Origin of the sequence: Paraburkholderia sp. MPAMCS5 (assembly GCF_036016995.1) — a bacterium.
GTDB lineage: Bacteria > Pseudomonadota > Gammaproteobacteria > Burkholderiales > Burkholderiaceae > Paraburkholderia.
In genome coordinates this window covers 113542-228884 of record NZ_JAYXBK010000003.1, presented here as the reverse complement: position 1 = coordinate 228884, position 115343 = coordinate 113542, and the positions used below count along the sequence as shown (strand labels likewise).

The following is a 115343-nucleotide window of genomic DNA, read 5'->3' as shown; positions in this document are numbered from 1 at the left end:
CGGCGCGCTGCGCGGCGAGCCAATGCCGCATGACTCCAGACGTAAAAAGTCCAGACGTAAAAGCTGAAGACGTAAAAGTTGACGACGCATGACACGGGGCCGGGCGCCCCGATTTTTTCCGTATATATGTAATCATGATGGTTACATAAAACACTTGGCAGGAGCATTGAAATGAGCACACAGTTGAAGATCGCCTTGTTCGGCGCGACCGGCATGATCGGTTCACGGATCGCGGCCGAAGCGGCGCGTCGCGGGCATCAGGTGACGGCGCTCGCGCGCAATCCCGCGCGCGTGCCGGCCGATGTGCCGAACCTGAAAGCGGCGCAGGCCGACCTGCTGGACGCGGCGAGCGTCGGCGCGGCGGTGCGCGGTCACGACGTGGCGGCGAGCGCATATGCGCCGCCGCAAGGCGATGTGGGCGCGCTAGGCAAGGCGACCCGCGCGCTTGTCGAAGGCGTGCGCGCCGCGGGCCTGAAGCGGCTCGTAGTGGTCGGCGGCGCGGGCTCGCTCGAAGTGGCGCCCGGCAAGCAGCTGGTCGATACCGAAGGCTTCCCGGACGCCTATAAGGCGGTCGCGCTCGCGCATCGCGACGCGCTCGGCTACTACCGCGGCGTTACGGATCTCGACTGGACGTTCTTCGCCCCGGCAGCGATCATCGCGCCGGGCGAGCGCACCGGCACGTTCCGCACGGGCGCGAATTCTCTCATTTCCGATGCAGGAGGCAACAGCCGCATTTCCGCCGAAGATTACGCGGTCGCATTCGTCGACGAGCTGGAGCAGGGCCGTTTCATTCGTCAGATCGCGACGCTCGCGTATTGAGCGTGGGCCGCGCCGCGACGCGCCTGCCGGCGTCCTAACAAACGGTTACGCAAGTTGGGTTGCCAGTGCCCCCACAGAGGCTACACTGGCGTCTCCCGTTTTCTCACGGATTGCCATGCAGTCATGCCCGCCGCGGCGTGAGTCCGAGGCTGCGCCGTCAAACGGCGGGCGCTTGTCGACTCACGCTACATTTCGTCGTCTGTTTAACCGCACTGGAGTTGTGCCCCGTGGCGGCGCGCGCGTGTCCGCATCCGCCCCTGCGCCGCACGCCGCGTGGCTGAGCGCGTGGGCCGTCGCGATCTGCGCCGCACTCGTGCTTTGCGCCGGATGGCTGCCCGCCGACGCGCAGGCCGCCGGCCCCGCCACCAGCACGCCCGTCATTCCGGCGCTGCAGAGCCTGATCAATAGCGCGACGGTGGCGCCGGCTTCGGCGGCGTCCGGCGCGTCGGCGCCGGATGCGGCGTCGGCGCCGTCGCCCGCGAGCCAGGCGGAAATCGCGCACTCGCTCGACAGCGTGATCGCCACGCTCGACAACGACCGCCAGCGCACCGCGCTCGTTGCCCAACTCAAGAAACTGCGCGACGTCTCGCGCACCGTCGGCCCGCTCGCGCCCGCGCCTGCTCAGCCGAGCCCCGGCTTGCTCGGCGCGATCGCGTCGGGCATCGCGTCGTTCGAAACGGACATGCACGAAGGCCGCACGCCCGTGCGTTACTGGGGCGGACGTTTCAACGCGGCCGGCAACGAGCTCTACACGATCATTTCGGGCCAGGGTCAGGAAAGCCTCGGTCGCATTCTCCTGTCGATGTTCGCGATGCTCGCCGGCTGGGGCGCCTGCGCCGGCGCGCTGATCTATTTGCAGCACCGGCTGTACTGGCGCCTCGGCATCGTGATCGGGCTCAATCCGAATCCGACCACGCGCGAGCTGCTGATTTTCGCGTTGCGCCGCGTCGGGCCGTGGATCATCGCGTTCGTCGCCGCATTGATGTTCGTGCGCGCGATGCCCGACGCGCTCGGCCGCACGCTCGGCATGGTCGTCGCGTATGCGATCGTTGCGGGTGCGGTGTTTTCGGCGATCTGTCTGATCATGTTCTCGCTGTTCGGCTCGGGCCACCGGCGCATCGCGGTGCGTCTGCTGATCGATCATGCGCGGCGCCTGCTGTTCGCGGTCGGCGTGTGCGGCGCGCTCGGCGACGCCGCCGTCAACTACGACGTCGCGCACCAGCTCGGCACCAATCTGGCCGCGCTGATTTCCACCGCCGCCAACATGACGGCCGCCGTGCTCACCGGCTATTTCGCGCTCGCGTTCCGGCGGCCCGTCGCGCATCTGATCCGCAACCGGCCCTACGAGCAGCGCAACGATCACAAGGCCGCGACCGATGCCTTCGACGTGCTCGCCGCCCTCTGGCACGTGCCGGTTCTCGTGCTCGCGACGGCGTCGGTGGTCGCCACGCTCGGCGGCTCGGGTTCGAACGAGAACGTGCTGCAAATTTCGGTGGTGACGGCGCTCCTGCTCGTGCTCGCGTTTTTCCTGTCGGCCATCGTGCTGCGCATGACGCGTCCGCGCAGCGCCCGCGCACGGCGCCGCTCGCCTTATCTGACGCGGCTGCTGCGCTTTTGCGGCACCTTGCTGACGCTCTTCATCTGGCTGTTCTTTTTCGAACTGGCGGCGCGGCTATGGGGCGTGTCGCTCGCCGCGGTCGTCGAGGAAAACGTCGCGGCGCGCGGCATCGCGCATGCCGTGACGGCGATCGTCGCCACGGTGTTCATTGCCTGGCTGCTGTGGATTCTCGTCGACACCGCGATCACCGAGGCGCTCAATCCCGGCAGTCCGCGCAACAAGTCGCGCAGCCCCAGCATGCGGGCGCGCACCATGTTGCCGCTTGTGCGCAACGTGTTGCTCGTGACGATCATGACCATCGCGGGCATCGTCACGGCGGCGAATCTCGGCATCAACGTGACGCCGCTGCTCGCGGGCGCGGGCGTGATCGGCCTCGCGATCGGCTTCGGCGCGCAGTCGCTCGTCACCGACCTGATCACGGGGCTTTTCATCATCATCGAGGACACGATTTCGGTGGGCGACTGGATCGACGTGGACGGCGGCCACGCGGGCACGGTCGAGCATCTGTCGATTCGCACCGTGCGGCTGCGCGACGGGCAAGGCGCGATCCACGCCATTCCGTTTTCGCAGATCAAGATCGTGAAGAACCTGTCGCGCGATTTTGCTTACGCCGTGTTCGAAGTGCGGATGTCGTTCGCCACCGACGTCGATGAAATCACGCAACTGATTCGCGAAGTCGGCGCGGATCTGATGGCCGACTTCCGTTATCGGCGCGAGATGCTCGGGCCGATCGAGGTGTGGGGCCTCGACCGTTTCGATCCGAACTGGATGGTCGTGAAAGGGCAGATCAAGACGCGGCCGTTGCAGCAATGGAGCGTGGCGCGCGCGTTCAATCTGCGGCTCAAGCGCAAGATGGACGAAGCGGGCATCGAGATTCCGGTGCCGCAAATGCGGCTGTTCACGTCGTCGAAGGACAGCGAGGGACAGCCTCTATACGACGACGAGACGCCCGAAGGCGCCGGGCGCGAACACGGGCATGGTCGCGAACATGCGGAGAAGGCGCACGGGATGCGCGCGGGGCATTCGCCCGTTGCCGTGGCGCGCGACGTGTCTCACGAGCCGCGTCCGGCGCCGCCGCCGACCGGCCAGACAGCGTCGATTCCACCGCAGATTCCAACGGCGGGCGAGGGCGGCAAGAGCTGAATATTGTTGCGGGCTGGCGCTTGTCGAGAGCGTGGAATGCGCAGGCGTTGCTCTCGAACGAGTGCTGTCAAACCAGCGCGGGCGCGGCGCTCACTACGTCGTTGACATGGGTGCCGATCTGCGCGCCCGCCACCCCGTAAATATGCAACGACACCGCAGGCGCGTCGCTGTCATTTCCCAGCCGATGAATGCCGCCGCGACCGGCGCGCACGAACGACACCGAGCCGCGTTTGCGCGCCTGCGTGCGCGTCGCGCTCGCACAGCTCGCCGGGCCGTTCCACTCGAAGACCGTTTCGGTCAACGCACCTTCGACCACCGCGTATCCGCACCATGTGTGATGAGCGTGAACCGGACTCGCCTGCTGCGGCAGCCACACGAGCGCGGCGATTGCATAACGGCCTTGCGGATCGGCGGCGAGCAGGTGACGCCGGTAATGATCGCGCGAGCCCTCGCGTTGGGCCGATTGCAGAAGCTCAGGGCCGGCAGCCGCTTCGGCGAGCGCGGCGCGCATGCTGCGTGCGAAGAACGTCGAATGCGAAGGCTCGGCGAAATGCGCGCAGGCTTCGAACATGGCGTCGAGCGTGCGGCACAGTTGTGCAAGCGGCTCGCGATGCCCAGCATGCGACATCGCGCCGAGGTGATCGGCAGGCTGCGCGAGTTGGGCGGAAAAGGGCGCTGGGGAATGCATTGGATGGCTCACGGTCGTTGAACGGCAACAGGCTGCCGGTGTTTTTGGATTCAGACATTTATACCGTTTTGACTGGAGAAAGAGTTTCCATATAATTCCCCTTGCAAACTGAAAAGTAGAATAATTTCCTAGAGGGGCGACACGATGGGAATGGATATCATCGACCGGAAGCTGCTGGAACTGTTGCAGGAAGACGCGACCATGCCGATCGCCGAACTGGCGCAGCGCGTGAATCTGTCGCAAACGCCTTGCTGGAAGCGCTTGCAGCGTCTGAAGGAGACGGGCGTGATCCGTGCGCAGGTGGCGCTGTGCGACGCGCGCAAACTCGGCGTGGGTACGACGGTGTTCGTGGCGGTGCGCACGAACCAGCATACGGAGGCGTGGGCGCAAACCTTCACGCGCGCCGTGGAGCATATTCCCGAAGTGGTCGAGGTGTACCGCATGAGCGGCGAGACCGATTACCTGTTGCGCGTGGTCGTGTCCGACATCGACGACTACGACCGCGTCTACAAACTGCTGATCGCCGCCGTGCCGCTCTACGACGTGAGTTCGAGCTTCGCGATGGAGCAGATCAAGTATTCGACGGCATTGCCGGTGCGGCCCGCGGCGGTGGTGTAGCGGCGAACCTTCCGCCGGTTGCATGGTTTGCGCGGCGCCGGTTGTGCGCCGGCGCCTCTTTACGTCTGCGCGCTGCAAGCCGGGTGCAAGCTGCCAAAGCGTAAAATGCCGCCTTCTCCGCTATCTTCCGCGATTGCCTCGCGGGTCCGAGTCGCCTCATGAACAAACCGCCGCGCCAGAAAAATCCGACCCTTGGAATCGCCGTGTTTATCGTGGTCGCCGTGCTGCTGGTGATCGCCACGCTCTTCTATAACGCGATCAAGGAAAAGCGCGATTTCGACAATGCGACTGGAGCGCAGGTGTCGATTTCATCGGGCGCGGCCGCGGCAACTGCGGTGAGCGCCGCGGCCACTGCCGGCAAGCCGGCCAGCGGCACCGCACAGTAAGGTTGCCGCGGCTTCCCGGCAGTCACTCTTCCGGCAGGCGAATCACGCTCGCGTCTTTGCGAATCAGCGCCGCGGCCGCGAGCATCTGCTTGCATTGGTGAGCGAGCAGCTTCGTGTCGTGCACCGCATCGGCCGAATAGTCCGGCGATTTTTCGGCCTCCACGACCATCTTGTCCAGTTCGCGCGAGATCTGTTTTATCTGCTCGCTCTGCTCGGCGGGCAGAGCGTTGCCTGCTTCCGCTTCCGTGAGGTTCTCGCGTACGACGTTCAGCGCGCGTTGGAGCGGTTGCAGCAAAACGCTGTGAGTCTGTTGCGCGGACGTGCGCAGCAACGGCGCGGCCGCCGTGATCTGCGATGCGAGCACATGACTGCGCACCAGCAGCCCGTTGAGTTCCGGTACGAACTTCTGCGCGGACTTCGGCTCCAGCATCATCCGCTGAAACGCCTGGCCCAGATTCGCGAACGCGACGTGGACGTTCTTGCGCGCGAGCCGGTAACGGTAATCGCGATCGAGCGCGGTGGCGGCCGCGGCGGCGGCAGGCGATGCGCTGGCGACCGGCTTGGCCGTTACATTGGTTATCGTGGCAACGTTTGAACCCGGGACGGCGGCTGGCGTTGCGCTTGGCGCGGCGTCGGCGGTTGCGCTTGCCGTCCAGGCGGACGTCGAGCCGCCATGAGCAGCCGCGAGCGCCGGTGAGCCGAAGTCGATTGCGGGATCGGCCATGGCTGCCGCCGGCGCGCGCGCTCCCGCTTCCGTCACGGCGCCGACCACGGCGGCGGCCGGTTTGCCGCTCCACCACCAGCTCGCCTCCAGAAACTGCCGCGTCGCGCTGATCACGCTGTTGACGAGCTTGCCCATCAAGCGATATTCCCAGTACGGGAACAGGTGGCTCGCGGCAATGGCGATCGCGCAGCCGACCACGGTGTCGATCGCGCGTTCGCCGATGATGCGCATGCTGCCCGGCGCGAGCAGATGGAACATCAGCAGCACATACGACGAAGTGAACACGACGCTCGCCGTGTAGTTGAACAGCAGCAGGCTGTAGCTCATCACCATCGACGCGAACATCACCACCAGCAGAATGTGCGGCTCCTTCACGAAGATCACCAGCGCGATGCTCGCCGCGCAGCCGATCAACGTGCCGACGATCCGCTGCCCGTTGCGCTGTTTGGTCAGGGAGTAGCCCGGCTTCAGAATGATGACCGTGGTCATCACGATCCAGTACGCGTTGGTGAGCGGCAATAGACGGCCGAGCCAGAAGCCGACCGCCACCGCGATCGTCACGCGCAGCGCGTGACGGAAACTCGGCGAGGCCATGGTCAGGTTCGAGAAAATCTGGCCGAACGGCACACGTCGGCTCGACACGAAACGGCTCAGCGCCTGGTCGAGGCGCAATTCGGTTTCGGTCGTGCCCGGCTCGCTCGTCAGGCTCTTGCGCATCTTGTCGATCAGACGCGTGGCGCTCCAGATGCGCCTGAACGTGGACGACACCGCCGAATAAGCCTCGGGATTCTTCGCGGGCAATTCCTGCTTGCGCATCACCTCGATTTCGAACTCGATGGCGCGCAGTTCGGCCTTCACATTCACGCGCGCGCGCGGCGCGTGATTCTGCAGGACGGCGAGCCCTATTTCCTCCAGATCCGCCGCGGCCTTGCGAATCAGGTCGCGGTAGAACACGAGCAGATCCGTGCCGCCGAACGTGTTGCGCACGAGCGGATAGTCGGTATGCGCGCCGACAAAAAGCTCGTGCAGATCGACGGTGTTGATGAACAGATTGAACAGCATCGTGCGGCGCGGTTCGAGCCTGCCGCTTTTCAGCTTCGGCAGATTGCGCAACACGATGTCGCGCGCCGCGTCCTGCCGCTCCACTGCGGCGATCTGCTTGTCCACGAGATTGCGATAACACTCGTCGAGATCGTTATCGAGGTCGTAGAAGGCGGCGCGCGCGAGCAGATAATCGGCGCAGGCAAAGACGCATTCGGCCAGCGCCTGCTGTTCGATGCGATGCATCATCCAGCGGCTCACGGCGGTCGACCAGTACGTGTACCAGAGACCGCCCACCAGAATCCACGACGCGTTGACGAGCGCCTGCCCCGGCGTGAAATGCTCCTCCAGCGTCATGATCATCATGAACAGCGTGGCGAAGCTGATTTGCGGCCAGCGGTTGCCATACACGACGATCAGCGAAAGCAGGAACGTGAGCGGCACGACGGTGCACCACAGCGCCACGGAATTCACGGTGGCGAGGCCCGTGGCGAGCGCGGACAGAAAGCCGATCACCGAGCACGCGAGCATCTCGTTGTGCTTGTACTTCAGCGGACCCGGCATATCCACGACACACGCGCCGAGCGCGCCCGTTGCAATCGTGAAGCCAAGCTCGCGGTTGTGAAACACGATCAGGCACAGCACAGCCGGTAAGGACACGCCGACCGCGATGCGCAGGCCGCCATAAAAGTACTGGCTGTAAAGGAATTTTTTTATCTCGACCGAATAGCGCATCGACTGCCTGATTTCATTCACTGACAGAAAGCGGTTGAAGGCACAACCTCGCGGCACAACCTCGGGGACAGCTTCAGACTGCCGTCGAGTCTAACTGATTTTGCGTCTGATCTGACCTCGTCCATTCGGCCAGGTTCTGTGCGGCGAGCGCCTTTGTTATGCTGTCGCCTCACTGTCTGTCGCGGCTCGCGCGTTTGCCGCGAAGGCGGCGGCCCACACCGCTTTGCCCACGATCCATGCTCCAGCTCTTCTATTCGAACCGCTATGAAACGCTTGTCGGCGCCTTGCTCGACGACCTCGCGCAAGCGCCGTCCGACCCATGGACCGCGCAGCCCGTGATCGTGCCGAGCGCGGCCGTGCGACGCAGACTCGAACTGGATATCGCCGCGCGCCAGGGCATTTGCGCGAATGTCGGCTTCGGCTATCTCGCGCAGTGGCTGTGGGCGCAAATCGGCGGCGTGATCGAAGTGCCGCGGCACTCTCCGTTCGCGCCCGACCGGCTCGTGTGGCGCTGCTATCGGCTGCTGGGCGATGCGGATGAGGCGCAGCCGTGGAACGCGTCGCCGCGTCTTCGCACGTATCTCGACGCGGCGGACGCGTCCATGCGCTACGAACTCGCGCGGCGCGTGGCGACCGTGCTCGACCACTATCTGACCTATCGTCCGGAATGGTTGCTGCAATGGCAAAAGGGCGCCTCGATCTTCGCGAGCGGCGCGGCGCACGACACGGGGCCGCGCCTTATCGGCGCAAGTGAGGCCGCGCGCGAGGACGAACGCTGGCAAGCCGCGTTGTGGCGCGCGGTGCTGGGCGAACTCGCGGGCGACACGCAAGCGCCCGCCGCCGCGTTGCCGCCGGCGTACCGTTTTCTGGATGAGATCGGCACGCTCGATCTCGACGCCATCGCCAAGGCGAACTGGCCGGAAGCCGTGAGCGTGTTTGCGTTGCCCACCATGCCGCCGTTGCATGTCGCGTTGCTGCGCGCACTGTCGCGTTGGATCGACGTGCGTCTTTACGTAATGAACCCGTGCCGCGAATTCTGGTTCGACGTGGTGAGCGAAAGCCGCGTCGAGGCGCTGGACGCGGCAGGACAACGCGACTATCAGGAAGTCGGGCATCCGCTGCTCGCGGAGTGGGGCCGTCAAACGCAGGCGCAGTTGCATATGCTGCACGAGCTGACCGAAAGCGCGGCTTCGGGCGAGACGGGCGACTTCACGGAGAATCCGGAACCGAGCTGGCTTGCCGCCGTGCAGAACGGCATTCTCGATCTGCGCTCCGAAACGCAAGCCGACGACCTCCCGCACGTGCGAGGCATAGAGGTTCACGTGTGTCACAGCCTGTCGCGGCAGCTCGAAGTGCTGCACGACCGCCTGCTTGGCTGGTTCGACGAATTCGACGACTTGCAGCCGTCCGACGTGCTCGTCGCCGTGTCCGATCTCGCGGCAGCCGGCCCGTTGATCGACGCCGTGTTCGGCACCACGCCGGTTGGCGACACGCGGCGCATTCCGTATCGGATCACGGGCTTGCCGCCGTCGCAGGCCAACCCCGTCGCGCGCCTGCTGCTCGATTGGCTCGCGTTGCCCGAGCGCAGCGTCGGCGCGCCGGATCTGGTCGAATGGCTGCGCGTCGACGCGATCGCCGTGCGTTACGGGATCGACGCGAACTCGCTGGAAGCCGCGCAGGAGTGGCTCGCCGCCGCCGGCGCGCGGCGCGGGCTGTCGCCTGTCGAGCCGACCGGCGAACACGTGCCGGTTCCACGCCATACTTTCGCGGATGCGTTGACGCGCCTCTATCTCGGCTACGCCATGCCCGATGGCGGAGAACCGGTCGATGCGTGGCTGCCCATCGAAGGCGCTGACGGATCGGACGCGGAACTGCTCGGCCGCCTGTCGCGTTTTGTCGACGACATCGACACCTTCGCCGCGCGTTGCGCGATCGAACAGACGCCCGCCGAATGGACGCAACTGCTGCTCGAAACGCTGGTCCAGTGTTTCGACGGCGGCGTCGAGTTCGCGGAGTCGCTCGCCGCCGTGCGCGACGCGATCGACAAGATGAGCGACGCGATGCAGGCGGGCGCGCACGAGGTCGCGATGCCCGCCGCAGTCGTGCGCGGCGCGCTGACCGAAGCGCTCGACGACCCCGCGCGCGGCGGCGTGCCCTGGGGCAGTGTGACGTTTTCGTCGCTGACGAGCTTGCGCGGTTTGCCCTATCGGGTCGTCTGCCTGCTCGGCATGGACGACGGCGTGTTGCCGAGCCTCGCGCGCGCCGACGAGTTCGATCTGATGGCCGCGTTCGGCAAAGCGGGCGACCGGCAGCGCCGCGACGACGAGCGCAATCTTTTTCTCGACCTGCTGCTCGCCGCGCGCGACCGTCTTTTTATCGCCTACACCGGGCGCAGCATTCGCGACAACGCGCCATTGCCGCCGGCCGCGCTCGTCGACGAACTACTCGACTATCTCGCTCAAGTGTCGGCAGGCGAAGGCGCGAATCCCGCCGAGGTGGAACACGCGCGCCGCGCGTTTATCGTCGACCATCCGTTGCAGGCGTTCGCGTCGGAGTATTTCGGCAAGGAGCCTGAGCTTTTCACCTACGACGCCGATCGCGCCGAACTCGCCACCTTGCTGGCCGCGCCGCGGCAGCGAGCCGCCGCGCCGTTCTTCGATCAGCCGCTGCAGCCGGAAGAAGCGGCGCCCATCGCGTTCGAAGAATTCGTGCGCTTCTGGCGTCATCCCGCGCGCGCGCTGCTGCGCGAGCGCCTCGGCATCGTGTTGTCGGACGCGCAAGGCGAATTGCTCGACACCGAGCCGTTTGAACTCGATTACGCGGGGCGCGATGCATTGGCGGAACGTCTACTTCCCGTGCTGCTCGACCCGGATACCGAAGACAGCAACATGCTGTTTGACCGTGTACGCCGCGTTGCCGAGGCCAGTCCCGAGTTGCCCGGCGGCGCGACCGGCGCGGTGTGGCGCGCGCGAGAACTCGGCGCGCTGCGCCAGCTTGCCGACAGCGTGCGCCGCGAAGTGGCCTCGGGCGTCGAGCGCTTGCCGTTCGTGCTCGACATCGCGCCGCGCTGGCCCGCTGACGTGGACATCGAAGGCGCGCTTTTCGGCGCTCATGACGAAACGCTTCGCGAGGCCGCGGAAACGCCGCTGCAACTGCACGGCACCTTGAATTTCCTGACTGAAACCGGACAAGTGATTTTCCGCTACGCCAAACCCACCGCGCGCGACTATCTGTCGGCGTGGCTCGCGCATCTCGTTTATTGCGCGGTCCGGCCTGAAGGTCCGCGCCGCACGGTCTGGCACGGCAGCGGCGAGAGCTTCGAGCTTGCGCCGGTCGCGGCTCCGCTCGACGAACTTGCCCCGCTCGCCGCGCTGTTCAAGGCGGGGCGCAGGCTGCCGCTGCGCTTCTTCCCGAAAAGCGCGTGGACCAAAGTGAGCGAAAGCGATTCGGCGGCACAAGGCGTGTGGATCAACGACCGCGTGCGGGGCGAGTCCGACGACCCCGCATTGCGCATCGCGCTGCGAGGCACGCCGCTCACGCTCGACGAACCATTCGGCCGTCTCGCGGCGATCGTTTTCAAGCCGCTGATCCAGCATGTGCGGAGCGTGTCATGACGAGCGCGCTTCATCATCATGCACTGGGCGTGCAGGAGCTGGATGTCTTCGCCTGTTCGCTCGACGGCGTCAATCAGATCGAGGCGTCGGCGGGCACCGGCAAGACCTGGAACATCTGCGCGCTGTATGTGCGGCTGCTGCTCGAAAAGAACCTGAATGCCGATCAGATTCTGGTTGTGACCTTCACGAAGGCCGCGACCGCCGAACTGCACGAACGCATTCGCGGCCGCCTCGCGGAACTGCATCGCGCAATCGAAATGGACGACGACGGCGGCGATCCGTTCATTCAGCGCCTCTTTGAAACGACGCTCGCGCCTGAGCGCGGCATCGACCGCGAAGCTGCGGCGAAGGTGGTGCGCCGCGCGCTGCGCACGTTCGACCAGGCCGCGATTCACACCATCCACGCGTTTTGCCAGCGCGCGTTGCAAGAAGCGCCGTTCGCCGCCGCCATGCCGTTCGCCTTCGAAATGGAAGCCGACGACGCCGCCTTGCGTTTCGAAATGGCCGCCGATTTCTGGCGCGAGCAGATCGAGCCCGTCGCGCATGCGCATCCCGCGTTCGCTGCGTGGCTAGTGGGGAGGCGCGCCGGCCCCGCGTCGCTCGACGAACAACTCGCGCGGCGCCTGAAAAAGCCGTTGGCGCAATTGCGCTGGGGCAACACCGGCGACGATGCAGGCGCCGACCCGCAAGCCGGCTTCGACGCCGCGAGCGAAGTGTGGCGTGCTGAGCGCGAGGCCATCTTCAGGCTGCTCGAAGAGGCCCAGGACCGGCTGAGCAAGACCACGCACAAGCCCGATCACGTGAGCGCCGCGATTGCCGCGTGGACCGAGTATTTCGCGCAGGGCGACTGCCATGCGCCGCCGCCGCGTGCGGCTCTGAAGTTGACCGCTTCCGCGCTGAAGAAGGCCACCAAGGTGAAGTTCGAGCCGCCCGAGCATGTGTTTTTCGAGCATGCCGAAGCGCTCGCGGCGGCGGTGATCGCGGCGGAAGCGGCGCAGCGCGCTCGGTGGCTCGCGCTGATGCAGACCTGGCTCGGCTACGCGCCCGCCGAACTGGTGGCGCGCAAGCGCACGCGCCGCGTTGTCTCGTTCGACGATCTGCTGTCGAACCTGTATCGGGCGCTCGCCGCGCATCCGTGGCTCGCGGACGCATTGCGCGCGCGTTACCCGGCTGCTTTGATCGACGAGTTTCAGGACACTGATCCGCTGCAGTTTGCTATTTTCAGCCGCATTTTTGCGCCGGCCGGGCCGCTCTTTCTGGTCGGCGATCCGAAGCAGGCCATCTACAGTTTTCGCGCGGCGGATCTCCATACGTATCTGGCGGCGCGCGCGTCGGCTTCGGCGCGCTATACGCTCGCGGTCAATCAGCGTTCCACGGCGCCGATCGTCGAAGCCTGCAACCGGCTCTTCGAGATGAACCCGCAGGCGTTCGTGCTCGACGGCCTCGACTATCAGCCGGTGCGTGCGGGCGAGCGGCGTCGCGCGCCATTCGCGGACCCCCAAGCGAGCGCGGGCGACTTCCGCATCTGGACCTTGCCGCAAGGCGACGCGGCGCTGACCAAGCGCGACGCGCAGCGTGACGCGAGCGAGGCGTGCGCGGCCGAGATCGTGCGGCTTTTGCGCGGCGCGCGCGAAGGCTCGGTGACGATCGGCGACGCGCCGCTCGCGCCCGGCAACATCGCGGTGCTCGTGCAAACGCACAGGCAGGGCAGTCTGATCAAACGCGTGCTGGCCGCGTGGGGTGTCGGCAGTGTCGAGCTGGCGCAGGCCTCGGTGTTTGCAACGCTGGACGCCGAGCAGATCGGGCGCGTGCTCGCCGCCGTCGACACACCCGGCGATCTGCGCCGCTTGCGCGCGGCGCTCGCCACCGACTGGCTCGGTCTCGACGCCGCGGCGCTGTGGCGTCTCGAACAGGTCGCCGACGCGCCCGCCGTGGCCGACGACCCCGCGCACGCGGCGGACGCGATGGGCTGGGTCGAACGTTTTTCGCGCTACCGCACGCTCTGGCATGAGCGCGGCTTCGCGGTGATGTGGCGCACGCTGATGCGCGAACTGCGCGTCGCGCAACGGCTCGTGGCCGCGCCGGACGGCGAGCGGCGTCTAACGAACGTCAATCATCTCGCCGAACTCGTGCAGGCACGCGCGGCCACGCAACCCGGCATCGCGCCTACCTTGCGCTGGCTCGCCGCGCAACGCACGCAAGGCGGCGGCGAAGAAGCGCAGTTGCGGTTAGAGTCGGACCGCAATCTCGTGCAGATCGTGACGGTGCACAAGTCGAAGGGACTCGAATACGCGGTTGTGTTCTGTCCGTTCCTGAATGACGGCGGGCTGCGCGAGCCACCGTCGTCGGGTTTGCCGGACGCGCGCGAGTATCACGATCCGGGCGGCGGCGCGGTGCTGCATTACGGTTGCAACGACGAAGAAGCCGAGCGTGCCGCGCGTCATGCGGCGCGCGAGCAGGCAGCCGAGCGCGCGCGGCTCGTCTACGTCGCGCTCACGCGCGCGGTGTATCGCTGCTATCTGGTCGCGGGCACGTATCTGTCGTCGCGTTCGACCAGGGAATCGCGGCGCAGCGTGTTGAACTGGCTCGTGGCCGGCAGCGGCTATAGCTTCGACGACTGGCTGTCCGAGCCGCCTGACGAAGCCGTCCTGTCCTCGCGATGGCACGCGTTGTCGGGCGGGCCCATCGCGTTGCAGGCGTTGCCCAAGGTCGAACGCCGCACGCCCTTGGCGAGCCTGCACGAAAGCGGCGCCGACAAGCGCGCGCGGACCAACCGCCGCCCTTTGCGCGACCAGTGGCGCATGGCGAGTTTCAGCGGCCTGATCGCTGCGGGCAGCAAGGCCGAAGAGGCGCACTCGCCCGTGGAGGAAGTGCGCCCCGATCACGACGAGATCGCCGATGCCCTGATTCCCGCAACGCTGCCTGTGCCTGTGCCCGCGCCCGCGCCCGCGCCGCAAACGCCGTCGCTTGCCGAAGACGACATTCTCCGTTTCCCGCGCGGAGCCGCGGCCGGCGAATGTCTGCATCGCATGTTCGAACTCGCGGATTTCAGCGATCCAGGCACGTGGCCCGACGCGATTCGCGGCGCGCTGCTGGAGCGGCCCGCGCCGGCACACGCGGATCTCGCGCCGCGTCTTCCCGCGATGATGCACAGGCTGCTCGCGGACATCGTCAGCACGGAACTCGTGCCCGGCATGACGCTCGCTCAACTGAATCCGAGGCGGCGTCTGAACGAACTGGAGTTCCTGTTCGCCGCGCCGTCGCTCGAATTCGCCGGGTTGCGCGAGCTGCTGGCCGAGCACGGCTATCCCGATGTCGCTTTGGAGCCGGGCGTTTTGCGCGGCTTCGTCAAAGGATTTATCGACATGATCGTCGAGCACGACGGACGGTTCTGGATCGTCGACTGGAAATCGAACCATCTCGGCGAGACAGCGGCGGACTACGCAGCCGCGCCGCTCGAAAGCGCAATGGCGAGCCACGCGTATCACCTGCAAGCGCTGCTTTATACGGTGGCGCTGCATCGGTATCTGAAGACTCGCGTGCGCGATTACTCGTACGAAACGCATATCGGCGGCTATCTGTATCTGTTCGTGCGCGGCGTGCGTCCGGATTGGCGCGAGCCCGACGGCCAGGCCGGCGTGCACGTGCGGCGGCCCGCGTTCGAACTCGTGGCGTTGCTCGACGCGGCGATGATCGGAGGCGCCGCATGAGCACGTTCGACCATCGCGCATCGGCGCCGCTGCAACTGGGGGATCTCGGCGTGAATCTGCCCGCGCCGGCCGATTTCAGCATCGCGCTCGCGGAAGGATTCGCGCAACGTATCGGCGGATTGGCGCGTCGCGGCGGGGCTTCGGCGGAAGCGGTGAAGTGGGCGGCGCGGGCGGCTTTCGCGGTGAGCCGCGCGACTGGCGAAGGGCACGTGTGCGTGCCGCTGGTAACGCTCGCGCGACGCTTCGAGGCATCCGCCGCCGAGGTTCGCACGGCGTTGTTCGCAAGCGGCATGGCGAGCGATGGCTCGCGAGCGGCCGCGGCGCTGCGGCCGCTCGTGATCGACGGACAAGGGCGGCTGTATCTGGCGCGCTATTACGATTACGAGCGACGCCTCGCGCGGGCGTTGGTTGCTCACGCGGGCACTGGCGCTGGCGACGGTGTGGCGGATGCCGCAGCCGTGGACGCCAACGCCAACGCCAACGCCAACGCCAACGCCAACGCCAACGCCGCTCATACGCTGCACGAGCGTCTTCTGCGCTACTTCGGTCCGCCGAAAGACGATGCCGTCGACTGGCAGCGCGTGGCCGCCGTCATGGCGCTGTCCGGCCGGCTCACCATCGTCAGCGGCGGTCCCGGCACCGGCAAGACCACCACGGTGGTCGGCGTGCTCGCCTGCCTGCTCGATGCGCGCGCCGATCTGCGAATCGCGCTCGCCGCGCCCACCGGCAAGGCCGCGCAGCGCATGCAGGAAGCCTTGCTTGCGCGCGCCGGCGATTTGCCGCCTGAACTCGCCGTGCGTTTGCCGCAAACTTCGTACACGTTGCATCGTCTGCTCGGGTCGGGGCCGGGCGGGCGCTTCAGGCATCATCGCGAAAATCCGCTGCCTTACGACGTGGTGGTGATCGACGAGGCGTCGATGATCGACGTCGCGATGGCCGCGCATCTGCTCGACGCGATTGCGCCGCACACGCGTCTCGTGATGCTCGGCGACAAGGATCAACTCGCGGCGGTCGAGGCCGGCGCGGTGTTCGCCGGGTTGAGCGCGCGGCCCGCTTTCACGGCGCAAGGTCTGGAGCGGATCGCCAGTGCGCTGGGCGTGGAAACGGCGCGGCTCGAACAGGCCTTGCCGCGAGTCTCGCCAGCTTCCGGCGAAGAATCTGGCCGCTTTCCGCAAGCCGGTAACGAAGCCGATCTTTTCGATACGCCGCCCGGTGATCTGTTCGCCGAGCCGCCTGCGGCCGCCATCGTGGGAGCATTGCACGACGCGGATCGGTTCGGTGGCGATCTGGCGGCGACTCGCGCGAAATCGACCTTGTCGATGCCGCACTCCGACACGCCGCTCGCGGATTGCGTCGTCTGGCTGGAGCGCAACTATCGGTTCGGGCTCGAATCGCCGATTGGCCGCTTGTCGCTTGCGATTCGCAACGGCGCGGCCAGCGAGGCGCTCGACGTGCTGCTCGCCGAGGCCACACGACATGCGGCCGCACTTCACGAAGACGCGCACGCGATGTTGGCCGAGCGCACCGTGGAGCGCCTCGCTGCCGGATTCGCGCCGTACGCGAACGCGCTTGCCGCGGCGCTCGCCGCCGGCACGCCAGACCCGGTGCCGCTGTTCGATGCGCTGAATCGCTTCCGGGTTTTGTGCGCGACGCGCTCGGGCGCGCGGGGCGTCGATGCACTCAATGCGTCGATGGCCGCGCAGGTACGCCGCGCGGCTGGCGTGACGCTCGGTGTCGGTGCGCAGTGGTTCGCCGGGCGGCCGGTCATGGTCACGCGCAACGATTACGCGCTAGGGCTTTTCAACGGCGACATCGGCATTGCGCTGCCGGGCGCGGGCGGCGCGTTGCGCGTCTATTTCAGAACCGGCGACGGCGGGTTGCGAGCCGTGTCTCCAGCGGCGCTGCCGCCGCATGACACGGCGTTCGCGTTGACGGTTCACAAATCGCAAGGTTCGGAGTTCGAGCATGCGGTGCTGATGCTGCCGTCAGTGTTCAGCAGGGTGTTGTCGCGCGAGCTGGTTTATACGGCGATCACGCGGGCGCGTGAACGTGTTGAGGTGATCGGCGCGCGCGCCGTGCTGGCGCAGGCCATCGTGACGCCGACGCAGCGGGACTCCGGACTGGCCGCGAGAATCGCGGAGGCGTCGCGGGGAGCGTAGAGGAACGAAGCGGCGAAACGAAGCGGCGAAACGAAGCGGCGAAACGAAGCGGCGAAACGAAGCGGCGAAACGAAGCGGCGAAACGCAGCGCCAAACCAGCGTCCGTCACGTCAACCCGCACTCCGCGCCGCTTCGACAGGCTCTCCGGCACGGTTGCGCATGGTCTTGCGGTACCGCAGCGTCCACAGCGTCAACGCGCCATAGATGCCGTAGCCGATGAACGGCGACACCGCGAGAAAGCGCTCGATCGGCCACGTCAGCGCCATCCATGCGCGCAGCGCCGTTTCGCCGGTCAGACCGACGCCCCAGACCAGCGTCATGATCCGCATGGAGTTGACAAGGCCCGGACGTTCCCGCCATAGCGTTTCGAAGCGCTCGGCGCCGCCTTCCATCTCACGGGCGACGGTGGCGCGCGCGAGATAGAAAATCAGCGGGCGGCGCATCGGCAAAGAGAGCAGAAAAGCCACGCCGATCGCGCCGGACACGAGCGATTCGCGCAACAGCAACATGCGCGGACTGCCGCCCAGTGCCATCGCGCCGATAGAAAGCACGATGCCGGCGACCACCATCACGCTGAGTGCATCGACACGCTTAAAGCGCGCCAGCTCGATCAGGCTCCAGGCAATGGGCGGCCCCGCCGACGCGATCAGCGCGCCAGTCTCGCCTAGATGCGGCAACGTGAGCCGGTAGGCGAGCCAGGGCAACAGGAAGTTGACGGCCAGTTCGGCCACAAAGCCCGGACGAAGCTTCATGTGAATGTGCGCCCAAAGAGAACAGCGAAAAGTATCGATGATTGCGGCGCGCCGATGCAAATGGTTTTCCGTATCCGCGCAGCGTAGAGAGCGCCGCCCATCGTCTGCAACGCTGTGTACACTTGCATTTCCTTGTTCAACCGCACGTCATGACATCCCGCTATCCGATCCCGCCGACCGAAGTCGAATTGACCGCAGTGCGCGCGCAAGGAGCGGGCGGCCAGAACGTCAACAAGGTATCGAGCGCGATTCAATTGCGCTTTGACGTGCACGCTTCTTCGTTGCCGGATGTCCTGAAAATGCGCCTTCTCGCGCTGGCCGATCGCCGCATCACGCGTGAGGGCGTCGTGATCATCAAGGCGCAGGAGCACCGGACTCAGGAGATGAACCGCGCGGCGGCGCTCGCGCGGCTCGACGAACTGATAGAAAGCGTGAGCGTGACGCGCAAGCCGCGCGTCGCGACCCGGCCCACGCGCGCATCGAACACGCGGCGCCTCGAGAGCAAGGCGCGGCGCAGCGAGGTCAAATCCGGCCGCGGCCGGGTGGACGATTAGCGCCGGCGCGCGCCGGCGCGCACACTGGGCGCCGGCGCCGCCGCCGGCACGCTCGGTACGAAGTCCACGCACAGCACGTGGGTCGTGCCGTCCTGTTCGAATGCGAGCGCGGCCGTGTAGCAGTCCTCGCCGTCAGCGAGCGAATAGTGCGGACCCATCATCGCGACGCGCCCGCGTGCCGCCAGCGCATGCTTCAGATACGCGCGGCGCGACCAGTTGCTGCGCGCGCTGCCCGAGATCGGCGCGAGCCGCCGGGAAGGCGCGGGCACCGAGGCGGCCGTCACCGAGGGTCGAGTCTGCTCGCCCTGCTCGTCGGTGATGAACACGCGGCGCGCTTCGCTCAAGTGCCAGATTTTTTGCGCCGCCTGGTCGAGATCGCCGGTGACCTTGAACGTTTCGGCTGCGGCAATCACCGCTTCGGCGAAACCTTCGAAGCCGAGCCGCTGGTGGCGCGCGTGCGCCCGCTCGTAATCGGCGAACTTGCTCCACATCGACTCGACTTTTGCCGGCACGTTCGCGACGGCCGCCTCGATCGACCTGTTCGGCTGACCGAGCCAGAAACCCTGCACGAAATCGACGTCGGCCTGCATCAGGATCATCAGTTCCTCGTCGGTTTCGACGCCTTCCGCCAGCACCAGCGTGCCCGACTGATGGAGCATCGCGATCAGGTGGCCGATCATCGAGTCGTCGCCCTCGCGCTTGCCGGCGCGCGAGACGAGCGAGCGGTCGAGCTTGACGATGTCGGGCCGGAAGCGCCAGACGCGGTCGAAATTGGAGAAGCCCGTGCCGAAGTCGTCGATCGCGATCAGGAAATCGCGCGGCTGCGACGCGGCGAGCATGCTGGCGACGGCGGATTCGTCGTCGGCGGGCTGTTCGAGCACCTCGATCACGATGCGCTCCTGCGGCAGGCCGAAATGCGCGGACAACTCGTCGATGAAGGCGCGCTGCGGCCAGCCGGTTTCGAACACCTGTGGCCGCGTGTTCAGGAACAGCCAGCCGGTGCTCACGCGTTGCTCCATGAAATTCGCGACATGCAGGCAACGCGCGATTCGGTCGAGTTCGCGCGCGTCGGCCGCCGAGCGGGTGCCGGAGAAAAGCACTTCCGGCGAGACCGGCAAGCCGACCGGATCAAAGGCGCGCAGCAGGCCCTCGTAACCGACCACGCATTGATGCGTGACCGACAGGACCGGCTGAAACACGCTATGCAGCGTGAGCGCGCGCCACGTTCCGGTCCAGCCGGATTCGCCGCGGACGAGATGCGGGAGCAGGCCGCCCAGGCTCAATTCGCTGACGGATGGCATGACGGCGGGCATGACGGCGGGCATAAGGGCGGGCATGAGAGCGGGCATAGTGGCATCGCGGCAATCGGGTGACAGGGCGCGCACACAGACTCGGCACGCAACGGATGCGCAACAGAACACGCAGCATCGGCGCCCGCACGGCGAACCGGATCAAACCCTGGAACGCAGTGAGCAATACCGGCCATGCGGGACTCCGGCGGAGTGGTCAAATCGAGTCTAGCAGCTTGCAAATCGCATGAATGTGCGGGTTGTCACAGAGATGCGAACCGGCGGCGCCACGCGCGGGCTCGCTTGCAGCAGGCGGGATGACGCGGCAGATGCATGAAGTTTGCTGGGCCGTCTCGCGCGGCTTTCACCGCTTTTGCGGCAATGCGTCGATCTGCGCCGATGGCAATCGGGACTTGAAAGCTTGCATGAGGCGAGGGTAGCAGGGCGGCCAGTGAGCGCCCGCCAAACTCCAGGCGGCGACCGTGCTCAGACGTTAGGCGGCGCGGATGGGTCCGCTTGGCGAGACGCGGCCCGCAGGCTGCACGGTGGACCGCGACGTCCGCAAGCGGCGGGGATGCAGGAGCTTTCCACGAAAGGGAGAGTACGGATGGCGGAAATCGCGGTGGTCGCAATTCCGGTGGCGAAGCCTGGCCATGAAGAGCAGTTGCGCGCGGCGCTCGAAGGCATTGTCGGGCCGACGCGCAAGGAGCCGGGCGTGCTTCAGTACGATCTGCATCGCGACGGTCGGGAGCCGCGCCGCTTCGTGTTCGTGGAGCGTAGGGAGAGCCACGAAGCGCTCGCCCTGCACGCGAAGTCTGCCCACATCGAGGCTTACCGGAAGGCGGCCGCCGACTGGATCGAGCACGCCGAGATCCGCGTCGTGTCGAAAATCCAGTCGGCGCGCCGCCGGCGGCGTCAGTGCGTGGCTTGCGGGACGTCGAGAATCAGGATGATGGTCCAGTCCGCGTCGCCATCGTGATGATATTGGCGTTCGGCGACGATAAACGGCTGCTGTTTGCCGTCCGGGCCGAGAAACAGCACGTCGCCTTCCATCGGCAGGCATTCGACGGGTGGCAGCGCAAGGAACGCTTCCTGACCGCCGCGCGGCATCAGTTTTTCGATTTTGCGGGATGCTGCTTCAGTCCATTCGATATCAAGCTGGATGTTGCTCATGCTGTCCTCCGCACCAGGGTGCGCACGGGTTAGGGTTCCGGCAGGGCGCCGGTCGGTGCGCGACTTTAGCATACCGGTCAACGGTCGCCGGCTGGTTCATGACCGGCCCCTTGGACGTTAAAAAAGCCGAAACCGGCAGTGCCGGCTTCGGCTTTTCACCCGCGCGGCGACTCCGCAGAGGGGCGGCGGCGGTGGCGCGTTCAGCTCACGAGCCGGACGTGTCCGCCTTTGCAGCCTTCTTGTGATGCTGCTGCGACTTGTGGTGTTTCATCGGTGCGGCCGGTGCGGCTTCCATCGGTTGCGGGCGGTTTTGCAAATCTTGCGCGCGCTGTTCGACGTCGGCAGCCTTGGCCGGATCGGTGCTCATGGTGACGCCGTTGTCCTGCGCGTAGGCCGCGCCGGCTACGGCACCGAGGGAAATCAGGATCGCCAGGGACACTTTCTTCATTGCTACCTCCGCAGAGTGGTTGTGGACCTGAGTACATGTCCGTCCATTCGGAAAGACAATGCATTCTAGCGAGCAATATCCGCTCCAGCGGCGCGTTTTTAAGCGCAATCACAATCGGTTACATCTTGTTACTCGCATCCGATGCATGCCGCTTAGACGCTGACAGACGCTTTGCTTCTGCACGTAGGCGGCTCGGCGCTTTCTTCGCACGGCGAAGCAAGTCGCCTCATGCGCGAACGCCGTGGTCAAAACAACCCGATCGCGCAATACACATGAAATTGCATGATGCCGACCAGTTCGTGCAGCGCGATCTCCGCGTTCACGAGGTTGTCAAAACGCGGGAGCAAACCGATGTGTGCGCGTCGGGCGCTCGAGATCAGCGGTTGCGGCGTGAGGCCGAAATGGTGGAAGTCGAGCAGCGCGCGCGGCATGTGATACGCCGAAGTGATGAGTATCAACGAATCGTAACGTGACTGTCCGACAATGGCGGACACGTTGCGTGCGTTCTCGTAGGTCGTGCGGCTGCGGTTCTCCAGCACGATGTCCGAGCGCGGCACCTGTTCGCGTAGCAGATAGGGCAGGTAAGTGTCGGCTTCCGTGGCGGGGTGCCGCTGCGGATTGCCGCCGCTCACGATCACCCGGCAGGTGGTCGCGGTCCGTTTGCATGCAGCGTAGTTCCGCGCGCTGAACGCGATGCGCGCGAGGGCGTCGCGTGGCGGCACGAGCTGGTCGTCGTCGTACACCGTGCCGCCGCCGAGCAGGATGATCGCGGTGCGCGGGGCGAAGTCGGTGGGAATACTGGCTTGTCGGGCATCAGGCTGGGCGAGGCGCAGCAACGGAGCCGTAAGCCAGCCTGCCGAGATGAGCCAGAAAAGGGCGATTGCGCAAAAGACGAGAGGGCGGCGAGCACGCTTCCATATCACGATTGCTGCAAAAAAAAGCGCTAATAAAGTGATTAGAATCAATTTAGATGGGGTAACGTATGTCTTTCGGGATTAAATCTTCGAGCTTGCTTTCGCGCCGCGGCGGTTGCATCGCCGGCTCGCAGGGAACGCTAACATGCCGTTCTGACGGGGGTTCCGAATCATAGACCAGGCAGCACCTGGCGGAATTCGGCCGCAGTGCTAGCGGCCAGCTTCCAGCCACGGGCGGGTGCCACGCGCGTCACTGGTGGCGCGGTGACGTGTTGGCATAGATGTGTCATAGCTGCACTTTAAGAAAGAAGTGAGATGACCACGTATTCCAACGAAGCGGTACTAGAAGCGCTGCGGCGAGCGCAATATCGCCAGGTGCCATGGGCCAAACGGCCCGGCGTTTTTCAATATCTTCGAGCGCTAGGCCTGATGGACACCGTTCGGCAGCGTACCGTCGCGCCGGCTCCGGGCTTTCACGCACCCGTCGACATTGCTGTGCTCACCGAGCGGGGCCGCGCGGAATTCGCACGGCTCACACACGACGAAGGTCTGTTGACCTGGACCGTTCAGCGAATGAGAGACTACGTTCTCGCGGCCGCCGAAGCACGCTCCACAGTACCGCTAGAAGCCAGACCTTAGCGGCGGTACCGGCCGCTGGTGTCATACGTCTCCGATTCCGACCGATGCGAGGCGGACCGGAGACGAATCCTGCGTCGCCAATCCGAAACCACGCCCGGCGCCGCAATTGCTTCCCAAGCGCCCGCTAAGCGCGCCCCAACTCTCCAACACCCGCGCAAAAAAAGCCCGTATCACGAGGATACGGGCATACCGGAATTACTGCTGCCACGCTGTGCTAATGGCGTTGAATCAGACCGGACAGATGCGCTGTGGTTCCCGGATATCCGCTTCGGATTTTCGTTGCACGATTTCCTGCTCGTTCCCAACCCGTTTCGCGCGCTCGAGCGCGATCGAGCGCGATGGGCTGACGCCGGCCGCTCAATCTGCCCAATCCAACCCGCTCGCTCGCCTAACGACGCCGCGACGGATCGTCGTGCGGCGCCTCCGGCCGTGTGCGGACGTTGCTCGCGATATCGCCGCGCAAATCGCCGCGCGGCGCGGGCGGCGTGAAGTCGCGGCTGCGCGCCGCGCTTTGCTGCCACGCGGCGACCGACGCCGCATGATCCGGGCGCCAGTTCCAGCCGTCGGGGCGCTGCTGGGCAAGCGCCGGCGCGGTCATTGATGAAAGCACAATGCCGCACAGAAGCACTGACATTGGTTTCATGGTGAGCTCCCGTCCAAGCCCCCTTTACACAGGCCTGTTTGCATACGAATAAGGTATGCGCGGCGACGAAAGCGCGCTGTAAGTAATAGTAAATGGATGTTTCACCCGCAACTTGTGCGTTGCATCGGCGTCTGAGGCGGCGCGGGGCAAGGCGACAGGACGAGCGAGGGCAGGCACGGGCAAACCCGTTCCGCGGCGTCAATGGGCGGGCAGCGAGCGTCGAGGGAAGTCGGCGGAAGAAACGCCGAAAGAAGCCTGGCGACGAGGCGCCAGGAAAAATCACAAGAGAAGGCCGCCGGCTATGCGCTCAACGGATGCAGATAGACTCCGGGCGCCCGCAGGCGCCCGGAGAAAGGTCGTACTCAGGCCATCTTGACCGGTGCGCGCCACGATTCCGGATTGGTCCAGAATGCGCCGCGCAGACGGTCGCGGCTCGGCGGCGCCGGCGGCTTGGCGGCAGTCGCGCCGATGCGTCCGCGCAGCGAAATCTCGCGGCCGCTCGTGCCGAGCCGCTTCACTATTTCGGCGAGCGTGCCATCGGCTTGCCACTCGTCGAAGCGGCGGCGGCAGGTCGGCGGCGATGGATAGCGGCCCGGCAGCTTGGACCAGCCCTCACCGGTGGACAGCACCCACAGCACCGCGTTGACCACCGCGCGCGCTTCCACGCGTGGCCGACCGCGGCGTTCGCTCCGTGCTGGCTCCGCACAGAACAACGCCTCGACCAGGGCCCACTCGTTGTCTCTCAAATCGTCGAACAGCATCATGTTTCACCTCAGCGAAGCTAACTCCGGTGCGCTGCCCCGCGCCGCGCACTCTCCACGCACTCGACAGGCGAGTGCCTAGGGGTCGGGTTTGCCACCTTCTATGCAGTCAGAAATCGTGGCACCGACCCTTGTGGAGCATGTCAATGCAGGATGTATGCCAAGTTATGCCCAGCCGCTCGAAAGGCCCGCACCAGCGGGCCAGCGCGGGCGCTAGCTAGGGCCGTATAAGAATCCAAAAAGCTTGTCTCGCAAATCGGGACAATCACCAATCTTGTGCAGTCAGGCCCGTGCGGCGTGCGTTTGCGCCGTATTGCTGCATTGCGGCGAAAATGGACAAAACAGGTAAGAGCGCGTGCGGGCGGGTACACTACGCATCAAAATTCGATATTGATGAGCTAATCAAATGAATGTCACGCTCCGCCAGCTCAGGGTTTTCATGGAGGTTGCGCGGCTGCAGAGCTTCAGTCGCGCGGGCGACGAAGTCGGCTTGACGCAATCGGCGGTGAGTCGCTGCGTGCGCGAACTGGAAGGCGAAATCGGTCTGAAACTGATCGACCGGACCACGCGCGAAGTGCAGCTCACCGACGTCGGCGGCAACCTGGTGTCGAGCGTCTCGCGCCTGCTCACCGATCTGGACGACGCGCTCCGCGAGATCCGCGAAATCGGCGAGCAGCGGCGCGGACGGGTGGTCGTTGCCGCGAGCCCGACCGTCGCGTGCCGGCTGATGCCGCGCGTGCTCGCCGCTTGCGGGCAGCGCTTTCCGCACATCGAGCTCGGCTTGCGCGACGACGTGCAGAGCGACGTGGTGCGCAAGGTCAAGTCGGGTGAGGTGGATTTCGGCGTCGTCATCGGTCCCTTTGCCGCCGACGATCTGCTGGGCGAGTCGCTCATGACCGACTCGTTTTGCGTCGTGTCGCGCGACGATCATCCGCTCGCGCAGCAGAAGCAGGTTGGCTGGGCCGATCTCGAAGGGCAGCACCTGATCATGCTCGACTACGCGTCGGGTAGCCGGCCGATCATCGACGCCGTGATGCACGAGTACGGCGTGAGCGCCACCGTCGTGCAGGAGCTGGGGCATTCGGCGACCGTTTTCGGGCTGGTCGAGGCGGGCCTGGGCGTTAGCGTGCTGCCGTGGCTCGCGTTGCCCTTGCCGGCCGGCGCCGCGCTCGTCGCCCGGCCACTGGTGCCGCGCGCCGAGCGCACGGTCGAACTGGTGCGCCGTCGCGACCGCTCGCTGTCGCCGGCGGCCGAGGCGGTGTGGGGATTGATCCGCGAATTGCCGGCGCGCGCCGAGGATCTGATCTGATTTCACGACGGGTTGGCACGACGCCACGCGTCGTCATGTTTCCCGGCGGGTCGGTAGTACGCCACGCGTCGTCATGTGGGCGGCCCGGGCGTTCCGAAATCGGACGCTGAGCTAAACTCGCGAACGTGGCGCGCGAACGGCCGGACGGCTTAAGCCGTCCGTGACGCTTTAGCCGCCGCAGCTCTTACTCACCTGGAAGCCTCGATGAGCGAACTGGAACTCCCCGTGCCCTCCATCCCCAATGCGCGCGACGCGGTGCGCGCGCTGCGTGCGTCGCAGATTCGTGAAGTGGCGAACGCCGGTTTCGGCGTCCCCGACGTGCTGCCGTTCTGGTTCGGCGAGTCCGACCGCGTGACGCCAGCCTTTATCCGCGACGCCGCGAGCGCCGCGCTGACCGCGGGCGATACCTTCTATACGCACAACCTGGGCATTGCGCCGTTGCGCGCGGCGCTCGCGGATTACGTCGGCGAACTGCATGGCCCGACTTCGCCGGATCATGTCGCGGTGACGAGCGCGGGTGTCAATGCGCTGATGCTGGCCGCGCAACTGGTGGTGGGCGCGGGCGATCGGGTCGTCGCCGTGACGCCGCTGTGGCCGAATCTCGTCGAGATTCCGAAAATTCTCGGCGCGCATGTGGAAACTGTCTCGCTCGGTTATGGCGAACAGGGGTGGCAGCTCGACGTCGAGCAATTGCTGGGTGCGCTCACGCCCGACACGAAGATGCTGCTCGTCAACTCGCCCAACAATCCGACCGGCTGGGTGATGACCCGCGAGCAGCAGCGCGCCGTGCTCGAGCATTGTCGGCGGCACGGCATCTGGATCGTCGCCGACGAAGTCTACGAGCGCCTCTACTATCCCGACTCAAGCGGGGACGACGGTGTCGCGCCCGCGCGCACGGCGCCGTCGTTTCTCGATCTCGCCGCGCGCGACGAGCGCGTGATTTGCGTGAACTCGTTCTCGAAGGCATGGCTGATGACCGGCTGGCGCCTCGGCTGGATCGTCGCCCCCGCGCGCCTGATGGACGACCTCGGCAAACTGGTGGAGTACAACACGTCGTGTGCGCCGGCCTTCGTGCAGCAGGCGGGGATCGCCGCCGTGCAACACGGCGGGCGCTTCACGCAGGAACTGGTGCGCGATCTGAAGGCGTCGCGCGACCATCTGGTGCGGGCGTTGTCCGCGGTGCCGGGCGTCGACGTCAAGGCGCCTCCCGGCGCCATGTATCTATTTTTCACAATGACGGGTGCCGCGCGCAGTCTCGAACTCTGCAAGGCGATGGTGCGCGAAGTGGGCCTCGGCGTTGCTCCCGGCAGCGCATTCGGTGCCGAGGGCGAGGGCTTTGTCCGCTGGTGTTACGCATGTGACGTCGCGCGTCTGGATGCGGGCGTGGAGCGTCTGAAGCGGTTTCTCGCGCGGCGCGGCGCCCGGTCGTGATCTGACGGCGATGCGCGTCCCGGCAATGCCGCATGCAGTCTCGGGACGCGCTTTGATCCAGGCCTTGCGCGCCCATGCGCCGGGCATTTTGTCCGGGGGTTCGGCTTTACGCACCGAATGTTTTTGCGTAATATGGCGCTCAGTCACGCGATTCCTGTCCGGAAATTCGCTGCTCCGTCCGGCTGGGTTTGGCTCGATAGTCTGTTTCGCCTCCCCCCGGTGCGTGCTCCCATCAATATGACCGATCAGAATCGGGCGAGCGCGTCTTCAGTTCCACATCGTCTGTTTGATCCGGTTCCTTGACCACAGGGTCTGACCTAGCTGCATGAATACCCAAGAGGCGAAGATCGTCCTCGAGACAGCCTTGATCTGCGCGCAGGAGCCGTTAAAGCTCGGCGATTTGCGCAAGCTCTTTGCCGACGGCGTGTCGGCGGACACCGTTAGGACTCTGCTCGAAGACCTGAAACAGGATTGGTCGGGGCGCGGTGTGGAGTTGGTCGGGCTGGCGTCGGGCTGGCGGTTTCAAAGCAAGCCCGCGATGCGTTCGTATCTGGATCGTTTGCATCCGGAAAAACCGCCGAAATATTCGCGCGCGGTGCTCGAGACGCTCGCGATCATTGCATACCGGCAACCGGTCACGCGCGGCGACATCGAAGAGATTCGCGGCGTCACGGTGAATACGCAGGTCGTCAAGCAACTCGAGGATCGCAACTGGATCGAGGTGATCGGGCATCGCGATGTGCCGGGGCGTCCGGCGCTCTACGCGACCACGCGGCAGTTTCTCGACGACCTCGGTTTGCGGGCGCTGGACGAATTGCCGCCGCTCGCGGACCCGTCGGCGCAATTGAACGCGGATTTGCTCGGGCAGCACGCAATCGAGTTCACGGAGGCCGAGGCTGCGGCGCCGAGTGAAGCGAATGTGCCCGAACAGCCGGCAGCGGCTGCTGCAGAGGCAGCAACTGGCGCCCAATTGGCGGCGGGAACGGAAATCGCTGCTGAGCAGAATGAACGGGGCGAGGCGCAGCAATCCGCCGAGGGCGCGCAATGGGCGGCGCAGGCTGAAGGGTCGGAAGGCGTCGACAATGTCGAGGCGGCGCACGAATCCGTGGTGCGAACCGAAGCAGCAGACGAGCCGGTTGGCGAACCAGTCGAGGCCCCCGCTCAGGCACACCGCGGAGCGGCCGATGTTGCGCCGGCTGGCGGCGCCGCCGAGGCTGAACAGAATCACGATCCGGTCTCCCAGACCGATCCGGCAATACCCGCGCACGGCTCGGGCGAACTCCGCGAGACGGAGCGCGCCGCCGAACCGGACCGGACCACGGCGGCGCACGGCGATCAGGAAGATCGTCGCGATGCCGCACAGGACGCAGGCTTTCTGACCGACGACGAACCCGAGTCGCGCAGCGCCTGACGTAACCGAACTTTTTTGCCGCGCCCGCAAGGGGCGCGCGACCTGACATTTTGAGGTTGTTTTGACACATACCCACGACACCGATTCGTCCGAATCCGAGCGCGCCGTGCCGTCGGCGCGCGCTGACGAAACGCGCAACACGCAAGCGTCGGCAGGCGAAGGCGAGCGCCCGGCGCAGACCACGGAAGCAGACGGCGAGGACCGTCCGCGCCGCGGCCTGCGTCGCGGGCCGCGCAGCCTGATCGCGCGGCGCCGCGCCGGCGCGAAGGCCAAGGCTGCGGAAGGCGCGCCCGCGCAAGCCGCGCCGGTCGCCGACGTCGCCCCGCCAGAAGGCGAAGCGCTCGCCCAGACGCGCACGCCGCGCAAGGAAGCGGGCGCGAAGGGCCAAGGCGCGCGACGCAATGCGGGCGGTGCAAAACGTGAAGGACAGCGCGAAGGCGCGCCTCGCGAGGGTGCGCCGCGCGAAGGCCCGCGTGAGCGTCAGCCGCGCGCCGGCGCTCAGCGTCAGGGCCGCCGCGGTGGCGAAGCGCCGGCGGCAGCGGCGGCGGCCGATGCCGGTCAGGACGATCTGTTCTCGTATGTCACGTCGCCTGCTTTCGACGCGGACAACAGCGCGACCGGCGGCGTGCGCGCGCCGATGCTGCGCCGTGGCAAACCGGCTGCGCCGAAGCGCGTGCTCTCCGCCGACGACGACGCGCCGAAGCTTCACAAAGTGCTGGCCGAAGCCGGCATGGGCTCGCGCCGCGATATGGAAGAGCTGATCGTCGCAGGCCGCGTCTCGGTGAACGGCGAGCCGGCTCACATCGGCCAGCGCATCATGCCGACCGACCAGGTCCGCATCAACGGCAAGCCGGTCAAGCGCAAGCTGGCCAGCAAGCCGCCGCGCGTGCTGCTGTATCACAAACCGACCGGCGAGATTGTCAGCCATGCCGACCCGGAAGGCCGTCCGTCGGTGTTCGACAAATTGCCGCCGATGAAAACCGCCAAGTGGCTCGCGGTCGGCCGCCTCGACTTCAACACCGAAGGCCTGCTGATGCTGACCACCTCCGGCGATCTGGCGAACCGCTTCATGCATCCGCGCTACAGCGTCGAGCGTGAATATGCGGTGCGCGTGGTCGGCGAACTGGCCGAAGGCATGCGTCAGAAGCTGCTGCACGGCGTCGAGCTGGACGACGGTCCGGCCAACTTCCTGCGCATCCGCGACGGCGGCGGCGAGGGCACCAACCACTGGTATCACGTCGCGCTCGCGGAAGGGCGTAATCGTGAAGTGCGCCGCATGTTCGAGGCCGCGGGCCTGATGGTCAGCCGCCTGATCCGTACGCGTCACGGTGCGATCTCGCTGCCGAAGGGCCTGAAGCGCGGCCGTTGGGAGGAGCTAGAGGACAACCAGGTGCGCGCGCTGATGGCGTCGGTCGGACTGAAAGCGCCAAGCGAGGAGCGCGGCGGCCGTAGTTCCGCGCCCGAGCGCAAGCAGCCGGACCCGATGCAGACGTCGATGGGTTTCATCAGCCGCGAACCGGTGCTGATGTCTCATAGCCGCTTCGAGCAGCAGCCGCGCGGCCAGGGCCGCCGTGGCGCGGCGGGCGGCGGTGTTGGCGGCGGCGCGGGCGCGGGCTACGGTAATCGCGGTGCAGGCCGCGGCGCGGGCGGCTTCGGCGGTATGGGCGGCGGTCTGGGTGGCCCGCGTGGAGGCCGTGACGTCGACGGCAACCGGGCGCCTTCGGGCAACAGCAATCGCCCGGCGGGCGGCGGCAAGCGCGCCGGCGGCAATGGACCGAATGCGGGCGGCGGCAATCGCGCGCCGGGCGGCAACCGTGGCAACGGCAATCGCGCGGGCGGCGGCAACGCCAATGCCGGCGGCGCGAACCGTGGCGGCGGCGCGCCGCGTGGCCGCACACGCGGACGCTAAGCGCAAGCCTCACGGTGACGCGGATCGCTCGATCAGGCGAGCCGCAAAAGTTACCGTCACGGATCGATCAACGGACGTCGCGCATCGCGCGCGGCGTTTAAAACGCAGCTTGAGCGCAAGTAGGGACAGATTCTCGCGCCCCTGGCTTGCAAAAGCCCGAAACGCAGCCATATCGTTGAAAGATTGCCGTGAAATCACGCGGAAATGGGCTTCCGTCGGCGTTCTGCGGTTTGCGTTTGTCCTGAAAAATGGCTACAATCGCGAAGTCGCTGGGCGTGCGGCTTTTCATGTGCGGCTCAGGTGCGACCACCGGCAATAAGATGATGGGCGTTTAGCCCATTTTTTTTTGCCGCTCAGTTCTTCGTGGTTCGTCATCTCGGGTAGCACGAACGTGCGCCGGCCAGGCGCGCGGCCCGCATTGGTTGTTTGCAGAACAAGCGGCAGGCTCGCTGCGCGAACATCTAAGAGGGCAAAGTGCAACTGACGGAACTGATTGAAACCACGGTCGTGGGACTCGGCTACGAGCTCGTCGATCTCGAGCGCACCGGGCGCGGCATGTTGTGTATCTATATCGACCAGCCGGCCGGCATCGCGATCGAAGACTGCGAGAAAGTCACGCGTCAGCTCCAGCACGTACTGACGGTCGAAAATATCGAATATGAGCGGCTCGAAGTATCGTCGCCGGGTCTCGACCGCCCGCTGAAAAAACTGGCGGATTTTGAACGCTTCGCAGGCAGCGAGGCGGTAATCACATTGAAAAAGCCATTGGACGGACGGAAATCGTACCGGGGTATCTTGCATGCTCCGCAGGGCGAGACCATCGGTCTGGAATTTGAAGGGAAGGAAGGCGCCGCGATGCTCGATTTCACGCTCGCGGACATAGACAAAGCACGCCTCGTTCCGAAAGTTGACTTTAGGAGCCGCAAACAATGAGTCGCGAAGTGTTGATGCTGGTGGATGCGCTGGCACGCGAGAAGAATGTCGACAAAGACGTGGTTTTTGCCGCGCTTGAAGCGGCTCTCGCTTCGGCCTCCAAGAAACTCTTCGAAGAAGACGCGGACATTCGCGTCCATATCGACCGTGAAAGCGGCGAGCACGAAACGTTTCGCCGCTGGAAAGTGGTGCCGGACGAAGCCGGCCTGCAGGAGCCGGATCAGGAAATCCTGCTGTTCGAAGCACGTGAACAGCAGCCCGAGATCCAGCTCGACGAATTTATCGAAGAGCCGGTGCCGTCCATCGAGTTCGGCCGTATCGGCGCGCAGGCGGCCAAACAGGTGATCTTGCAGAAGGTCCGCGACGCCGAGCGCGAGCAGATCCTGAACGACTTCCTCGAACGCGGCGAGCACATCATGACCGGCTCGGTGAAGCGCCTCGACAAGGGCAACTTCATCGTCGAAACCGGCCGTGTCGAAGCGCTGCTGCGCCGCGACCAGCTGATTCCGAAGGAAAACCTGCGCGTGGGCGACCGCGTGCGCGCCTACATCGCGAAGGTCGATCGCACCGCCCGCGGTCCGCAGATCGAACTGTCGCGTACGGCGCCCGAATTCCTGATGAAGCTGTTCGAAATGGAAGTACCGGAAATCGAACAAGGCCTGCTCGAAATCAAGGCGGCGGCGCGCGATCCTGGCGTGCGGGCGAAGATCGGCGTAGTCGCTTACGACAAGCGCATCGACCCGATCGGCACCTGTGTCGGCATTCGCGGTTCGCGCGTGCAGGCCGTGCGTAACGAGCTTGGTGGCGAAAACGTCGACATCGTGCTATGGTCGGAAGATCCCGCCCAGTTTGTGATCGGCGCGCTCGCGCCGGCAGCCGTCCAGTCTATTGTCGTCGACGAAGAAAAGCACTCGATGGACGTCGTCGTGGACGAAAACGAACTGGCGGTCGCGATCGGCCGCAGCGGCCAGAACGTGCGTCTTGCCAGCGAACTCACCGGCTGGCAGATCAACATCATGACGCCGGACGAATCTGCGCAAAAGCAGAATCAGGAACGTGGAGTTCTGCGCGACCTGTTCATGGCGCGTCTCGATGTCGACGAAGAAGTTGCCGACATCCTGATCGACGAAGGCTTCACGAGCCTCGAAGAGATCGCTTATGTGCCGCTCAACGAAATGCTCGAAATCGAGGCATTCGACGAAGACACCGTGCACGAACTGCGCAACCGCTCGCGCGACGCGTTGTTGACGCAGGCCATCGCGAATGAAGAGAAGGTCGAGAATGTAGCGCTCGACCTGAAGAGCCTGGACGGCATGGACGCCGACCTGCTCGCGAAGCTAGCCGAACATCAGGTCCAGACGCGCGACGAACTCGCCGAACTGGCTGTGGATGAACTGGTCGAGATGACCGGAATGGAAGAGGATGCCGCTAAGGCGTTGATCATGAAAGCACGTGAACACTGGTTCCAGTGAGAAATGACCATGGCGCACTAAATTGAACGCGGCCGTCAGGCCGCATGACCCGATGCTAACCGCAAGGAATCGGTCCTTGCATTAAGAGGAATGAATGGCGAGTAACAACGTAGCCCAATTTGCCGCGGAACTGAAAATGCCTGCAGGCGTGCTGCTCGAGCAGCTGCAGGCGGCGGGCGTCACCAAAGCGAGCGAAGCCGACACCTTGTCCGAAACGGATAAGGCGCGTCTGCTCGACCACTTGCGCAAGTCTCACGGCTCGACTGATGCAGACAAGCGCAAGATCACGCTGACGAAACGGCATACGTCGGAGATCAAGCAGTCCGATGCGACGGGCAAAGCTCGCACCATTCAGGTCGAGGTGCGCAAGAAGCGCACTTTCGTCCGCCGCGACGAAACCTCCGCTGAAGGCGGAGATGCATCGAATCATGTGGCCGAGACCGCCGAGGCCGAAGACCTCGAACTTCAGCGCCGTGAAGAGGAAGCTCGTCACGAAGCCGAATTGCTCGAGAAGCAGGCTCAGGAACTGAAGGCGCGTCAGGAGCAGCTGGAACGCGAGGAAGCCGAGCGCCAGGCGCGCGAGCAGGCTGCGGAAGCCGAGCGTCGTCGCGCGGAAGAAGAAGCGGCGAAGAAGCGCGCAGCGGCTGCGGCCGAGGCGGCGGCTCGCGAGAAGGCGCAGCAGGCAACGCAAGCCGCGAAGGCTGAAACGGCGGCTGCCAAGGCGGCAGAGCCAGCCGTCGCGAAAGACGCCGAGCAGGACGACGAGCGCGCCGCAGCGGAACGCGCGGCACAGCGCGAAGCCGCGAAAAAGGCGGAAGACGCCGCGCGTCAGGCTGCCGAGAAAGCACGCGCCGAGCAGGAACAGATTGCGAAGCGCCGCGCCGCGGCCGAAGCCGAAGCACGGGCGATTCGCGAAATGATGAACACGCCGCGCAAGGCGCAGGTGAAGGCACCGGAACCGGCACCGAAGCCCGCCGAGCCGGCCAAGGCCGCGGAAGCCAAGGGCACGCTGCACAAGCCGGCCCGTCCGGCTGGCGAAGCTCCGGCGCGTCCGGCAGCCAGAAAGCCGGCTGCCGCAGCGCCGGCCGCCACGACCACGGCACCCGCCGGCGACAAGAAGAAGCCGGGCGGCGGCAAGGGCGGCTGGCAGGACGACGCAGCCAAGCGCCGCGGTATCAAGACGCGCGGCGATACGAGCGGCGGCGTCGACCGCGGCTGGCGCGGCGGCCCCAAGGGGCGCGGCAAGCATCAGGACCAGAGCACCACGTTCCAGGCGCCGACCGAACCTATCGTGCGTGAAGTACACGTGCCGGAAACCATCACGGTCGCCGATCTGGCGCACAAGATGGCGGTGAAGGCATCGGAAGTCATCAAGTCGATGATGAAGCTCGGCCAGATGGTCACGATCAACCAGATGCTGGACCAGGAAACGGCGATGATCATCGTCGAGGAACTGGGGCATCACGCGGTTGCGGCCAAGCTGGACGATCCGGAAGCCATGCTGGTCGAAGGCGAAGTGTCGGATGCGGAAGCTCTGCCGCGTCCGCCGGTCGTCACGGTCATGGGTCACGTCGACCACGGCAAGACTTCGCTGCTCGACTACATCCGCCGCGCGAAGGTTGCAGCGGGCGAAGCGGGCGGCATTACGCAGCACATCGGCGCTTACCACGTCGAAACGCCGCGCGGCGTGATCACGTTCCTCGACACGCCGGGTCACGAGGCCTTTACGGCCATGCGTGCCCGTGGCGCGAAGGCGACGGACATCGTGATTCTGGTGGTCGCAGCCGACGACGGCGTGATGCCGCAGACGAAGGAAGCGATCGCCCACGCGAAGGCCGGCGGCGTGCCGCTCGTCGTCGCGATCAACAAGATCGACAAGCCGGAAGCGAATCCGGAGCGCGTGAAGCAGGAACTCGTCGCGGAAGGCGTCGTGCCGGAAGAATACGGCGGCGATTCGCCGTTCGTGCCGGTGTCGGCGAAAACCGGCTCGGGTATCGACGATCTGCTGGAAAACGTGCTGCTGCAAGCCGAAGTGCTGGAATTGAAGGCACCGGTCGAAGCGCCGGCCAAGGGTCTCGTCATCGAAGCGAAGCTCGACAAGGGTAAGGGTCCGGTTGCAACGATCCTCGTTCAGTCGGGCACGCTGAACCGCGGCGACGTGGTGCTGGCAGGCAGCGCTTACGGTCGCGTGCGAGCCATGCTCGACGAGACCGGCAAGCCGACCAAGTCGGCGGGCCCGTCGATCCCTGTCGAAATCCAGGGTCTGTCGGAAGTCCCGCAGGCAGGCGAAGAAGTCATCGTCATGCCGGACGACCGCAAGGCGCGTGAAGTCGCGCTGTTCCGTCAAGGCAAGTTCCGCGACGTCAAGCTGGCCAAGCAACAGGCCGCGAAGCTCGAGAACATGCTGGAGCAGATGGGCGAAGGCGAAGTGCAGTACATGCCGCTCATCGTCAAGGCCGACGTGCAAGGTTCGCAGGAAGCGCTGGTGCAGTCGCTGCTCAAGCTCTCGACCGACGAAGTGCGCGTGCAGATCGTGCACGGCGCCGTCGGCGGCATCAGCGAGTCGGACGTCAACCTGGCAACGGCTTCGAAGGCGGTCATCATCGGCTTCAACACGCGTGCGGATGCGCAGGCTCGCAAGCTCGCCGAAGCCAACGGCGTGGACATTCGCTACTACAACATCATTTACGACGCAGTAGATGAGGTGAAGGCCGCGATGTCCGGCATGCTGGCGCCGGAGAAGCGCGAAGTCGTCACGGGTACGGTCGAGGTGCGCCAGGTGTTCAAGGTGCCGAAGATCGGCGCGGTGGCAGGCTGTATGGTCACGGACGGTTTCGTCAAGCGCTCGTCGTCGGTGCGCGTGCTGCGCAACAACGTCGTCATCTTCACGGGCGAGCTGGATTCGCTCAAGCGCTTCAAGGACGACGTGAAGGAAGTCCGTCAGGGCTTCGAGTGCGGTATGTCGATCAAGAACTTCAACGACATCGTCGAAGGCGATCAGTTCGAGGTCTTCGAGGTCACGGAAGTCGCGCGTACGCTGTAATCACGCGGCACGGTTCCAAGGGGCGGAGCGGGCATCAACGCCCGCTCCGCCCGTTGTTTTTTGGGCCGGCCGTTTCGCGAGCCGCGGCGCATGAAGCGCCCGGCCGCCGCGATCCATTTTTTGCATCCGTCAGAACGGATCACACCACCATGCCAAAAAAACGTACTTCACCCAATCGCAACGTGCAGATCGCCGATCAGATCCAGCGCGATCTCTCGGAACTGCTGCGGGAGGTCAAGGACCCGCGCATCGGCATCGTCACGATTCAGAGCGTCGAGCTGACGCCGGACTACGCGCACGCCAAGGTCTATTTCACGACCTTGACCGGTGATCCTCAGCAGACGCTCGAGGCGCTCACGCATGCGGCCGGCCATCTGCATAATCAGCTGTTCAAGCGCCTGCACATTCACACGGTGCCGACGCTGCATTTCCATTACGACAAGACGATCGAACGTGCCGTCGAAATGTCCCGTCTGATCGACGAGGCGAACGCCAATCGCGCCAAAGAAGATTAAGCACCGGGCAACGCGGCGTGAGCCGCGCGTCGCGCCCGAGCTGTCCCGGTTTCCACAGAAAATTCGTCTTCCGACATGACCGCACCTCAACGCCCCCGCGTGCCGCGTCGCGCGCTCGACGGCGTGCTGCTGCTCGATAAGCCGCTCGGCCTGTCGAGCAACGACGCGCTGATTCGCGCGAAGCGTCTCTATCTGGCGAAAAAGGCGGGCCACACCGGCACGCTCGATCCGCTTGCCACCGGCTTGCTGCCGCTGTGTTTCGGCGAAGCCACCAAGTTTTCGCAAGATCTGCTCGAAGCCGACAAGACCTACGAGGCCACTATGCGCCTCGGCATTCGGACGACCACCGGCGACGCCGAAGGCGAAGCGATCGACACGCGCGCCGTGACCTGCGACGACGCCGCGGTCCGTGCGATCCTGCCGGGCTTCCTCGGCGAGATTGTGCAGGTGCCGCCCATGTATTCCGCGCTCAAGCGCGACGGCAAGCCGCTTTACGAATACGCGCGCGCCGGTCAGACAGTCGAGCGGGAAGGGCGTCAGGTGACGATCCACGCGCTCGAACTGCTCGCGTGCGCGCTGCCCGATGTCACGTTTCGCGTGACCTGCAGCAAGGGCACGTATGTGCGCACGCTGGCGGAGGACATCGGCGAGGCGCTCGGCTGCGGCGCGCATCTTGTGGCGCTGCGGCGCACTGGCGTGGGCGCGCTGACGCTCGAACATTCGGTGACGCTCGACGCGCTATCGGATGCAACGGAAAGCGAGCGCGATGCATGGCTGCAACCGGTCGACGCGTTGCTGTCGACCTTTCCATCCGTGCATCTCGACGAAGACGCGACGCGCCGCTTTCTGCATGGCCAGCGGTTGAAGCTGTCGGAGTTGAAGCTGAGCGATGACGCGAAGCATGCGCCGCGTGTGAAGGTCTACGGCGAAGGCCGGCTGCTTGGCGTCGCCCGGCAAGGGGACGGCGTGCTCGCGCCGGAGCGGCTCGTCGTCACGGCGGCGAGCTAGCGGCACTCACGCCGCACGAATGAAAAAGGCGGGACCGCTTGGTGGCGGTCCCGCCTTTTTTCTTGCCCGTCCGCGTTTGACTCAACCGCGAAACAACTGCGAAAACAGCCGCGAAATCAAAACGCGTCAACCAAGACGCGTCAACCAAGACGCGTCAACCAAGACGCGTGAACCAAGACGCGCTCAAATCAAACTGTCCGAAATCAATGCGCCGCGGCGGCGGCCGCGCCTGCGTCTCCACCGGCCCGCTCTGGCTTCGTGGTCCAGATCAGCGCGATCAGCGCGACGAAAATGCCGGCCGAAATGAAGAACAGGTCGTTCACGCCCAACTGCGCCGCCTGCTGGGTGGCCATCGAATTGAAGAGGCCATACGCTTGCGGTTGGCTGAAGCCCGCTGCGCCCATCTGCCGGATCGACTGATCGAAAACCGGGTTATAGGCGTTGGCGTGCTCGGTCAGTTGCGCGTGATGCAGGATCGTGCGATGGTCCCACGCCGTCTGAAAGATCGACGTGCCGATGCCGCCGCACATGATCCGCACGAAATTCGACAACCCGGACGCAGCCGGAATCCGGTTGCCGGGCAATCCCGACAGCGTGATCGACACGAGCGGGATAAAGAACCCGGCCATGCCGATGCCCTGAATCAGCGTGGGCAGCAGCAGCGAATATGTATCCACGCCCGTTGTGTAGCGCGAGCGCATCCAGAAGCACAGCGCGAACACGAGGAACGACAACGTCGCGATATAGCGCGGGTCGGTGCGCGGCAGAACCTTGCCCGTGATCGGCGAGAGCAGCACGGCAAAGAGCCCGACCGGCGCCATCACCAGACCCGCTTCGGTGGCGGTGTAGCCGATATCGGTTTGCAGCCACAACGGCAACAGAACGAGATTGCCGAAATAAAGGCCGTAGCCGATCGACAGCGCGATCGTGCCGCCCGTGAAGTTGCGCTTGCTGAAGAGCGAGAGATCGACCACCGGATGCTCGGCCGTCAATTCCCACACGATAAAGAACGCGAGCGCGATCACCGCGACGAGCGCGAGCACGACGATGGTGGTCGACGAAAACCAGTCGAGATCCTTGCCCTTGTCGAGCATCACCTGCAGCGAGCCGACCCAGACGATCAGCAGTCCGAGTCCGACGCCGTCGATCGGCGCCTTTTTAATCACGGAATCGCGGTTGCGGAAGATGGTCCACGTCGCGAGCGCGGCGATCGCGCCGACCGGAATATTCACGTAGAAGATCCACGGCCACGAGATGTTGTCCGAAATCCAGCCGCCGAGAATCGGCCCGGCCACGGGCGCGATCAGCGTGGTCATCGCCCACATCGACAAGGCCATCGGCGCTTTCGCGCGCGGGTAGCTCGCGAGCAGCAGCGTTTGCGACAGCGGGATCATCGGGCCGGCCACCGCGCCTTGCAGCACGCGCGACGCTAGCAGGAAGGGCAGCGTCGGCGCGAGGCCGCACATCCACGACGAGATCACGAACAGCACGATCGACGCCATGAAGAGCCGCACCTGGCCGATGCGGTCGGTGAGCCAGCCGGTCAGCGGCACCGAGATCGCGTTGGCGACCGCGAACGACGTGATCACCCACGTGCCCTGGTCGGACGACACGCCGAGGTCGCCGGAAATGGACGGAATCGACACGTTCGCGATCGACGTGTCCAGCACGTTCATGAAAACGGCGAGCGACACCGCGATGGTGCCGATTACCAGTTGCGCGCCCTCGAGCGGCGGATGAGGGACTTGCGCCTGAGCCTGAGCCATCAGAAAAGCCTTGTATGAATCGCCGCGCGGCTTACATCAGTTTGGCGGCGGGCTTTGCCGCGGCGGATTGCGCCGGTTTCTGCGCGCCGCCGTTCGGGCCTGCGTTTTCCGAAATGATGCGAGCGATTTCCGCGTCGGCTTCGTCGCCGTATTTGGCGAACACGTTCGTCTGATAGACGGTGTTCTGAGCGTCGCCGAGCTGGCCGCCGTTCTCGTCCTTGATGCTCACGTCGGCTTGCATCGACAGGCCGATACGCAGCGGATGCTTGTCGAGTTCCTGCGGGTCGAGCGCGATACGCACCGGCAGACGCTGCACCACCTTGATCCAGTTGCCGGTCGCGTTCTGCGCGGGCAACAGCGAGAACGCCGAACCCGTGCCCGCCGAGAAACCGACCACCTTGCCGTGATAGACCACCGACGAACCGTACACGTCGGCCGTCAGCTCGACCGGCTGGCCGAGGCGCATGTGCTTGATCTGCACTTCCTTGAAGTTGGCGTCGACCCACACGCCGCCGAGCGGCACGATCGCCATGAGCGGCGTGCCCGGCGAGACGCGCTGGCCGACCTGCACCGAGCGTTTCGCGACGTAGCCCGTGACCGGCGCCGGCAGTGTGTTGCGCGCGTTGTTCAGGTACGCGTCGCGGACCTTGGCGGCGGCGGATTGCACGTTCGGGTGATTCGCGATCGTCGTGTTGGCCGTCAGCGCGCGGTTCGACGCCAGTTGCTGCTGGGCGGCGTCGACGGCGGCTTGCGCGCTCTTCACGGCGTCGCGCGCGTGCGAGATTTCTTCCTGCGACACGGCGCCCGTCTGGGCGACCGTCAGACGGCGCTTGAGGTCGTCCTGGGCGCGCGACAGATCGGCCTGGCGCTGGGCGACTTGCGCCTGGTACTGGTTATCGTCGGCGAAGAGGCCGCGCACCTGGCGCACCGTCTGCGCCAGATTCGCTTCGGCTTGCTGGAGCGCCACGCGGGCGTCCGCCGGGTCGAGCACGACGAGCGGGTCGCCGGCCTTGACCGTTTGCGTGTCGTCCGCGTTCACCGCGACGACCGTGCCGGTGACTTGCGGCGTGATCTGCACGACGTTGCCGTTCACGTAGGCGTCGTCGGTATCTTCGTGAAAGCGCGCCACGAGGAAGTAGTACAGGCCGTAGGCGATCGCGGCGATCAGGATCACGATGACGAGCAGCGTCATCATGCGCTTGCGTTTGCTGCTGTTCGCCGGTTGTGCCGGCTTGGCCGGCTGATTATTAGCCGCGCTCTGCTGGGGGGTGCTCATCGTTGTGCTCCGAGTTCTCTCAAACGTCGTCGTTTATTCAGGTGTTCGTGTGTGGTCCGTTGCGGCCGGTCGGGTGGCGGGTCATTCGCCTGGCCGTCCGCCGTGCGGTCCACTGGACTGTGTGCTTTTTCGGCCGCTTTTTTCTTCGCTTTCTTCTTATTTCGCGGCCGTTGTCGCGGGCGCCGCAGCAGCGGCCGGGGCCGGCGCGTCGGTCGGCACCACGAGGCCGGTTTGCGTCGCGTCGAAACCGCCGCCGAGTGCCTTGATGAGGCCAATCTGCATGTCGCGGCGGCGCATCTTCAGCGTCGTCACCGTCTGTTCGGCGGCGAGGCGATTCTGGTCGGCGGTCAGCACCTGCAATTGCGGCGACAAACCTGCCTTGTAGCGGATCACGGCCAGTTGGTACGCCTTCGTGGACGCGTCGAGCGCGCGTTGGGCGTCGCCCGATTGCCGGTCGATCGAACGGATGGACGACACCTGCGTGGCCACGTCCGACAAGGCATTGACGAGCGTCTGGTTGTAATTCGCCACGTCGAGATCGAAGTCCGCGTAGCGGCCCTTCAGTTGCGAGCGCAGCGCGCCGGCGTCGAAGATAGGCAGGTGAATCGCCGGGCCGAACTGCATTTGACGGCTGCCGGCTTTCAGGAAGCGACCCCAGCCGAACGCGTCGAAGCCGAAACCGGCCGCGAGGTTCACATCCGGGAAAAACTCGGCCTTCGCCTCCTTGACGTCGTGCATGGCCGCTTCGACCTGCCAGCGCGCTGCGACGATATCCGCGCGGCGCGCGACCAGATCGGCCGGCAGATTGTCCGGCAGCGCGACGGTCCCGCCCGTGGTCAGCGCCGGCTGGGCGATCTGCAGGCCGCGATCCGGACCTTTGCCCAGCAACGCGCCCAGCTGATAGCGCACCACCGTGATCTGGCCGTCGAGGTCCGTCAAATTCGACTGGCTCGTCGCGATGTTGCCATTCGCGGTCTGGCGCTCGACATTCGTGTCGAGACCGGCTGTGACGCGGCCATTCGTGATGCGGCCGATATCCTGCCGGTTTGCGATCTCGCGCGCGGCGATGTCGCGCAGCGCGTAAAGCTGGGCAAGCTGGTTATACGTGCTCGCCACCGACGCCGCGAGCGCCACGCGCGCCTGCTGCATGTCGGCCTCGGCGGCCTTTTCCTGCGACACGGCCTGGCCGAGCCGCTGACGGTTCTTGCCCCACAGGTCGAGGTCCCACGACGCGCTCGCGAGCGCGTTGTTCTCGGTATACCAGGTGCCGCCATACGGAGGCGGGTAGAGCGCGTTGCCGGAGAACAGTTCGCGGGTCCACGAATAGCTGCCGTTGACCTTCGGCGAAAGCGCCGAGCGCGAACTCTCGATATACGACGATGCCTTCGCGAGGCGCGCCTGCGCCTGCGCGATCGACGGATTGCCTTCCAGCGCTTGCGCGATCAGCTGCGGCAACTGCGGGTCGCCGAACTGGTTGGCCCAGTCGAGCGATGGCCACTGGCCGCCCTGGCCCGCCAGACTCTGGGTGGACTCGTACTGGCCCGGCGACGCGATCTGCTTGTCGCTCTTGATACCGAAGTAGTTCGCGCACCCCGTGAGGGCGAGCGCTGCCACCGTGGCGGCGACCGCTGCCCGGCTCGAAAGCGCGGACGCGGACAGGGAAAGGGATTTCATCGCTCGACTCTTTGAGTGGAATGTAATGGTGGACGCTGCAAGCAATTTCTCACGACTTATTGTCGGAATTGCTTGCCGCATCACGGGTCAATCCCGAGCATTCGCCCGAATTGATTAGCACGCGACGCAGCATGCTCTTCAGAAAACCCACTTCTTCCGGGGTGAAACCGCTTAAGAGACTATCCAGCACACCGTTGAAAATGGTCGGCATTTTCGCCGCGATGGCATGGCCTTCCGGCGTGAGCGCGAGCCGCACGACGCGCCGGTCTTCGTTGCTGCGCACCCGCGTGAGCAGCCCGCGCTTCTCCAGACGGTCGATGAGGCGCGTGACCGCGCTCGCGTCGATGCCGTATTCCCGGGCCAGTTCGGCCGCCAGCAGGCATTTGCCGCTCGCCACCATGAACAGAATGCTGCCCTGCTGGCTCGTGATGCCCAGCTCCGCCATGCTGCGCTGGGTGATCAGGTTCGACATGGTGGATTTCACGCGCGCGAGCAGATAGCCGACGCTTTCGCCTAGCTGGTACTCGCTGATCTCCGGCGCGGGGGAGGAAGTCGGCTCAGTCATGATTCTCGTGCGAATGCAATGGTTGACTAGGCAGGATTATAAGAACCGGATGATTGACATGGCAAGCGTTATTGCAGCTTAGGCAAGGAATTTTCCGCGCTCAAGAAAGAATCGGACCGTTTTCACGTAGGGTTAGTGGCGATGCGGCATCAGAAAATTGTTGTCGGAGAGGGGGTACGGCGTCGGGCATCAGGGAATACCAGAAAGCGTCACCAGTGCATGCTATAATGTTGGGTTCCCAAAAGTGCGCTTTGGGCTTGTCGTGGTTTTGTCCTCGTATTCCTCTTATTGAAGGATCGGAGGCAGGGGTTCAGCGGCATGAGCAAGCGGCGCACTCAACTGTCTCCAGGTTTCCTATGACTCGCGCCCTACGCAACATCGCCATCATTGCCCACGTCGACCACGGCAAGACCACGCTCGTCGACCAGCTTCTCCGCCAGACCGCCACGTTCCGCGACAACCAGCAGATCGCCGAGCGCGTCATGGACTCGAACGACATCGAAAAAGAACGTGGCATCACGATTCTTTCGAAGAACTGCGCGGTCGAGTATGAAGGCACGCACATCAATATCGTCGACACCCCGGGCCACGCGGACTTCGGCGGTGAAGTGGAGCGCGTGCTGTCCATGGTCGACTCCGTGCTGCTGCTCGTCGACGCCGTCGAAGGCCCGATGCCGCAAACGCGCTTCGTGACCAAGAAGGCGCTGGCGCTCGGCCTGAAGCCGATCGTCGTCGTCAACAAAGTGGACCGTCCGGGCGCGCGGGTGGATTGGGTCATCAACCAGACGTTCGACCTGTTCGACAAGCTCGGCGCGACCGACGAACAGCTCGATTTCCCGATCATTTATGCATCGGGCCTGAACGGCTACGCCGGCCTCACGCCGGACGTGCGCGACGGCGACATGCGTCCGCTGTTCGAAGCCGTGCTCAAGCACGTGCCGGTGCGCGCAGCCGATCCTGAAGGTCCGCTGCAATTGCAGATCACTTCGCTCGACTACTCGTCGTACGTCGGCCGTATCGGCGTGGGTCGCATCACGCGCGGCCGCATCAAGCCGGGCATGGCGGTGGCCGTGCGTTCGGGTCCGGACGGCGCGATCCTGAACCGCAAGATCAACCAGGTGCTGTCGTTCAAGGGTCTGGAGCGCGTGCAGGTCGAGTCGGCTGAAGCCGGCGACATCGTGCTGATCAACGGCATCGAGGAAATCGGCATCGGCGTGACCATTTGCTCGCCGGAAGAGCCGGAAGCGCTGCCCATGATCACGGTCGACGAACCCACGCTGACCATGAACTTCCTCGTCAATTCGTCGCCGCTCGCCGGCCGCGAAGGCAAGTTCGTCACGAGCCGTCAGATCCGTGACCGCCTGATGAAGGAACTGAACCACAACGTCGCACTGCGCGTGAAAGACACCGGCGATGAAACCACGTTCGAAGTCGCGGGCCGCGGCGAACTGCACCTGACCATTCTCGTGGAGAACATGCGTCGGGAAGGCTACGAACTGGCCGTGTCGCGTCCGCGCGTGGTGATGCAGGAAATCGACGGCGTGCGACACGAGCCGTACGAAAACCTGACCGTCGACATGGAAGACACCCACCAGGGCGGCGTGATGGAAGAGCTGGGCCGCCGCAAGGGCGAAATGCTCGACATGGCGTCGGACGGCCGCGGCCGCACGCGTCTCGAGTACCGTATTTCGGCTCGCGGTCTGATCGGCTTCCAGTCGGAATTCCTCACGCTCACGCGAGGCACGGGCCTGATGAGTCACACGTTCGATTCGTATCAGCCGGTCAAGGACGGCTCGATCGGGGAGCGTCGCAACGGGGTGCTGATTTCGCAGGACGACGGCGCGGCAGTCGCTTACGCACTGTGGAAGCTGCAGGATCGCGGCCGCATGTTCGTGTCGCCGGGTGACGCGCTGTATGAAGGCATGATCATCGGCATTCACAGCCGCGACAACGACCTCGTCGTGAACCCGATCAAGGGCAAGCAGCTCACCAACGTGCGCGCCTCGGGCACCGACGAAGCCGTGCGCCTCGTGCCGCCGGTCCAGTTGTCGCTGGAATACGCGGTCGAATTCATCGACGACGACGAACTGGTCGAGGTGACGCCGCAATCCATCCGTCTGCGCAAGCGCTATCTGAAGGAGCACGAGCGCCGCAGCGCGAGCCGTAAGGGCGCGGTGGATTAAGCAGCGCACGCGTTCTCTGCGTTTCCGTTCAGCCGTTTTTTCGGCTGAGAAAAAAGCCACCTCCAGCCACCTTCGGGTGGCTTTTTTCATTTCGTGCGCGCTCAGCGCCTATGAGCAGTTGCCGCCAGTTCGCGGTTTGTGTCCGCGTGTTTGATCCCGTTTATCGCAGAAGACTGTTGCGTGCCGCGAAAATCGTCGCGAAAGCCCGTCGCTGCTGGCTCGGGCGGCAATTCGTCTGCTATCTGGACTATCCGTTCTGTGATATGCTCCCCGGGTGCCAGTTTTAGGTCCTTCCAAGCAAGACTTGATTCGCGCAATCCGCTAAACGGTCAGGCCGTGTCGCGGAAGGTTCTGTAACCCGCTATTTCTCGAGAAACTCGAAGAAAGGTGAGCGTAAAAATGATGAAGCAATTCCAGTCGAACTCTTATTTGTTCGGCGGCAATGCTCCGTACGTAGAAGAAATGTACGAAGCATATCTCGACAATCCGGCGTCAGTGCCCGAGAACTGGCGCAGCTATTTCGATGCGTTGCAGAACGTGCCCGCATCGGACGGCAGCAACGCCAACGACGTGGCTCATGGCCCGATCGTCGAATCGTTTGCGCAACGGGCCAAGGCCAACGCCTTTATCCCGCGCACCGCAACCGGCGGCGAAGACCTCGCTACCGCGCGCAAGCAGGTTTATGTGCAGTCTCTCATCGGCGCATATCGCTTCCTCGGCTCGCAATGGGCCAATCTCGATCCTCTGAAGCGCCGCGAACGTCCCGCTATTCCCGAACTCGAACCCGCGTTCTACGACTTCACCGAAGCCGACATGGACCAGGAGTACAGTGCGACGAATCTGTATTTCGGATTCGAGCGCGCGTCGCTACGCGAGATCGTGAAGGCCTTGCGCGACACGTACTGCGGCACGATCGGCGCCGAGTACATGTACATCAGCGATCCGGAACAGAAGCGCTGGTGGAAAGAAAAGCTGGAGTCGATCCGCTCCACGCCGAATTTCTCGAACGAGAAGAAAAAGCACATCCTGAACCGCCTGACGGCCGCTGAAGGCCTCGAGCGCTTCCTCCACACCAAGTACGTCGGCCAGAAGCGCTTCTCGCTGGAAGGCGGCGAAAGCTTCATCGCGTCGATGGACGAAGTCGTGCGTCACGGCGGCGCGAACGGCGTGCAGGAAATCGTCATCGGCATGGCTCACCGTGGACGTCTGAACGTGCTGGTCAATACGCTCGGCAAGATGCCGGCTGACCTGTTCGCCGAATTCGAAGGCAAGCACGTCGATGACCTGCCGGCTGGCGACGTGAAGTACCACAAGGGTTTCTCGTCGGACGTCTCGACCGAAGGCGGCCCGGTTCACCTGTCACTCGCGTTCAACCCGTCGCACCTCGAAATCGTCAACCCGGTGGTCGAAGGTTCGGCGAAGGCCCGTATGGACCGTCGCGGCGACGACACCGGCCTGCAAGTGCTGCCGGTGCAGATCCACGGCGACGCGGCTTTTGCCGGCCAGGGCGTCGTGATGGAAACGCTGAACCTCGCGCAAACGCGCGGTTACGGCACGCACGGCACGCTGCACATCGTCATCAACAACCAGATCGGCTTCACGACGTCGGATCCGCGCGACTCGCGCTCCACGTTGTACTGCTCCGACGTCGTCAAGATGATCGAAGCGCCGGTGCTGCACGTGAACGGCGATGATCCGGAAGCCGTCGTTCTGGCCACGCAACTGGCCATCGACTTCCGGATGCAGTTCCACAAGGACGTCGTCGTCGACATCGTCTGCTTCCGTAAGCTGGGCCACAACGAGCAGGACACGCCGGCGGTCACGCAGCCGCTGATGTACAAGACGATCGCCAAGCACCCCGGCACGCGCGCGCTGTACGCGGAAAAGCTGGTGCAGCAAGGCGTCATCACCGCGGAACAGGGCGAGGAATTCGTCAAGGCATACCGCAAGGCGATGGACGAAGGCCATCACACGGTCGACCCGGTGCTCTCGAACTACAAGAGCAAGTACGCGGTGGACTGGGTGCCGTTCCTGAACCGCAAGTGGACCGACGCAGCCGACACGGCCGTGCCGCTCGCGGAACTCAAGCGCCTCGCCGAGCGCATCACCACGATCCCGGAAAACTTCAAGGTTCACCCGCTCGTCGAGCGCGTGATCAACGACCGTCGCGCCATGGGCCGTGGCGAAGCGAAGCTCGACTGGGGCATGGGCGAACACCTCGCGTTCGCGTCGCTGGTGGCATCGGGCTACGCTGTGCGCCTGACCGGCCAGGACTCGGGCCGCGGCACGTTCACGCACCGTCACGCGGTGCTGCACGACCAGAACCGCGAGCGCTGGAACGACGGCACGTACGTGCCGCTGCAGAACATCGCCGAAGGTCAGGCGAAGTTCACGGTGATCGACTCGGTGCTGTCGGAAGAAGCGGTGCTCGGCTTCGAATACGGTTACTCGACCGCTGAGCCGAACACGTTCGTCGCGTGGGAAGCGCAGTTCGGCGACTTCGTGAACGGCGCGCAAGTCGTGATCGACCAGTTCATCTCGTCGGGCGAAGTAAAGTGGGGCCGCGTCTCGGGCCTGACCATGATGCTGCCGCACGGCTACGAAGGCCAGGGTCCGGAGCACTCGTCGGCGCGTATCGAGCGTTTCCTGCAGCTGTGCGCGGACCACAACATGCAGGTCGTTCAGCCGACCACGCCGGCGCAGATTTTCCACCTGTTGCGCCGTCAGATGATCCGGCTGTTCCGCAAGCCGCTGATCGTCGCCACGCCGAAATCGCTGCTGCGCCACAAGGAAGCCGTGTCGGATCTGTCGGAACTGGCGAAGGGTTCGTTCCAGCCGGTGCTCGGCGAAGTGGACGAAGCCATCGACGCGAAGAAGGTCAAGCGCGTGCTGGCGTGCTCGGGCCGCGTGTACTACGACCTCGTCGCGCATCGCCGCGAAGCGAAGGCGAACGACGTCGCGATCGTCCGTATCGAACAGCTGTATCCGTTCGCGCACAAGCAGTTCGAAGCTGAACTGAAGAAATACGACAACGCGACGGAAGTGGTCTGGGTGCAGGACGAGCCGCAGAATCAGGGCCCGTGGTTCTACATCGAGCACCATCTGAAGGAAGGCATGAAGGAAGGACAGAAGCTGGCATACAGCGGCCGTCCGGCTTCGGCTTCGCCGGCAGTCGGCTACTACGCGAAGCACTACGAGCAGCAGAAGGCGCTGGTCGAAGGCGCTTTTGGCCGCCTCAAGAGCGCGTCGATCGCTAAATAAGAGAACAGGCGAACCGGGAAAGCGCAGCGCGCTTCCCGTGCCGCGTTCTGCGACCGGTAAAGGTGCAGACGCGGCACGCAGGGTTCGCAGGCGGTCGTCGTTCACCGCGCCGTCACCCGATACGTATTCAGGATATTCATAATGGCTATTGTTGAAGTCAAGGTTCCCCAGCTGTCCGAGTCGGTCTCGGAAGCCACCATGCTGCAGTGGAAGAAGAAGCCCGGCGAGGCTGTTGCTCAAGACGAAATTCTCATCGAAATCGAGACCGACAAGGTCGTGCTCGAAGTGCCGGCACCCTCGGCCGGCGTGCTCGCGCAAGTCATCGCGAATGACGGCGACACCGTCACGGCCGATCAGGTGATCGCCAAGATCGACACGGAAGGCACCGCTGGTGCCGCTGCTGTCGAAGCCGAAGTGAAGCCCGCGCCCGTCGCCGCTCCGGCGCCGGCCGCTGCACCGGCCGCACAAGCTGCATCCGCAACGGGTGCGAACACCGCTGCTTCGCCGGCTGCCGGCAAGCTGATGGCGGAGAAGGGCCTGGCGTCGGGCGACGTCGCCGGCACGGGCCGCGACGGCCGCATCACCAAGGGCGACGTGCTGACCGCCGGCGCGCCCGCCGCGAAGGCCGCACCGGCACCGGCCGCTGCGCCGAAGGCCGCTAAGCCGTCGCTGCCGGACGTCAAGGCGCCGGCATCGGCTGACCAGTGGCTGAAGGACCGCCCGGAACAGCGCGTGCCGATGTCGCGTCTGCGCGCGCGTATCGCCGAGCGTCTGCTCGAGTCGCAGCAAACCAACGCCATCCTGACCACGTTCAACGAAGTGAACATGGCGCCGGTGATGGACCTGCGTAACAAGTACAAGGACAAGTTCGAAAAGGAACATGGCGTGAAGCTCGGCTTCATGTCGTTCTTCGTGAAGGCGGCTGTTCACGCGCTGAAGAAGTTCCCGCTGGTGAACGCGTCGATCGACGGTAACGACATCGTCTATCACGGCTATTTCGATATCGGTATCGCTGTCGGTTCGCCGCGTGGTCTGGTGGTGCCGATTTTGCGCAATGCCGATCAGCTGAGCCTTGCCGAGATCGAGAAGAAGATTGCCGAATTCGGCCAGAAGGCGAAAGACGGCAAGCTGTCGATCGACGAAATGACGGGCGGCACGTTCTCGATCTCGAACGGTGGTGTGTTCGGTTCGATGCTGTCCACGCCGATCATCAACCCGCCGCAATCCGCGATTCTCGGCGTGCACGCCACCAAGGAACGCGCCGTGGTCGAGAACGGCCAGATCGTGATCCGCCCGATGAACTACCTGGCGCTGTCGTACGACCATCGGATCATCGACGGCCGCGAAGCGGTGTTGTCCCTGGTCGCCATGAAGGACGCGCTGGAAGATCCGGCACGCCTGCTGCTCGACCTGTAATTCTCATCACGGGCGCCGGCTTGTCATTGGGCAAGCCGGCGTCATCTGAGCAGTACGTCTTTTGCATTCCGCAGTACAGGAACCGCGCGCCACGAAACGTGGCGGCGCCGTTCCGTCATCAAAAGGATTGTCATGTCCAAAGAATTTGACGTCGTCGTGATCGGCGCGGGCCCTGGCGGTTATATCGCCGCCATCCGCGCAGCGCAGCTCGGCAAGACCGTCGCATGTATCGAAAAATGGAAGAACCCGGCTGGTGCGCTGAAGCTCGGCGGCACGTGCCTGAACGTGGGTTGCATTCCGTCGAAGGCGCTGCTCGCCTCGTCGGAAGAATTTGAAAACGCGTCGCATCACCTCGCCGACCACGGCATTTCCGTGGAAAACGTGAAGGTCGACATCTCGAAGATGATGGCCCGCAAGGACGGCATCGTCGAGAAAATGACGAAGGGCATCGAATTCCTGTTCCGCAAGAACAAGATCACGTGGCTCAAGGGCCACGGCAAGTTCGCCGGCAAGACGGACGCCGGCGTGCAGATCGAAGTGAGCGGTGAAGGCGAGGGTGGTGCAAGCAGCGAAGTCGTCACGGCAAAGAACGTGATCATCGCGACGGGTTCGAAGGCGCGTCATCTGCCGAACATTCCGGTCGACAACAAGATCGTCGCCGACAACGAAGGCGCCCTCGCTTTCGACACCGCACCGAAGAAGCTGGCCGTGATCGGCGCAGGCGTGATCGGTCTGGAGCTGGGCTCGGTGTGGCGCCGTCTGGGCGCGGAAGTGACCGTGCTCGAAGCGCTGCCGGAATTCCTCGGCGCGGCTGACCCGGCGCTCGCGAAAGAAGCGGCCAAGCAGTTCAAGAAGCAGGGCCTCGACATTCACGTCGGCGTGAAGGTCGGCGAAGTGACGACCACGGAAAACAGCGTCACGATCAACTACACGGACAAGGACGGCAACGCGCAGAAGCTCGAAGCGGACCGCCTGATCGTGTCGATCGGCCGCGTGCCGAACACCGACAACCTCGGTCTCGAAGCGATCGGCCTGAAGGCTAACGAGCGCGGCTTCATCGACGTGGACGATCACTGCGCGACGGCCGTGCCGAACGTGTATGCAATCGGCGACGTGGTGCGCGGCCCGATGCTCGCGCACAAGGCTGAAGACGAAGGCGTGCTGGTCGCCGAGATCATCGACGGTCAGAAGCCGCATATCGACTACAACTGCGTTCCGTGGGTGATCTACACCGAGCCGGAAATCGCGTGGGTCGGCAAGACCGAGCAGCAACTGAAGGCGGAAGGCCGCGAGATCAAGTCGGGCCAGTTCCCGTTCATGGCCAACGGCCGTGCGCTCGGCATCAACAAGGCGGACGGTTTCGTCAAGATGATCGCCGACGCGAAGACCGACGAACTGCTCGGCGTGCACATCATTGCGGCGAACGCGTCGGACCTGATCGCGGAAGCCGTGGTGGCAATGGAATTCAAGGCGGCGTCGGAAGACATCGGCCGCATTTGCCATCCGCACCCGTCGCTGTCGGAAGTCATGCGCGAAGCGGCACTCGCCGTGGACAAGCGCGCGCTGAACATGTAATCACGCGCGCGCCTGACTGAACGCAGCTTCGGCAATTCTGGCATCACAAGGCGGGCGGGTTGATTCCCTCCCGCCTTTCTTTTTGCAGCAACACAATGAACGTCACCGAATACTACGAAAAAGAACTGCAGACGCGGGGCTATCAATCCGATCCGGCGCAGCGCGCGGCGGTCGACCGTTTGCAGCGGTGCTATGAAGAGTGGGTCGAGTACAAATCGCGCCGCTCGAATGCGTTCAAGAAGCTGATCAATCGGCCGGACCTGCCGCGCGGCGTGTACATGTGGGGCGGCGTAGGGCGCGGCAAGAGCTTCCTGATGGACAGCTTCTACATGATCGTGCCGGTGCAGCGCAAAACGCGGCTGCATTTTCACGAGTTCATGCGCGAGGTGCATCGCGAACTGGAAGAACTGAAGGGCACCGCCGATCCGCTCGACGAACTCGCGCGCCGCATTGCGAAGCGCTACCGGCTGATCTGTTTCGACGAATTCCACGTGTCGGACATTGCCGACGCGATGATCCTGTACCGCCTGCTCGACAAGCTGTTCGAAAACGGCGTGCAGTTCGTGATGACGTCCAACTACGATCCCGACACGCTGTATCCGGACGGCCTGCACCGCGACCGCATGCTGCCGGCCATCGAACTGATCAAGTCGAAGCTCGACGTGATCAACGTGGACGCGGGCATCGACTACCGTCAACGCACGCTGGCGCAGGTCGAGGTGTATCACACGCCGCTGGGCGCGGCCGCCGACAAGGCGTTGCGCGCCGCGTTCGCGAGTCTCGCCGCCGTGCCCGACGAAAGCCCGATCCTGCATATCGAAAAGCGCGAGTTGAAGGCGCTGCGCCGCGCGGACGGCGTCGTGTGGTTCGATTTCGCGACGCTATGCGGCGGCCCGCGCTCGCAAAACGATTACCTCGAACTCGCGAGCCGCTTCCATGCGGTGATCCTGTCCGCCGTGCCGCAGATGTCGGCGCGCATGGCGTCGGAAGCGCGCCGCTTTACGTGGCTGATCGACGTGTTCTACGACCACAAGGTGAAACTGCTGATGTCGGCCGCGGTCCCGCCTGAGCAGCTTTACGTGGACGGCCCGATGGCCAACGAATTCACGCGCACGGTGTCGCGTATCGTCGAAATGCAGTCGAAAGAGTATCTGGATGCGCCGCGCCGGATCGTCGATACGTCGCTCACATGAGCGGGCGCCGATGACCGCATGAACGGGCTCGCCTGAAACGCCGGCGATGCTTTCGCGATAGCTCACGCGGCCTCGGCCGTTCGGCCAAGGTCGCGACGCGTATTTTCAAGATTCGGATTGCTCCGATGTTTTGGCTTTGGGTGACTGGCTATCTTTGTCGGGTATCTGACAAAGGAGAAATCATGAACCCCTACCGTGACATCAACGACGAAGAATGGCAACGCATCGCCCCCTTGTTGCCCGAACTGCGTCCGCGCTCGGAATTGCGCGGCCGCCCGCTTGCCAACACGCGTTCCGTTCTCAACGGCGTGTTGTGGGTGATGTACAGCGGCGCCACGTGGTCGGCCATGCCGCGCAAATACCCGTCGTATCAAACGTGTCATCGCCGCTTCAAGGCCTGGTACGAATCCGGCGTGCTCAAGCGCGTAACGGAGCAACTGTTCGGCACGGCGAGCGAAGCACTTTGCGCGACCATGGAAGCTCGCATGCGCACCCACGTGAGCGCGGAACAACGAAGCGCCGCCGCGGCGGAAAAGGCACCGGCTGCGTTAGCGCCCGCGGTGTACAGTCCGGGGCCGCACAAACCCTTGCCGTCGTCGCCGTTTGCATTCACGTCGCCTTTCAAACACGCTGCATGACGACACAAATCAGGCGCGATTCCGCAGAAAAAACGGCCGAACGATCATGTCGTCAGCCGTTTCTTTTTCGGTGGCGCTCAGTGCCGCGAGTGCGCCTGAATGCGTCTGCGCGCTATTGCTGGCGCACCCACGTTTGCGAGCGGCCCAGCAGCGAAACGCCAATGTAGCCGCGCACCACCAGCTTGTTTCCGTCGTCTTCCAGGTGCATCTTGCACTTGTACACCTTGCCGTTTTCGGGATCGAGAATCTGTCCATGATCCCAGGCGTCGCCGTCCTTTTTCATATCGTTGATGATCGTCATGCCGAGAATCGGCTGGTCCTTGCGCGCGTCGGTGCAGGCGGTGCAGCGGCGATCCGGCTGATCGTTCGGCCCCAGGCCCTTGATCACTTTGCCGCTGAGCGCGCCGCTGCCGTCGTCGGCGATCTGGACGAGCGCCTTGGGCTGGCCGGTATGATCGTCGATGGTTTGCCAGGTGCCGACCGGCGAGCCCGTTTGGGCCATGGCGGTAACGGCGCCGGCGAGCAGAACGCCGGCAAGCGCCGCATGTTTCGCTGTGCGAAGCGCGATGGCGCAGGCGCGTTGGGTGAACTGAATCATTGTCTTCCTCCTTGATAAAAGACGGCGCGATCGTGGTCGCGCAGCGTTATTGACATCGCCGGGTCGCAAGACCCGTGATGCCGCGTGATGCCTTCAGGTTCTCCATTCGCGCGGGCCCGCACCCGGCTCGCGGCTCTTGTCCGGCCGCGTCGTATCGTCAGCGCAGAATACGTGAAGTGCGCGTGAATGTGCGCGCACCGATTGATAGTGGACCCTCTAATCAGCCCGCGGCACTTTCGCGATCAATTGAGCTGGTACGAGAACGTTGCGTTGATGCGCGGACTGCGCGACGCGCTTTCGACCGGTGCATCGCCGATCGCTTTGGCAATCGACACATCCAGGCTGTAATACTTTGCGTCGCTGATGCGAAAGCCGAATGCAATCGACGAAAGCCGCGACGGCGAGGGCGTTCCCGCATGCAGATAGACGCGCGCCGCATCGATCGACACGTACGGCGTGAACGCGCGCAGATATGTGAAGCCGGGCGTGAACGGACGATTGATCTCGAACATCGCGCCCCAGCCCGAATCGCCGGATGCCTCGCCCGGCCGATAACCCTGTGCGAAACGCTGCGCGCCGAACGAGATCTGTTCCGACGTCGGCAGCGAGACCGCGCTGTACTGTCCGGTCAGCGAAATGGCCGTGCCGATCTTCAATGGCCACTCGTTGGTCTGCGAAAAGCTTGCGCCGGTGCGCACGAAGTTGATGGACGCCGGATTGCCGACGATCGCGCCGGGCACGTTCGAATCGCCGGATTTCGAGGCGCCCAGAATATCGAACGCCTTGGCCACATTGAGGCTGGCGCGGCGCACCTGACCGGTTTCCACGCTCGTGTAGTCGGCCTGCAATTGCATCACGCGCACTTGCGAGCGCAAGCCGATCTGCGCGCCGGTTTGCTGGTTGTGATAGCGGTCTTCGTCGTGCGACGCATACACCGAAGCCGTGCCGATCACGCTCTGCGTGTTGCTCAACAGAATCGGGTAGGCGAGCGAGCCGACAATCCTGTCGTTGATGACCGTGCGTTCCACGTACGACGGCAAGCCCGGATTGTTGACCGGATTGCCGCGATAGTGCGAGGCGTCGATCTTCGACATCAGGCCGTTGCTGCCGAGCGGCACCGTGGCATGCGCGGCGAGATACGTGACATTGTCGCGGCCCTTCGGCAGGAGCGCCGACACGCTGAGTTGCTCGCCGAGCGCCGTGAGGCCGTTCTCGGTCGCGCTCAGCAAGCCTTGCACGCCGGGATGATTGAAGTCGATGCCGGTGCTCACGTCGAACGCCTTGCGCTCCACGTTGAGTTCGAGCGTGGTCGCGCCGTCGGTGTTTTGCGGCGGCGGCACGTTCGCCGCGACTTTGACGCCGGGCAGCAGACCCAGCACGTTGATATAGCGCTCGAAAGTGGCGCGCCGCAACGGCCTGTCGGCGGTGATGTGAGCGGCGATCGCGCGAATTCTGTCTTCCACGGCGCCGGCCTTGCCCGTGATCTTCACCGCGGACACATAGCCTTCCACCACCGTCACGCGCACCACGCCGTCCTCGAAAGTCTGCGCCGGAATGAACGCGAACGAGAGGGCGAAGCCGCGCGCCTGATAGAGCTTCGTCACGCCGTTGGCCACCTCGATCAGATCGCCGATCGTCGTGTCCTTGCCGACGAGCGGGGTGAAACGCCGCGCGACCTCGTCGAAGGGAATGGACTTCACGCCTTCCACCTGCACGCGAGTGGGCGTCAGGTGTCGCGCGAGCAGTGCCTGAAGCTGCGGCGCTTGCGGCGCGACCTGCACCGTGACGCTGGGCCCTTTGTCGGGCGCCTTGATTTGCGGCAGGGCGTCGAGCGGATTTCCACCGACCGCCGCGCCGCCAGGGCGCGACTGCGCATGCGCTTGCGGTTGCAGGGTGCTCGCCGCGAGCGCCGCGAGCACGATGGTCCATGCGCTGCCGTACCCGAATTTCATCGGATTTGTCCTCGTATGCCGTATTTTTTACGAGCGTCCGGGCGGCCTTGTCTTGCCGTCAGGCCGCGCTCGCTTATGTGTGTGGCTGGGGCGTATTGCCGTCCCACCATGTATTACGTCACGTGGTCCGCGCGGCTTGAATGCCTTGGCGAAGGCGCGGAACACGAGGCCGGCAGACTACTGATGCAAATGACCCGATTGGTGTCGCGACGGCGCGGAATCGGCCTTGGCTTGCGGCAAGTCTCAGCCGATGCCGCGGGCGTCGCGCCACTCAGGCTTATGCGGATTACTTAATACTCACGGGCGCTATGCCGCCGAGTACACTCGTCAGTCCGCTCGCCGGGTTGCTCGAACTGTTCGTCGAGCCGATGGACGCCGTCGAGCCCGCCGCCGAATTCAACGTGCCCGTCAGTTGCCCGAGGAGCGCCGTCACGGGCGCAAGCGTCTGGGCGCCGCCACTCGCGCCGCCGCTTGCCGCCGTGCTGGCGACGCTGCTCGTCATACCGTTCGAGACGCCGGACAGCGGGCCCGTCAGCGAGGTCAGCGGTCCGCCCGCGCCGCCCGCGCTGCTCAACGCCGACGTCGGCGAACTCAACGGGGTGCCACTCGGGCCCGAACTCAGGCCCGAACTCAGGCCCGCGAGCGGCGTGCCGCTGGCGAGCGTCGAGAGTGAGCCGAGCGGATTGCCGCCGAGGCCGAGAGTCGCGAGCGTGCTTTGCAGCGGGCCGAGCGGATTGTTGGTGGACGGCGCGCCATTGACCACGCCGAGATTCGTGCTGCCGACGAGGCTCGTGATCAAGCCGGGAATCGGCTGCGCGCCATTCGGGCCGTTCGGATTGACGAGGCCGCCCGCGTTCGTCACCGTGTTGCCAAGCGAGCCGGCCAGCGCGCCGGCATCGACGCCGATCGGATTGCCGCTCGCCGAGCCGGCTTGCGCGCCGGCCGAGCCCAGCGCGCCGCCAACCTGTGCAAGCACGCCGCTGACGGGCACGCCGAGGCCAGTCTGCGTGCCCACCGCCTGCGTGACGAGACCGACGGTCGTCACGATCGGCGTGATCGCGGTGCTGAGCGGCTGCGTGACCTGCTGAACGGGCGCCGAGGCGAGCGCATTGCCGAGCGTCGCGCCGCCCGCGTTGAGCGCGCCGGCCGTGGTGGAGAGCACGCCGGCCAACGGCGTCGTCGCCGGCGAGAGCGGCGCGAGGTTGCCTGTGCCGAGGCCGTTGACGGCGGTACTCAGCCCTTGCACCACACCGCTCGTCGAACTGACGACCGAGCCGAGTCCCGCGACCGTCGTGCCGACAGGATTGGACGTCGTGCCGGTCTGGCCGACGCCGCTGCTGATCGCGTTGCCCACCGAGTTCAGCGTGCTGCCGGTGCCCGAGACCGTAGCGCCGAGTCCCTTCGAGACTTGCGGGCTGAGTCCGGGAAGGGTCTGCGCGGCGATGGTCGAGCCCAGGTCGCTCGTCGTCTTCGCGGCGGCGGTGACGGTGCCCGACGTGGCGGCGGCCGTCGTGCCGCCGCTGCTGCCGCCCGCCGATCCGGAGCCGCTGCCGCTGCTGGTTCCAGTGCTCGACGTCGTCGGCGGCGAGTTGAGGGTGCTGCCGCCGCATGCCGTGAGCACGCCCGCGACGGTGACTGCGAGCAACGGTGTGCGCAGCGACGTGAAGGCGGTCGCGGCGGTCTGGCGGTGAAACAGGCGATACATGGACATGTGTGCTCCTCAATGCCTTTCTGGTTGTCGTGTGTGCTGCTGGAATGCGTCGTTGCCGACCGGCGTCTGACGGCGCGCCGCATTCGAAGTCAGTGCTGGCGACGGACTGAACGCGGCTGCCGAGGTTGGGCCGGTTCGTCTTTGGCCACTGTCTTTGGCCAATGTCGTGTGCCAATGCGCGGCGATCGGGTGCTCGCCGCATACGCCGCATACGCCGCGAACGCGCGGCGCGTGGACTGCCGCGCGCATCCAATGCCGCAAGCGGTCGCGCTTACTTCTTCGCCGACGCGCCAAGCAGGCCGCCGACGAGCGACGTCACGGGCGCGAGCGGGTTGTTCGTCGTGCCGTTACTTGAACTCGCGGTGAGCATGCCGATGCCCGCGCTGCCCGGCGTGGCCGCAGCCGGAGCCGGAGCCGCAGCCGCAGCCGTCGCGACACCAGTGCCGCCGACCGCCCCCGTTACCGTCGATACCAGGCCGGTGACCGGAGCGAGTGGGCCGGCGCTGCCGCCGGTTGCGCTGCTCAGTCCGCTGCTCGCGCTAGAGAGGAGACCGGTGACGGGCGCAAGCGGCCCGGCGCCGCCAGTGCTACCCGATGCGCCGCCGATGGCGCTGGTCAGGCCGCCGAGCGCGCTGGTCACGGGTGCGAGGGAACTGGTGCCCGGATTGCTGGTGCTGCCGGCGAGGCCGCCGAGCGCGCTAGTGACCGGCGCGAGTGAGCTGACGCCTGCGGCGCCTGTGAGCCCGCCCAACACGCTCGTGACCGGCGAAAGCGGATTGCTGCCAGTCCCGCCCGCCAAGCCACCCGCCAAGCCGCCCAGCACGCCAGTAACAGGCGCCAACGGATTCCCGCCGCTACCGCCCGTCACCAGCCCGCCGCCCGAAGCGAGCGTCGCGCCCGTATCCGTCGCCGTTCTTCCAGACGCCGACGTGACCTGATTGCCGCCCGTCGCGCTCAGCAGCGCGCCGGCCTGGCCGAGTCCGCCGCCGAGCGTCGACAGCAGCGTGTTGACCGGCGCGCCGAGCCCCGTCGTCGTGCCGACTGTTTGCGTGGTGGATGCGATCGTGGACGTGATCGGCGTGATCGCGGTGCTGAGCGTCTGCGTGACTTGCTGGACCGGCCCCGTCGAAAGCGTCGTGCTCAGCGTGCCGCCGCCGTTGGCGACAGCCCCGCCGATGCTCGACACAGCGCCGCCGAGCGGCGTCGTGACTGCCGACAAAGGCGCGAGCGGCCCGCTGCCGAGGCTCGTCACGAGGCTTCCCGCGTCGGTGAGCGCGCCGCCGGCATGTCCCACCACGCCGCCGAGGCTCGACACGGTGGGGCCGAGCGCATTGCCGCCCGTGCCGAGCTGGCCGAGCCCTTGCGTGACGCCGCTGCCGAGCGTCGAGACCGCAGCGCCTGCTTGCTGCACGATGCCGCCCGCCGCCTGCGTGGTTTGCGAGCTGACAACCGGCAGCGTCTGCGCGCCGATGGTCGTGCCGACGCTCGTCACAGTCGAGCCGACGTCGCCGATCACGCCACCCGCGTGGCCCGCGACCGTGCCGAGCGCATTCGCGACCGGCGTCGCGCTCGGGTTCGTGCCGGGGTGCGTGTCCGGATTGGTGTTGGTGGTCGTCGTGGTATCCGACGTCCCCGAGCCGCTCGATCCCGTCGAGCCGCTGCCGCCGGACGACGAAAGCGCGCCACCGGCCGCCCCGCTGTGGGTGCTGCCGGTGCCGGAACTGAGGCTTCCCGAGCCGCCGCAGGCGCCGAGCGACAGCATCGCCGCCACGCTGGCCGCGATCAGGGTTGCTCTGAGCGTGATAGAGGTTGAGCGGGTCGTCCGCGTCGTGGTGGTCGTGCCGATTGTTTGAATGTTCATGTCGCCTCGCATCGCATGTGTTGTGTGGTTTGCTGCCGCGAGTTCTCTCTGCACGACCCGTGCCATTTCGATAGAGCATGGCCGAAGATTTTCCAATACCCGCCGCACGGCCTTATCGAATAAGGCGCGTCGGACTGAGTGGCGGGTCCGCTAAATGAAAAAGCGCGCGAAAAAACAGCCGGGCGCGGCATTAAAGACGGTGGCGTAACGTAACGCGCGCTGCGCGCCGTTACGAGTCGGGCGTAACGCGAGTGCACGTTTCATGCCTCGCATGCTTCAAAAGTCATTTCAACCGGATAATTAGTGGGTTGATTCAAAACTATGGTTAATCCTATGTGCTGCGACGCACGCAGTGCCGTTACCCTGTATGCATGAAAAAGAGGGTGGACAAAGAGGTTTGCCCGCATCGGGCAATTGCTTAAATAAGGCGATTCGGTTATAAAACTCAAACGCTTGGGCGAATACGCGACGGAAGAGGTGAGTTATCGAGCAGAGAACTCATTTACAGTCGTTTTTACCGGGAATGGCCACGCCGCGCAGCCATCGAGAAGTAAAAAAGGCGTAATGGCGGAAGTGAAGAGACCAAGGCGCGCCGTGCATTGAAGGCTGCGCCAGAGAAGCCGTACACAGAAAGACGAATAATCAAAGATCGAGGGTAACAATGAAAAAGTTCGCCGCAAGCTTCTTGAGAGATAACCGGGGTGTCACAGCACTGGAATATGGGCTCATCGCGGGCCTGATTGTCGTCGTTATCGGCTCGACCGTGCAGGGTCTCGGTACGCAACTGAATGCGGCATTCCAGACCGTTGCCGGGCTTTTGCCGGCGATCAAATAAAGCGATGCAGGTCCGGGTGAATGCCCCCTGAATTGTTATTCATTTAACGATTCACGTTTTTATTCGCCGTAAAGACCTTGCCTGATAGGCTGCGCTCGGATTGCAATTGCATTCCGGGTAGATTTTTTCGCCTATCGAATCCGATATGAAAATATCCGCCGCGCTTCTGATATTCATGCTCTGGTGTGCGTGGGTCGCTATTTGCGATTGCCGCAGCCGGCGCATTTCCAATGCATGTGTCGTTATCGGTTTGATAGCGGCGTTTGCGTGCGCGTCGTCGCGCGCGAATCCGTTCGGAATCATCCTGCTGTGGCAGTCCGCGGCCGGCGCCGCCGTGGGTCTGGTCGCGTTGCTGCCGTTTTTCGCGCTCGGCGTGATGGGCGCCGCGGACGTCAAGGTGTTCGCCGTGCTCGGCGCGTGGTGCGGGTTTCACGCGCTGCTCGGGCTATGGGCCGTGGCGAGCGTCCTGGCCGGCTTGCATGCGCTGTGGACGCTAATCGCCACCCGCACGCGCCTCGCGGTGTTGTTCCGGCGACGCTCGCCGACCTTCGAACTGGCGGGCCGCCGCTCCACGCCGTTTGCCACGTGCCTGACCGCGCCGCTGATCGTCTGGCTCGCCGCGCAGCTCGTTGTGGGAGGCGTCCGATGAGTCCGCGCCCACGTCACGACGACGGCCGCTCGCCCCACGCTCGGCACCGCGCGAAGCGCAATCCTCACGCGGGGCGAGCAAGACGTGCGGAAAGCACCCAACGCGGCGCCGCCGCGATCGAATTCGCGCTGGTGTTCCCGCTGTTCTTCTGCGTGTTCTATGCGATCGTGACCTTCAGTCTGATCTTCGTCGCGCAGCAGAACCTCACGCTGGCGAGCGAGGAGGGCGCGCGCGCCGCACTGAATTACCAGAAGGCCAACGACGTCGCATCCGCCGTCACCCTGCGCGCCGCCGCCGCTTGCACGACCGCCACCAGCATGGTCGCGCAACTGATCAGCACCGCCGCCTGCGAAACCGCGCCGACCGATTGCAGCTATCAGCCCGGCATGACCTGCATCGCGGTGACGTTGACCTACGACTATGCGGCGCATCCTCTGATTCCGAATCTGCCTCTGCTCGGCCTCGTGCTGCCCGACAACCTGACCAGCACCGCCACGGTGCAACTCAATCCGGTGAACATACTTTGACCGACGCACGCCTTGCTGTCTCATCGAGTCCGGCTCGCTCACCCGCGCATCGTGGCCGCATGGCCGCGTGCGATTCGTGGCGCGAGCCATCATGCTGAAGCTCACCCGCATCGCCGCCGGCACGCTGATCGCGCTCGCGCTGCTGCTCGGCATCTTCGCCGTGACGTTGTTGCGCCGGCCCGCGCCCAAGCCCGTGACCTCCGTCAAGCAGGCGGTTTTTCCGGTGGTGGTGGCCACGCGCCTGTTGCCCGCGGGCAAGCCGATTGCCGCCGACGCGCTGCGCGTAGCGCCGCTGCCGATCAACCCGAACGGCGCTTTCGCCGATCCGTCGCGGCTCGTCGGCCGCGTGCCGAGCGCCGACATCGGCGCGCAGTCGCCGGTGCTCGAAGAACAACTGTCGTCGGGACTGGCCGAGCGGATCGAGCCCGGCGAGCGCGCGGTGGCGGTGCGCGTCGAGGAAGCGAATGCGGTGGGCAACCGCCTGCGGCCCGGCAATTTCGTCGATGTGTTCTTCACGCTCAAGCGCGGCGGCAACATGGGCGGCGGCGAGATCGACCGTACCCAGACACGTCTGCTGATGTCGAAGATCCGCGTGCTCGCGTTCGGCAATGCGACCGCCGGCGGCGACACCTCGGGCGATCCGAACGGCATGGTGCGCACGGCGGTGCTCGCGGTGCCGGTTGCGGATATCGACCGTCTGACGCTTGCCGAGTCGTCGGGGCGTCTCGTGTTCGCGCTGCGCAATCCGACGGATTCCGAAGTAATCGACGCCAGCGCATTCGCGCCGCTGCCGGCCGTGCTGAAGACATCGACGCGAGCGGGCGGCGCGGCGGCGCTTCAGGATTCGACGCGCGCGGCGGCCGGCGTGTCGCTCGACGCATTGTCGGGCGGCGGCGAGGCCGTGCCGCGCGCGTCGGCCGTGCCGCGTCGAGTCGCGCCGGTGAGCCGCCTGACGGGGAACGCAGCGAGGATCGACGACACACGCGGCGGCATCGAAGTGATACGGGGTGGGCGCGCCGAAATGGTCGCCCGATAAGCGGTTTCAGGGAGCGCGCGGCCACGTGCGTCCAAAAAAATATGAACCAACGCATTGTGAAGTTCGGAATAGCAGCGCTGCTGTGCGGCCCGGTGATGGCCGCAGCGGCGACGGGCGCGACTGCGGGCGTGACGGCGGGCGGCGCGCAGCAGCTCGACATCGTGGCGGGTTCGCAGCAAGCGCTCGCGAGCGGGCACACGCTGCGGCGTGTCGCGATTGGCGACCCGAGCGTGGCCGACGTGCTCATCATTAAAGGCGACAGGACGGGCGGCGTGCTGCTGATCGGCAAATCGCCGGGCAGCACGAACGTGATGTTGTGGGAACGCGGCAAGGACACGCCGATGTCGTATGTCGTGAATGTCAGCGCGGCGGCGGCGAAGGAATTGCTCGGGCCCGGCACGCCATCGGTGAAAGTGCAGGGCGACACCGCCTTGATTTCAGGCGCCGCGCCGACCATGGAAATGCATCAGCGCGCGGTGTCCGCCGCCGCGATCGACCTGCATCAGCGCGTGGCCGGCAATGCGGGCAACGCCGGCGGCAAACGTGGCAATGGCGGCAATGCCGCGGGCGCGTTGGCTACGAACGGCGCGCAAATCTACGACACCTCATCGATCGCCACGCGCTCGGTCGTGCAGGTCGACGTGCGCGTGGTGGAGTTCAGCCGCGCCGTGCTCAAGCAAGTCGGTCTGAACCTTTTCAAGCAGAACAACGGCTTCAGCTTCGGCTCGTTCGCGCCGTCCGCGCTGACCTCCGCCACTTACGGCCAGGCGCCGTCGTTCACGTCGGTCGCGCCGATTTCGTCCGCGTTCAACCTGGTGTTCAACTCGGCCACGCACGGGCTCTTCGCCGACCTGAGCCTGATGGAGAGCAACAACCTCGCGCGGATTCTCGCGGAGCCGACGCTCGTCGCGCTGTCCGGGCAGAGCGCGAGCTTTCTCGCGGGCGGCGAAATTCCGGTGCCGATTCCGCAGGGCCTCGGCACCACGTCGATCGAATACAAGCCGTACGGCGTGGGCCTCACGCTCACGCCGACCGTGCTGAGTCCGCAGCGCATCGCGCTGAAAGTCGCGCCCGAAGCGAGCCAGCTCGACTTCGCGAACGCGGTGACGATCAGCGGCGTGTCGGTGCCCGCGATCACCACGCGCCGCACGGATACGACCGTCGAACTCGGCGATGGCGAGAGCTTCGTGATCGGCGGACTGATCGATCGCGAAACGATTTCGAACGTGGCCAAGGTGCCGCTGCTCGGCGACCTGCCGGTCATCGGCGCGTTCTTCAAGCAGCTGAACTATCAGCAGAACGACAAGGAGCTGGTGATCATCGTGACGCCCCATCTGGTGTCGCCGCTCGCTAAGGGCGCGACCTTGCCGGCCACGCCCGGCGAACAGGCCGAACAGCGCAACGCTCCGGTGTGGCGCTCGCTGCTCGGCGGCGTGGCGGCGCGCGACGCGGCGCCCGGGTTTTCCCAATGAGCGGGCGCGGGAAAGAGGAAAGGCACCATGAACGCGAGAACGCATTCAGTGACTGAACGAGCCGTCACCGACTATTTCATGTTCGCGTCGCTAGTCGACGAACACGTGCATTGGCTCGGGCAAACGCTCGCAGGCTCGGGCGCGGTCGAAGCCGTGACGCTCGATCCGTCGATGCTGACGCAGCGCATCGCGACGCTCAATCCTTCGCTCGTCTTCGTGGATTTCTCGGGCGGACGCGGCGCGGCGGCCAGCGCGGCGACGAGCGCGGTGCGCGCGCGCTATCCCGGCCTGCAGATCGTCGCGCTCGGCTCGCTCGCGGAACCCGAAAGCGCATTGGCCGCGTTGCGCGCGGGCGTGCGCGACTTCATCGACCTGTCCGCGCCCGCCGCCGACGCGCTGCGCATCACGCAACAGGTGCTCGACAACCTGATCGAGCCGGTGAGCCGGCATGGCCGCGTCACGGCGCTCGTCGGCGCGCGCGTCGGCATGGGCGTAAGCACGCTCGCCACCAATCTCGCCGTGATGCTGCAAAGGCGCGATGCGCAGCAAGGCCGGCAGGCGGCCTTGCTCGATCTCGGTTTGCCCGCCGGAGACGGTCTTTTGATGCTCGATACGCGCAGCGACTTTCATTTCGTTGAAGCCGTGCGCAATCTGCGGCGCTTCGATCAGACCTTCGTTCACACCGCGCTGTCGCATCATGCAAGCGGCCTCGCGTTCACCACGCTGCCGCCCGATCTTGGCGACATGCGCGAGATTTCGTATGCGTCGTCGATCAGCCTCGTCAACCGGCTGCGTGCGTTTTTCGATCAGCAGATCGTGGATCTCGGCGGCTTTTCCAACATCGAATTCATCGCGCACGTCGTGCAGTCGTCGGACGAAGCGTGGCTCGTGTGCGATCAGGGCGTGGCGTCGATCGTGTCGGCGGTCGGCGTGCTGGAGGCCTTGCGCGAAGCGGGCGCGGACGCGGGCAACGTCGGCCTGATCGTGAACAAGTTCGACGCCGCGCTGGGCCTTACCGCCGCGCAGATCGCCCAGCGTCTGGACATTCCGCTCGTCGCGAGTTTGCCGGAGCGGCGCGTCGCGCTCGGGCAAACGGCGAATCAAGGTCTTCTGCTCGCCGACGCCGCCGCGCGCGATCCCTACATTCGCGCGCTCGAACCGCTGATCGAGCGGCTCGCCGGTCCAGCGCACGCGAGCACGCCCGTGCGCGGCAAGTCCGCGTTCGGCGCGCTCAGGCGCTTCATTCCCACTTCCCCCAAGCGGTCATAGACGATGCCAAAAGAGATCGAATTCGCCGACAACGCGCCGTCGTTCGCGCAAAGCCAGCAGTTCCAGGATATCAAGAACGCCGCGCACGAACATCTGCTCACGCGTATCGAGGAACTCGGTTCGGAGTTCGGCCGCTGGTCGCGCAACGCGATCAATCAGTTCGTCGATCTGGAGATGGACAGCTTCGTGCGGCTGCGGCGCATTCCGATCAACGAAGTCGAGGTGCGCGCGATTGCCGAGGCGTTGACGAAAGAACTGGCGGGCTTCGGTCCGATCGAGGATCTGCTGAACGACGCCGCCGTCGAGGACATTCTGATCAATGGCTACAACGACGTGTACGTGTCGCGTCACGGCATGCTGACGAAAATCCCGGTGCGTTTCGCCGACAACGCGCACCTGCTGCGCATCGTGCGGCGCATTCTGGCGCCGATCGGCCGGCGTCTGGACGAATCGAATCCGATGGTCGATGCGCGCCTGCCGAACGGCGGCCGCGTGAACGTGGTGATCGAGCCGCTGTCGATCGACGGTCCGATCGTCTCGATCCGCAAATTCCGCAAAGATCCGCTGCGTCCCGACGATCTGCTCGGCAACGGCACCTACAGCGCGGAAATCGGCGCCTTGCTCGAAGCGGCCGTGAAGGCGCGCTGCAATGTGCTGGTGTCGGGCGGAACGAGTTCGGGCAAGACGTCGCTGCTCAATGCGCTGGCGTTTCATATTCCCGAGCCCGAGCGCGTGGTGACGATCGAGGACACGGCGGAGCTGTCGCTGAACCATCCGCATGTGGTGCGGCTCGAAAGCCGTCCGGGCGGCTTCGACGGCGCGGGCGTCGTGACGATCCGCGATCTGTTGCGCAATACGCTGCGGATGCGGCCGGACCGCATCATCGTGGGCGAAGTGCGCGGCGGCGAAGTGCTCGAAATGCTTCAGGCGATGAACACCGGTCACGACGGCTCGATGGGCACGGTCCACGCGAGTTCGCCGCGCGAGTGTCTGTACCGGCTCGAAATGCTCGCGGGTTTCGCGGGCTTTCAGGGCACCGAGTCGAGCCTGCGGCGGCAGATCGCCAATGCGATCGACTTCATCGTGCAGATCGGGCGGCTCTCGAACGGACGCCGCCGCATTCTGTCGATCACCGAAGTCACGGGTCTTTCCGACAACATCATCGCGACGCAGGAGCTGTACCGCTACGAACCGGCGATGTCGGCGGACGGCGAAGAACTCGACCGCTGGGTGTCGCTCGGCATTCATCCGCATTCACCGAAGCTGGCGCGCTTTCGTCAGCCGCTCGGCGGCGCGGACGACGCGGGTTTCGACGGCGGCGGCTTGGGTGGTGGCGGGTTTGGTGGTGGCGTTGGTGGCGGATTCGGTGGCGGATTCGGTGGCGGCTTTGGCGGCATAGGCGGCGGCTTCAATGTCTAGCGCGGTGCTGATCGTTGCCGCGCTCGCGCTGCTGTGCGCGGCGCTCGCGCTGCTGATCCTGCGGCGCGGCGCGCAACACAAGGAGCAGGTGAGCGCCGGGCGCTTCATCGAAAGCCGGGTGAGCGCGGCCTCGGCTGCCGCAACGACCGGCGGCGCCGCGACGCGCGGCGCGTCTTCGGCTACCGCCTTTGCCGCAGCGCCCGCCGGGGCGACAGCCTCGGCAGCCGCCGCGACGCGCCGCGCGGCGCCTGGCATCGCGCTCGTGCCGCAGCCGCCGGAGCCGGATGCGGACTGGCAGGCGCATGTGCGTTATTGGAGCGCACGCGCGCGCCACGCGCTCGACACAATGCTCAACCGCGCGGGTCTGCGCCATGCGCGCGCGTCGCTGATGCTGGTCGCCGCGCTCGTCGCCATCTTGTGTCTGGTCGCCGGCGGCGAGGGCGGCGTGCTGGCCGCGTGCGTCACGCTGTCTGGCTGCGCGGTGTTTCTGTATTTCGTGATGTCGATGCGCGCCAACCGGCGTCGCCAGGCGCTGGTGCGGCAACTGCCGTCGTTTCTCGACGGCATCGTGCGCCTCGTCACGCTCGGCAACAGCGTGCCCGCCGCATTCCAGGCGTCGTTGCAAACCACCGAAGCGCCGCTGCGCGAATGCCTCGATCACGTTTCGCGGATGCTGCGCTCGGGCGTGGAGATCGACCGCGCGCTGTCTCACGTCGCGGTGCTCTACGGCGCGCGCGAGCTTGAACTGGTGGGTGCGGTGCTGCGGCTCTCCGTCAAATATGGCGGCCGCGCCGACGTGATGCTCGACCGCATGTCGTCGTTCATGCGAGATCTGGAGCAGGCCGAGCGCGAACTCGTGGCGATGTCGTCGGAAACGCGGCTGTCGTCGTGGGTGCTCGGCATGTTGCCGGTCGGCATCGGCGGATTTCTGATTTTGACGAACCCGCGTTACTTCGGCTCCATGTGGTTCGATCCGGGCGGACGCCAGATTCTGTATCTCGCGTTCGCGCTGCAACTGAGCGGCGCGTATCTGCTGTACCGGCTCGCCCGGCTAAAAGCATGACGACGAGGATGACGATGCAGCCGACCCAGCTTCTCGCGCTTGCTCTCGTGCTCGCGGCTGCCGGCGTGCTGCTGCTTGCGGGGATGCTGATCGCGCGTCTGGCCGCCGCGCGCCGCAGCGCCCGCACGCTCGCGCATGCACTGGACGCGCGCGCGTTGCAAGGCGCGGCGGCGGCAGCGGCGCGCGGCGTGACAGGCGTCAATGGCGTGACAGGCGTCAATGGCGCGGGCCATGTTCCCGATGCGGCTCATGCATCCGCTGCGTCCCGTGCGCCGGGTGGCGCGCGCGCGAGCGGCATGCGGGGCTTGCTCGAACGTTGCGCCGACGCCGGCAGCCGCTGGCTGGACACCTCGATCGGGCGCCAGGTCGTCGCGCAGGAAGACCGGCTGCTGCTGGAGCAATGCGGTTTCGTCGATGCTCGCGCGCGCGGACTGTTCCTGATCGCGCGGATGGCCGGCGCGATCGTGTTGCCGCTCCTCGCCGCCGCGCTCGGGCGCGCGCACGTCGACGGTCCGCGCTATCTGCTGGTCGTCATCGTCGCGTTCGTCTGCGGCGTGATGGCGCCCAAAGTGGTGTTGCGCAGACGCGCGGCGGCGCGGCGCGGCGCCGTGGTCGACGAACTGCCGATGCTCGTTGACCTGTTGCGGCTGCTGCAAGGCGTGGGCCTCTCGCTCGATCAAAGCCTTCAGGTAATGGTCAACGATTTTCGCGGCGTGTTGCCGGTGCTGTCGAGCGAACTCGAAATCGCCCAGCGCCAGTTCGCGGCGGGCCGCACGCGCGAGCAGTCGCTGTCGCGGCTGGCATCGAGTTTCGGGAACGAGGACTTGCGCGCCGTGGTGCGTCTGCTGATCCAGGTGGACCGGCACGGCGGCGCGGTGCAGGAACCGCTCAAGCAGTTCGGCGACCGGCTGCGCGAAACGCGCCGCGCGATGCTGCGCGAACGCATTGGCCGGATGGCCGTGAAGATGACCGGCGTGATGATCCTGACACTGCTTCCGGCGCTGATGATCGTCACAGCGGGGCCGGGCGTGCTCTCGGTGTCTCACTCGCTGAAGGCGATGCATCGGTAAGGATAGGACGATGAAATTGATCAAGATACCGAAACATCCCGCGCGCACGCTGCGTTGCGTGGGCGCGGCGCTGGCGCTCGCGCTGCTCGGCGCGTGCGCATTCAAGGAATCCGGCTATGGCGTCGGCCCGCAGGCCGAGCGTCAGGCCATGATGCAGCAGGCCAGTCGCGATCCCGCGCCCGACACGCCCGGCATGTATCTCGGCCTGATCGGCCGGATGCAGTCGCAAGGCTTGTACTTCGCGTCGCTCGCGCATATCGACGCCTATGAGAAACAGTACGGCGCGACGCCCGATTCGATCCTGCTGCGCGCGGACGCGCTGCGCATGACCGATCAGCCCGAGGCGAGCGCGTCGGCTTACGCGCGGTTGTTGCAGACGCCGCTGGCGTCGCGCGGTCATCGCGGGCTGGGTTTGCTCGCGGGCGGACAGGGCGATTTCGGCGGCGCGGCCAGCGAGCTGCAACAGGCCGCGCAACTCGCGCCGACCGATCCGTCCGTGCTGTCCGATCTCGGCTACGCGCGTCTGCGCGCGGGCGACATCGCGGGCGCGCGCGTGCCGTTGATGAAAGCCGCGGAACTCGATTCGGCGAACCCGAAGATCGTCAGCAATATCGCGCTCTTTCTGCTGGCCGACGGGCAGGCCAAGGACGCGCAGGCGCTGATGAACCAGCAGAAGTTCGCACCGGATATCCGCGCGGCGATTCGCAGCGACGCGGCGAAAGTCGCCGCCGCCACGCGCCTGGCCGCGCCTGGCGGGCGGCTGCCGCATGGCTCGCATACGACGCCGGCGGGCACGGTCGCGAGCACGCAAAACGTGATGGAACCGGCGCAGCGTCTGTTGCAACGGTTCGCGCAATAAAGGGCGGCGTGGCCGCAGGGGAAAGCGTGAAAAACAACGAAACGAATGGCATCTGGTGGCGGCTTGCTGCGCGCGTCGCGCTGCTCGCGCTCGCGGGCGGCGCAGCCGCGAACGTAGGCGCACAGACACCGGCGGCGGACTCGCAGACCGTTGCCGTGAGCGAGGTCGGACACTCGACCTCAGCATGGCTCGAACTTCAGCGCAGCAATGCCCAGGCAGCGCCCGTCCAGCCGATGTCCGGCGAAGAGGCGGGGCTCGCGTACCGGCGCTATATGCAGTCGTTCAACTCGAAAATTCCCGATCTGTACGGCTCGGCGTTGAGCCAGGGCAGCGGCGGCCAGGGCGCGGGCATCACCGGTCAGTTGCCGCAGAACTGACATGCATGAGATGTGCTCAAGCCGTCGCACCCGGCGAATTTGTCACACCCGGCGCGATTCGCGCATGCGCCGTGGCGCGGCCATCGCTCGCGCCGCGCGCCCGCAGCGCGGCGCGATCGCCTTGCTGGCGGCGGTGTGGGTCAGCCTCGCGGTCGTGGCGCTCGGCGCGATCGATATCGGCCACTTCTTCTACGCGCGCCGCGACTTGCAGCGCACCGCCGACCTCGCCGCGGCAGCCGGTGTGCAACTGATCGGCAGCGCGGGCGGCTGCGCGGCGGCGGCCGGTTCGGCGCAACTGAACGCCGCCGCCAACGGCTTGCCCGGCGACGGCACGGTCGCGGCCACGTGCGGACGATGGGACCCGTCAGCGAATGCCGGGCAGTCGTATTTCGTCGCGTCGGGCACGCCGCTCAACGCATTGCAGGTGGTGGTGAGCCGGCCCGTGCCGTTCCTGTTCCTGATCGGCCAGACGCGCGAGCTGTCGGCGAGCGCCGTGGCCCAAGCCACCAATATTCGTTCGTTTTCGGTGAGCACGTCGGTGGCGGGGCTGTCGGGCGGTCTCGTCAACGGCCTGCTGAACGGTTTGCTCGACACCAGTCTGAATCTCGACGTGGCGTCGTACCAGGGGCTCGCCACCGCCCAGGTGAAGCTCTCCGATCTCGCGGCGGCCCTGGGCGTCGGCTCGATGTCGCAATTGTTGCAGACGCAGGTCACGCTCGGACAGCTCGCCTCCGCGATGGCCACCGCGCTCGCGCAAGGCAGCGTGGCGAGCGCGAGCGCGATCAGCGGACTGAACACGATTGCGAGCGCGTCGGCGGGCACGACGGCGATCAACCTCGGCAACACGGCGAGCACGAGCGGGTTGCTCGCCATCGGTCTCGCGAATCCTGAAGCGGCGGCCTCGGCCACCGTCAATGCACTCGACGCGCTGATGGTGGCCGCCGAGATCGCGCATGGCACGTCCGCGGTGGACCTGGGCGCCGCGCTCGATCTGAGTCCGGTCGCGAGCGTGACGGCGCAGGCGCGGATTCTGAAGCCGCCGGTGATCGCGGTCGGCGAGGCCGGCACTTACCCGGACGGCACGTATCGCACGAGCGCGCATTCGGCGTCGGTGCAGGTGTATCTGAAGCTGCGACTGGTCAACGCGAATCTGGATCTCGGCGCGGGATTCCCTTCGCTCGTCAATGTGAGCCTGCTGGATTTGCCAATCTATCTCGAAGTCGCGCCGGGCACGGCCGATCTGCAAAGCACGCAATGTTCGACGCAGAAATCCACCAGCTATAGCTGGATTGCGGCGACGCCCGGCGTCGCCGCGCTCTGCGTGGGCGGCGACGCGTCGGGCAACTTCGCGAACACCGCGGCGCCCACCGCGTGCTCGCAACCCGCGCCGTTGACATCGGTCAGCGTGCCGCTCTTGAGTCTGAATGCGATCGATGTTTCCGTGGGCAGTCGATCTCCGGCAAACGGCTTCAATCTGAGCTTGCAGCCGCCGCAGCCGACCGTCTTCAGATTCGACAACGTGAGCGGCGACAGCGACGACTACCAGAGCACCGACACCAACGGCCTCGGCTCGGCGGCAGGCGGGCTCGTCAGTCAGCTCGCCGGCGGGCTCGCGAACTCGATGCAGGCGAGCGCGCTCGGCCTCGACATCACGGACATTGCCGCGCCGCTTTTACAAGCGCTCGCAAAGTTGCTCAAGCCCATTCTGAATTCGCTCGACCTGCTTCTCGTTCCGCTGTTGCAACTCCTCGGGGTGCAGATCGGCGTGAGTACGGTCCATGATCTCGGACTTGCCTGCGGTCAGGCACAACTGGTTTATTGATTCGGCCACCATGAGAACCACCACCAAAATCGAGGAACTCGATATCTACGTCTGGGAGGGCAAGGCCGACATCGTCGACCGGGTCGCGCGCTGCATGGCCAGCTTCGACGTCGAAGTGATCCGCGCGGACGACATTGCGATCTCGCCCGAGCGGAGCGCGCAGCGCCCGTCGCTTGCGATCATCAGCGTCTCGGTGATCGACAGCGGCGCGCTGATTCTGCGCGACTGGCAGGCCGCGTGCGGCATCCCGGTCGTGTGGGTGGGCGCCGCGCCGCGCGAGCGCGACCCCGCCGTGTATCCGGCCGAGTATTCACACATCCTGCCGCTCGACTTCACCTGCGCCGAGTTGCGCGGCATGGTGACGAAGCTCATGCTGCAAATGCGCGCGCATAGCGCGAAGACGCACGAGTCGGATGCGCTCATTGCCAACTCGGAGTGCATGCAGGGCCTGCTGCACGAAGTCGACACGTTCGCCGACTGCGACACGAGCGTGCTCGTGCATGGCGAGACGGGCGTCGGCAAGGAGCGCATTGCGCAACTGCTGCACGAAAAACACAGCCGCTACGGCAAGGGCCCGTTCGTCGCGGTGAACTGCGGTGCGATTCCGGACGGCCTCTTCGAATCGCTCTTTTTCGGCCACTCGAAGGGCTCGTTCACCGGCGCGGTGCTCGCGCACAAGGGCTACTTCGAGCAAGCCGACGGCGGCACGCTGTTCCTCGACGAAATCGGCGATTTACCGCTCTACCAGCAGGTGAAGCTGCTGCGCGTGCTCGAAGACAGCGCGGTCACGCGGATCGGCTCGGCGACGCCCGTGAAGCTCGATTTCCGTCTCGTGGCGGCGACCAACAAGCATCTGCCGCAACTCGTGAAGGGCGGTGCGTTTCGAGCCGATCTCTATTACCGGCTGGCGGTGATCGAGTTGAAGATTCCGTCGCTGGAAGAGCGGGGCGCTGTCGACAAGATCGCGATCTTCAAGGCGCTCATCGCGCAGGTGGTGGGCCCGGCGCGGCTCGCGGATCTGCCCGATCTGCCGTACTGGCTCGCGGACGCCGTCGCCGATACCTATTTCCCCGGCAATGTGCGCGAGCTGCGCAACCTGGCCGAGCGGATCGGCGTGACGGTTCGCCAGGTCGGCGCGTGGGATGCCGCGCGCCTGCACCGTCTGCTTGCGCTCGCCCGCAGCAGTCAGCCGGTACCGGCCGAGAGCGCGGCCGAGGTGCTGGTGGATCGCAGCAAATGGGACATGGCCGAGCGCAACCGCGTGATCGCCGCGCTCGACGCGAACAGTTGGCGGCGTCAGGACACGGCGCTTTATCTGGGCATCAGCCGCAAGGTTTTGTGGGAAAAAATGCGCAAGTATCAAATTTTCGACGAGGAGCCCGAAAGCCGCGAAAGTGAGTAATAATGAGATGATCAGGAACTAAAACAAAAATTGTTGAAGCAGGAAATACATGGACCGAAAGTCAAAACTACGACAGATCGCCGTCGCCGCGATCGTGGCGTTGGGGGTTGTACAAGGCGCGCATGCACAGGCCCGGCCTGAGAACAACGCAACGGGCGGCGTGGTGTCTCAGGCCGCTACGGCAACGGCGCTGCCGGCCACCTCGCAGCCGTTGCAAGCGGCCCCGGCGCAGAGCGCCGCGCTGACGCCCGAGGAAGCCGGGCAATCGGCCGCGGGGAACGTCGCGGAATTGCAGCAGATGATCAAAGGCTCGGACCTGAGCGAACTGCGCACCACATACAACGGCAGTTATGGCGCAAGCCTGCTGTTCCACGGCAAGGAAATGACCTACTACGTCGCGCTGTTCCAGCAGAAGAACTTCTGGCGCGTGATCAAGACACAGGACGCCGCGCGCGCAGAAATGATCTACCGCGATTTCGCTCGTCAGACTGCGCAACTGTCGGATGTGGAAATTCGCCGCACGCAGCTCGAAGCGCAGAAGGCGTTCACGGATCGCATGATCGCGTTGTCGCAAAGCCGTGCGAACCGTCTGCAAGCCGACCTCGATGTCGCGCGTCAACAGCAGACCATTGTGGCGAACCAGCAGGAGCAAACCCGCGCCGAAGCCGTGGCGCTCGCTCAGCAAAAGACGGCCGCGCAGGCGCAGCTGCAAGCCGCGCAGCGCCAGGTGCGCGAGTTGCAGCGGCAACTGGAAAGCGGCTTGCCCGCGCATTGATGCCGTCGCCCTGACGGCCTCGACTTGAGCCGGGCGGCGTTTCTGCAAGCGCCGCCCGGCTCATTCAGCTCGACGCATTGCCCAAGCGGCAATTCCATACCGTTCACTATCCGCCGCGCAGCATCCGCCGCGCTAACGCCGCTTCTTTTCTCCCTCCGGCTGTTCCTTTTTCTGCTCGCGCGGTGGCTTTGCGTCGTGCTTGGCTTCCTGCTTGGCTTCGTGCACCGCGATGGGATCGCTGGCGGGGAAGCTTTCTTCCAGCGCCTCGTCGAGCCGGCTTTCGGTCGAGTCAGCGTCGGGCTGCTCTTCAGCGGGTGGCGTGCCAGTGTGCTTTTTGCTCGTCATGACAGACTCCTGTGAACCCAATCGACGATTCAGCATAGCGCAAACACTCGATATCCAACATCGGCCGAACGGCGTAGGACGCCGCGCGCCGATACCGGCCAGCGCCGCTTCGGAATAAAAGAATGACTTAAAACGTAAACCCGTTGGCTCGTTCTTCGTGTGTCGCAGGAATGCGGTGCGCAAGACGAAAACCAATTGCCGGCTGCGTGAGTCGGCCATCACACCGTCTGCCGCGAACCTGCATCGTCGAGCTTGGGAGGGGCGCGCAGAGAATCGCCGAACGAGGCTGCGAAGACCATGAACAGGAAAGCCGTGCGCCCGAAGCGGGTCAACGCTTCACACGTGGTGGAAGCGGAGTTGACGCATCTGGAATGGGCAACAAGACAACCGGCGCAACGCATGCTGGATGCCGTCTATTGGCGGCGGCGCGTGTTGGCGGTTAAATGCGGATTTGAACTGACAGAACAGCAGGTGGTGCGGGTAGAGAAAATTCTGCAGCGGCTCGGTCCTCTCGCGGAGTGACCGGAAGCCGCTGCGGCAGGCGAGGGCCGCGGATCAGTGCTTATTCCTGGTTGCCGTTGCCGTGGTTGCCGCCGTGGTTGCCACCGTCGCCACCCGTGCCGAACAGACGCCGCCGGCGTGTCACGACCACCGGCGCATCCGATGAACTGCTGCGCTCCGTCGCGGGCCGCTCGGACGAGGGCGTGCCGTACGATTCGCGAGAATCGCGTGATTCCCGATGCTCGCGCGGTTCACGCGAGCCATGCGGCCCGCGCGTGGTGTGTTCGCCATGCGAGGGGCGGCCCGCGCGCGGCGCCGGGCGGGTTCCGGTATCGAGCTGGATCGTCGAAATGGCGCGCTTGTAGATGCCTTGCAGGCCGACGGGCGTGCGCAGCATCACGAGGTATTGGTCGAACGACTCGATGCAGCCGGTCAGGCGAATGCCGTTGACGAGATAGATCTCAACGCGCTTTCGTTCTTTGCGCGCGGCGTTCATGAAGTCGTTTTGCGGATGCGATTCTGCGGAAGCCATGGACAATTCAGGTTAGAAAGACGGTTGTTCGCCGCGATTCTACCCTGTGTGGGGGCAGAACGCGTCGAGGGGCGAACTGGGTCCACTATAACGGCTTGCGCCCACATAAGCACCTGATAACTTTTGACTGTAACTTTGAGTTACGAAATCAGCCGACGATTGCCTGGCTCCTTCGGCCACATCGCGCCGTCCGGGCCGTGGATGGCGGAAAAAGCCGGCGCGGCGCATGAAGCATCGGTGGAATAAATCGCTGTGCGCGTGCGTTAAGTCAGGTATCGACCCGTTCAGTGCGCGCCCTCGTGCGCGCGGCCGGGTTTCTGGTTCGCCGGTGTTGGCGCGCGCCGACCCGCACTCTCTTGCAGCGGAGACTCATATGAAAGTATCCCGCATTCTTTCCGCCATCTTCATGCTGCTCGCCCTCGCGTTGGGCTCGCTCGCCACGAGCGCCTGCACGTCCGCGACCGACAGCGGCGCGTCGAACTCGAGCGGCGGCAGCGGCAGCGGCAGTGGCGGCGGCTACTGAGCGTTGCTCACCGCGTGAGCTTTGAAGCGGAAGTGATTTCGTGGCTCCCGCAGTTGCGCCGCTACGCGCGGGCACTGACGGGCGACCGCGCATGGGCCGACGACCTCGTGCAGGATACGGCGGAGCGCGCGCTCGCGCGCTGGTCGGCGTTCCGGCCCAACAGCAATCTGCGCGCGTGGCTGCTCACCATCCTGCGGCATCTTTATATCGATCAGTTGCGCGGCCGCCGCGAGATCGCTGTCGACGATGAAAGCGCCCCGTGGCGCAATCTCGAAGCGCCGCAACGCGAGGTGGACGGGCTCGTGTTGCGCGATCTTCAGCGCGCGCTGTATTGCCTGCCGCTCGAGCAGCGCGAAGTGCTGCTGCTCGTCTGCGTGGAGGAACTGACGTATCAGGAGGCGTCGAAGGCGCTCGGCGTGCCGGTGGGCACCGTGATGTCGCGTCTGTCGCGCGCCCGCGAGCATCTGCGCACGCTGCTGGAAGCGCCCTCGAAGGAGCCTGCGCGCAAGGCGCCGCCGTTAAAAGTAGTGAGAAATCCGCGATGAATAACGACCACGATGCCAGCTTGCCCGACGGGGTGGATCTGCGAGCGCTGTCGGCGTTCGTCGACGGCGAAGTGACGGATGAGGAGCGTGCGCGCATCGCGGCGCTGCTGGCGCAGCATCCGCAAGCCGCCGCGCGCGTCGCAGCATGGCGCGCGCAAAAGGCCGCGCTGCGGGCGCTGTGCGACGCGCCGCATGCCGAGTCGCGCGACGGTCGCAACGAGCATGCGAACGCAACCGGGCTCGACGAAGCCCATGAACGCCACGAGGCCCATGAACCCGGTGTCATCGTCTTGCGTCCGCGCACGCCGTGGTGGCAGCGCGTGGGCGTCGCGGCGTGCTGGCTCGCGGCGGGCGCGGGGCTCGCGCTTGCTTTGGGTCCGCTCGCGCCGCGTCTGACGGGCGGCGCGTGGAATGGTCTCGGCGCGCGGCCGCCGAGCTTCGCGGAGCGCGCCGATGTCGCGTACGCGGTCTACACGCCGGAGCGGCGTCATCCGGTGGAAGTTGCGGCGAGCGAGGAAGAGCATCTGATCAACTGGCTCTCCAAACGTCTGAACCGGCCGCTTTCCGTGCCTTCGTTGCAGGAGTACGGTTATTCGCTCGTGGGCGGCCGGCTGTTGCCCGGCGAAGCCGGACCGGCCGCGCAGTTCATGTACGAGAACCGGGCGGGCGCGCGGCTCACGCTGTACGTGACCGGCACCGCGCGCGACGAAAACGCGTTCCGGCTCTTTCGCGACGGCAACCGGCGCACCTTCTACTGGATCAGCGACGGCATGGGCTACGCGTTGTCCGGGCCGATCGCGGAAGGCAAGTTGCGCTCGATCGCCGTCGACGTGTGCAGCGCGCTCGGCGGCAAGCCGGAGGCGTGGCAGTAGCGGCGGCGCGTCGCGTCCCAACCCGTTGCAAGGAGGGCACTTGACCCGCAGCCTGCCGCCGGAAGTCACCGCCGCACAGTTCGACCGCGCGCTCGCCGCGTGGCGCGCCACGCTCGGCGATCCGCACGTGGTGACTTCCACGGCCGGGCTCGCCGTCTATCTCGATCCGTTCGCGCCCGGCGAGCGCGAGGCGTTTTCGGCGAGCGCCGCGCTGCTGCCCGCATCCGTCGAAGAAATCCGCGCGGTGCTGCGCGTGGCCAATCAATTCCGCATTCCGTTGTGGACCGTTTCCACCGGACGCAACTTCGCGTACGGCGGCGCCGCGCCGCGTCTCGCGGGTTCGGTCGTGCTCGATCTGCAACGGATGAACCGCATTATCGAAGTGAACGAGACGCTTGCTTATGCGCTCGTCGAGCCGGGCGTGAGCTACTTCGATCTGCACGCGCATTTGCGCGCGAAGGGCTACCGGCTCTGGGTCGATCCGCCGGCGGCCGGCTGGGGCAGCGTGGTCGGCAATACGCTGGAGCGCGGCTTCGGCTACACCGACTACGGCGATCACGCGGCCACGCAATGCGGGATGGAAGTGGTGCTTGCCAACGGCGACATCGTGCGCACCGGGATGGGCGCGATCGACACGAGCACGGCATGGCAGCTTTACCGGCCGGGTTACGGGCCTTCATTCGACGCGATGTTCATGCAGTCGAACTACGGCGTCGTCACGAAGCTCGGTGTGTGGCTCATGCCCGCGCCGAGCGCGTATCTGCTCGGCGAAATCCAGTTTCGTCATGAAGCGGATCTCGAAGCCATCGTCGAAATCGTGCGGCCGTTGCGGCTCGACGCAACGTTGGGCAACCACGCGGTGATCGAGGGCGGCTTGCGCCGCGCGGCGGGATTGTCGGCGCGCGCGCAGTGGTATGACGGTCCCGGCGCGATGCCCGAGAGCGCCATCGCCGCCATGCTCGACAAGCTGAACGTCGGCCGCTGGAACCTGCATTTCGCGCTGTACGGCACGCCCGAGCTGATCGACGCGCGCTACGCGATCATCGAGCGCGCGTTTGCGCACGTGCCGCAAGCGCGGCGCTTCGCGAAGCGTTATGCGGGCGATGCCGAACCCACCGCCGGCGGCGACCGCAACCTGGCCGGCATTCCGTCGATGGCCGCGTTTCGCATGCTCGACTGGCGCGGCGGCGCGGGCGCGCACGTGGACTTCGCGCCGGTGTGTCCCGCGACCGGGCGCGACGCGCTGCGTCAATACTTCATGGTGAAGGCGCGCGCGGCGGAATATGGCTTTGATTATTACGGCGGTTTCACTGCGGGCGTGCGTCATCTGCATCACATTTTCGCGGCGATTTTCGATCGCGGCGACGCAAACCAGGTCGAAGCGGCCGGCGCGCTATTGCGCTCGCTGATGAGCGATGCGCGCGCGGCCGGCTACGGCGAATATCGCGCGCATCTCGCGTATATGGATTTCGCCGCCGCGCAATATAGCTTCAACGACGGCGCGTTGTTGCGGCTCTCCGAAACGATCAAGGACGCGCTCGACCCGAACGGCATTCTCGCGCCGGGCAAGCAGGGCATCTGGCCGGCGGCGTGGCGCGACCGGCGCGGCTATACATGAGTCAGCTCAGTCAAGGAGAACCAGGCAATGGACCGGCGCGCTTTCATGATGACGAGTGCATGGCTCACCACCGCGGCGGGCGGCGCGTGGCCTTGGCTCGCGCAACCGGGCGCGAGCGGCGAGACCTTCGCGATTGCCGATTCCACGCTGCCGTTCAGCGCGGCGTTCGCCCGCTACGCGGTGGCGATGAACGTGCCGACCTTCGACACCGGCAACGACATCGGCGTGTTATGGCACACGACGCTGTTACCGCTGCTGAGCGCATTGGCGAATCCTGGCGGCATTTCCTGGAGAAGGCCCTGGCTCATCGGCGTCACGCGCGCGTCCGATTACTTCGTGCTGAAAGAGCTAGCCACGCGCACGACACACCGGCTCGAACACAGTCACGAGCAGGACGCGCGATCCGCGCCCGTGAGCTTCGTATTCGCACCGCGCTAGAAGACGTTGGAAGACGTTAAAAGACCTTAGAGCGAGACGTTAGCGCGCGCTAGAACTTATACGCGCTGTTTTTCGGATCGAAAGTCGAATCGTCGAACGTTTTCGGCGTGATGGTTTCAAAGACGATCTTCTCGAAGATCTGGCCGTCGTTGCCATAAGACTCGATCGTGCGGAAATACGGATGCCGCAAATCGAGCCCGAGTGTTTCTTTCTTCGCGTAGAACTGCGGCTGACCGGTCGGCGTTTCGAAAGTGAACGCGACCACGCGCACGCCGTCGATCGTTTTCACTTCCACCTGCGTGGAGCGCGGCAAGCCCGCCGCGATGTATTTTTTGCCTTCGCTCAGGTATTGCTGCGCGATGTACTCGGTGCCGAGATCGCGCACGTTGTGATTCGATTGCGAGCGGGCGAGGGCGCCGGTCAGCGACGTCCATAGCGGCATCACGTTCATGATGCCGCCAAGATGCCCGTACATTTCATCGGTGCGCTTCGATTCGTCGTAGATGATTTCCTGGCCCGCGCGCGCGCCGTCGGGCAGCCACTTCGCGTAGATGCGCAGCGGATCGTGAGCCACTCGCACGAGCATGTGATCGGGCTTGTCGGGCCACTGGCCGTGAATGCGTTCCGAGCGCGACATCGTGAATTCATACGATGCATAGCCGTTCGGCCCTTCCTTGATGTAGCGCGGCAACGCGAGCGGATCGAGCGACTTGAAAAGCGCGACCAGATCGTCGTCGCTCAACTGGGCGAGCGCGCCGCTTCGTTGCGCGGCACGCAGCCATTTCACCTGCTGATCGAGCGTGAGTTTGCCGACCTGCGCCGAGGGCGTGCTGGGCGCTTTCACCGCGCTCGCGGTTTCGAGCGGAGGCGGCTTGTCGTCGTTTTGCGCGAAGGCGGGCGACGTGGCCATGCCGATCGCGCCGGTCATGAGCGCGCCGACGAGCAGCGCGGCGCCGCGCGGTTTGCGCGATGGCGCGAAGGTGTCGATCGAGGCGCCAATCAAGGCGCCAATCAAGGCGCAAATACAAGCGCGGGCCCAGCCATCGAGCCGCATGAGACGGATAAGGCGGAAGCATGCCAACAGGCGGTGCGTCATCGATCTCTCCCGAAAGGTGGCGCAAGACAGCAAGCAAGCGCCTTGCCTGTCAGGCAGTGTTTTGCTTCGCGAGTTCCTCGTCGCGCAGCGCGCGGCGCAGAATCTTTCCGACGTTCGTTTGCGGCAGTTCGTCGCGGAACTCGACCAGCTTCGGCACCTTGTAGCCCGTCAGGTTCTTGCGGCAATGGGCGATCACCTGCTCGGCGGTGAGCGACGGATTGCGCCTCACAACGAACACCTTCACGCGCTCGCCCTGCGTCGCGTCGGGCACACCGATTGCAGCCACTTCGCGCACATCCGGGTGCGTGGCGATCACATCTTCGACTTCGTTCGGATAGACATTGAAGCCCGACACCAGGATCATGTCCTTCTTCCGGTCGATAAGGCGAATGAAGCCGCGCGAATCCATCACGCCGATGTCGCCGGTTGCGAGCCAGCCTTCGCCGTCGATCACCTTCGCGGTTTCCTCGGGCCGGTTCCAGTAGCCCTTCATGACCTGCGGTCCCATCACGCACAGCTCGCCCGCCTCGCCGATGTTCGCCCACGTGCCGTCGTCTTTCCTGAAGCGCACTTGCGTGGACGGCGCGGGCAAACCGATCGAGCCTTCGAAATCACGCAGATTGGAAATGTCGACGGGATTCATCGACACGATCGGCGAGCATTCGGTCAAGCCGTAGCCTTCGATAATGGGCTTGCCCGTGACAGCCTTGAAGCGCTCGGCCACGGATTTTTGCGTCGCCATGCCGCCCGCCATCGCGAGCTTGAGGTCGGAGAAATCGCGCTTGCAGAATTCCTCGTTCTCCAGAAACGCGTTGTAGAGCGTGTTCACCGCGGTCATGCCGGTAAATTTCTCGTGACGGATGATCATCATCACGCGTTTCATGTCGCGCGGATTCGCGATCAGAATGTTGCGCCCGCCCAGCCCCATGAAAATCAGTGCGTTCACGGTGAGCGAATAGATGTGATAGAGCGGCAGCGGCGTGAGCACCGTTTCGATCTCGCCGCTCAGTTGGCCTTCGGACCACGCCTTCGCCTGCAGCAGATTGGCGATGATGTTCCGGTGCGTGAGCATCGCGCCCTTCGCGACGCCGGTGGTTCCGCCGGTGTACTGAAGAAACGCGATGTCGTGATGCGTCGGACGAACCGGCGCAAGCGGCCGCGCATAGCCGACGGCGAGCGCCTGCAGGAGCGGCACCGCGTGCGGCATGTGATACGCGGGCACCATCTTCTTCACGTGACGCAGCATGAAATTGAGCAGACGCCCCTTGAGATTCAGGCCGTCGGCGAGCAGGTCGCCGAGTCCGGTCACGATCACGTTCTGCACCTTGGTGCCCGGCAGCGCGTCCTGCACGGTCTTCGCGAAGTTCTCGAACACGATGATGGTCTGCGCGCCACTGTCCTTCAACTGATGCGCGAGTTCGCGCACGGTGTAGAGCGGATTCACGTTGACCACCACGGCGCCGGCTTTCAGCACGCCGAACAGCGACACCGGATATTGAAACGTGTTCGGCAGCATGATCGCGACGCGCTCGCCCGGCTTCACGCCGATGCTTTGCAGATACGCGGCGAACGCAGTCGCCTTGCGGCCCAGTTCGCCATACGTCATGTTCGCGCCGACGCTCACGTACGCAACGCGCTCGCGAAACTGCGCGATGCATTCGTCGAAGAACTGCACGACGGATTCGTACTGGCCGACGTCGATTTCATGCGGCACGCCGTCGGGGTAGGACGCGTACCAGATGCCGTCTGTGTTGGGCGCATGCGCCGCAAGAGCCGCATGAGGCGCATCAGGTGCTGGATGCGCGGGCGAGGCTGGTGTCGAGGCCGGTGTCGAGGCCGGTGTCGAGGCTTGAGTGGGCTGGATCATCGGTCGTCTCCTGAAGCCGTGGTTTGAATCTGTTCGTGTAGTGATCGTGTGTCGTTCAGCGCTTGATGTTCAGCGCTCGACTATCGCCACGACGCCCTGGCCGCCCGCCGCGCAGATCGAGATCAGTCCGCGCGCGGTGCCCGCCGGTTTGTCGAGTTGCGCGAGCATTTTTGCAAGACCCGCGACGATCCGCGCGCCCGTCGCCGCGAACGGATGACCCGTGGCGAGCGAGCCGCCGTTCACATTCAGCCTGGTGCGGTCGATCGCGCCGAGCGGGCCATCGAGGCCGAGCTGCGCGCGGCAATACTCGTCATCCTGCCATGCCGCGAGCGTGCACAACACTTGCGCCGCGAAGGCTTCGTGAATTTCGTAGAAGTCGAAGTCCTGCAAGGTCAGCCCGGCTCGCGCGAGCATGCGCGGCACCGCGTAGGCAGGCGCCATCAACAGGCCTTCTTTCTTGTCGAAGAAGTCGACGGCGGCGGTCTCCGACCAGCTGAGATACGCGAGCACCGGCAGCCCGCGGCGCGCCGCCCATTCCTCGCTCGCGAGCAGCACGGCGGACGCGCCGTCGGTGAGCGGCGTGGAATTGCCCGCGCTCAGCGTGCCCGCGTCACGGTCGAACGCGGGCTTGAGCGCAGCCAGCTTTTCGAGCGTGAGATCGGCGCGCAGGTTGTTGTCGCGCGCGAGGCCGCGATACGGCGTCATCAGGTCGTTGACGAAGCCGCGCGCATACGCGTCAGCCAGCTTGCGATGACTCTCGTAGGCCAGCACGTCCTGCGCCTCGCGCGAGATGCTCCAGCGCTTGGCCATCAGTTCGCAATGCTCGCCCATCGACAGGCCGGTGCGCGGCTCGCCATTGCGCGGCAGCAGCGGCTTGAAGAACATGCCGGGCCGCAGCCTCGCCAATGCGCCGACGCGCTGGCCCGCGCTTTTGCTGCGATTCGCTTCGAGCAGGATCTTGCGCATGTTTTCGTTCACGCCGATGGGCGCGTCGGACGTCGAATCGACACCGCCCGCGATGCCCGCGTCGATATGGCCCAACGCGATCTTGCTGGCGACGAGAATCGCGGCTTCGAGGCCGGTGCCGCACGCCTGTTGAACATCGTACGCGGGTGTTTCCTTCGCGAGTGTGGTGGAGAGCACGGACTCGCGCGTGAGATTGAAGTCGCGCGAATGCTTGATGACGGCGCCCGCCGCGACTTCGCCGAGACGCTCGCCGTGCAGGCCGTAACGGTCGATCAGCCCTTGCAGCGTGAACGTCAGCATGTCCTGATTCGACGCGGTCGCATACGCCGTGTTCGAGCGGGCAAACGGAATACGGTTGCCGCCGATAATCGCGACACGGCGCACGGCGGGCAGCGGGTTGGACATGCTCGGCTCCTTCGGCTTGTTGTGTGTAAAGGATGATGTGGAAACAATGTGACTGCCGCTATCGCCAGGGCCGCGCGCGCCGCGTTCCAGGCTGCATTGCGGGCTTCACTGCAGCCTCCATTGCATGCGGCCGCGCAAATGCGGCTTGTCGCCGGCCATGTCGCGCACCTCCATATCGCGTTCGATCAGCGAGGACGCGGCGCTCCACAACGAAGCTTCGCCGGGCAGCGGCATCGGCAGCTTGAATTCGGCGCTGAGCGTGGCTTCGGCGAGCGGCTTCGGCGGCTGCAACGACGACGCGGCGCGCGCGAGCGTCCACATGCCGTGCGCGATCGCGCGCGGAAAACCGAATGCCTTCGCGGACAGCGCGCTCAGATGGATCGGGTTGTAGTCGCCCGACACGCTCGCGTAATCGCGGCCGAGCTGCGGCGCGAGTTGCCAGCGCGCCATGCGCTGCAACGCGGCGGTATCCACTTCGAGCGGATCGAGATGCCCGCCGCTCGCCGGCACGCCGCGCTTCAGGTAGACGCTGTCGCCGTCCCACACCGCTTCGCCGCGCCGGTAGATGCGTGTGTGCAGCAGGAACGCCTGGCCCTTGTCGTGACGCAGCAGCGCGCCGAATTCCACTTCGACGCGCAGCAGGTCTTTATACGCGAGCGGCCGCCGCAGGCGCACGTGATTCGCCAGATGCAACAGGCCGACGGCGGGCCATGGAAACGCCGGATCGGTCAGCATCAGCAGATGCAGCGGAAACGCGAGCAGATGCGGATACGTCAGCGGCACGCCGTGCTCGGGAATGAAGCCGCACACGCGCGCATAGCGCCAGACCGGGCCGGGATCGAGCGCCACGGCGGGGCGCACGAGGCGCAGCGCGGGCAACTGCGGAGGACGTCCGCGCTTGACGATGCCGGACAGCGCGCGCGCATACAGCTTCGCCGGCGCGGGCAAGGTTTCGACGACGACGGTTTTCGGACGGACCGCGTCGTGCCGCGCGAGATTCGAGGCACGATGCGCGCCGAACGGATCACGAGGATCGTCCATGGTCATGCTCCGATCAGGCTTTGTCCGCACACGCGCACCACCTGGCCGCTGATGCCCGCCGAGCCCGGATGCGCGAGCCACGCGATGGTCTGCGCGACATCGGCCGGCTGGCCGCCCTGAGCAAGCGAATTCATGCGGCGGCCCGCTTCGCGCAACGCCAGCGGCATCTTCGCGGTCATCTGCGTTTCGATGAAGCCCGGCGCGACCGCGTTGATCGAGATGCCGCGCGCGCGCAGGCGCGGCGCCATGCTTTCCACGCGGCCGATCACGCCGGCTTTCGAGGTCGCGTAATTGGTCTGCCCGGCATTGCCCGCGATGCCGCCGATCGACGACACGCCGATAATGCGCCCGCCGTCGCGCAGAATGCCCGCCGCGAGCAGCGTGTCGTCGATGCGTTCCTGGGCGGACAGGTTGATGTCGATCACGCTTTGCCAGGCCGCGTGCGTCATCTTCGCGATGGTTTTGTCTTTCGTGATGCCCGCGTTGTGCACGACGATGTCCACGCCCTGATCGTCGAGCGCGGCGGCGATCTGCGCGGGCGCTTCGGGCGCGGCGATGTCGAAGGCGAGGGCCGTGCCGTTCAACGGGCGCAGCGTGGCTTCGAGCGCGTCGCGCGCCGACGCGATGTCGATGCCGATCACATGCGCGCCTTGCTCCGCGAGCACGCTCGCGATGGCCGCGCCGATGCCGCGCGCCGCGCCCGTCACGAGCGCGCGGCGGTTGGCGAGCGGCTGCCGCCAGTCGAACGGCGATGGAAGGTCGGCGTTGATGCCGGCGTCAGTATCTGCATGGGTATCTGCGTTGATGCGAAGCGGCCCGCCCGCCGCGATCCGCACCACCTGTCCCGACACATACGCCGAACGCGGCGACAGGAAAAAGCGCAGCGTGGCCTCCATTCGATGCCCGGCGCCTTCCGCCACATACACGAGATTCGCCGTGGCGCCGCGCCGCGCTTCCTTGCCGAGCGAGCGCGTGAGACCTTCCAGCGCGCGCTGCGCGGTCCATTGCCGCGGATTCTCGCAGGCTTCGGGCGGCCGTCCGAGCACGACGATCCGGCCGCACTTGCCGAGCGAGCGCAGCGTGTCGTGAAAGAATGCGTAGAGCGGTTCGAGCTGGCTGCTGTCCTCGATACCGCTCGCGTCGAAAAGCAGGGCGGCGAGGCGCGCGGGCGAGCCGGAATCGGCGGGTTCGAAGCGGCCCGTCATCAGATTGTGACGATGCGCGAGCGGCATCCACAGTCCGGCGCTTTCATGCGCGACGCTCGTCACGCCGATGCTCGCCACGAAATCCGCGAGCGGGTCGAGCAGCCGCGGCTCGCGTCCCGCGCCGATCGCAACGAGGCCGCCGAATTCGGGCTCGCCCGCGCGATAGCGGCGCAGCACCTCGGGCTTCGGAAGGCCGAGAGAGCGCGCCACGCGCGTGCCGAACGGCGAATTGACGAAGTTCAGGTAAGTGTCGTTCATAGTGTCGGTTGCTCCGCTCGGCACGCCGTTGCGGCTGTCAGTGTGCACTGAGTTTGGCGCATCGGCGTGCTTCGCGGCGAGCTTTTTTCATGCGCCGGGCGCCCCGCGCCGGCCTCTATCACGCGGAGGCTTCGAGCGTGTGTTCAAGCGTCTCCTTGCGCTTTTGCAGAGCGGCGAGCATGTCGAAGTCGGCGGCGAAGTCGTCGACCTTCACGACTTGTCCGGCGTAGCGCGCGTAGTCGTCGAGCACGCGCCGCTCGTCGGCGTCGATCAGTTTTTTTTGCTGCGCGGCGTCGGCCCACGCGGCGAGCTGCGCGACGCTTTGCGGCATCGGTTCGAGATGCCCGCGTTTCACCGCCTCGCGAAGTTTCTGCTCGATCCGCGTGAAGTGCGGGTTCAGTTCGAACGCCAGCTCGCCGAAGCCGAGCGCGTCGACGTCCGGATGCGGCACGTACGAATCCGACACGAGGCGGTTGCGCGCCGCGCCCGGTGTCTGCATCAGTTCGGCGATCTCACTGCCGAGCCGGTCGGACGGCTCGCGATACGGCAAGCCGAACGGGAACGCAAGAAGACGCACGAGCCCCGCGGCGAGGCGATCCGGATAGTTCGCGAGCACGCCGTCGAGCGCGTGTTGCGCGCGATACAGCGCGTCTTCGACGCCCCAGCGCACGAGCGGCAGATCGTCGTCCTGACGGCCTTCGTCTTCGAAACGCTTGAGCGTCGCGGAGATCAGGTAGAGCTGCGAGAGCACGTCGCCGAGGCGCGCCGAAATGCGTTCCCGGCGCTTCAGGTCGCCGCCGAGCACGAACATCGACACGTCCGCGAGCAACGCAAACACGGTGGCAACCCGCGTGGCCGCGCGGTAATACGCGTGAAGCGGCGCATGCGCGCGGCGCGGCGCCGCGATGAAGGCGCCGCCCGTGATGCCGTAGACGACGCTGCGCACCACGTTCGACAGCGTGAAGCCGACATGGCCGAAGAACGCGTCGTCGAAATCGCGCAGTGCTTTTTTGCGGTCCGCTTCGCGCGTGGCGCTCATTTCCTTCAGCACGTACGGATGACAGCGAATCGCACCCTGGCCGAAGATGATCAGGCAACGCGTGAGAATGTTCGCGCCTTCCACGGTGATCGCGATGGGCACCTGCTGATACGCGCGCGCGAGAAAGTTCGACGGCCCCATGCAGATGCCCTTGCCGGCGGCGACGTCCATCGCGTCGTTGATCACCATGCGGGCGCGCTCGGTGATGTGATATTTCGCGATCGCCGAGATCACCGAGGGCTTTTCGCCGAGATCCACCGCCTGCGCGGACAGGCGGCGCGCGGCGTCCATCACGTAGAGATGGCCGCCCATGCGGCCGAGCGCTTCCTGCACGCCTTCGAATTTGCCCACGGGCGTGCGGAACTGGCGGCGAATCGCGGCATAGGCGCCCGTGCCGCGCACGGCGATTTTCGCCATCCCCACATTCGACGACGGCAGCGAAATCGCGCGGCCCGCCGCGAGACATTCCATCAGCATGCGCCAGCCGTTGCCGACTTGCGCACGTCCGCCGATCACCCAGTCGAGTGGAATGAAGACGTCCTTGCCGGAGTTCGGGCCGTTCTGGAACACTGCATTGAGCGGCCAATGACGGCGGCCGATGTTCACGCCCGGATGATCGGTCGGAATCAATGCACAGGTGATGCCGGGCTCGTCGCCGCCGCCGAGCAGACGCTCGGGATCGAGCGCGCGAAACGCGAGGCCGAGCACGGTCGCGATCGGTCCGAGCGTGATGTAGCGCTTGTCCCACGTCACGCGAAAGCCGAGCGTTTCGCGGCCCTGGAACATGCCCTTGCAGACGATGCCGACGTCCGGAATCGCCGCGGCATCCGAGCCCGCATACGGGCTCGTCAGCGCGAAGCAGGGAATCTCCTCGCCGCGCGCGAGCCGCGGCAGATAGTGGTTCTTCTGCTCGTCGGTGCCGTAGTGCATCAGGAGCTCGGCCGGGCCGAGCGAGTTCGGCACCATCACCGACACGGCGGCGGCCGAGCACCGCGTGGCGAGCTTCATGATGACCTGCGAATGCGCGTAAGCCGAGAACTGCTTGCCGCCATACTGCCTCGGAATGATCATGCCGAGAAAGCCGCGCGCCTTGACGAAGCGCCACGCTTCGGGCGACAGGTCCTGCCAGAGCGTCGTGGTGTCCCAGTCGTTCGCGAGGTCGCACAACTGCTCGCATTCGTTATCGAGGAAAGCCTGTTCTTCCGCCGTCAGCGTCGCCGGGCCGTGGCCGAGCAGCGCGTCCCAATGCGGGCGTCCGGAGAAAAGTTGCGCGTCCCACCAGACGGTGCCGGCTTCGATCGCGTCGCGTTCGGTCGGCGACATCTCCGGCAGGATTTTGCGGAAGACGTCGAGCACGGGTTTCGCGAGCCACGCGCGGCGCAACGGCTTCAAGGCGAGCACGAACGCGGGCAGTACGAAGACGACGGTCAGCAGCGCGGTTCCGGCTGCGCCCGCCGCGTGGCCCAGATGTGCTGCTGCGACCCAGACGATCAGGAAGGCAAGCCACACGAGCGCGCGAGCCTCGACATAGACAAGCGCAAGAGCGGCAATGACGAGCAGCAAGAAGAACCACGACATGACCTTCCTCCCTGTTTCGATGGTGCGTGCGAACGCATCCACGGCGCGTGGACGGTTCGCGTTTTTATCGATGTGTTGTTGTTCGCGCGGAACGCGTGAATCCGGCGTTCCGCCTGCGTTTGCAAACGGCCCAGGAGGGCGCCGCTGTTACGTCGCGCCGTATAGGACCTTCTGAAACGAACACGCGTTGATGGCGTCGATGGCTTCGATGCAAGGCGCGGCTCGCTCGCCGTCGGCTGCAAATTCGGATTCAGCCGCGGATTCAGATTCGGACGAAGCCGAAGCATTGGCCGTGTTGCTGTCGGTCGCGTCGCCGAGCACCGCGGCGAACATCGCGAACTGCGAGGCGTCGGACAGCGGCGCCTTGAGCGCGGCGACCATCAGCGAGGCGAGGCGCGCGATCAGTTGCAGATCGTTCATCGTTTTGCCCTGCGAGAACTCGGCGATCAGGCTGTCCGTATCGGTGCCGGCCAGCACGCCCGAGAGCGCGCCGATCGCGAAGTGCAGCCGCCAGCCGAGTTCCTCGCGCGGCAGATGCGGCAGTGCGCGCTGGAACGCATCGAAAAAACGCACGGCGACCGATGCGTAGTGCCCGTTCAGAAAGTCGCGAATGAACGCCGACGGGTCCGTATAGGCGCGACCCAGCAAACGCAGAAACGCCTTGCCGCCGACGCGCGGATCGCGCGAGAGCCGCAGCGCCGGAATGAACATGGCGCCGAGCACATGCTCGCAGGTCAGACGCTCGCCGAGCATCTGGTCGAAGCGGTCGAGCAGCTTGAGCCGCTCTTGATTGAGATGGTCGAGCCGGCGCGACAGCATCGAGTGAATCAGCGATTCCTTGCTGCCGAAGTGATAGTTGACGGCCGCGAGATTGACTTCGGCGCGCGAAGTGATCTGGCGCAGCGACATGGCCTCGTATCCGCAATCGATGAACAGCGCTTCGGCGGCGTCGAGGATGCGTGACTTCGTATCGCCGGCTTGCCGGCTTGTGGTGCGACCTGCCATGTTGCGTCTCCGGGTTGGCGGGCGCGCGGCCCGCAAACAGTCGATTCAATTATCGATTTGAAACAGTCGTTTTTTTCAGGATAAAGAAGGACGGTGAAGCGGGGCAAGACCTGGATGTCGATGAACTCCTCTAGAAGACTTCAAGCCTGGACGCGTGACATTGCGCGCGGAAATAAAAAAGCCGTTCCGACGAATCGGAACGGCCTCGTATGAATCGGTGCATCGAAACAAGCTGTTTGGCCTGCGCTGCTCGCGCTATGTGCGGCGGCGCGGACTTCGCGCCATGGCGGTTCGAGCCGCCTTTTTCCGCTGTTTTTTCTATTGTGCCCGAGAACCGCGCGGCAAAACAACGTGTTCGATTCGAACGCTTGAAGCTGTCGTCACACGGTGCTTCCTTGCGGCTGTTCGCCGAGATGCTCGGCCGACTGCGTCATGTCGATGCCGCGGCGCTCGCGGCTGAACGGGATCAGCGCGCAGATCACGACGGCGACGATGCCGATCACAACCGCCATGATGAGCGCGTAGTTGTTGCCGTGCGCTTCGGCCGCGCTCGCCTGAAGCGGGCCGTTGACCGACGCGATCAGATTGCCCAGCTGATACACGAGCCCCGGGAAGGTCGCGCGGATTTCATCGGGCGAGATCTCGTTCAGATGAACCGGAATCACGCCCCAAGCGCCTTGCACCGAAATCTGCATGAGGAACGCGCCGAGCGCGAGCAGCACCGGCGTGCTCGAAAATGCCCACAGCGGCAACACCGGCAACGCGATCAGCGCGGAGAGAAAAATCGCGCGCTTACGGCCGATCTTTTCCGACAACATGCCGAAGAACAAACCGCCGCAAATCGCGCCGATGTTCAGCGTGATCGTAATCCACGAGACCGTATGCGCGTCGAATTGATGCTGCACGCGCAGGAAAGTCGGATACAGATCCTGAGATCCGTGCGAGAAGAAGTTGAACGCGGTCATCAGGATGATCGCGTAGATCGACAGCCCCACGTTCTGCTTCAAGGTTGCCACGAGGCCGGGGCGTGCGCGCTTTTCCAGCGTCTTGAAGGCCGGCGACTCCGGCACGTGCGCGCGGATATACAGCACGAGCAGCGCGGGCAGCACGCCGACAAAGAACATGCCGCGCCAGCCGATGTATTGATAAAAGACGCCGAATACCACCGAGGCGAGCAGATAGCCGCTCGGATAGCCCGCCTGCAGCAGGCCCGAGACGATGCCGCGCGACTTGGGCGGCACGGTTTCCATCGTGAGTGCGCCGCCCACGCCCCATTCGCCGCCCATCGCGATGCCGAACAGCGCGCGCAGCACAAGCAAGGTGGCGAGGTTCGGCGAGAAGCCGGACAGCAATTCCAGTAGCGAGAAGCACGCGATGTTCACCATCAGCGTGGGCCGGCGGCCGTATTTATCCGCGAGCCAGCCGAAAATCAGCGCGCCGAGCGGGCGCATCATGAGTGTCAGCATGATGCCGAACGCGACTTCAGGGATTTTCGTATTGAATTCGGCCGCAATATCCTTCAATACGAACACCATCAGAAAAAAATCGAATGCGTCGAGTGTCCAGCCCAGATAGGCGGCGGCCGTGACGTTTCTCTGTTCCCGTGTCCAGCTCATTGATTGTTCTCCTGGTATCCGATAACCCGTTTTCGACGATGGTTTAACTATCCAGCGTGCCCGTGGCGTGGGCTTCGAGCGAGTGTACGCTCACCTTTAAGCATCTGCAGGAATCAGCGCCGATTTATCCGTGTTAATCCCTGGAGCAATTATCGTGCTGAATGCCATGATTAATAGAAATGTCGGCTTAATGTAAATATCGTATTGATTGTGTTTGCAATGGCGCATGCAATCTGTAATGAATTCATTGCCGGCCGGGCGTTAATGCAGCGGTTAATCCAGTTGTTAATCCGGTTGTTAATCCGGTCGAAATGACCGGGTCGTTTTTGATTCAGATCGCGCCGACGCGCGCGCGCGCCGATCTGGCCGGCCCGCGAAGGTAAAATGCCAGCGAATCCGTTCTGCTGGACGTCCTTGCCTGAAACACGTGCTGGAATTGCAATGAGTGACACGATACAAGCGGCCGCCCAGGCGCCGTTCTCCATTCTTTTCGTCGACGACGACGAACTGTCGCGCAATCATTTCGCGCGCGCCGTGCGCGACGATTTCCACGTGCATCTCGCGCACGGCGCGGACGAGGCGCTGGCGGTGCTGAACGAATTCGGGCCGGAGATCGCCGTGCTCGTCACTGACTTTCGCATGCCGGGGCGCGACGGCGGCCATCTGCTGCGCGAGGTTGCCGGGACGTATCCGCAAATCGTGCGCATTCTCGTCACCGCGTACGCCGACAAGGACATGCTGCTGCAAACGTTCAATACCGGCGACCTGTTCCGCATCATCGAAAAGCCGCTGCGCATGGAGGCCGTGCGCGAGGTACTGAAGCAGGCGGTGGCGCGCTACGCCGAGCGTGAAACGCGTCAGCAACGGCTCCTCGCCATGGACGAAACCTTGGCCTTTCTGGCCCACGAGCTGAATACGCCGCTCGCCGCGATCTCGCTGTTCGCGCGCTCCGTCGAAAACGACGTCGCGCAGGAATACGATCCGCAGCGTCAAAAAGAGATCGGCGCCGCGGCCAGCTCGATGCTCAACAACGCGCAGTATTGCCTGACGCTGATCTCGTCGTTCTGGGCGACCGTGCATAAGAGCGGCGGCCAGCAGGCGGCGTTGGGCGGCGCGCTCCGCGAAGTCAAGGCCACGCGCCTCGTTGCCACACTGCTCGATTCCTATCCGTTTGCGGGCTCGCAGCGCGAATGGATCGACGTCGACGTGAAAGGCGACTTTCTGGTGTACGCCATGCCGAATTGCGTGGCGCTCGTGCTGTCTTCGCTGATGTCCAACGCGTTGCGCGCGCTCGACGGTTGCGCGGCGCCTTCGTTGCGAATCGAAGTGGTGAGCGAGCCCGAGCCGGAAATCCGCTTGCGCGACAACGGACCGGGCATCGCGCCCGAGGTGAAGGCGCGGCTGCTGCTCGATCCGGTCACGACGCACGCGGGCAACGGCGGTCACGGCATGGGAATGATTTTTTGCAACCGCATCATGCAGTCATCCGGCGGCGGTTTGCGGATCGAATCCACGGTCGGCGAGGGCACGACGGTGACCATGCGTTTTCCGAACTTCACGGGCCGGATGCATGGCGCGAGCGGCGAGCACGCGCCGGAGCGCGCCACGCCACCCGAATCCAAAGCCCCCGGGGCAGACCGACACTAGTTCTCGCGCACCGCGAGACCGCTGGTGCTGGCCGGCCCTGGCTGCGCCGGCCGGTCGCGTCGATCGTCTCGCGCGCGGTCCGCACTGGCTGCGGCGAGATAGCGATGCAGCGCGTCGGCTGAACGCTCGCCCAGCCGGTCGATCCGGCCGAGCCAGTCGGGCTCGGCGGGCCATTCGCCTTCCAGCGTGCGCGGATAGATCTGCCGCGTGAATTGATGCAGCGCTTTTGCCCCCATGTTGCCGCTCGCGCCGAGCAGCAGGTGCAGCGCGCCATGCGCCGCATCGAGGTCGCGGGCGGCCGCGCTCGCGCCTAGTTGCGCGATCAACAGGCGAATCTGCTCGATGCCGTTCACGAACGGTTCGTCGAGCAGGCCGAGCGCCGCCAGTTCCCCGAGGTGGTTGTCGTCGAGCAGATCGCTTTCCTCGATCGCGATGAGCCTGGCGGCGGGCGCGGCCGCCCCGGCTTGCGCTGACGAAGCAGCCGCCTGGGTCATCGTCGCGGGCGCGCCGCCGCCGTGTAGCCGCGCAAACTGGCGCGTCAGGCAGGCATAGAGCGAGCCGACCTGAACCGGCTTCACCATGACTTCGTTCATGCCGACGGCCATGCAGGCCTGCACCGCACCGATGTCCGACTGGCCCGTGAGCGCGATGATCGGCACGTTGGCGTAAGCGTCGGTGCGCGCGCGGATCGCCGCGGCGGTTTCGAGCCCGCCCATGCCCGGCATGTTCATATCCACGACGATGGCGTCGATGGCGACGTCTTCGTCGAGCCGCTCCAGCACCGCCTCGCCATGCTGCGCCTCGATGACGCTCGCGCCGAACCGCTCCAGATAGGCTTTGGCGACGAGCCGGCTGTAGGTGTCGTCGTCGGCGACGAGGATCGACTTGCCGGAGAAGTCGTCGAATCGTTGGCTCAGCTCGCGCCGGTTGCCGTTGTCAAAGAGCGCCTGGAGCGAGGTGAACAACTCCATCACGCTGCACGACTTGCTGATCATGTCGTCCATGCCGGCGCGACGGGCCAGGACGCGCGCCACGTTGCCCGGCTCCGACGTGTAGGCGGCGACCAGCACATTCCAGTTCGGATGGTCGCGACCGGCGCGCAGTCGTTCCGTGGCCGTGTAGCCGTCCAGCACCGGCATGTTGACGTCCATCAGCACGAGATCGTAATGCGTGCCCTGCTGGAGCATCGCGAGGGCGACCAGCCCGTTTTCGGCCTCGCTCACCTGCGTGCCCAGCTTCGACAAGGTCCGCCGCGTGCGCTCGCGCTGCGCGGCGTCGTCGTCGGCGAGCAGCACATGTTTGCCGTTCAGCAAGGTCGTGGTGCGCGCAACGATCGCGCGCTCGTGCCCGGCAACCTCGCTTTCCGTGACGGCCGGAAATTGCAGCGTGAATTGCGTGAACTTGCCGGCTTCCGACTTGCACGCGATGCTGCCGCCGAAGGCGCGCATCGCCCGCTGACAATAGGCGAGCCCCAGACCCGTGCCGGCCGAATTGCCGGCGGTGCGAAACGGCTCGAACAGATGCGGCAGGATTTCCGGCGCGATGCCGCTGCCCGTATCGCGGACCGTGACCGAGTGACGGTCCACCGTCAGCGTGAGGGTGGCCGTGGGCAGCGGCGCAATATGGTGCAGCGCGTTCTTGATCAGATTGAACAGGGTGAACAGATAGACTGTTTCGTCGACCTTGAAGGTGAAATCCTCCAGCACCACGAGGCGCACCTTGCTGCGTTCCTTTTTATCGGCGAAGCCGTATTCGTCGAGCGCCTTGCGCGTGGTGGCCGCCGCGCTCAAATAGGTGAGCGAGTCCGAGTGGATCTGTTTCGCGCTGACTTCGTCGAGCGTCATGGCGATCACACGCAGGCCGCGCTCGATGGACAACTGCCCGTGCGCAAGATGCCGGTAGAGCGGCGCGGCGCCCGTACCCGCGAGCGTGGGTATGCGGGCTGCATCGGTGAGCGCCGGCAGGGTTTCTTCCACGCGATCCAGCACGTGTTTCAACTGGCTGAGCGGGTTGCGCATTTCATGGGCGATCGAACCGGCGAGCGCCTGCAACGCCCGGTTCTTTTCGACGAAGATGCGGCCCTTGCTGATCGCGTGGCTGAAAGCCATGCTGCACAACACGACGACCGGCAGCAACGCGAGGTCCGACTGATTGGCCGTGGTCAGCACGATGGGAACCGGCGAGCTGGCCACCGCGGCCAGCCCGCCGGAAAACACGCCGATGCCGATACAACCCATCAGCAGGAACGGGTTGTCGATACACAGCGCCATGATGAAGATCATCATGACCTCGGTCATCATCCACATGGTGGAGAACGCATTCCTGATGGCGAGAAACGTGCAGACGAACGGCAGCACGTAGATCAGGCAGACGTGCCAGTAGATCAGCAGGGCGCGGTTGAACTGCTTCGGCCAGTGCGCCTGAACGATCAATGGAATGCAGATGAACGCCGCGCTCAGGCGCAGGGGCAGGTTGTCGTACGGCTGCGGCAGGATGTAAGTCCAGACCAGGTAATAGATGGGGTGGCACACGAGGCCCAGCACGCCTCCCCATCGAATTGCAAACCGGCTTCGTTCCAGCACATCCTGCATGCTTTCACGCGCTATGATCATCTGGCCTCCAATGACATTCTCGACCCCGTCAACTCACATTTGCCGCTACGCGCAGATCGAGGTCGATCGCCGACCCGTCTTTGCCGTGAAATGGTCCCACCGAAAATCCGTACTTTTTCAACAGGCCGTGAGTATAGGAAACGGACCACACCGGCGGGCTGCCGATGATGAAGTCCGACGCGATGCCTTCCTGCCAGGCGGCGTAGCCCTCGGCGAAACAGGTATAGCAATCGCGGGTGCTCGGCAGCCTGAAGGGGAACCTGGAATCGAGACCGGCCGGACCTCGGGCGAAACACTCAATATATAGCGTATGTCCGCGAGACGCGAGTTCCGCTTCCACGCTCGCGGCGCGCGGGTGCGAGTCGTCGATCCAGAAGCGCGCGCGCCTGAGATCGGCGGCGCTCAGGTAAGGCACGCTGGTGCTGCTCGCGAGAATCGCTCCGTCGAATTGCGGCAACGGCGTGTCCGGACTGAAGGTGTGAATCGAGACGCGGGTGCGTCCGAGCAGGTCGGCGGCCATCAACTCCCTGGCCTGATCCGCGAGCAGGTTGACCTTGTCCGGCAAGTCGATCAGCACGAGTTCCCTCGGCGTTTCCTTGTAGAGCAGATACTTGGCCACCGTGGTGCCGAGCCGGCCGGCCGCGCCGAACAGCGCGAGCTTCGTCTTGCCGAACTCCAGGTCGAGTTCGTTGCAGCAGTGAATCGCCCAGTCTTTCAGCATGGCCGCGGTCGCCGCGTGCCCCGTCGTGATGTGCGGCGGCTTGGTCTGCCGCGGCAGTGCGCCGTAATTGCAAGCATAGGGCGTGGAAGCGCCCATCGCGACCATGCTCAAGCCCGCCTGCCGCGCCAGTTCGAGCGCGGGGAAGAACTGAGTCTCGCGAAACCGCTTGATGCCGCGAGGACTGCCGAGCCACATTTCGAGCGGCACCGGGCAGGCGATATTCGCGCCGATCATCTGCGAGCCCGAATAGATCGGCGAGGCAATGAATGGCTCGGTGCGCCACAACTCTTCTTCGAATGACTCGCTTCGGGTTTTCACGTTGTGAAAGGAGAAAGAAAGCGTTTCCCAGTCTGTAGCGTGGAAGAGGAAGCCGACGCCGCCCTGGCCCGCCGGCAGGTTGTCGCGGATTTCTTCCGGATGGATGGTGCGTTTGAGCGTGAGCGGCGCACCGGACGGGTGCAGCCGCAAGGCGCCGCGTCGGTCGTCGCGGGTTGATATTTCGTTGTGGAAGGACGTTGCCATTTGATTTTCCTTTTGGTTGATGCCGCGCTGCCCAGTCAGCGCGACGTCGACGGCCCGCATTGGCCGACGATCCATCAACTCTAGAGAAAACCAATAGTTTTTGTCCGTATGTTGGTGCGCAATGGAGGCAAGCCGCTGCCGCCGCCGGTGCCGGCGGGCACACACGAAAGGAAATGCCAGAAAGTCAGGGCAACTGACGTTGACTCGCGCAATAGCGGGAAGGTGCCGCGCGCAAGCTCAAAGCCCGAGGCAAACCGCGCCGGCCGCCACCACCACGCACGCGACCCAGCGCCTCGCGCTGACCGCCTCGCCGAGCAGCACGCGCCCGATCAGCACCGCGAACACGACGCTCGTCTCGCGCAAGGCCGAGACCGTGCCCATCGCGCCCGACTGCATGGCCCAGATCACGATGCCGTAGGCCGCGATCGCCACGATGCCGCCGGCGAGCGACGAGCCGACCGCCGCCGGCGTCGCCCGGATCGGCGTCCACAGCGCGGGCAATCCGCGCAGCATGATGAACAGGACCGGCATCAGCCAGTAGAAGAGGAACATCCACGCGGTGTAGGCGAGCGCCTCGCCGCCCGACGAGCGCACGCCGATGCCGTCGATCACGGTATAGAGCGCGATGGTCGCGCCGGTGGTCAGCGCGGCCAGCACGCCCGCGCGCGACACGCGGCCGCCTTGCAGCGCGAGCGCGATGATGCCGCCCGAGATCAGCGCGATGCCGAGCGCGTGCAGCGGGCCGATTTCCTCGTGCGCGAAGAGCGCCGCGCCCAGCGTGACGAGCAACGGCGACGAGCCGCGCGCGATCGGATACGCTTGCGCGAGATCGCCGCGGCGGTATGCGCGCACGAGGCTCGCGTTGTAGCCGATATGCACGAGCCCCGACGCCACGATATACGGCCAGGCCGCGGCCGCCGGCAACGGTGTCAACGGCACGACCAGCGTGCAGATCGCCGCGATGGCGATGCTCATCCATGTCATCGAGAGGAAGCGGTCGCGGTTGCCGTGCAGCATCGCGTTCCAGCTCGCATGGAGCAGGGCGGCGAAAAGGACGAGACCGCCGGTATAACTGAGCATGCACTATCCGGGTAGAAAGACGGCAACAGAAAGAGACATGAACGAAGGCCCACGGTGTTCCATGCCGCGCGCCGGCCTTCGCCTGAACCGCATGCCAGTCAGGCCGCGGGCGCCACCGACGCTCCCGCGATCCCATGCCGCGCGAGCGCTTCGGCGACGAAACCCGACGCCTTCATCTCTTCCACAAAGCGCGACAGCACGGCCGCCGCCGCTTCGCCGCGGCTCTTTGGCGTGCCCATTGCCTGCTGGATCACCATGAAGCGCTCGTCGAGGAGCCGCAAGCCGGTGGTTGTGCGCGCATCGGCTTCGAGCTGCTGCTTGACGCCGGCCGCGACTTCCAGATTCTGTTCGAGGAAAGTTTGCACGACGGTCGGCGAAGTGGGTGCGCGGACGATCTGCGCGGCCTTCAGCTCGCGCGTGAGAAAGAGGTCGTAAGCGCTGCCCTTGCCGACGGCGACGCGGTTATGCGCCTGGTCGACGTCCGCGTTCGTTGTGACGGGCGAGTCGTCGCGCACGAGATAGAAGCCTTCGATCAGCACATACGGCGCGGTGAACGCAACGGTTTCGCCGCGCAAGGGATCGACGGCGAAGAAGCCGAAGTCGGCGCGTTCCTCGCTCAACGCCTGCACGGATTTGCCGGCCGCGTCGAACACCACCAGTTCCAGTTCGGCGCCGAGCCGCTTCGCGAACGCGCGCGCGAGGTCGATGGACACGCCGAACGGTTCGCCGGTTTGCGGATCTTTGTTGGCGAGAATCGGGTTGCCCAGATTGATCGACGCGCGCAGCTTGCCCGTCGGCATGAACGCGGAGATAACGGATTGATCGATATTCATGAAGTTCTCGTTGTAACCGCGTGGTGCGCGGGCTGTCTCAGGTTGAAAACGGGGTTCAGGGTTCGAGAATCTGGCTGATGCGCGAGAGCGCTTCGAGTGTGTGCAGCAGGTGCTCGCGCATCGCTTCGGACGCCTCTTCGTTGCGCTCGCGCTCCAGCAGTTCGAGCAGATGCAAATGCTGCTTCGCGTGTTCGATATAGCGTTCGCGATGCTGCATCGAGCGATACGACAGCAGGCGGCGCACGCGATTCACGCGCCTGATCGTGTCGATGAAAAAGCTATTGCCCGACGCCTCCACCAGCGATTCATGAAAGCGCACGCCGCGCTCGTGCAACTGGTCCGCCGTATCGGTTTCGATGCCGCCCGCGAGCAGATGCTTTTCCACTTCGCGGCAGCGTTCCAGCACCTTGCGTTCGAGCCGGTAGCCGGGTTCGAGGAGCGCGGCGGGTTCCAGCGCGAGGCGCAGCCGGTAAGACTTGAGAAGACTGTCGGGCGTGGTCAGCATCGACGAAAACTGCCAGCCGTAGCCGGGCTTGCGCTCGGCCCAGCCTTCCTGCGCGATGCGTCCGAGCACGGCCGTGAGCTGCGCGCTCGTCAAACCATAGCGGTTGCGGATCAGCTGTTCCGGGAACTCGTCGGGCAAATCGCCCTTCAGCCGGTCTTCGGCGATCTGGAAATAGACGCTCGTCACGACATCGGTTTCGGCGAGCCCCAACTCGCCGACCACGTCCGCAAGCGGTTCGATCACGGGCTTCGCGACAAAGAACCCGCGGTTCTTCTCGCGCGTCAGAATGCCTTTCTCGTGCAGCAGCGCGAGCGCCTCGTTGACGGGCGAGCGCGACACGCGCAGGCGGTCCGCGAGCATCTGCGCGGGCAGGTGAGCGCCCGCGTCGAGTCCTTCGGTCTTGATCAGTTCAACGATCTGCGTCGCAATGGATCTGTCGATCATGTGGGTTGTGCCTTTCAGCCTTCTACTTGTTTCGCGTAGCGCGGCTGAGGCTCCGGTTCAAGCCTCCCGCGCCGCGAGGTTCTTCTGCAAGATCAGCGGGATCACGCCGCCCGAGCGCAACAGCGCGCATTCGAGCTGGGTCTCGACGGCCGCCGTCGCCTCGATGGCGTCCACGCGTCCGTCTACCCGCATGATACGCACCGGCACCTTGCAGCGGGGCGACAGCGTGTCGGCCGGCGCATCGACTTCGAGCTTATCACCCGGGCGCAGATCGAGCGTATCGGGATGCACGCCCGCCGCGAACCGGATCGGCAGAATGCCCATGCCGATCAGATTCGAGCGATGAATGCGCTCGAAGCTCACCGCCAGCACCGCGCGAATACCCAGGAGCCGCTGGCCCTTGGCCGCCCAATCGCGCGAAGAACCCGTGCCGTAGCGCTCGCCCGCGACCAGCACGACCGGATCGCCGTCGTCCTCGTAGCGGCGCGCGGCTTCGAAAATCGGCAGCACGTCGCCGCTCGGCACATGCAGCGTGTGCGCGACCGGCATGCCGGCGCGCAGGCGGTTCACGAGCGTCCGGTTGAAGAACGCCGCGCGCACCATGACTTCCCAGTTGCCGCGCCGCGACGCGAACACGTTCAGGTCGTCGCGATCGTCGCCGCGCGAAACGAGAAAGTCGGCCACGAAGCTGTCTTTCGGAATCGCGCTCGCGGGCGAGATGTGATCGGTGGTGACGTCGTCGCCGAGCACGAGCAGCGGATACGCGCGGTACGTGCCGAGCTGGCTGCCTTCACTCGCGGACGCGAACGGCGGCCGGCGCAAGGCCGTCGAGGCCGGATTCCACGGGAATTGCGCGGTGCCGGGCGCATCGAGATCGTGCCAGGCCGGGTTCCGGCTCGCGAGCGCGAACGCGCGCGGATAGTCGCGCGGATCGGCGGCCGCGCGCACGAGTTCGGCGACTTCCTCGCGGCTCGGCCACAGATCGCGCAGATAGACCGGCGTGCCGTCGGCGGCATGCTGGAGCGGCTCGCGGGAAAGATCGCGTTCGGCATCGCCCGCGAGCGCGAACGCGATCACGAGCGGCGGCGACATGATGAAACCGAGGTCGAGGTCCGGATGAATGCGGCCGGGGAAATTGCGGTTGCCCGAGAGCATCGCGACCGGATACGCACTTTTATTGGCGATGGCCGCGCGCACCGGCTCGGTCAACGGCCCCGAATTGCCGATGCAGGTCGTGCAGCCATAGCCGACGATGTCGAAGCCGACCGCCGAAAAATCGTCGATCAGGTTGGCGCGCTCGAGATACGCCGCGGCAGCGGGCGAACCCGGCCCGAGCGACGTCTTGATCCACGCGGGCACGGTGAGGCCCAACGCCCGCGCCTTGCGCGCGAGCAGACCCGCGGCGACGAGCAGCGCGGGATCGGACGTGTTGGTGCAACTCGTGATTGCGGCAATCGCCACGGGATGCTTCGGCATGACGGGATCAGCCAGCGCCGGTTGAAAGTCGAGCTTCGCGAGCGCGGCCGAGGTCTGCGAATAATCGAGCAGATCCTGCGGACGGCGCGGCCCGGCGATGTGCATGCCGATGCTGTCGAGATCCACGTCGATGCTGCGCGTGTAGCGCGGCGTGGCTTGCGGATCGAACCACACGCCGGCTTGCCGCGCAAACGTCTCGACAAGGCGGATCGACGGTTCGGAGCGATGAGTCGCGCGCAGATAGTCGAGCGTGTGCTGATCGACGGGGAAAAAGCCCGTCGACGCGCCGTACTCCGGCGCCATGTTGGCGACCACGGCGCGCTCGCCGGCCGTCAGCGTCGCGACGCCGGGCCCGAAATACTCGACGAACTCGCCCGACACGCCGATCGCACGCAGCCGCTGCGTGACGGTCAGCGCGAGGTCGGTCGCGAGCACGCCTGGGCGCAGCGCGCCCGTCAGACGCACGCCGATCACGTCGGGAATGCGCTGCATGACCGGCATGCCGAACATCACCGTCTGCGCTTCGAGTCCGCCCACACCCCACGCGAGCACGCCGATGCCGTTGATCATCGGCGTGTGGCTGTCGGTGCCGATCAGCGTGTCCGGCACCGCCCATTGCTCGCCGTCGCGCTCGACGGCCGTCACGACGGTGGCGAGCTGTTCGAGGTTGATCGTATGCATGATGCCCGTGCCCGGCGGGTGAATGCGCACGCCCTTGAGCGCCTTCGACGCCCAGCGCAAAAAGCGGTAACGCTCGGCGTTGCGGCGCAGTTCCAGTTGCAGATTCAACGGCGCGGCATCGCTGCGCGCGAAATATTCGACCGCGAGCGAATGATCGACCGACGAGTCCACCGGCAAGACGGGATTGAGCGACGCCGGATCGGCGCCGGCTTCGGCCAGCGCGTCGCGCATCCCGGCGATATCCACGAGCGCGGGTGTGCTCGTCGTGTCGTGCATCAACACACGATTGGGCTGGAACGCGATCTCGGCTTCGCTGGTGCCGCGCGCCGTCCACGCGAGGAGTCCTTCCACGGCTTGCCGCCGCTCGTCGCCGTCGGTATTGCGGATCACATTTTCCAGCAGCAGACGCAGCACGACGGGCAATTCACGCAGCGCGTCGCCGAACATTTGAGGCAGATCGACGTAGCGATAGGAGGTGCCGTCGACGCTCAACCGGGCTTCAGTGGGGGAGTAAGTGTTTTCCATGACTGTATTTTTGCACTTGTACGGTTCAAAATGCAATCTAGTGCAAACCCCAAAGCAAAAATAATCGTGGAGACAGGTCGTGAGGAAAGCCGGTCGTAAGGGGCGAGAGGACGGCCCGAGCCGCGCCCGGCGGCACCTCGTTCAGGGCGCGGCGTCGTTCGCGGCGTCGTACGCGGCGCTGGCCGCGCTCGGCAGCGCCACGCGGACGGCTTTCGCGCAAGGGCACGCGGCGCACCCCACAGATTTCACAGGAACAGAACCCATGTTTGCTTATGTCGGATCGCGGACTACCCGCGAACGCAACGCCCGCGGCGATGGCATCAGCGTATTTCGCGTCGATGCCGCGACGGGCGCGCTCGCGCTCGTGCAACTCGTCGAGGATCTCGTCAATCCGTCGTTCCTTGCGCTGTCGCGCGACGGCGAACATCTCTACACCGTGCACGGCGACCTGAGCGACATCAGCGCGTTCAAGGTGGACAAGGCCACGGGCAAGCTCGCGTTCATCAACCGGCAGAGCACGCAGGGCAAGAACCCGGTGCACCTCGCGCTCGATCCGTCGGGCCGCTACGTCGTCGTGTCGAACCACCTCGGCGCGAGTCTTGCCGTGCTGCCGATCGCGGCGGACGGCTCGCTCGGCGAGCTGACGCAACGGGTCCATCTCGACGGCCCGATCGGCCCGCATCGCGTCGAGCAGAAGCAGGCCAAGCCGCACTTCAATCCGTTCGATCCGAGCGGACAGTTCGTGATCGTGCCGGACAAGGGGCTCGACCGCGTCTTCACATTCCGCTTCAAGGACGGACAACTTTCGCCCGCCGATCCGGCGTTCGTCGTGTCGCGCGAAACGGCGGGGCCGCGGCACCTCGCGTTTCATCCCAAGGGCACGCACGCGTACGTGGTCAACGAACTCGACTCGACGGTGACAACTTATCGCTATTCGCCGGCTAACGGCGCGTTGACGCCGGTGCAGATCGTCTCGTCGCTGCCCGACACCTACACGGGCAACAGCCGCGCGTCGGAGATCGAAGTCGATCGCGCGGGCCGCTTCGTGTACGCGTCCAATCGCGGCCACGACAGCATCGCCGTGTTCCGCATCGACCCGGCGAGCGGGCATCTCGCGTTCGTGCATGCGGAGCCGACACTGGGACGCACGCCGCGCTTCATGACGGCGACGCCCGACGGCCGCCACCTGTACGCGCTCAACGAAGACAGCGACAGCATTGTCGCGTTCTCTGTCGATCCCGCGACGGGACAACTGAAGCCCACCGGTTTTTCCATCGAGTCGGGCAGTCCGGTGTGCATGGTGTTTTCAGAACATCGCGCGTCAGAACACGCGTAACACCGCCGCCAATCGCCACACTGTTTTCAAAGGAACCTGGCGGCGTGCCGCCAGCGGAGAGACACATGCAAGCAACGCAACCCACGCAGGCCATCGACGAGCGCGCGCTCGTGCGCAAGATCGCCTGGCGCATCATTCCGTTCGTTTTCATTCTGTACATCATTTCGTATCTGGACCGCGCGAACATCGGCTACGCGGCCTTGCAGATGAACCGCGAACTCGCGCTGACGAGCGAGGCATTCGGCTTCGCGTCGGGGATCTTTTTTATCGGCTACTTTCTGTTCGAAGTGCCAAGCAATGTTCTGCTCAACAAGTACGGCGCGCGCGTGTGGATCGCGCGCATTCTCGTGACGTGGGGCATTGTTTCGGTCGTCTCCGCGTTCGTGCATAACTCGACGCAGCTCTACGTGCTGCGTTTTCTGCTCGGCGTCGCCGAGGCCGGGTTCTTCCCCGGCATCATCGTGTATCTGACTTACTGGTTCCGCGCCAAGGAGCTCGCGACCACCGTCGCGCTCTTCACGGCGGCGATTCCGGTGTCGTACATCATCGGCGCGCCGTTGAGCACGTGGATCATGGACAACGTGCACTGGATGAACTGGAGCGGCTGGCGCTGGATGCTCGTGCTGGAAGGTGCGCCGGCGCTGATCGGCGGCGTCATGTGTTTCCTCTATCTGACCGACCGGCCGGCGGACGCCAGATGGCTCAAGCCGGAAGAGCGCGACTGGCTCCTCAACGAACTCGCGAACGACCGCAAGGCGCGCCCCGACGCCAAACATCTGGGCGCGCTGAAGGTGATGGCGAATCCGAAGGTGCTGTATCTGTCGTTCATCTACTTCGTGTATCAGTGCGGCAGTCTCGGCGTCGGCTACTGGATGCCGCAGATCATCAAGGGCTTTTCGAAGACGCTGACCCACACGCAGGTCGGATTGATCGCGATGGTGCCGTATATCTTCGCGACGATCGTGATGGTGTTGTGGTCGCGCAGTTCGGATCGACGTAGCGAGCGGCGCCTGCATTCGGCGATTCCTCTCGCGGTTGCCGCGCTCGCGCTGCTCGGCGCCGGACTCGCGACGAATCCGTATGTGTCGATCACGATGATCAGCCTGAGCCTCGCCGGACTCTATGCGTTCAAGTCGCCGTTCTGGGCGTTGCCGACGCTTTTCCTCACGCGTTCGACGGCGGCTGTGTCGATTGCGGTGATCAACTCAGTCGGTAATCTCGGCGGCTTTGTGGGGCCGTTCGCGATCGGCTATATGAAGGGCACCGGGCAAAGTGCGACGCCGGGCTTGCTGTTTCTGTCGGCGTTGCTCGTCGCCTCGTTCCTCATGACTTATTTCATTCGCATCCAGGAAGGGCGTTCAACGCAGGCCGCCGGGGCGATTGCCAATCAGAGCCGCTAACTGCCGCGGCTGTCGTTGTCGCGGCGCATCGAAAAACCATAAACGTATCACCACAGGAGATGTCTTGATGAAGAAGTCGTTAATGTCGTTAGTCATGCTAAGCGGAGCGGCGGGCGTCGCAGGCGTCGCGCACGCGCAAAGCACGGTGACGCTCTACGGAATCGTCGATAGCGGTCTGAACTACACCAACAACGTGCAGACCGCGAAAACCGCGACGGGGCTGACGGGCGGCCGTCAGATCGCCATGATCGAAGGCGGCTCGGGCGGACTGCAGGGCAGCCGTTGGGGCCTGAAGGGCGCCGAAGATCTAGGCAGCGGCCTGAAGGCGCTGTTTCTGCTGGAAAGCGGCTTCTACAGCAACAATGGCGTGCTGAATCAGGGCGGCGCGATGTTTGGCCGCCAGGCGTACGTTGGTTTGAGCAACCCGATCGGCACCGTGACGTTGGGCCGCCAGTACGATCCGGTCGTGGACATGTTCGGCCCCGTTTCTCGCCGCGCCGCAGTGGGGCGGCTACATGACCTCGCATCCGGGCGATCTCGACAATGCGCTCAACTCGCGCCGCATCAACAATTCGATCAAGTTCCGCAGCGCGAACTATCGCGGGCTGACCGTCGAGGCCATGATGAACCTCGGCGGCACGGCCGGTTCGTTCTCGAACAACTGGATCTGGGGCGCGGGCGCGAACTATTCGAACGGCCTCTTTTCGATCGGCGCGGGATACCTGAACGTCCGCAATCCGAACACGTCGTTCTTTGGCGCGAATCCGAATGCGGGACCGGCCACGAGCAACAACCTGGGGAGCTTCGGCAGCGCGACGAGTCCGGAAAGCAACCCTGTGTTCGCCGGATATTCGTCGGCGAACCGGCTGGAGATCGCGGGCGTGGGCGCGGGCGTGACGCTCGGTTCGCTGAACGTGAACCTCGCGTATTCGAACACGCGCTTCGAGAACCTGGGTTCGTCGTCGGGACCGAACACGCTGCGCTATAACGGCGCAGCCGCCTTCAATAACGCGGAAATCAACGCGAAGTATCAGATCACGCCGTCGCTGCTCGCGGGTGTCGCGTTCGATTACACGCGCAATGGCGGCGCCGGCGGCAAGGGCGGCGCGAACTACAACCTGTTCAGCGCGGGTCTCGACTATTTCCTGTCAAAGCGCACGGACGTGTACACCGTCGCGGTCTACGAAAAGGCGAGCGGCACCGATTCGCTCGGCCAGAGCGCGGTCGCGCAGATCACCGGATTGACGCCGTCCACCACGGACAAGCAGATGTCGTTGCGTGTGGGTATTCGACACAAGTTCTGAGTTGCGCCGCGTTCGTCAGATGAATGAGCGACCGACGAACGCGTTCCGGCATTCACCGCAGAATATTCCAGAGAGAAAAACCATGAAAAGGCTATCGAAGCAAACTGCATTCAGCATCGCCGTCGCACTCGCGAGCGTGGCCAATGTATCGCCGGCATGGGCCGGTGACGCACCGACTATTTCCATCATGGTCGGCGGCATTTCCAAGTTCATCTATCTTCCCGTCAAGCTCGCTGACCAGCTCGGCTATTTCAAGGACGAGAAGATCCACGTCGAACTGCTTTCCCAGCCTTCAGGAGTTGACGCCGAGAACGAATTGCTTGCCGGCCCGGTGCAAGCCGTGGCCGGAGCGTACGACCATACCATCGACCTTCAGAGCAAGGGTAAGGAAGTTCAGTCGATCGCGACCTTCCTTCAGGTTCCCGGAGAGGTCGAGGTCGTATCGAAATCGTCGTCGATGAAAAGCATGGCGGATGCCAAAGGCAAGACGTTCGGCGTGACGGGGTTGGGCTCATCGACTGATTTCCTGACACGCTATATGGCGCTGAAAAGCGGTGTGACCTCGCAGCAATATTCCACGCTGCCGGTCGGCGCGGACAACTCGTTCATTGCCGCCGTTCGGCAGCATCGGATCGACGCCGGCATGACGACCGAGCCGACCGTGTCGCGACTTCTTGCAACGGGCGATGCTTCCATCATGGTGGATTTGCGCACCGTTGAAGGCACAAAAAAGGCTTTAGGCGGCATCTATCCGTTCACAGGTCTTTATGTCGATGCGCATTGGCTGGCATCGCATAAGCCGGAGGCGACCGGTCTGGCGCGAGCGATTGCTCGCACAATGGCGTATATCCACACCCACTCAGCCGAGGAGATCGCGGACAAGATGCCCAAGGACTACTACGGCGGCAATAAGTCGCTTTATGTCCAGGCGTTGAAGTCAACCCTGTCCATGTATACACCGGACGGAAAGATGCCTGCCGGCGGACCGGAAAATGTGCTGACCGTGCTTTCGACGATGAATCCGGCCATCAAGTCCAGGCAGATTGATCTGAAGAAGACTTACACGAACGAGTTCGTGAGCGCTGCCACACCATCATAAGTTCAACGGCGAGACGCCGTGACGACTGTTCCGGTGCCTCGCCCGTCTCATTCCGTCAGGAGGAAAAGGACCGGAATGAAAGTCTCGACGAAATTAAAAAGCATGCCTTAATAAAACGGACGCCTTAACATCATGACAACAATCGGAGCGGATTCGCGGGCGTCTGCACGCCACGCTCGAAGCGCGCAAGCTGTTTTCTGAAGTCAGGAAGGTCTATCAGTCGATCGCGTTTCACGACGATCCTATGGTTGGCCCGTCACACGCTGCACCATCGCGTAGAGCACCGACATCTGCAGGCCGCTCTTGAGTGCATAGTTCGGGTCGTATTGATTGGAGTACCCCCACCAATCGAAGCATGCATTCGGATTGGTGGGCCCCGGCGCAGACGACGCAATCGTATCGGGATAGACGACCACCAATTTGTTCGTGTCGGCCCATTCGTTGATGCCGGCCTCGGTGACCCAGCGGTTTCCGATAAGTGACGCCTCCTGTAGACAGCCGTGAAGAGCGAGCACGAATCCGCATTTATTCCCTTGCGCGCAGGCTTTGGGAACGAAAACGCTTCCGGTTGAACTCATCGAAAGGTTTTGCGATGCCCCGAACTCCGTTTGATCGAACGCCGACAGCGTACCCGAGAGCTTTCCATCGTTGCGGGGTTTCAATGGGCCGAGGAACATCGTCAGCCACGTTTTTACCGAGTCATAGACCGCGCCGCTCGCTGGGCAGCGCACCATGTAGGGGCTTCCGAGCGTGCCGCATGCAAGTTCGCCGTCAGGCGATTCCCAGCCGTGCTCGGCGGGAAACGCATTGTCGAAGTGAACATTAGCCCCATAACGCCGATATTCCGAGTCGAGATCGGCCATCTCCAGCGGATTGACGACCTGGTCTTGCGTGCCGGACCAGAGGTAGACGGGCTGTCCACGCAGATTGGTCGCTGGGTCGATGGTCCCCAGGGACGATTGCGCGTCAAGATACGCTTCGGATGCCGTCAGCGTGCTGTTTGTACGACGCCTGATTCGAGGCAAGCGTCAAGCCGCCACAATTGGCCAGAGCAGTCGCGGCGCCTCCGGCGCCGGCACACCAGTACACTCCGCCAGCGTAGATTGCCGCCCCTTTGAAGGTCGAAGCGTGGGCAACGTGCATCTGAACTGCGGCGAAACCGCCCGACGAGATACCCGCGACGAAAACTTTCGCCGGGTCAATCTGGTAGTGCTGAAGTTTTACGATTCCGGAAGAGGTCGATCCACCGTGTGCGGTGGGGCTCGCGGCGGCTAGCGATGCTTTCATGACGCCGCCCTCTGCACCTGTGCCGACCGGATCGCCGCCGCCCCCGCACCCGGCAAGTCCGATCGCCAATACAACTGCCGGCGCTAACCGCAAGCGCAAAGCCTTTGTCATCAATGCCGTCTCCTTGTCGGAGCAAAATAAATCAACAACGTCGCTGAGCCCGTCGAACTGCTCACCGTTTCGCCTTCTACAGGACGCGCACTGACATAAGTCATCGACAAGGCGTGAACAGATGATTGCGGCCTGCGATGCGCCAGAAGGGATACGCCGGCTCAGCAAGAATCGGTCCTGCAAAACAGCCGATATTTTCCATTGGCCATTCGCTCTCTACAGTGGCGAGGTCACGTCGAATGACCGCTCTGACTCTGAACGTCAGAAGACCTCGCGCTTTCAGGATTCGACATCCGTTCCCTTCGCATAGGGCGAGGCGGGTCGTCCGGCGGCGCGCCGGAGAGGACACGGCGGTGCCGTGCCGCGCACAAAAAGCCCCGAACGCGCCGGGCGCACGATAAGAGGTGAACGCCACTCAGTTGACGCGAGCTAGGGCTTTCGAGCAGGCACGTAGACGGAAGTGCTGCGATTGTCTGGCTGAGGCTGGGACACTCTACCGTCTGCCCCGCGATCCTGGCGTCCATTGTTGTCGTTCGAGGTGTTGTTCCTGGTCGGCGCGGCCTGTGGCGCAATACGATTCAAGGTTTGCAGTTGCAGCAGTTTCAGGCGCTGGTTGTTGCCGTCCGCGTGGGCCGTATTGGCCGTATTGGCCACGCAGCATACGCATATTGCGCCAAGCATTGGCGCCCATCTCGTGATCATGGTCATTAGCGTCTCCCTTCGCGCGGCGAACCACTCGGCGCGTTTCGAGTAGTGCGTTCGGGTGTCCTGGGCATGCTTGCGGTTGGCTTCGACAGCGCCAGCCGAACCATGCGAATCCGGCGGGCGCTCAGGGCTGTTTCGTCGGATCAGGATTTTTCCGGGCGCATGAGTTAATGATAGTGCGGCAGTCCAAGGGCCGCTGACCGGTGCACCGCGTGTCCACCTGCGAATACCCGCGAGTCGTCGGTGTGGTTTTTCGCGCAGAGCAATTGTGATACGCAGCCTTGTGCTTTAAGGTATAGCTCGAAAGTCAAGCTATCCCTGACTTCGAGTGTGCGTGTTGACGCCGGCCGTCGAAATGGCGCCCGGCCATTTTTTTGCCGGTTTGGGCGCAGACGGCAGGTGGTTTGGCACAGGGCCGGCGCCCGTTAGCGAGCGCATTGCGCTGGGCAGGACAGACCGGGCAGCCATGTCAGAGCCTCGATTACTAACCTGGAAAGCAGTCCATGACAGAGAGGCTTCGGAGTAGCGACAGGCGTGCCGTCTCGGGCACGGCAGGGGTGGGCTCGCGCATTTCGCCCCGCGGTGTTGCCAGGAAGCGCGACTGCTTTCTTGATCCGCGAGTCAAACCCACGCTGAACGGCCTCGCACGCAGGCTCGCGCGTACCCGTGACCAACTGATGAAGCGCTGGTTAGCGGAAACATCAGAACAATGCGAAAAGACCGATGTCGGTTGCGACCCGCAACTCGCAGGTTATTTCGCTTTCGCCATGGAGGAGGTATGCGCCGGCCTGCTGATTGTCGAAACCGACCCGTCCTTGTTAGCGCATATCAGTGTCAAGCTGCCGGGTAAATCCCTGCCCGCGCAATGGCGCGTAACCGACCTGTTTAAAAACATTGAATCGTTGCAGCGTTGCTTGAAGGAAGAGATCCGCAGCTACTTCGGTACAGGCGCGGCTACCGTGGAGGTCCACGTGCGTGCTCACGAGACAGTCGAGCGCACCTTCCGCGCAATTATCGAAAGTGCCATCGAGGCGCGGATGCAGCGTCAGGCAGCCGAGGTGTCGGTGGCCCAGGCCGGTCTCCAGAGGGCGCTGACCGCGCTCCAGGCGACGGAGGAACGGCTGCGCGTTGCGACGAGCGCTGCGGGCATTGGCATCTTCGAGTGGTGTGGCGTCTCACGCAAAGGCGTTTGGGAAAACCGTCGGATGTACGAGATCACCGGGCAACCGGAGGAGCAGGGCCCGTTGACCGGAACTGAGTTCATGGCCCAGGTCATCCATCCCGATGACGTCGAACTGCTGCGGTCCCATTTCCAGTCCCGGCTGCTCTCTCGCGAGCCGGTGCATGTCGCTTTCCGGCTGTATCGCAAAGCAGACCGGGCGCTGAGGACCGTCGAAATGTTCGGTCATCTCGGTCCGGCAGTGGGGCAAGACGATTTTCGATTTGTTGGCAGTTTGTGCGATGTGACGGAGCGCGCTGACGCAGAGGCGAAACTGAAGGACGCCGATCGTCGGAAAGACATCTTTCTGGCTACGCTGGCGCATGAACTGCGCAACCCGTTGGCCGCCGTGCGTAACGCCGGCCATCTGCTGGGCCACAGCGCCGGCGCCGATCCTCTCAGGCGGGAGTGGCTGCGCAATGTGATCGAGCGCCAGACGGCCCACCTGTCGCATCTCATTGACGACCTGCTCGACGTGTCGCGAATCACCACGGGCAAGATCGAGTTGAAGCGACAGACCTTTGATATCGCGGAAGCACTGGAGCATGCGCTGGAAATCGCGATGCCGGCCGCGGTGCAGCGGCATCAGGACCTCATCAGCCTGCCTCTGGAGAGACCTGTTTATGTCAATGCAGATCCTGCCCGGATTACACAGACGTTTTCAAATCTGCTCGACAACGCCATCAAGTACACCGAGGATGGCGGCCGCATCATTGTTGCAGCAACGGTCGTCGCGCATGAGGTGTGCGTCACGGTCTCGGATTCGGGCGTGGGCATTTCAGATGACGCGATGCCCCACGTTTTCGATCTGTTCGTGCAGGGCTCGGGCCACGGTGAACCATCCCGAGGAGGCCTCGGCATCGGGCTCTCTGTTTGCAAGACCCTGACCGAAATGCATGGAGGCGCGATCGCCGTTAGAAGCGAAGGCAGGAACAGAGGCAGCGAGTTCGAAGTACGCCTTCCCATCTGCCCGGGCAAGGAAGAAGCCAGGCGCGGCTTCGCCGCAGGTCAGCCGCACTGCGCGCGGTTGCGAGTGTTGATCGTCGACGATAACGTTGACGCTGCGCTGTCGCTAGCAATGATTCTGAACTCGCATGACGTTCGCACGGTGCACAGCGGGGAAGAAGCGTTGAAGATTGCCGCTTGCTTTGACCCACACGTCGTACTGCTTGACCTGGGTCTGCCAGGAATCAGCGGCTTTGAGGTAGCTCGTCGTCTGAGGGACCATCAACTGTTGCGCGAGCGGCTCAAGATTATCGCGGTGTCGGGATACGGGCAGCCTGAAGACATGGCCCGGTCGTCCGCTGCGGGCTGCGACAGCCATCTGATTAAACCAGTGGACATCGAATTACTGCTCACGATCATGGGGCGAATTGCCGAGGAAAGTAACGCTGCCGGGTGAATCGTTGTGGGTTGACCGCTACCGCTAGCGCTGCCAAAGCGGCTTGTTCGAGTCCTGGAGCTGACAAATCGCACGCTATGCGCTCACGCAAGCCATCGCCATCGATCTGGCGGGACGCACAAGGTGAGCGTAGCCTGTCCGATCTTCACGGCCACGGAGCTGAGTAACTTTGCTTCGACAGCGGGCAGCGTTTCGAGCGGGGCCGACAGATCTGTGGTAGAAGCACTGCCTACGAATATTGATTGAAAGGAGCGCGCGGTGAAAAGGACCGCCGGAAGCAAACAGGTGGTCGCAGTACGCGTCACACCACAGATCGAGCAAAGGTTGCGGCTGCTCGCCGAAGTCACGGGGCGCAAGCAGTCGTTTTTCATCGAACAGATTATCGAGAGCGGCATCGGTGCGATCGAGGCTACGTGGCTCCCCTCGGATGTTGTATCGCAGATCCGCGAGGGCACCATCCCTTCCCTGCAACAGCACGACGTTGTCATCGCAGACCTCTTTGACGGTCTTTGAGGGTCTTTGAGGGTCTTTGAGGGTCTTTGAGGGTCTTTGAGGGTCTTTGAGGCGGCGTTCGCAGTAATCAACCCTGCCCGATAACCCGCACGACCTGTCCGGATAGTCAGGATTTAACGACTGTGGGAAGCGCGCCAATCGAAAGGCCACGCCAATGTAAAAGCCCGCCGGACAGGCGGGCCGAAGGTCATGAAGAAACGGAAAAGCGTGAGCATATAGAACGTAAAAAAAGCATCATGCCCTCACTGCGCCGCAACCGGGAAAATCGCGAATCATTCACAGCCGCGCTCGTCGCGCGGCCCTTGCATCAGTGAGATGCGAAGACTGACACCCCTCCGTTGACAAACCCATTTGCGGCGCATGTCGGGCAACCGGCCGGCGCGGTTGCCGACGAGTAAGGCACGAACACAAATCCGGTCGCAGGATCAATCGCAACCGAGTGCGCATTGTTGCCCGTGTTCAGGCGCGTCACCACACTTCTCGTGCCGGCGTCGACGATATTGAGGACCGGTGTGCACGGCGACGCTGCCGAACAAGCTCCGTTCGTCGAGGCATTGCCAGACGCCGTCCATCTGCTGGACGCATTGTAGTAACGGTTGGTCGCAGCATCGTACGCGAGTTGATCGCCCCCGCCCGCATTCACCGACGCCACAAGTGCGCCGCTTGTGCGATTGAAGATTTGCAGCAGCAGCGGTGCACCCGTCGTGGCTTCCCGACAGCCGACGGCAATGTCGGTTCCCGGTCCCAGTGCGAGACCCGTAGGGTCGCAACTTCCCTCCGGATACATTGCGACACCTTGGAGCGCAGTGTAGTTTTGTGCGCCGGCCGCAGGAATGGAGCGAATTGCGGCTCCGGGAAGCTTAACCAGCTCACCATGCGGGTTCGCGGTACTGCCGTCGACGTTGACGTAGAAGTTATCGCTGGCTGGGTCATAAACGCATGCTTCGAGGCCCGCAGTCGGTTGTCCGGCGGAATCAGTAAATGTCACTTTCGCGACCACAGCTTGCGTGGTGGTGTTGATGAACGTGGCAAACGGGGGCGATTCTTCGGGGCTTGAGATCATGAACATGCCGTGGACCGCGTCGAGACATCCTTCGTCGGCACGTACGCCGGTCGTACTGACACCGATGTTGCTCGAAACCGACCCTGACGTGGGATCTACAATTTTGACGGAGTTCACATCTCCGACATAAATGAGGTTGCCGACAGGCGTCGCCCCATCAGGTCCGGATTTCGAACTTGGGCCAGGTCCGACGCCCGCAAACGCGAGACCACCGTTGCCTTTGATTGATTGAACAAAGCTCTTGCTGGGGATATCGATTTCGTCCAGCGCGGCATTGTTCCGGTCGGTGAAAAAGAAGCGACTGCCCAGAACGGTGCTGATATCGAACGAGAAGTTGACGCCAGACGTTACGTTCGGAATCGAAATGTCAGCCACCAGGTGCGGACCCGTTGAAATATGGTCACTGCCACCGCAACCAGCGAGTACAAAAGCCGAACTCGCCAATGCAGCGCCCACCAATTTTGAGAAGTGCATTCAATATCTCCTATGTTGTCTTTACAATTCGAACAACTAACGAATGCTACTGGTCTCTCCTTATGAAACGGACGTTGTCGAAACACTGACAGACGTTGTTACGAGTCGGGACTGCGAAAAAATCACGATCTCCATGATGCTGAGATCCATCTGGCACGTCGACGCGAACAGCTCAACGGATTTCATTTTGTGTCAATTCCGTGCAATGTTCACTCATGGAAACTACTAGGCGAGCGCGATTAAGTAGTTAGAAATCTAATGGTCGGGATATCGTATGAATGTGCGTGATCTCGCCGCTCCTGGAAATTTCAGTTCGCTAATCCGATAGTCGCCGAAAAGGGCGAGAGGGCCTGAAGGTACTGCGATCGAAACTGCGCGAAGGTCGAGTGAGCGCGGGGATGACCCTGCATCAGCCTTTCAGAATGGCTGAACATGGAGCGGCCTCGATACGATGAATTGACCTGTTGAGCCGGACAACGCGCCCGGCGATTCAGGAGATCTTTTGCGACATCGCGGAAGCTGGGTGGCAAACCGTTTGGAAGAGAAAATTTCAATGACGTGGCCATTTTCGCCGCCTCGGTGTTGTTCCTCGCGCGCATTGCGAGTATCGACAAACGGCGATTCGGTATTGCTGTCTGCCGCGCGCAGCGTGGTCCGCGCTTTCATGGCCAGATCTTCGTGCAGGCCGTTTTCTTGTTCTTCGAATTCTTCAAGATCGGGCAGCGCGTTACGCGCGCCTTCCAACGGGCGCATCAACTCGTCGAGTTTGATTTGCATCGCAGCCGCGTCGCGGTTTCGCATGTTCTGAGATCATGAAAACCATCCGGAACGTGACGATCGTGGTTGACCTAATGACGACGAGTTGCCACGTGTCGCCATAGTGAGAAAGCGGCCCGGCGATCCCCACATCGTCACGAGCAGGACGCCGACCTCGAACTTCCTGGGCAACACGTCGATGTGGAACGTCGACGTGGAAGGATAGCCTGGGAAGTTCGCGAGCCATTTGCCGTTCATCGCAATCTCCGTCGTAGGTCTGGCTCAAACGATGGGCGCATGGCGGGCGGCGCGGGCTCTCGTGCGTTGCCCGAAGTTGCGCCGGTGATATTCTTTCGCATTACTGCATTTGAGCGCGCACACGCGGCGAACGAACAATTCTTTCTCGCATGACTCGGCGTTTGGCGTTGGGCATCACGCGAATCCGAACAAGGAGGATGAACTCATGATCGAACAG

Annotated in this window: 87 protein-coding genes and 4 pseudogenes (1 of these 91 running past the window's edge); 53 read left to right on the top strand and 38 right to left on the bottom strand. The window is 64.6% G+C overall.

The window, feature by feature from the left end:
- Positions 1–171 precede the first annotated feature (171 nt).
- Positions 172–819 carry an NAD(P)-dependent oxidoreductase gene (locus VOM14_RS08585; RefSeq protein WP_327628294.1) on the top strand — a complete coding sequence of 216 codons (648 nt, stop codon included), beginning with the start codon at positions 172–174 and terminating at the stop codon, positions 817–819.
- A gap of 115 nt (positions 820–934) precedes the next feature.
- Positions 935–3580 (top strand): mechanosensitive ion channel family protein, encoded by a 2646-nt coding sequence (locus tag VOM14_RS08580; protein WP_327628293.1) that lies wholly within the window; start codon positions 935–937, stop codon positions 3578–3580.
- A 67-nt stretch (positions 3581–3647) separates the two neighbouring features.
- Here VOM14_RS08580 and VOM14_RS08575 read toward each other — a convergent pair whose 3' ends face one another.
- Entirely contained in the window at positions 3648–4208 is a 561-nt protein-coding gene (locus VOM14_RS08575; protein ID WP_327628598.1) for a cysteine dioxygenase family protein, read from the bottom strand.
- A 204-nt stretch (positions 4209–4412) separates the two neighbouring features.
- Here VOM14_RS08575 and VOM14_RS08570 point away from each other — a divergent pair, with 204 nt between their 5' ends.
- Complete coding sequence (locus tag VOM14_RS08570) at positions 4413–4886, top strand: Lrp/AsnC family transcriptional regulator (protein ID WP_327628292.1); 474 nt, start codon at positions 4413–4415, stop codon at positions 4884–4886.
- A gap of 158 nt (positions 4887–5044) precedes the next feature.
- Positions 5045–5272, top strand: coding sequence for a hypothetical protein (locus tag VOM14_RS08565; protein WP_327628291.1), 228 nt, complete (start codon positions 5045–5047; stop codon positions 5270–5272).
- 22 nt (positions 5273–5294) lie between these two features.
- On the opposite strand, the gene VOM14_RS08560 is transcribed toward VOM14_RS08565, so the two are convergent.
- Entirely contained in the window at positions 5295–7772 is a 2478-nt protein-coding gene (locus tag VOM14_RS08560; RefSeq protein ID WP_327628597.1) for an FUSC family protein, read from the bottom strand.
- A 236-nt stretch (positions 7773–8008) separates the two neighbouring features.
- Between VOM14_RS08560 and recC the strand changes: the two genes are divergently transcribed.
- From recC to VOM14_RS08545, 3 genes are read left to right on the top strand one after another with little or no spacing between them, the layout of a single operon-like run.
- Positions 8009–11386: an exodeoxyribonuclease V subunit gamma gene (recC, locus tag VOM14_RS08555; protein WP_327628290.1), complete on the top strand. Its 3378-nt coding sequence runs from the start codon at positions 8009–8011 to the stop codon at positions 11384–11386.
- Positions 11383–15096 (top strand): exodeoxyribonuclease V subunit beta, encoded by a 3714-nt coding sequence (gene recB, locus VOM14_RS08550; protein ID WP_327628289.1) that lies wholly within the window; start codon positions 11383–11385, stop codon positions 15094–15096. Before recC ends, recB begins: the two co-directional genes overlap by 4 nt.
- Positions 15093–17255 carry an AAA family ATPase gene (locus VOM14_RS08545; RefSeq protein ID WP_327628288.1) on the top strand — a complete coding sequence of 721 codons (2163 nt, stop codon included), beginning with the start codon at positions 15093–15095 and terminating at the stop codon, positions 17253–17255. The genes recB and VOM14_RS08545 overlap by 4 nt, the downstream gene beginning before the upstream one ends.
- A gap of 110 nt (positions 17256–17365) precedes the next feature.
- Here the strand turns inward: VOM14_RS08545 and VOM14_RS08540 are convergent, their stop codons facing one another.
- A complete protein-coding gene (locus VOM14_RS08540; protein ID WP_327628287.1) occupies positions 17366–18007 on the bottom strand; it encodes a VC0807 family protein in 642 nt (213 codons plus the stop codon).
- A 149-nt stretch (positions 18008–18156) separates the two neighbouring features.
- On the opposite strand from VOM14_RS08540, the gene arfB reads away from it, so the two are divergent.
- A complete protein-coding gene (gene arfB, locus VOM14_RS08535) occupies positions 18157–18561 on the top strand; it encodes an alternative ribosome rescue aminoacyl-tRNA hydrolase ArfB (protein WP_327628286.1) in 405 nt (134 codons plus the stop codon).
- Here arfB and VOM14_RS08530 read toward each other — a convergent pair.
- On the bottom strand, positions 18558–19862 hold the full coding sequence (locus tag VOM14_RS08530) for an EAL domain-containing protein (protein WP_327628596.1): 1305 nt from the start codon (positions 19860–19862) through the stop codon (positions 18558–18560). The genes arfB and VOM14_RS08530 overlap by 4 nt on opposite strands.
- Before the next feature lie 595 nt (positions 19863–20457).
- On the opposite strand from VOM14_RS08530, the pseudogene VOM14_RS08525 reads away from it, so the two are divergent.
- Positions 20458–20742, top strand: a pseudogene (locus VOM14_RS08525) (putative quinol monooxygenase); the annotation flags it as partial.
- A 23-nt stretch (positions 20743–20765) separates the two neighbouring features.
- Here VOM14_RS08525 and VOM14_RS08520 read toward each other — a convergent pair.
- The 3 genes from VOM14_RS08520 to VOM14_RS08510 form a co-directional block, all read right to left on the bottom strand.
- Positions 20766–21023, bottom strand: coding sequence for a hypothetical protein (locus tag VOM14_RS08520; RefSeq protein WP_007182306.1), 258 nt, complete (start codon positions 21021–21023; stop codon positions 20766–20768).
- A 205-nt stretch (positions 21024–21228) separates the two neighbouring features.
- Complete coding sequence (locus tag VOM14_RS08515; protein WP_327628285.1) at positions 21229–21471, bottom strand: hypothetical protein; 243 nt, start codon at positions 21469–21471, stop codon at positions 21229–21231.
- A 245-nt stretch (positions 21472–21716) separates the two neighbouring features.
- Complete coding sequence (locus VOM14_RS08510) at positions 21717–22394, bottom strand: YdcF family protein (RefSeq protein ID WP_327628284.1); 678 nt, start codon at positions 22392–22394, stop codon at positions 21717–21719.
- A gap of 306 nt (positions 22395–22700) precedes the next feature.
- On the opposite strand from VOM14_RS08510, the gene VOM14_RS08505 reads away from it, so the two are divergent.
- Entirely contained in the window at positions 22701–23024 is a 324-nt protein-coding gene (locus tag VOM14_RS08505; protein ID WP_327628283.1) for a hypothetical protein, read from the top strand.
- Between the two features lie 388 nt (positions 23025–23412).
- Here VOM14_RS08505 and VOM14_RS08500 read toward each other — a convergent pair whose 3' ends face one another.
- Together VOM14_RS08500 and VOM14_RS08495 are read right to left on the bottom strand one after the other, a co-directional pair.
- Positions 23413–23667 carry a hypothetical protein gene (locus VOM14_RS08500; protein ID WP_327628282.1) on the bottom strand — a complete coding sequence of 85 codons (255 nt, stop codon included), beginning with the start codon at positions 23665–23667 and terminating at the stop codon, positions 23413–23415.
- A gap of 365 nt (positions 23668–24032) precedes the next feature.
- Positions 24033–24428 (bottom strand): annotated as a pseudogene (locus tag VOM14_RS08495) (transposase); the annotation flags it as partial.
- A 406-nt stretch (positions 24429–24834) separates the two neighbouring features.
- On the opposite strand from VOM14_RS08495, the gene VOM14_RS08490 reads away from it, so the two are divergent.
- The 9 genes from VOM14_RS08490 (at position 24835) to truB (ending at position 37459) form a co-directional block, all read left to right on the top strand.
- Positions 24835–25737 (top strand): LysR family transcriptional regulator, encoded by a 903-nt coding sequence (locus VOM14_RS08490; RefSeq protein WP_327628281.1) that lies wholly within the window; start codon positions 24835–24837, stop codon positions 25735–25737.
- A 204-nt stretch (positions 25738–25941) separates the two neighbouring features.
- A complete protein-coding gene (locus VOM14_RS08485) occupies positions 25942–27168 on the top strand; it encodes a pyridoxal phosphate-dependent aminotransferase (RefSeq protein WP_327628280.1) in 1227 nt (408 codons plus the stop codon).
- Between the two features lie 325 nt (positions 27169–27493).
- A complete protein-coding gene (gene scpB, locus VOM14_RS08480) occupies positions 27494–28579 on the top strand; it encodes an SMC-Scp complex subunit ScpB (RefSeq protein ID WP_327628279.1) in 1086 nt (361 codons plus the stop codon).
- Between the two features lie 61 nt (positions 28580–28640).
- A complete protein-coding gene (gene rluB, locus VOM14_RS08475) occupies positions 28641–30488 on the top strand; it encodes a 23S rRNA pseudouridine(2605) synthase RluB (RefSeq protein WP_327628278.1) in 1848 nt (615 codons plus the stop codon).
- A 474-nt stretch (positions 30489–30962) separates the two neighbouring features.
- Positions 30963–31421 (top strand): ribosome maturation factor RimP, encoded by a 459-nt coding sequence (rimP, locus tag VOM14_RS08470; protein ID WP_327628277.1) that lies wholly within the window; start codon positions 30963–30965, stop codon positions 31419–31421.
- Positions 31418–32893, top strand: coding sequence for a transcription termination factor NusA (gene nusA, locus VOM14_RS08465; RefSeq protein ID WP_074763746.1), 1476 nt, complete (start codon positions 31418–31420; stop codon positions 32891–32893). Before rimP ends, nusA begins: the two co-directional genes overlap by 4 nt.
- 94 nt (positions 32894–32987) lie before the next feature.
- Positions 32988–35936 (top strand): translation initiation factor IF-2, encoded by a 2949-nt coding sequence (infB, locus tag VOM14_RS08460; RefSeq protein ID WP_327628276.1) that lies wholly within the window; start codon positions 32988–32990, stop codon positions 35934–35936.
- A gap of 149 nt (positions 35937–36085) precedes the next feature.
- Positions 36086–36451: a 30S ribosome-binding factor RbfA gene (rbfA, locus tag VOM14_RS08455; RefSeq protein WP_094779626.1), complete on the top strand. Its 366-nt coding sequence runs from the start codon at positions 36086–36088 to the stop codon at positions 36449–36451.
- Between the two features lie 75 nt (positions 36452–36526).
- Positions 36527–37459 carry a tRNA pseudouridine(55) synthase TruB gene (gene truB, locus VOM14_RS08450; protein WP_327628275.1) on the top strand — a complete coding sequence of 311 codons (933 nt, stop codon included), beginning with the start codon at positions 36527–36529 and terminating at the stop codon, positions 37457–37459.
- Positions 37460–37662: 203 nt separating this feature from the next.
- Here truB and VOM14_RS08445 read toward each other — a convergent pair.
- The 4 genes and pseudogenes from VOM14_RS08445 to VOM14_RS08430 all read right to left on the bottom strand — a co-directional run.
- Positions 37663–39231: pseudogene (locus tag VOM14_RS08445) on the bottom strand (DHA2 family efflux MFS transporter permease subunit); the annotation flags it as partial.
- A 25-nt stretch (positions 39232–39256) separates the two neighbouring features.
- Positions 39257–40501: an EmrA/EmrK family multidrug efflux transporter periplasmic adaptor subunit gene (locus VOM14_RS08440; protein ID WP_327628274.1), complete on the bottom strand. Its 1245-nt coding sequence runs from the start codon at positions 40499–40501 to the stop codon at positions 39257–39259.
- A 156-nt stretch (positions 40502–40657) separates the two neighbouring features.
- Entirely contained in the window at positions 40658–42175 is a 1518-nt protein-coding gene (locus tag VOM14_RS08435; RefSeq protein WP_327628273.1) for an efflux transporter outer membrane subunit, read from the bottom strand.
- Between the two features lie 49 nt (positions 42176–42224).
- On the bottom strand, positions 42225–42740 hold the full coding sequence (locus VOM14_RS08430) for a MarR family winged helix-turn-helix transcriptional regulator (RefSeq protein WP_327628272.1): 516 nt from the start codon (positions 42738–42740) through the stop codon (positions 42225–42227).
- 356 nt (positions 42741–43096) lie between these two features.
- On the opposite strand from VOM14_RS08430, the gene typA reads away from it, so the two are divergent.
- The 6 genes from typA to VOM14_RS08400 all read left to right on the top strand — a co-directional run bounded on the left by typA (position 43097) and on the right by VOM14_RS08400 (position 53006).
- A complete protein-coding gene (gene typA / locus VOM14_RS08425; RefSeq protein ID WP_327628271.1) occupies positions 43097–44923 on the top strand; it encodes a translational GTPase TypA in 1827 nt (608 codons plus the stop codon).
- A 399-nt stretch (positions 44924–45322) separates the two neighbouring features.
- Positions 45323–48184 carry a 2-oxoglutarate dehydrogenase E1 component gene (locus VOM14_RS08420; protein ID WP_327628270.1) on the top strand — a complete coding sequence of 954 codons (2862 nt, stop codon included), beginning with the start codon at positions 45323–45325 and terminating at the stop codon, positions 48182–48184.
- A 141-nt stretch (positions 48185–48325) separates the two neighbouring features.
- On the top strand, positions 48326–49600 hold the full coding sequence (gene odhB / locus VOM14_RS08415) for a 2-oxoglutarate dehydrogenase complex dihydrolipoyllysine-residue succinyltransferase (RefSeq protein WP_327628269.1): 1275 nt from the start codon (positions 48326–48328) through the stop codon (positions 49598–49600).
- Between the two features lie 132 nt (positions 49601–49732).
- A complete protein-coding gene (gene lpdA / locus VOM14_RS08410) occupies positions 49733–51175 on the top strand; it encodes a dihydrolipoyl dehydrogenase (RefSeq protein WP_327628268.1) in 1443 nt (480 codons plus the stop codon).
- Between the two features lie 95 nt (positions 51176–51270).
- Positions 51271–52368 carry a cell division protein ZapE gene (gene zapE / locus VOM14_RS08405; protein WP_327628267.1) on the top strand — a complete coding sequence of 366 codons (1098 nt, stop codon included), beginning with the start codon at positions 51271–51273 and terminating at the stop codon, positions 52366–52368.
- Positions 52369–52550: 182 nt separating this feature from the next.
- Positions 52551–53006, top strand: coding sequence for a transposase (locus VOM14_RS08400; RefSeq protein WP_327628266.1), 456 nt, complete (start codon positions 52551–52553; stop codon positions 53004–53006).
- A 112-nt stretch (positions 53007–53118) separates the two neighbouring features.
- On the opposite strand, the gene VOM14_RS08395 is transcribed toward VOM14_RS08400, so the two are convergent.
- From VOM14_RS08395 to VOM14_RS08380, 4 genes are all read right to left on the bottom strand, one after another.
- Entirely contained in the window at positions 53119–53604 is a 486-nt protein-coding gene (locus VOM14_RS08395) for a DUF2147 domain-containing protein (RefSeq protein ID WP_327628265.1), read from the bottom strand.
- A 242-nt stretch (positions 53605–53846) separates the two neighbouring features.
- The gene (locus VOM14_RS08390) at positions 53847–55556 is read right to left on the bottom strand and encodes a ShlB/FhaC/HecB family hemolysin secretion/activation protein (RefSeq protein WP_327628264.1); all 1710 of its coding nucleotides are present in this window, start codon (positions 55554–55556) and stop codon (positions 53847–53849) included.
- Between the two features lie 286 nt (positions 55557–55842).
- On the bottom strand, positions 55843–57267 hold the full coding sequence (locus tag VOM14_RS08385; protein WP_327628263.1) for a collagen-like triple helix repeat-containing protein: 1425 nt from the start codon (positions 57265–57267) through the stop codon (positions 55843–55845).
- 271 nt (positions 57268–57538) lie between these two features.
- Complete coding sequence (locus tag VOM14_RS08380; protein WP_327628262.1) at positions 57539–59128, bottom strand: collagen-like triple helix repeat-containing protein; 1590 nt, start codon at positions 59126–59128, stop codon at positions 57539–57541.
- A 661-nt stretch (positions 59129–59789) separates the two neighbouring features.
- On the opposite strand from VOM14_RS08380, the gene VOM14_RS08375 reads away from it, so the two are divergent.
- From VOM14_RS08375 to VOM14_RS08310, 14 genes are all read left to right on the top strand, one after another.
- Positions 59790–59963, top strand: a complete 174-nt coding sequence (locus tag VOM14_RS08375; protein ID WP_327628261.1) for a Flp family type IVb pilin — start codon at positions 59790–59792, stop codon at positions 59961–59963.
- 145 nt (positions 59964–60108) lie between these two features.
- Entirely contained in the window at positions 60109–60612 is a 504-nt protein-coding gene (locus tag VOM14_RS08370; RefSeq protein WP_327628260.1) for an A24 family peptidase, read from the top strand.
- Positions 60609–61139: a TadE/TadG family type IV pilus assembly protein gene (locus VOM14_RS08365; RefSeq protein ID WP_327628259.1), complete on the top strand. Its 531-nt coding sequence runs from the start codon at positions 60609–60611 to the stop codon at positions 61137–61139. The genes VOM14_RS08370 and VOM14_RS08365 overlap by 4 nt, the downstream gene beginning before the upstream one ends.
- A gap of 91 nt (positions 61140–61230) precedes the next feature.
- Entirely contained in the window at positions 61231–62175 is a 945-nt protein-coding gene (gene cpaB, locus VOM14_RS08360) for a Flp pilus assembly protein CpaB (protein ID WP_327628258.1), read from the top strand.
- Positions 62176–62216: 41 nt separating this feature from the next.
- Positions 62217–63647 carry a type II and III secretion system protein family protein gene (locus VOM14_RS08355; protein ID WP_442955523.1) on the top strand — a complete coding sequence of 477 codons (1431 nt, stop codon included), beginning with the start codon at positions 62217–62219 and terminating at the stop codon, positions 63645–63647.
- Between the two features lie 27 nt (positions 63648–63674).
- Positions 63675–64916: a fimbrial protein gene (locus VOM14_RS08350; RefSeq protein WP_327628257.1), complete on the top strand. Its 1242-nt coding sequence runs from the start codon at positions 63675–63677 to the stop codon at positions 64914–64916.
- A gap of 3 nt (positions 64917–64919) precedes the next feature.
- Positions 64920–66335, top strand: coding sequence for a CpaF family protein (locus VOM14_RS08345; RefSeq protein ID WP_327628256.1), 1416 nt, complete (start codon positions 64920–64922; stop codon positions 66333–66335).
- Positions 66328–67398 (top strand): type II secretion system F family protein, encoded by a 1071-nt coding sequence (locus tag VOM14_RS08340; RefSeq protein WP_327628255.1) that lies wholly within the window; start codon positions 66328–66330, stop codon positions 67396–67398. Before VOM14_RS08345 ends, VOM14_RS08340 begins: the two co-directional genes overlap by 8 nt.
- Before the next feature lie 14 nt (positions 67399–67412).
- Positions 67413–68468, top strand: a complete 1056-nt coding sequence (locus VOM14_RS08335) for a type II secretion system F family protein (RefSeq protein WP_327628594.1) — start codon at positions 67413–67415, stop codon at positions 68466–68468.
- Between the two features lie 10 nt (positions 68469–68478).
- Positions 68479–69327, top strand: coding sequence for a tetratricopeptide repeat protein (locus VOM14_RS08330; RefSeq protein ID WP_327628254.1), 849 nt, complete (start codon positions 68479–68481; stop codon positions 69325–69327).
- Positions 69328–69353: 26 nt separating this feature from the next.
- A complete protein-coding gene (locus VOM14_RS08325) occupies positions 69354–69704 on the top strand; it encodes a DUF3613 domain-containing protein (protein ID WP_327628253.1) in 351 nt (116 codons plus the stop codon).
- A gap of 64 nt (positions 69705–69768) precedes the next feature.
- On the top strand, positions 69769–71526 hold the full coding sequence (locus tag VOM14_RS08320) for a TadG family pilus assembly protein (RefSeq protein WP_327628252.1): 1758 nt from the start codon (positions 69769–69771) through the stop codon (positions 71524–71526).
- 10 nt (positions 71527–71536) lie between these two features.
- A complete protein-coding gene (locus tag VOM14_RS08315) occupies positions 71537–72928 on the top strand; it encodes a sigma-54 dependent transcriptional regulator (RefSeq protein ID WP_327628251.1) in 1392 nt (463 codons plus the stop codon).
- Between the two features lie 49 nt (positions 72929–72977).
- Positions 72978–73703, top strand: a complete 726-nt coding sequence (locus tag VOM14_RS08310; protein WP_327628250.1) for a DUF2968 domain-containing protein — start codon at positions 72978–72980, stop codon at positions 73701–73703.
- Positions 73704–73835: 132 nt separating this feature from the next.
- On the opposite strand, the gene VOM14_RS08305 is transcribed toward VOM14_RS08310, so the two are convergent.
- The gene (locus VOM14_RS08305; protein ID WP_327628249.1) at positions 73836–74048 is read right to left on the bottom strand and encodes a hypothetical protein; all 213 of its coding nucleotides are present in this window, start codon (positions 74046–74048) and stop codon (positions 73836–73838) included.
- A gap of 297 nt (positions 74049–74345) precedes the next feature.
- Between VOM14_RS08305 and VOM14_RS08300 the strand changes: the two genes are divergently transcribed.
- Positions 74346–74570 (top strand): hypothetical protein, encoded by a 225-nt coding sequence (locus tag VOM14_RS08300; RefSeq protein ID WP_327628248.1) that lies wholly within the window; start codon positions 74346–74348, stop codon positions 74568–74570.
- A gap of 40 nt (positions 74571–74610) precedes the next feature.
- Here the strand turns inward: VOM14_RS08300 and hfq are convergent, their stop codons facing one another.
- Positions 74611–75081: an RNA chaperone Hfq gene (gene hfq, locus VOM14_RS08295; protein ID WP_327628247.1), complete on the bottom strand. Its 471-nt coding sequence runs from the start codon at positions 75079–75081 to the stop codon at positions 74611–74613.
- Between the two features lie 373 nt (positions 75082–75454).
- Here hfq and VOM14_RS08290 point away from each other — a divergent pair, with 373 nt between their 5' ends.
- The 5 genes from VOM14_RS08290 to VOM14_RS08270 are packed head-to-tail and all read left to right on the top strand — an operon-like array spanning position 75455 to position 79077.
- The gene (locus tag VOM14_RS08290) at positions 75455–75604 is read left to right on the top strand and encodes a hypothetical protein (RefSeq protein WP_327628246.1); all 150 of its coding nucleotides are present in this window, start codon (positions 75455–75457) and stop codon (positions 75602–75604) included.
- A gap of 14 nt (positions 75605–75618) precedes the next feature.
- A complete protein-coding gene (locus VOM14_RS08285; protein WP_327628245.1) occupies positions 75619–76149 on the top strand; it encodes an RNA polymerase sigma factor in 531 nt (176 codons plus the stop codon).
- Positions 76146–77021: an anti-sigma factor gene (locus VOM14_RS08280; RefSeq protein WP_327628244.1), complete on the top strand. Its 876-nt coding sequence runs from the start codon at positions 76146–76148 to the stop codon at positions 77019–77021. Before VOM14_RS08285 ends, VOM14_RS08280 begins: the two co-directional genes overlap by 4 nt.
- Before the next feature lie 40 nt (positions 77022–77061).
- Entirely contained in the window at positions 77062–78639 is a 1578-nt protein-coding gene (locus tag VOM14_RS08275) for an FAD-binding oxidoreductase (protein WP_327628243.1), read from the top strand.
- Between the two features lie 27 nt (positions 78640–78666).
- Positions 78667–79077, top strand: a complete 411-nt coding sequence (locus tag VOM14_RS08270; protein WP_327628242.1) for a hypothetical protein — start codon at positions 78667–78669, stop codon at positions 79075–79077.
- A gap of 49 nt (positions 79078–79126) precedes the next feature.
- Here the strand turns inward: VOM14_RS08270 and VOM14_RS08265 are convergent, their stop codons facing one another.
- The 8 genes from VOM14_RS08265 to VOM14_RS08230 form a co-directional block, all read right to left on the bottom strand.
- On the bottom strand, positions 79127–80005 hold the full coding sequence (locus VOM14_RS08265; protein WP_327628593.1) for a DUF1571 domain-containing protein: 879 nt from the start codon (positions 80003–80005) through the stop codon (positions 79127–79129).
- A 217-nt stretch (positions 80006–80222) separates the two neighbouring features.
- Positions 80223–82040, bottom strand: a complete 1818-nt coding sequence (locus tag VOM14_RS08260) for an AMP-binding protein (RefSeq protein WP_327628241.1) — start codon at positions 82038–82040, stop codon at positions 80223–80225.
- A 69-nt stretch (positions 82041–82109) separates the two neighbouring features.
- Positions 82110–83411, bottom strand: a complete 1302-nt coding sequence (locus VOM14_RS08255) for an acetyl-CoA C-acetyltransferase (protein ID WP_327628240.1) — start codon at positions 83409–83411, stop codon at positions 82110–82112.
- Between the two features lie 105 nt (positions 83412–83516).
- On the bottom strand, positions 83517–84452 hold the full coding sequence (locus tag VOM14_RS08250; protein WP_327628239.1) for a MaoC/PaaZ C-terminal domain-containing protein: 936 nt from the start codon (positions 84450–84452) through the stop codon (positions 83517–83519).
- A gap of 2 nt (positions 84453–84454) precedes the next feature.
- Positions 84455–85915 carry a 3-oxoacyl-ACP reductase gene (locus VOM14_RS08245; protein WP_327628238.1) on the bottom strand — a complete coding sequence of 487 codons (1461 nt, stop codon included), beginning with the start codon at positions 85913–85915 and terminating at the stop codon, positions 84455–84457.
- 118 nt (positions 85916–86033) lie between these two features.
- The gene (locus tag VOM14_RS08240) at positions 86034–88532 is read right to left on the bottom strand and encodes an acyl-CoA dehydrogenase (RefSeq protein WP_327628237.1); all 2499 of its coding nucleotides are present in this window, start codon (positions 88530–88532) and stop codon (positions 86034–86036) included.
- A gap of 147 nt (positions 88533–88679) precedes the next feature.
- Positions 88680–89537 carry a TetR/AcrR family transcriptional regulator gene (locus VOM14_RS08235; RefSeq protein WP_327628236.1) on the bottom strand — a complete coding sequence of 286 codons (858 nt, stop codon included), beginning with the start codon at positions 89535–89537 and terminating at the stop codon, positions 88680–88682.
- Between the two features lie 380 nt (positions 89538–89917).
- Positions 89918–91153 (bottom strand): MFS transporter, encoded by a 1236-nt coding sequence (locus tag VOM14_RS08230; RefSeq protein WP_327628235.1) that lies wholly within the window; start codon positions 91151–91153, stop codon positions 89918–89920.
- A gap of 441 nt (positions 91154–91594) precedes the next feature.
- On the opposite strand from VOM14_RS08230, the gene VOM14_RS08225 reads away from it, so the two are divergent.
- The gene (locus tag VOM14_RS08225; RefSeq protein WP_327628234.1) at positions 91595–92800 is read left to right on the top strand and encodes a hybrid sensor histidine kinase/response regulator; all 1206 of its coding nucleotides are present in this window, start codon (positions 91595–91597) and stop codon (positions 92798–92800) included.
- Here VOM14_RS08225 and VOM14_RS08220 read toward each other — a convergent pair.
- From VOM14_RS08220 to acnA, 6 genes are all read right to left on the bottom strand, one after another.
- A complete protein-coding gene (locus VOM14_RS08220) occupies positions 92797–95412 on the bottom strand; it encodes an ATP-binding response regulator (RefSeq protein WP_327628233.1) in 2616 nt (871 codons plus the stop codon). The two genes, VOM14_RS08225 and VOM14_RS08220, sit on opposite strands and share 4 nt — an antisense overlap.
- Before the next feature lie 28 nt (positions 95413–95440).
- Complete coding sequence (locus tag VOM14_RS08215) at positions 95441–96655, bottom strand: hypothetical protein (RefSeq protein WP_327628232.1); 1215 nt, start codon at positions 96653–96655, stop codon at positions 95441–95443.
- Positions 96656–96892: 237 nt separating this feature from the next.
- A complete protein-coding gene (locus VOM14_RS08210) occupies positions 96893–97735 on the bottom strand; it encodes a DMT family transporter (RefSeq protein ID WP_327628231.1) in 843 nt (280 codons plus the stop codon).
- 98 nt (positions 97736–97833) lie between these two features.
- On the bottom strand, positions 97834–98568 hold the full coding sequence (locus VOM14_RS08205) for an ABC transporter substrate-binding protein (protein WP_327628230.1): 735 nt from the start codon (positions 98566–98568) through the stop codon (positions 97834–97836).
- A 55-nt stretch (positions 98569–98623) separates the two neighbouring features.
- A complete protein-coding gene (locus VOM14_RS08200; protein WP_327628229.1) occupies positions 98624–99517 on the bottom strand; it encodes a GntR family transcriptional regulator in 894 nt (297 codons plus the stop codon).
- Between the two features lie 57 nt (positions 99518–99574).
- Complete coding sequence (gene acnA, locus VOM14_RS08195; RefSeq protein ID WP_327628228.1) at positions 99575–102199, bottom strand: aconitate hydratase AcnA; 2625 nt, start codon at positions 102197–102199, stop codon at positions 99575–99577.
- A gap of 262 nt (positions 102200–102461) precedes the next feature.
- On the opposite strand from acnA, the gene VOM14_RS08190 reads away from it, so the two are divergent.
- The 4 genes and pseudogenes from VOM14_RS08190 to VOM14_RS08175 all read left to right on the top strand — a co-directional run bounded on the left by VOM14_RS08190 (position 102462) and on the right by VOM14_RS08175 (position 107338).
- Positions 102462–103535, top strand: a complete 1074-nt coding sequence (locus VOM14_RS08190; RefSeq protein WP_327628227.1) for a lactonase family protein — start codon at positions 102462–102464, stop codon at positions 103533–103535.
- Positions 103536–103600: 65 nt separating this feature from the next.
- Positions 103601–104935, top strand: a complete 1335-nt coding sequence (locus tag VOM14_RS08185; protein ID WP_327628226.1) for an MFS transporter — start codon at positions 103601–103603, stop codon at positions 104933–104935.
- 67 nt (positions 104936–105002) lie between these two features.
- Positions 105003–106239 (top strand): annotated as a pseudogene (locus VOM14_RS08180) (porin).
- Positions 106240–106321: 82 nt separating this feature from the next.
- Complete coding sequence (locus tag VOM14_RS08175; protein WP_327628592.1) at positions 106322–107338, top strand: ABC transporter substrate-binding protein; 1017 nt, start codon at positions 106322–106324, stop codon at positions 107336–107338.
- Between the two features lie 242 nt (positions 107339–107580).
- Here VOM14_RS08175 and VOM14_RS08170 read toward each other — a convergent pair whose 3' ends face one another.
- On the bottom strand, positions 107581–108363 hold the full coding sequence (locus tag VOM14_RS08170; protein ID WP_327628225.1) for a hypothetical protein: 783 nt from the start codon (positions 108361–108363) through the stop codon (positions 107581–107583).
- Complete coding sequence (locus VOM14_RS08165) at positions 108305–108736, bottom strand: hypothetical protein (RefSeq protein ID WP_327628224.1); 432 nt, start codon at positions 108734–108736, stop codon at positions 108305–108307. Before VOM14_RS08165 ends, VOM14_RS08170 begins: the two co-directional genes overlap by 59 nt.
- A 1208-nt stretch (positions 108737–109944) precedes the next feature.
- Here VOM14_RS08165 and VOM14_RS08160 point away from each other — a divergent pair.
- The gene (locus VOM14_RS08160; RefSeq protein WP_327628223.1) at positions 109945–112062 is read left to right on the top strand and encodes an ATP-binding protein; all 2118 of its coding nucleotides are present in this window, start codon (positions 109945–109947) and stop codon (positions 112060–112062) included.
- A gap of 258 nt (positions 112063–112320) precedes the next feature.
- Positions 112321–112575: a hypothetical protein gene (locus VOM14_RS08155; RefSeq protein WP_327628222.1), complete on the top strand. Its 255-nt coding sequence runs from the start codon at positions 112321–112323 to the stop codon at positions 112573–112575.
- Positions 112576–112882: 307 nt separating this feature from the next.
- On the opposite strand, the gene VOM14_RS08150 is transcribed toward VOM14_RS08155, so the two are convergent.
- The 3 genes from VOM14_RS08150 to VOM14_RS08140 form a co-directional block, all read right to left on the bottom strand.
- On the bottom strand, positions 112883–114112 hold the full coding sequence (locus VOM14_RS08150) for a YncE family protein (protein ID WP_327628221.1): 1230 nt from the start codon (positions 114110–114112) through the stop codon (positions 112883–112885).
- Between the two features lie 417 nt (positions 114113–114529).
- Entirely contained in the window at positions 114530–114913 is a 384-nt protein-coding gene (locus VOM14_RS08145) for a low affinity iron permease family protein (protein WP_327628220.1), read from the bottom strand.
- A complete protein-coding gene (locus VOM14_RS08140; RefSeq protein ID WP_327628591.1) occupies positions 114840–115115 on the bottom strand; it encodes a low affinity iron permease family protein in 276 nt (91 codons plus the stop codon). Before VOM14_RS08140 ends, VOM14_RS08145 begins: the two co-directional genes overlap by 74 nt.
- A 216-nt stretch (positions 115116–115331) precedes the next feature.
- Between VOM14_RS08140 and VOM14_RS08135 the strand changes: the two genes are divergently transcribed.
- Positions 115332–115343, top strand: the 5' end (the start) of a protein-coding gene (locus VOM14_RS08135; RefSeq protein ID WP_327628219.1) for a class I SAM-dependent methyltransferase. 849 nt of this gene lie beyond the right edge of the window; only the first 12 of its 861 coding nucleotides appear in the window; its start codon is at positions 115332–115334; the stop codon falls past the right edge of the window.

Bases quoted from the DNA above. Each gene is read 5' to 3' on its own strand.
- acnA (WP_327628228.1), bottom strand. From the start codon at position 102,199: ATGGAAAACACTTACTCCCCCACTGAAGCCCGGTTGAGCGTCGACGGC.
- VOM14_RS08160 (WP_327628223.1), top strand. From the start codon at position 109,945: ATGACAGAGAGGCTTCGGAGTAGCGACAGGCGTGCCGTCTCGGGCACG.
- VOM14_RS08305 (WP_327628249.1), bottom strand. From the start codon at position 74,048: ATGACGAGCAAAAAGCACACTGGCACGCCACCCGCTGAAGAGCAGCCC.
- VOM14_RS08520 (WP_007182306.1), bottom strand. From the start codon at position 21,023: ATGAGCAACATCCAGCTTGATATCGAATGGACTGAAGCAGCATCCCGC.
- VOM14_RS08205 (WP_327628230.1), bottom strand. From the start codon at position 98,568: ATGAATATCGATCAATCCGTTATCTCCGCGTTCATGCCGACGGGCAAG.
- VOM14_RS08175 (WP_327628592.1), top strand. From the start codon at position 106,322: ATGAAAAGGCTATCGAAGCAAACTGCATTCAGCATCGCCGTCGCACTC.
- VOM14_RS08245 (WP_327628238.1), bottom strand. From the start codon at position 85,915: ATGAACGACACTTACCTGAACTTCGTCAATTCGCCGTTCGGCACGCGC.
- VOM14_RS08260 (WP_327628241.1), bottom strand. From the start codon at position 82,040: ATGATCCAGCCCACTCAAGCCTCGACACCGGCCTCGACACCGGCCTCG.
- VOM14_RS08310 (WP_327628250.1), top strand. From the start codon at position 72,978: ATGGACCGAAAGTCAAAACTACGACAGATCGCCGTCGCCGCGATCGTG.
- VOM14_RS08150 (WP_327628221.1), bottom strand. From the start codon at position 114,112: ATGCACTTCTCAAAATTGGTGGGCGCTGCATTGGCGAGTTCGGCTTTT.
- VOM14_RS08355 (WP_442955523.1), top strand. From the start codon at position 62,217: ATGAACCAACGCATTGTGAAGTTCGGAATAGCAGCGCTGCTGTGCGGC.
- VOM14_RS08300 (WP_327628248.1), top strand. From the start codon at position 74,346: ATGAACAGGAAAGCCGTGCGCCCGAAGCGGGTCAACGCTTCACACGTG.
- VOM14_RS08430 (WP_327628272.1), bottom strand. From the start codon at position 42,740: ATGACTGAGCCGACTTCCTCCCCCGCGCCGGAGATCAGCGAGTACCAG.
- typA (WP_327628271.1), top strand. From the start codon at position 43,097: ATGACTCGCGCCCTACGCAACATCGCCATCATTGCCCACGTCGACCAC.
- VOM14_RS08250 (WP_327628239.1), bottom strand. From the start codon at position 84,452: ATGGACGATCCTCGTGATCCGTTCGGCGCGCATCGTGCCTCGAATCTC.
- odhB (WP_327628269.1), top strand. From the start codon at position 48,326: ATGGCTATTGTTGAAGTCAAGGTTCCCCAGCTGTCCGAGTCGGTCTCG.
- truB (WP_327628275.1), top strand. From the start codon at position 36,527: ATGACCGCACCTCAACGCCCCCGCGTGCCGCGTCGCGCGCTCGACGGC.
- VOM14_RS08420 (WP_327628270.1), top strand. From the start codon at position 45,323: ATGATGAAGCAATTCCAGTCGAACTCTTATTTGTTCGGCGGCAATGCT.
- VOM14_RS08485 (WP_327628280.1), top strand. From the start codon at position 25,942: ATGAGCGAACTGGAACTCCCCGTGCCCTCCATCCCCAATGCGCGCGAC.
- VOM14_RS08240 (WP_327628237.1), bottom strand. From the start codon at position 88,532: ATGTCGTGGTTCTTCTTGCTGCTCGTCATTGCCGCTCTTGCGCTTGTC.
- VOM14_RS08380 (WP_327628262.1), bottom strand. From the start codon at position 59,128: ATGAACATTCAAACAATCGGCACGACCACCACGACGCGGACGACCCGC.
- VOM14_RS08435 (WP_327628273.1), bottom strand. From the start codon at position 42,175: ATGAAATCCCTTTCCCTGTCCGCGTCCGCGCTTTCGAGCCGGGCAGCG.
- lpdA (WP_327628268.1), top strand. From the start codon at position 49,733: ATGTCCAAAGAATTTGACGTCGTCGTGATCGGCGCGGGCCCTGGCGGT.
- VOM14_RS08560 (WP_327628597.1), bottom strand. From the start codon at position 7,772: ATGCGCTATTCGGTCGAGATAAAAAAATTCCTTTACAGCCAGTACTTT.
- VOM14_RS08145 (WP_327628220.1), bottom strand. From the start codon at position 114,913: ATGCGAAACCGCGACGCGGCTGCGATGCAAATCAAACTCGACGAGTTG.
- VOM14_RS08215 (WP_327628232.1), bottom strand. From the start codon at position 96,655: ATGGCAACGTCCTTCCACAACGAAATATCAACCCGCGACGACCGACGC.
- VOM14_RS08190 (WP_327628227.1), top strand. From the start codon at position 102,462: ATGTTTGCTTATGTCGGATCGCGGACTACCCGCGAACGCAACGCCCGC.
- scpB (WP_327628279.1), top strand. From the start codon at position 27,494: ATGAATACCCAAGAGGCGAAGATCGTCCTCGAGACAGCCTTGATCTGC.
- VOM14_RS08340 (WP_327628255.1), top strand. From the start codon at position 66,328: ATGTCTAGCGCGGTGCTGATCGTTGCCGCGCTCGCGCTGCTGTGCGCG.
- VOM14_RS08585 (WP_327628294.1), top strand. From the start codon at position 172: ATGAGCACACAGTTGAAGATCGCCTTGTTCGGCGCGACCGGCATGATC.
- VOM14_RS08265 (WP_327628593.1), bottom strand. From the start codon at position 80,005: ATGACCGGCGCGATCGGCATGGCCACGTCGCCCGCCTTCGCGCAAAAC.
- VOM14_RS08320 (WP_327628252.1), top strand. From the start codon at position 69,769: ATGCGCCGTGGCGCGGCCATCGCTCGCGCCGCGCGCCCGCAGCGCGGC.
- VOM14_RS08500 (WP_327628282.1), bottom strand. From the start codon at position 23,667: ATGAAACCAATGTCAGTGCTTCTGTGCGGCATTGTGCTTTCATCAATG.
- zapE (WP_327628267.1), top strand. From the start codon at position 51,271: ATGAACGTCACCGAATACTACGAAAAAGAACTGCAGACGCGGGGCTAT.
- rbfA (WP_094779626.1), top strand. From the start codon at position 36,086: ATGCCAAAAAAACGTACTTCACCCAATCGCAACGTGCAGATCGCCGAT.
- VOM14_RS08140 (WP_327628591.1), bottom strand. From the start codon at position 115,115: ATGGCTCGCGAACTTCCCAGGCTATCCTTCCACGTCGACGTTCCACAT.
- VOM14_RS08505 (WP_327628283.1), top strand. From the start codon at position 22,701: ATGACCACGTATTCCAACGAAGCGGTACTAGAAGCGCTGCGGCGAGCG.
- recC (WP_327628290.1), top strand. From the start codon at position 8,009: ATGCTCCAGCTCTTCTATTCGAACCGCTATGAAACGCTTGTCGGCGCC.
- VOM14_RS08185 (WP_327628226.1), top strand. From the start codon at position 103,601: ATGCAAGCAACGCAACCCACGCAGGCCATCGACGAGCGCGCGCTCGTG.
- VOM14_RS08200 (WP_327628229.1), bottom strand. From the start codon at position 99,517: ATGATCGACAGATCCATTGCGACGCAGATCGTTGAACTGATCAAGACC.
- VOM14_RS08570 (WP_327628292.1), top strand. From the start codon at position 4,413: ATGGGAATGGATATCATCGACCGGAAGCTGCTGGAACTGTTGCAGGAA.
- VOM14_RS08330 (WP_327628254.1), top strand. From the start codon at position 68,479: ATGAAATTGATCAAGATACCGAAACATCCCGCGCGCACGCTGCGTTGC.
- VOM14_RS08395 (WP_327628265.1), bottom strand. From the start codon at position 53,604: ATGATTCAGTTCACCCAACGCGCCTGCGCCATCGCGCTTCGCACAGCG.
- VOM14_RS08270 (WP_327628242.1), top strand. From the start codon at position 78,667: ATGGACCGGCGCGCTTTCATGATGACGAGTGCATGGCTCACCACCGCG.
- VOM14_RS08165 (WP_327628224.1), bottom strand. From the start codon at position 108,736: ATGACAAAGGCTTTGCGCTTGCGGTTAGCGCCGGCAGTTGTATTGGCG.
- infB (WP_327628276.1), top strand. From the start codon at position 32,988: ATGGCGAGTAACAACGTAGCCCAATTTGCCGCGGAACTGAAAATGCCT.
- nusA (WP_074763746.1), top strand. From the start codon at position 31,418: ATGAGTCGCGAAGTGTTGATGCTGGTGGATGCGCTGGCACGCGAGAAG.
- VOM14_RS08400 (WP_327628266.1), top strand. From the start codon at position 52,551: ATGAACCCCTACCGTGACATCAACGACGAAGAATGGCAACGCATCGCC.
- VOM14_RS08565 (WP_327628291.1), top strand. From the start codon at position 5,045: ATGAACAAACCGCCGCGCCAGAAAAATCCGACCCTTGGAATCGCCGTG.
- VOM14_RS08220 (WP_327628233.1), bottom strand. From the start codon at position 95,412: ATGATCATAGCGCGTGAAAGCATGCAGGATGTGCTGGAACGAAGCCGG.
- VOM14_RS08365 (WP_327628259.1), top strand. From the start codon at position 60,609: ATGAGTCCGCGCCCACGTCACGACGACGGCCGCTCGCCCCACGCTCGG.
- VOM14_RS08280 (WP_327628244.1), top strand. From the start codon at position 76,146: ATGAATAACGACCACGATGCCAGCTTGCCCGACGGGGTGGATCTGCGA.
- hfq (WP_327628247.1), bottom strand. From the start codon at position 75,081: ATGGCTTCCGCAGAATCGCATCCGCAAAACGACTTCATGAACGCCGCG.
- VOM14_RS08230 (WP_327628235.1), bottom strand. From the start codon at position 91,153: ATGAGCTGGACACGGGAACAGAGAAACGTCACGGCCGCCGCCTATCTG.
- VOM14_RS08385 (WP_327628263.1), bottom strand. From the start codon at position 57,267: ATGTCCATGTATCGCCTGTTTCACCGCCAGACCGCCGCGACCGCCTTC.
- recB (WP_327628289.1), top strand. From the start codon at position 11,383: ATGACGAGCGCGCTTCATCATCATGCACTGGGCGTGCAGGAGCTGGAT.
- arfB (WP_327628286.1), top strand. From the start codon at position 18,157: ATGACATCCCGCTATCCGATCCCGCCGACCGAAGTCGAATTGACCGCA.
- VOM14_RS08575 (WP_327628598.1), bottom strand. From the start codon at position 4,208: ATGTCGCATGCTGGGCATCGCGAGCCGCTTGCACAACTGTGCCGCACG.
- VOM14_RS08370 (WP_327628260.1), top strand. From the start codon at position 60,109: ATGAAAATATCCGCCGCGCTTCTGATATTCATGCTCTGGTGTGCGTGG.
- VOM14_RS08390 (WP_327628264.1), bottom strand. From the start codon at position 55,556: ATGAAATTCGGGTACGGCAGCGCATGGACCATCGTGCTCGCGGCGCTC.
- VOM14_RS08375 (WP_327628261.1), top strand. From the start codon at position 59,790: ATGAAAAAGTTCGCCGCAAGCTTCTTGAGAGATAACCGGGGTGTCACA.
- VOM14_RS08540 (WP_327628287.1), bottom strand. From the start codon at position 18,007: ATGAAGCTTCGTCCGGGCTTTGTGGCCGAACTGGCCGTCAACTTCCTG.
- VOM14_RS08440 (WP_327628274.1), bottom strand. From the start codon at position 40,501: ATGAGCACCCCCCAGCAGAGCGCGGCTAATAATCAGCCGGCCAAGCCG.
- VOM14_RS08335 (WP_327628594.1), top strand. From the start codon at position 67,413: ATGCAGCCGACCCAGCTTCTCGCGCTTGCTCTCGTGCTCGCGGCTGCC.
- VOM14_RS08315 (WP_327628251.1), top strand. From the start codon at position 71,537: ATGAGAACCACCACCAAAATCGAGGAACTCGATATCTACGTCTGGGAG.
- VOM14_RS08255 (WP_327628240.1), bottom strand. From the start codon at position 83,411: ATGTCCAACCCGCTGCCCGCCGTGCGCCGTGTCGCGATTATCGGCGGC.
- VOM14_RS08490 (WP_327628281.1), top strand. From the start codon at position 24,835: ATGAATGTCACGCTCCGCCAGCTCAGGGTTTTCATGGAGGTTGCGCGG.
- VOM14_RS08290 (WP_327628246.1), top strand. From the start codon at position 75,455: ATGAAAGTATCCCGCATTCTTTCCGCCATCTTCATGCTGCTCGCCCTC.
- VOM14_RS08580 (WP_327628293.1), top strand. From the start codon at position 935: ATGCAGTCATGCCCGCCGCGGCGTGAGTCCGAGGCTGCGCCGTCAAAC.
- VOM14_RS08210 (WP_327628231.1), bottom strand. From the start codon at position 97,735: ATGCTCAGTTATACCGGCGGTCTCGTCCTTTTCGCCGCCCTGCTCCAT.
- VOM14_RS08530 (WP_327628596.1), bottom strand. From the start codon at position 19,862: ATGCCATCCGTCAGCGAATTGAGCCTGGGCGGCCTGCTCCCGCATCTC.
- VOM14_RS08515 (WP_327628285.1), bottom strand. From the start codon at position 21,471: ATGAAGAAAGTGTCCCTGGCGATCCTGATTTCCCTCGGTGCCGTAGCC.
- VOM14_RS08225 (WP_327628234.1), top strand. From the start codon at position 91,595: ATGAGTGACACGATACAAGCGGCCGCCCAGGCGCCGTTCTCCATTCTT.
- VOM14_RS08350 (WP_327628257.1), top strand. From the start codon at position 63,675: ATGAACGCGAGAACGCATTCAGTGACTGAACGAGCCGTCACCGACTAT.
- VOM14_RS08545 (WP_327628288.1), top strand. From the start codon at position 15,093: ATGAGCACGTTCGACCATCGCGCATCGGCGCCGCTGCAACTGGGGGAT.
- VOM14_RS08345 (WP_327628256.1), top strand. From the start codon at position 64,920: ATGCCAAAAGAGATCGAATTCGCCGACAACGCGCCGTCGTTCGCGCAA.
- cpaB (WP_327628258.1), top strand. From the start codon at position 61,231: ATGCTGAAGCTCACCCGCATCGCCGCCGGCACGCTGATCGCGCTCGCG.
- VOM14_RS08235 (WP_327628236.1), bottom strand. From the start codon at position 89,537: ATGGCAGGTCGCACCACAAGCCGGCAAGCCGGCGATACGAAGTCACGC.